The organism is Paralcaligenes ginsengisoli (assembly GCF_054781135.1).
This window is the reverse complement of the sequence record NZ_BAAGUZ010000031.1, coordinates 1-115,343: the sequence shown is the minus strand read 5'-3', so window position 1 is coordinate 115,343 and position 115,343 is coordinate 1. Positions and strand designations below refer to the sequence as shown.

General features: G+C 58.3%; 105 protein-coding genes, 1 tRNA gene and 1 riboswitch (1 of these 107 running past the window's edge). Of the genes, 29 read left to right on the top strand and 77 right to left on the bottom strand.

The genetic code is table 11. The features are described from left to right. Together ACYVIS_RS14585 and ACYVIS_RS14580 are read left to right on the top strand one after the other, a co-directional pair. On the top strand, nt 1-231 hold the end of the coding sequence (locus ACYVIS_RS14585; protein WP_460874265.1) for a sigma-70 family RNA polymerase sigma factor. The gene continues 300 nt to the left of window position 1, outside the view; only the last 231 of its 531 coding nucleotides appear in the window; its start codon lies off the left edge, out of view; its stop codon occupies nt 229-231. Beyond that, nucleotides 228-965 carry an anti-sigma factor gene (locus ACYVIS_RS14580; RefSeq protein ID WP_460874264.1) on the top strand — a complete coding sequence of 246 codons (738 nt, stop codon included), beginning with the start codon at nt 228-230 and terminating at the stop codon, nt 963-965. The genes ACYVIS_RS14585 and ACYVIS_RS14580 overlap by 4 nt, the downstream gene beginning before the upstream one ends. A gap of 30 nt (nt 966-995) precedes the next feature. Here the strand turns inward: ACYVIS_RS14580 and ACYVIS_RS14575 are convergent, their stop codons facing one another. From ACYVIS_RS14575 to ACYVIS_RS14525, 11 genes are all read right to left on the bottom strand, one after another. After that, entirely contained in the window at nt 996-1,769 is a 774-nt protein-coding gene (locus ACYVIS_RS14575; RefSeq protein ID WP_232742983.1) for a sulfite exporter TauE/SafE family protein, read from the bottom strand. A gap of 852 nt (nt 1,770-2,621) precedes the next feature. Next, on the bottom strand, nt 2,622-4,007 hold the full coding sequence (locus ACYVIS_RS14570) for an L-serine ammonia-lyase (protein WP_460874263.1): 1,386 nt from the start codon (nt 4,005-4,007) through the stop codon (nt 2,622-2,624). After that, nucleotides 3,988-4,800, bottom strand: coding sequence for a ferritin-like domain-containing protein (locus ACYVIS_RS14565; protein ID WP_460874397.1), 813 nt, complete (start codon nt 4,798-4,800; stop codon nt 3,988-3,990). The genes ACYVIS_RS14570 and ACYVIS_RS14565 overlap by 20 nt, the downstream gene beginning before the upstream one ends. A 6-nt stretch (nt 4,801-4,806) precedes the next feature. Then, nucleotides 4,807-5,208, bottom strand: coding sequence for a MerR family transcriptional regulator (locus tag ACYVIS_RS14560; RefSeq protein ID WP_460874262.1), 402 nt, complete (start codon nt 5,206-5,208; stop codon nt 4,807-4,809). An 87-nt stretch (nt 5,209-5,295) separates the two neighbouring features. Beyond that, entirely contained in the window at nt 5,296-5,625 is a 330-nt protein-coding gene (locus tag ACYVIS_RS14555) for an integration host factor subunit alpha (RefSeq protein WP_460874261.1), read from the bottom strand. A gap of 14 nt (nt 5,626-5,639) precedes the next feature. Then, nucleotides 5,640-8,054: a phenylalanine--tRNA ligase subunit beta gene (gene pheT, locus ACYVIS_RS14550; protein WP_460874260.1), complete on the bottom strand. Its 2,415-nt coding sequence runs from the start codon at nt 8,052-8,054 to the stop codon at nt 5,640-5,642. A gap of 50 nt (nt 8,055-8,104) precedes the next feature. Beyond that, on the bottom strand, nt 8,105-9,127 hold the full coding sequence (gene pheS / locus ACYVIS_RS14545) for a phenylalanine--tRNA ligase subunit alpha (protein WP_232742978.1): 1,023 nt from the start codon (nt 9,125-9,127) through the stop codon (nt 8,105-8,107). Nucleotides 9,128-9,200: 73 nt separating this feature from the next. Continuing rightward, nucleotides 9,201-9,560, bottom strand: coding sequence for a 50S ribosomal protein L20 (rplT, locus tag ACYVIS_RS14540; protein ID WP_232742977.1), 360 nt, complete (start codon nt 9,558-9,560; stop codon nt 9,201-9,203). A 16-nt stretch (nt 9,561-9,576) separates the two neighbouring features. Then, the gene (gene rpmI, locus ACYVIS_RS14535; RefSeq protein WP_232742976.1) at nt 9,577-9,774 is read right to left on the bottom strand and encodes a 50S ribosomal protein L35; all 198 of its coding nucleotides are present in this window, start codon (nt 9,772-9,774) and stop codon (nt 9,577-9,579) included. Between the two features lie 284 nt (nt 9,775-10,058). After that, a complete protein-coding gene (locus ACYVIS_RS14530) occupies nt 10,059-11,600 on the bottom strand; it encodes a YifB family Mg chelatase-like AAA ATPase (RefSeq protein ID WP_232742975.1) in 1,542 nt (513 codons plus the stop codon). 112 nt (nt 11,601-11,712) lie between these two features. After that, nucleotides 11,713-12,537 carry a TauD/TfdA dioxygenase family protein gene (locus ACYVIS_RS14525; RefSeq protein WP_232742974.1) on the bottom strand — a complete coding sequence of 275 codons (825 nt, stop codon included), beginning with the start codon at nt 12,535-12,537 and terminating at the stop codon, nt 11,713-11,715. Nucleotides 12,538-12,709: 172 nt separating this feature from the next. Beyond that, nucleotides 12,710-12,860: riboswitch (adenosylcobalamin (AdoCbl) riboswitch) on the bottom strand. A 286-nt stretch (nt 12,861-13,146) separates the two neighbouring features. Between ACYVIS_RS14525 and ACYVIS_RS14520 the strand changes: the two genes are divergently transcribed. The 4 genes from ACYVIS_RS14520 to ACYVIS_RS14505 are packed head-to-tail and all read left to right on the top strand — an operon-like array spanning nt 13,147 to nt 16,867. Continuing rightward, on the top strand, nt 13,147-14,319 hold the full coding sequence (locus tag ACYVIS_RS14520) for a CaiB/BaiF CoA transferase family protein (protein ID WP_232742973.1): 1,173 nt from the start codon (nt 13,147-13,149) through the stop codon (nt 14,317-14,319). 31 nt (nt 14,320-14,350) lie between these two features. Next, nucleotides 14,351-15,067 (top strand): FadR/GntR family transcriptional regulator, encoded by a 717-nt coding sequence (locus ACYVIS_RS14515; protein WP_232742972.1) that lies wholly within the window; start codon nt 14,351-14,353, stop codon nt 15,065-15,067. After that, a complete protein-coding gene (locus ACYVIS_RS14510) occupies nt 15,060-15,875 on the top strand; it encodes an enoyl-CoA hydratase (protein ID WP_232742971.1) in 816 nt (271 codons plus the stop codon). Before ACYVIS_RS14515 ends, ACYVIS_RS14510 begins: the two co-directional genes overlap by 8 nt. Nucleotides 15,876-15,898: 23 nt before the next feature. Further along, nucleotides 15,899-16,867 carry a Bug family tripartite tricarboxylate transporter substrate binding protein gene (locus ACYVIS_RS14505; protein WP_232742970.1) on the top strand — a complete coding sequence of 323 codons (969 nt, stop codon included), beginning with the start codon at nt 15,899-15,901 and terminating at the stop codon, nt 16,865-16,867. A gap of 776 nt (nt 16,868-17,643) precedes the next feature. On the opposite strand, the gene ACYVIS_RS14500 is transcribed toward ACYVIS_RS14505, so the two are convergent. The 5 genes from ACYVIS_RS14500 to ACYVIS_RS14480 all read right to left on the bottom strand — a co-directional run bounded on the left by ACYVIS_RS14500 (nt 17,644) and on the right by ACYVIS_RS14480 (nt 22,732). Then, entirely contained in the window at nt 17,644-18,621 is a 978-nt protein-coding gene (locus tag ACYVIS_RS14500; protein WP_460874259.1) for a Bug family tripartite tricarboxylate transporter substrate binding protein, read from the bottom strand. An 84-nt stretch (nt 18,622-18,705) separates the two neighbouring features. Further along, nucleotides 18,706-20,157, bottom strand: coding sequence for a sulfatase-like hydrolase/transferase (locus ACYVIS_RS14495; protein ID WP_460874258.1), 1,452 nt, complete (start codon nt 20,155-20,157; stop codon nt 18,706-18,708). Nucleotides 20,158-20,285: 128 nt separating this feature from the next. Next, a complete protein-coding gene (locus tag ACYVIS_RS14490) occupies nt 20,286-21,203 on the bottom strand; it encodes a LysR family transcriptional regulator (RefSeq protein WP_460874257.1) in 918 nt (305 codons plus the stop codon). 6 nt (nt 21,204-21,209) lie between these two features. After that, nucleotides 21,210-22,160 carry a 2-hydroxyacid dehydrogenase gene (locus tag ACYVIS_RS14485; protein ID WP_232742966.1) on the bottom strand — a complete coding sequence of 317 codons (951 nt, stop codon included), beginning with the start codon at nt 22,158-22,160 and terminating at the stop codon, nt 21,210-21,212. 101 nt (nt 22,161-22,261) lie between these two features. Next, the gene (locus tag ACYVIS_RS14480; protein WP_232742965.1) at nt 22,262-22,732 is read right to left on the bottom strand and encodes an Lrp/AsnC family transcriptional regulator; all 471 of its coding nucleotides are present in this window, start codon (nt 22,730-22,732) and stop codon (nt 22,262-22,264) included. Nucleotides 22,733-22,925: 193 nt separating this feature from the next. On the opposite strand from ACYVIS_RS14480, the gene kynA reads away from it, so the two are divergent. Further along, nucleotides 22,926-23,723, top strand: coding sequence for a tryptophan 2,3-dioxygenase (kynA, locus tag ACYVIS_RS14475; protein WP_232744527.1), 798 nt, complete (start codon nt 22,926-22,928; stop codon nt 23,721-23,723). Here kynA and ACYVIS_RS14470 read toward each other — a convergent pair. Together ACYVIS_RS14470 and ACYVIS_RS14465 are read right to left on the bottom strand one after the other, a co-directional pair. Further along, entirely contained in the window at nt 23,718-23,966 is a 249-nt protein-coding gene (locus tag ACYVIS_RS14470; RefSeq protein ID WP_232742964.1) for an accessory factor UbiK family protein, read from the bottom strand. The genes kynA and ACYVIS_RS14470 overlap by 6 nt on opposite strands. A gap of 98 nt (nt 23,967-24,064) precedes the next feature. Next, nucleotides 24,065-24,460 (bottom strand): hypothetical protein, encoded by a 396-nt coding sequence (locus tag ACYVIS_RS14465; protein WP_460874256.1) that lies wholly within the window; start codon nt 24,458-24,460, stop codon nt 24,065-24,067. Between the two features lie 557 nt (nt 24,461-25,017). On the opposite strand from ACYVIS_RS14465, the gene ACYVIS_RS14460 reads away from it, so the two are divergent. Further along, nucleotides 25,018-25,356 (top strand): P-II family nitrogen regulator, encoded by a 339-nt coding sequence (locus tag ACYVIS_RS14460; protein ID WP_232742962.1) that lies wholly within the window; start codon nt 25,018-25,020, stop codon nt 25,354-25,356. 57 nt (nt 25,357-25,413) lie between these two features. Then, the gene (locus ACYVIS_RS14455) at nt 25,414-26,640 is read left to right on the top strand and encodes an ammonium transporter (protein WP_232742961.1); all 1,227 of its coding nucleotides are present in this window, start codon (nt 25,414-25,416) and stop codon (nt 26,638-26,640) included. Between the two features lie 8 nt (nt 26,641-26,648). Here ACYVIS_RS14455 and ptsP read toward each other — a convergent pair whose 3' ends face one another. Genes ptsP through thrS form a run of 6 tightly spaced genes read right to left on the bottom strand, consistent with a single transcriptional unit; the run spans nt 26,649 to nt 32,688 of the window. Continuing rightward, entirely contained in the window at nt 26,649-28,406 is a 1,758-nt protein-coding gene (gene ptsP, locus ACYVIS_RS14450; protein WP_460874255.1) for a phosphoenolpyruvate--protein phosphotransferase, read from the bottom strand. Nucleotides 28,407-28,433: 27 nt separating this feature from the next. Further along, the gene (locus ACYVIS_RS14445) at nt 28,434-28,703 is read right to left on the bottom strand and encodes an HPr family phosphocarrier protein (protein WP_232742960.1); all 270 of its coding nucleotides are present in this window, start codon (nt 28,701-28,703) and stop codon (nt 28,434-28,436) included. Between the two features lie 43 nt (nt 28,704-28,746). Further along, nucleotides 28,747-29,148 carry a PTS sugar transporter subunit IIA gene (locus ACYVIS_RS14440; RefSeq protein WP_460874254.1) on the bottom strand — a complete coding sequence of 134 codons (402 nt, stop codon included), beginning with the start codon at nt 29,146-29,148 and terminating at the stop codon, nt 28,747-28,749. Beyond that, complete coding sequence (gshB, locus tag ACYVIS_RS14435) at nt 29,149-30,108, bottom strand: glutathione synthase (protein WP_460874253.1); 960 nt, start codon at nt 30,106-30,108, stop codon at nt 29,149-29,151. A 60-nt stretch (nt 30,109-30,168) separates the two neighbouring features. Next, nucleotides 30,169-30,732, bottom strand: coding sequence for a translation initiation factor IF-3 (infC, locus tag ACYVIS_RS14430; RefSeq protein ID WP_232744525.1), 564 nt, complete (start codon nt 30,730-30,732; stop codon nt 30,169-30,171). Between the two features lie 18 nt (nt 30,733-30,750). Next, on the bottom strand, nt 30,751-32,688 hold the full coding sequence (gene thrS, locus ACYVIS_RS14425; RefSeq protein ID WP_232742957.1) for a threonine--tRNA ligase: 1,938 nt from the start codon (nt 32,686-32,688) through the stop codon (nt 30,751-30,753). 412 nt (nt 32,689-33,100) lie between these two features. Between thrS and ACYVIS_RS14420 the strand changes: the two genes are divergently transcribed. Beyond that, nucleotides 33,101-33,177, top strand: a tRNA-Val gene (locus ACYVIS_RS14420). Between the two features lie 79 nt (nt 33,178-33,256). On the opposite strand, the gene ACYVIS_RS14415 is transcribed toward ACYVIS_RS14420, so the two are convergent. From ACYVIS_RS14415 to ACYVIS_RS14310, 22 genes are all read right to left on the bottom strand, one after another. After that, nucleotides 33,257-33,940, bottom strand: coding sequence for a phosphoribosylanthranilate isomerase (locus tag ACYVIS_RS14415; RefSeq protein WP_460874252.1), 684 nt, complete (start codon nt 33,938-33,940; stop codon nt 33,257-33,259). 80 nt (nt 33,941-34,020) lie between these two features. Continuing rightward, complete coding sequence (locus tag ACYVIS_RS14410; protein ID WP_460874251.1) at nt 34,021-35,712, bottom strand: TRAP transporter large permease; 1,692 nt, start codon at nt 35,710-35,712, stop codon at nt 34,021-34,023. Between the two features lie 2 nt (nt 35,713-35,714). Beyond that, nucleotides 35,715-36,344 (bottom strand): TRAP transporter small permease subunit, encoded by a 630-nt coding sequence (locus ACYVIS_RS14405; protein ID WP_460874250.1) that lies wholly within the window; start codon nt 36,342-36,344, stop codon nt 35,715-35,717. Nucleotides 36,345-36,605: 261 nt separating this feature from the next. Then, nucleotides 36,606-37,412, bottom strand: a complete 807-nt coding sequence (gene truA / locus ACYVIS_RS14400; protein WP_232742954.1) for a tRNA pseudouridine(38-40) synthase TruA — start codon at nt 37,410-37,412, stop codon at nt 36,606-36,608. A gap of 1 nt (nt 37,413) precedes the next feature. Beyond that, a complete protein-coding gene (locus ACYVIS_RS14395) occupies nt 37,414-39,114 on the bottom strand; it encodes a type IV pilus assembly protein FimV (protein WP_460874249.1) in 1,701 nt (566 codons plus the stop codon). Nucleotides 39,115-39,116: 2 nt separating this feature from the next. Next, on the bottom strand, nt 39,117-40,247 hold the full coding sequence (gene asd, locus ACYVIS_RS14390; RefSeq protein WP_232742952.1) for an aspartate-semialdehyde dehydrogenase: 1,131 nt from the start codon (nt 40,245-40,247) through the stop codon (nt 39,117-39,119). Between the two features lie 60 nt (nt 40,248-40,307). Then, the gene (leuB, locus tag ACYVIS_RS14385; protein ID WP_232742951.1) at nt 40,308-41,384 is read right to left on the bottom strand and encodes a 3-isopropylmalate dehydrogenase; all 1,077 of its coding nucleotides are present in this window, start codon (nt 41,382-41,384) and stop codon (nt 40,308-40,310) included. A 224-nt stretch (nt 41,385-41,608) separates the two neighbouring features. Continuing rightward, nucleotides 41,609-42,268, bottom strand: coding sequence for a 3-isopropylmalate dehydratase small subunit (gene leuD / locus ACYVIS_RS14380; RefSeq protein ID WP_232742950.1), 660 nt, complete (start codon nt 42,266-42,268; stop codon nt 41,609-41,611). A gap of 9 nt (nt 42,269-42,277) precedes the next feature. Continuing rightward, nucleotides 42,278-43,681, bottom strand: a complete 1,404-nt coding sequence (gene leuC, locus ACYVIS_RS14375; protein ID WP_232742949.1) for a 3-isopropylmalate dehydratase large subunit — start codon at nt 43,679-43,681, stop codon at nt 42,278-42,280. Between the two features lie 388 nt (nt 43,682-44,069). After that, complete coding sequence (purL, locus tag ACYVIS_RS14370) at nt 44,070-48,113, bottom strand: phosphoribosylformylglycinamidine synthase (RefSeq protein WP_460874248.1); 4,044 nt, start codon at nt 48,111-48,113, stop codon at nt 44,070-44,072. Nucleotides 48,114-48,256: 143 nt separating this feature from the next. Next, nucleotides 48,257-48,814 carry a transcription elongation factor GreB gene (gene greB, locus ACYVIS_RS14365; protein ID WP_232742947.1) on the bottom strand — a complete coding sequence of 186 codons (558 nt, stop codon included), beginning with the start codon at nt 48,812-48,814 and terminating at the stop codon, nt 48,257-48,259. A 133-nt stretch (nt 48,815-48,947) separates the two neighbouring features. Next, nucleotides 48,948-49,796 carry a 3',5'-nucleoside bisphosphate phosphatase gene (locus ACYVIS_RS14360; protein WP_460874246.1) on the bottom strand — a complete coding sequence of 283 codons (849 nt, stop codon included), beginning with the start codon at nt 49,794-49,796 and terminating at the stop codon, nt 48,948-48,950. A gap of 59 nt (nt 49,797-49,855) precedes the next feature. Beyond that, nucleotides 49,856-50,779, bottom strand: a complete 924-nt coding sequence (locus ACYVIS_RS14355; protein ID WP_232742945.1) for an alpha/beta fold hydrolase — start codon at nt 50,777-50,779, stop codon at nt 49,856-49,858. 142 nt (nt 50,780-50,921) lie between these two features. Further along, nucleotides 50,922-52,172, bottom strand: coding sequence for a dihydrolipoamide acetyltransferase family protein (locus ACYVIS_RS14350; protein WP_460874396.1), 1,251 nt, complete (start codon nt 52,170-52,172; stop codon nt 50,922-50,924). A 48-nt stretch (nt 52,173-52,220) separates the two neighbouring features. After that, a complete protein-coding gene (locus ACYVIS_RS14345) occupies nt 52,221-53,258 on the bottom strand; it encodes an alpha-ketoacid dehydrogenase subunit beta (RefSeq protein ID WP_460874245.1) in 1,038 nt (345 codons plus the stop codon). A gap of 2 nt (nt 53,259-53,260) precedes the next feature. Next, nucleotides 53,261-54,493 carry a 3-methyl-2-oxobutanoate dehydrogenase (2-methylpropanoyl-transferring) subunit alpha gene (locus tag ACYVIS_RS14340; RefSeq protein ID WP_232742943.1) on the bottom strand — a complete coding sequence of 411 codons (1,233 nt, stop codon included), beginning with the start codon at nt 54,491-54,493 and terminating at the stop codon, nt 53,261-53,263. Between the two features lie 193 nt (nt 54,494-54,686). Next, nucleotides 54,687-57,152, bottom strand: coding sequence for a DNA internalization-related competence protein ComEC/Rec2 (locus tag ACYVIS_RS14335; protein WP_460874244.1), 2,466 nt, complete (start codon nt 57,150-57,152; stop codon nt 54,687-54,689). Between the two features lie 118 nt (nt 57,153-57,270). Beyond that, nucleotides 57,271-58,581, bottom strand: coding sequence for a four-carbon acid sugar kinase family protein (locus ACYVIS_RS14330; RefSeq protein WP_460874243.1), 1,311 nt, complete (start codon nt 58,579-58,581; stop codon nt 57,271-57,273). After that, nucleotides 58,581-59,852 (bottom strand): ribulose-bisphosphate carboxylase large subunit family protein, encoded by a 1,272-nt coding sequence (locus tag ACYVIS_RS14325; protein ID WP_460874242.1) that lies wholly within the window; start codon nt 59,850-59,852, stop codon nt 58,581-58,583. Before ACYVIS_RS14325 ends, ACYVIS_RS14330 begins: the two co-directional genes overlap by 1 nt. Nucleotides 59,853-59,886: 34 nt before the next feature. Next, the gene (locus ACYVIS_RS14320; RefSeq protein WP_460874241.1) at nt 59,887-60,426 is read right to left on the bottom strand and encodes a VOC family protein; all 540 of its coding nucleotides are present in this window, start codon (nt 60,424-60,426) and stop codon (nt 59,887-59,889) included. Between the two features lie 47 nt (nt 60,427-60,473). Beyond that, nucleotides 60,474-62,354: a TRAP transporter large permease gene (locus ACYVIS_RS14315; RefSeq protein WP_460874240.1), complete on the bottom strand. Its 1,881-nt coding sequence runs from the start codon at nt 62,352-62,354 to the stop codon at nt 60,474-60,476. 13 nt (nt 62,355-62,367) lie between these two features. Next, nucleotides 62,368-63,387, bottom strand: coding sequence for a TRAP transporter substrate-binding protein (locus ACYVIS_RS14310; RefSeq protein ID WP_232742937.1), 1,020 nt, complete (start codon nt 63,385-63,387; stop codon nt 62,368-62,370). A gap of 114 nt (nt 63,388-63,501) precedes the next feature. Between ACYVIS_RS14310 and ACYVIS_RS14305 the strand changes: the two genes are divergently transcribed. Together ACYVIS_RS14305 and ACYVIS_RS14300 are read left to right on the top strand one after the other, a co-directional pair. Then, nucleotides 63,502-64,557 (top strand): LacI family DNA-binding transcriptional regulator, encoded by a 1,056-nt coding sequence (locus ACYVIS_RS14305; protein WP_232742936.1) that lies wholly within the window; start codon nt 63,502-63,504, stop codon nt 64,555-64,557. A gap of 126 nt (nt 64,558-64,683) precedes the next feature. Then, entirely contained in the window at nt 64,684-65,355 is a 672-nt protein-coding gene (locus tag ACYVIS_RS14300) for a copper chaperone PCu(A)C (RefSeq protein ID WP_460874239.1), read from the top strand. Between the two features lie 31 nt (nt 65,356-65,386). Here the strand turns inward: ACYVIS_RS14300 and ACYVIS_RS14295 are convergent, their stop codons facing one another. From ACYVIS_RS14295 to ACYVIS_RS14285, 3 genes are read right to left on the bottom strand one after another with little or no spacing between them, the layout of a single operon-like run. Then, a complete protein-coding gene (locus ACYVIS_RS14295; RefSeq protein WP_460874238.1) occupies nt 65,387-66,205 on the bottom strand; it encodes a TatD family hydrolase in 819 nt (272 codons plus the stop codon). A gap of 51 nt (nt 66,206-66,256) precedes the next feature. Further along, complete coding sequence (locus tag ACYVIS_RS14290; protein ID WP_232742933.1) at nt 66,257-66,961, bottom strand: ABC transporter ATP-binding protein; 705 nt, start codon at nt 66,959-66,961, stop codon at nt 66,257-66,259. Beyond that, the gene (locus ACYVIS_RS14285) at nt 66,954-68,186 is read right to left on the bottom strand and encodes a lipoprotein-releasing ABC transporter permease subunit (RefSeq protein ID WP_232744522.1); all 1,233 of its coding nucleotides are present in this window, start codon (nt 68,184-68,186) and stop codon (nt 66,954-66,956) included. The genes ACYVIS_RS14290 and ACYVIS_RS14285 overlap by 8 nt, the downstream gene beginning before the upstream one ends. A gap of 82 nt (nt 68,187-68,268) precedes the next feature. On the opposite strand from ACYVIS_RS14285, the gene ACYVIS_RS14280 reads away from it, so the two are divergent. Then, nucleotides 68,269-69,204 carry a hypothetical protein gene (locus ACYVIS_RS14280; protein WP_232742932.1) on the top strand — a complete coding sequence of 312 codons (936 nt, stop codon included), beginning with the start codon at nt 68,269-68,271 and terminating at the stop codon, nt 69,202-69,204. Then, complete coding sequence (recJ, locus tag ACYVIS_RS14275; protein WP_232744521.1) at nt 69,186-70,910, top strand: single-stranded-DNA-specific exonuclease RecJ; 1,725 nt, start codon at nt 69,186-69,188, stop codon at nt 70,908-70,910. Before ACYVIS_RS14280 ends, recJ begins: the two co-directional genes overlap by 19 nt. Nucleotides 70,911-70,985: 75 nt before the next feature. Here recJ and ACYVIS_RS14270 read toward each other — a convergent pair whose 3' ends face one another. After that, nucleotides 70,986-71,786: a GntR family transcriptional regulator gene (locus tag ACYVIS_RS14270; protein ID WP_232742931.1), complete on the bottom strand. Its 801-nt coding sequence runs from the start codon at nt 71,784-71,786 to the stop codon at nt 70,986-70,988. 138 nt (nt 71,787-71,924) lie between these two features. On the opposite strand from ACYVIS_RS14270, the gene ACYVIS_RS14265 reads away from it, so the two are divergent. Together ACYVIS_RS14265 and ACYVIS_RS14260 are read left to right on the top strand one after the other, a co-directional pair. Beyond that, complete coding sequence (locus tag ACYVIS_RS14265; RefSeq protein WP_232742930.1) at nt 71,925-73,379, top strand: sulfatase-like hydrolase/transferase; 1,455 nt, start codon at nt 71,925-71,927, stop codon at nt 73,377-73,379. Nucleotides 73,380-73,419: 40 nt separating this feature from the next. Further along, nucleotides 73,420-74,403: a Bug family tripartite tricarboxylate transporter substrate binding protein gene (locus ACYVIS_RS14260; protein ID WP_232742929.1), complete on the top strand. Its 984-nt coding sequence runs from the start codon at nt 73,420-73,422 to the stop codon at nt 74,401-74,403. Between the two features lie 21 nt (nt 74,404-74,424). Here ACYVIS_RS14260 and ACYVIS_RS14255 read toward each other — a convergent pair whose 3' ends face one another. From ACYVIS_RS14255 to ACYVIS_RS14215, 9 genes are all read right to left on the bottom strand, one after another. Next, nucleotides 74,425-75,075, bottom strand: coding sequence for a DsbA family oxidoreductase (locus ACYVIS_RS14255; RefSeq protein ID WP_232742928.1), 651 nt, complete (start codon nt 75,073-75,075; stop codon nt 74,425-74,427). 10 nt (nt 75,076-75,085) lie between these two features. After that, nucleotides 75,086-76,399 carry an acyl-CoA thioesterase/bile acid-CoA:amino acid N-acyltransferase family protein gene (locus ACYVIS_RS14250; protein WP_232742927.1) on the bottom strand — a complete coding sequence of 438 codons (1,314 nt, stop codon included), beginning with the start codon at nt 76,397-76,399 and terminating at the stop codon, nt 75,086-75,088. A 13-nt stretch (nt 76,400-76,412) separates the two neighbouring features. Continuing rightward, nucleotides 76,413-77,987: an ABC transporter substrate-binding protein gene (locus ACYVIS_RS14245; protein ID WP_232742926.1), complete on the bottom strand. Its 1,575-nt coding sequence runs from the start codon at nt 77,985-77,987 to the stop codon at nt 76,413-76,415. A 34-nt stretch (nt 77,988-78,021) separates the two neighbouring features. Continuing rightward, complete coding sequence (locus ACYVIS_RS14240; protein WP_232742925.1) at nt 78,022-79,029, bottom strand: ABC transporter ATP-binding protein; 1,008 nt, start codon at nt 79,027-79,029, stop codon at nt 78,022-78,024. Then, nucleotides 79,026-80,009, bottom strand: a complete 984-nt coding sequence (locus ACYVIS_RS14235; protein ID WP_232742924.1) for an ABC transporter ATP-binding protein — start codon at nt 80,007-80,009, stop codon at nt 79,026-79,028. Before ACYVIS_RS14235 ends, ACYVIS_RS14240 begins: the two co-directional genes overlap by 4 nt. Beyond that, nucleotides 80,006-80,917: an ABC transporter permease gene (locus tag ACYVIS_RS14230; protein WP_232742923.1), complete on the bottom strand. Its 912-nt coding sequence runs from the start codon at nt 80,915-80,917 to the stop codon at nt 80,006-80,008. The genes ACYVIS_RS14235 and ACYVIS_RS14230 overlap by 4 nt, the downstream gene beginning before the upstream one ends. Further along, nucleotides 80,914-81,888 carry an ABC transporter permease gene (locus ACYVIS_RS14225; RefSeq protein WP_232742922.1) on the bottom strand — a complete coding sequence of 325 codons (975 nt, stop codon included), beginning with the start codon at nt 81,886-81,888 and terminating at the stop codon, nt 80,914-80,916. The genes ACYVIS_RS14230 and ACYVIS_RS14225 overlap by 4 nt, the downstream gene beginning before the upstream one ends. Nucleotides 81,889-81,934: 46 nt before the next feature. Further along, the gene (locus tag ACYVIS_RS14220; protein WP_255696615.1) at nt 81,935-82,915 is read right to left on the bottom strand and encodes a LysR family transcriptional regulator; all 981 of its coding nucleotides are present in this window, start codon (nt 82,913-82,915) and stop codon (nt 81,935-81,937) included. Between the two features lie 133 nt (nt 82,916-83,048). Continuing rightward, the gene (locus ACYVIS_RS14215; RefSeq protein ID WP_232744520.1) at nt 83,049-83,948 is read right to left on the bottom strand and encodes a DMT family transporter; all 900 of its coding nucleotides are present in this window, start codon (nt 83,946-83,948) and stop codon (nt 83,049-83,051) included. 298 nt (nt 83,949-84,246) lie between these two features. On the opposite strand from ACYVIS_RS14215, the gene ACYVIS_RS14210 reads away from it, so the two are divergent. Both ACYVIS_RS14210 and ACYVIS_RS14205 read left to right on the top strand, forming a co-directional pair. Continuing rightward, entirely contained in the window at nt 84,247-85,068 is an 822-nt protein-coding gene (locus tag ACYVIS_RS14210) for a ferritin-like domain-containing protein (protein WP_232742920.1), read from the top strand. Nucleotides 85,069-85,125: 57 nt separating this feature from the next. After that, complete coding sequence (locus ACYVIS_RS14205; protein ID WP_232742919.1) at nt 85,126-85,674, top strand: hemerythrin domain-containing protein; 549 nt, start codon at nt 85,126-85,128, stop codon at nt 85,672-85,674. Between the two features lie 33 nt (nt 85,675-85,707). Here the strand turns inward: ACYVIS_RS14205 and ACYVIS_RS14200 are convergent, their stop codons facing one another. Further along, nucleotides 85,708-88,152: a DUF3772 domain-containing protein gene (locus ACYVIS_RS14200; RefSeq protein ID WP_370635983.1), complete on the bottom strand. Its 2,445-nt coding sequence runs from the start codon at nt 88,150-88,152 to the stop codon at nt 85,708-85,710. A gap of 331 nt (nt 88,153-88,483) precedes the next feature. Between ACYVIS_RS14200 and ACYVIS_RS14195 the strand changes: the two genes are divergently transcribed. Further along, nucleotides 88,484-89,686 carry an ammonium transporter gene (locus ACYVIS_RS14195; RefSeq protein ID WP_232742917.1) on the top strand — a complete coding sequence of 401 codons (1,203 nt, stop codon included), beginning with the start codon at nt 88,484-88,486 and terminating at the stop codon, nt 89,684-89,686. An 82-nt stretch (nt 89,687-89,768) separates the two neighbouring features. Here the strand turns inward: ACYVIS_RS14195 and ACYVIS_RS14190 are convergent, their stop codons facing one another. Next, complete coding sequence (locus ACYVIS_RS14190; protein ID WP_370635932.1) at nt 89,769-90,218, bottom strand: DUF2501 domain-containing protein; 450 nt, start codon at nt 90,216-90,218, stop codon at nt 89,769-89,771. Between the two features lie 160 nt (nt 90,219-90,378). Between ACYVIS_RS14190 and ACYVIS_RS14185 the strand changes: the two genes are divergently transcribed. From ACYVIS_RS14185 to ACYVIS_RS14175, 3 genes are read left to right on the top strand one after another with little or no spacing between them, the layout of a single operon-like run. After that, nucleotides 90,379-90,897, top strand: coding sequence for a sorbitol dehydrogenase family protein (locus ACYVIS_RS14185; protein WP_232742916.1), 519 nt, complete (start codon nt 90,379-90,381; stop codon nt 90,895-90,897). A gap of 10 nt (nt 90,898-90,907) precedes the next feature. Beyond that, complete coding sequence (locus tag ACYVIS_RS14180) at nt 90,908-92,545, top strand: GMC family oxidoreductase (RefSeq protein WP_232742915.1); 1,638 nt, start codon at nt 90,908-90,910, stop codon at nt 92,543-92,545. Nucleotides 92,546-92,564: 19 nt separating this feature from the next. Continuing rightward, entirely contained in the window at nt 92,565-93,962 is a 1,398-nt protein-coding gene (locus ACYVIS_RS14175) for a c-type cytochrome (RefSeq protein ID WP_460874235.1), read from the top strand. Between the two features lie 52 nt (nt 93,963-94,014). Here the strand turns inward: ACYVIS_RS14175 and ACYVIS_RS14170 are convergent, their stop codons facing one another. Next, nucleotides 94,015-95,130 carry a tellurite resistance/C4-dicarboxylate transporter family protein gene (locus ACYVIS_RS14170; RefSeq protein ID WP_460874234.1) on the bottom strand — a complete coding sequence of 372 codons (1,116 nt, stop codon included), beginning with the start codon at nt 95,128-95,130 and terminating at the stop codon, nt 94,015-94,017. Nucleotides 95,131-95,397: 267 nt separating this feature from the next. Here ACYVIS_RS14170 and ACYVIS_RS14165 point away from each other — a divergent pair, with 267 nt between their 5' ends. Beyond that, nucleotides 95,398-96,366, top strand: a complete 969-nt coding sequence (locus ACYVIS_RS14165) for a tripartite tricarboxylate transporter substrate binding protein (protein ID WP_232742911.1) — start codon at nt 95,398-95,400, stop codon at nt 96,364-96,366. Between the two features lie 10 nt (nt 96,367-96,376). Further along, a complete protein-coding gene (locus tag ACYVIS_RS14160; protein WP_232742910.1) occupies nt 96,377-97,144 on the top strand; it encodes a GntR family transcriptional regulator in 768 nt (255 codons plus the stop codon). 23 nt (nt 97,145-97,167) lie between these two features. Here the strand turns inward: ACYVIS_RS14160 and ACYVIS_RS14155 are convergent, their stop codons facing one another. The 3 genes from ACYVIS_RS14155 to ACYVIS_RS14145 are packed head-to-tail and all read right to left on the bottom strand — an operon-like array spanning nt 97,168 to nt 99,788. Next, on the bottom strand, nt 97,168-98,025 hold the full coding sequence (locus tag ACYVIS_RS14155) for an isocitrate lyase/PEP mutase family protein (protein ID WP_232742909.1): 858 nt from the start codon (nt 98,023-98,025) through the stop codon (nt 97,168-97,170). Then, nucleotides 98,022-98,510 (bottom strand): LeuD/DmdB family oxidoreductase small subunit, encoded by a 489-nt coding sequence (locus tag ACYVIS_RS14150; RefSeq protein ID WP_232742908.1) that lies wholly within the window; start codon nt 98,508-98,510, stop codon nt 98,022-98,024. Before ACYVIS_RS14150 ends, ACYVIS_RS14155 begins: the two co-directional genes overlap by 4 nt. 3 nt (nt 98,511-98,513) lie before the next feature. Then, complete coding sequence (locus ACYVIS_RS14145) at nt 98,514-99,788, bottom strand: 3-isopropylmalate dehydratase large subunit (protein ID WP_232742907.1); 1,275 nt, start codon at nt 99,786-99,788, stop codon at nt 98,514-98,516. 172 nt (nt 99,789-99,960) lie between these two features. Here ACYVIS_RS14145 and prfB point away from each other — a divergent pair. The 3 genes from prfB (at nt 99,961) to lysS (ending at nt 103,441) form a co-directional block, all read left to right on the top strand. Next, a protein-coding gene (prfB, locus tag ACYVIS_RS14140) for a peptide chain release factor 2 (RefSeq protein ID WP_232742906.1) occupies nt 99,961-101,065 on the top strand; the annotation gives its coding sequence in 2 pieces (ribosomal slippage) (nt 99,961-100,041 and nt 100,043-101,065; 1,104 coding nt in all). A gap of 88 nt (nt 101,066-101,153) precedes the next feature. After that, on the top strand, nt 101,154-101,909 hold the full coding sequence (locus ACYVIS_RS14135) for an SDR family oxidoreductase (protein WP_232742905.1): 756 nt from the start codon (nt 101,154-101,156) through the stop codon (nt 101,907-101,909). An 11-nt stretch (nt 101,910-101,920) separates the two neighbouring features. Next, the gene (gene lysS, locus ACYVIS_RS14130; RefSeq protein ID WP_232742904.1) at nt 101,921-103,441 is read left to right on the top strand and encodes a lysine--tRNA ligase; all 1,521 of its coding nucleotides are present in this window, start codon (nt 101,921-101,923) and stop codon (nt 103,439-103,441) included. 126 nt (nt 103,442-103,567) lie between these two features. Here the strand turns inward: lysS and ACYVIS_RS14125 are convergent, their stop codons facing one another. The 11 genes from ACYVIS_RS14125 to uvrB form a co-directional block, all read right to left on the bottom strand. Continuing rightward, nucleotides 103,568-104,449, bottom strand: a complete 882-nt coding sequence (locus tag ACYVIS_RS14125; protein ID WP_232742903.1) for a methylglyoxal synthase — start codon at nt 104,447-104,449, stop codon at nt 103,568-103,570. Between the two features lie 135 nt (nt 104,450-104,584). Then, nucleotides 104,585-104,776 (bottom strand): Fe-S cluster assembly protein IscX, encoded by a 192-nt coding sequence (gene iscX, locus ACYVIS_RS14120; RefSeq protein WP_232742902.1) that lies wholly within the window; start codon nt 104,774-104,776, stop codon nt 104,585-104,587. Further along, entirely contained in the window at nt 104,776-105,117 is a 342-nt protein-coding gene (fdx, locus tag ACYVIS_RS14115) for an ISC system 2Fe-2S type ferredoxin (protein WP_232742901.1), read from the bottom strand. Before fdx ends, iscX begins: the two co-directional genes overlap by 1 nt. A gap of 10 nt (nt 105,118-105,127) precedes the next feature. After that, complete coding sequence (hscA, locus tag ACYVIS_RS14110) at nt 105,128-106,993, bottom strand: Fe-S protein assembly chaperone HscA (RefSeq protein WP_232742900.1); 1,866 nt, start codon at nt 106,991-106,993, stop codon at nt 105,128-105,130. Between the two features lie 5 nt (nt 106,994-106,998). Beyond that, nucleotides 106,999-107,532 (bottom strand): Fe-S protein assembly co-chaperone HscB, encoded by a 534-nt coding sequence (hscB, locus tag ACYVIS_RS14105; RefSeq protein ID WP_232742899.1) that lies wholly within the window; start codon nt 107,530-107,532, stop codon nt 106,999-107,001. A 1-nt stretch (nt 107,533) separates the two neighbouring features. Beyond that, nucleotides 107,534-107,857, bottom strand: a complete 324-nt coding sequence (gene iscA / locus ACYVIS_RS14100) for an iron-sulfur cluster assembly protein IscA (RefSeq protein ID WP_232742898.1) — start codon at nt 107,855-107,857, stop codon at nt 107,534-107,536. A gap of 2 nt (nt 107,858-107,859) precedes the next feature. Continuing rightward, on the bottom strand, nt 107,860-108,243 hold the full coding sequence (gene iscU, locus ACYVIS_RS14095; protein ID WP_232742897.1) for a Fe-S cluster assembly scaffold IscU: 384 nt from the start codon (nt 108,241-108,243) through the stop codon (nt 107,860-107,862). Nucleotides 108,244-108,255: 12 nt separating this feature from the next. Further along, nucleotides 108,256-109,467: an IscS subfamily cysteine desulfurase gene (locus ACYVIS_RS14090; protein WP_232742896.1), complete on the bottom strand. Its 1,212-nt coding sequence runs from the start codon at nt 109,465-109,467 to the stop codon at nt 108,256-108,258. A 21-nt stretch (nt 109,468-109,488) separates the two neighbouring features. Continuing rightward, the gene (gene iscR, locus ACYVIS_RS14085; RefSeq protein ID WP_232742895.1) at nt 109,489-109,998 is read right to left on the bottom strand and encodes a Fe-S cluster assembly transcriptional regulator IscR; all 510 of its coding nucleotides are present in this window, start codon (nt 109,996-109,998) and stop codon (nt 109,489-109,491) included. A 185-nt stretch (nt 109,999-110,183) separates the two neighbouring features. Next, a complete protein-coding gene (locus ACYVIS_RS14080) occupies nt 110,184-110,675 on the bottom strand; it encodes a low molecular weight protein-tyrosine-phosphatase (RefSeq protein WP_232742894.1) in 492 nt (163 codons plus the stop codon). 408 nt (nt 110,676-111,083) lie between these two features. Then, nucleotides 111,084-113,102 carry an excinuclease ABC subunit UvrB gene (uvrB, locus tag ACYVIS_RS14075; protein ID WP_232744516.1) on the bottom strand — a complete coding sequence of 673 codons (2,019 nt, stop codon included), beginning with the start codon at nt 113,100-113,102 and terminating at the stop codon, nt 111,084-111,086. A gap of 80 nt (nt 113,103-113,182) precedes the next feature. Between uvrB and ACYVIS_RS14070 the strand changes: the two genes are divergently transcribed. Further along, a complete protein-coding gene (locus ACYVIS_RS14070) occupies nt 113,183-114,388 on the top strand; it encodes an amino acid aminotransferase (protein ID WP_232742893.1) in 1,206 nt (401 codons plus the stop codon). Between the two features lie 103 nt (nt 114,389-114,491). Continuing rightward, a complete protein-coding gene (gene lexA, locus ACYVIS_RS14065; protein WP_232742892.1) occupies nt 114,492-115,136 on the top strand; it encodes a transcriptional repressor LexA in 645 nt (214 codons plus the stop codon). Nucleotides 115,137-115,146: 10 nt separating this feature from the next. Here lexA and ACYVIS_RS14060 read toward each other — a convergent pair. Next, on the bottom strand, nt 115,147-115,343 hold a 197-nt coding region (locus tag ACYVIS_RS14060), incomplete at its 5' end, for a hypothetical protein (RefSeq protein ID WP_460874232.1).

Genomic DNA, 115,343 nt, shown 5'->3' with positions numbered 1-115,343 from the left:
GAGTGGATAGACACCCTGCCCGACAATCCCGCTGTCGAGCCCGAGGGCGCGAATCACCTGGCTAGCGATCTGGCGCAACTCGACGATGTGCAACGCCGCCCCATACTCATGGCGTTTTATAACGGCTTCACCTACGAACAAATCGCCGCTCGGCTGGCCATTCCCGCCATTCAGATAAAAACGCATGTACGCGCCGGACTGCGCACGCTTCAGGAGATTCACCAAGCATGAGTACCGAGCAACTGGCCGATGACGACCTCCTGATCGCTGAATACACTCTGGGGCTATTGAATCTGCAGGAAACCGCGAAGGCGCAGGCCCTATTGGGCAACTCCCAGGATGCCGTAGTGGCGGCGCTTAAATGGGAAGACCGGTTTTTAGGCCTTGTCGATCAGCTCCCGCCCCTTGAACCATCTCCTCAGTTGTTGCAGCGCATACAAGCTGCCCTGGGACAGGAAATCACGCTTATCGAACGTCGCAGCGTCTGGCCTCGAGTGTTCAAAAAAATCATTTCCGGAACATGGGGATCCATCTGGCTCTGGCGCCTGATCTGCGTCGTGCTGGCGCTGGCGGCAACAACCTTTGCGCTCAAGCCCAAACTGTCGATCCTGCAAGTAACCCCCACGCAAGCCGCGGTGCTGCAAGCCCCTGGCCAAAGTTCTACACCCGGTTGGGTGGCAACCACCGATCACCAGCATAATCTGGTATTGAAGCCTCTGGTGCGGATCGACGTGCCGGCCGACTCTTCCGTGCAGCTCTGGACGCACGCCACTGAAAGTGAACCGCCTCGTTCACTGGGGGTGATCGATCCAAATCAGGCCATCACGGTTCCAGCCGCCACGATAGGCCAGGTAAAGCCCGGCCAATTGTTTGAGATTACCCTCGAAGCCAAGGGCGGAGCCCCTTCGGGCAACCCGAACGGCCCTGTTCTGTTCATAGGCCGCATGGTTGCAATCGGCCCTTGAACCAGGGCTCGTACAAAAGATCAATCTACTTCAGGCAATCAGCCTGAGGGCTACCAATGTCAAGGTCGTAGCCAGCGTCAAACGCACCATTCTCTCGGGCAGGGTGCGGGAAAGCCTGGCTCCGAGCCAGATTCCAGGAACAGAGCCCAGCAACAGTGCACCCAGCAGATCCCAGTGCACATGCCCAAGCCATAAATGCCCCAAGGCTGCCAAGGCGGTCAAAGGCACGGCGTACGCAATGTCCGTACCGACTATTTCCGAAGGCTTGAGCGTCGGATACAGCAGAAATATCAAGGTCGCACCCACCGCGCCCGCGCCGATCGAAGAAATGGTGACCAATGCGCCCAGCACCGCTCCGACTGCGATCGTAGCCAGCTTCTGGCCGCGGCCTTGCAGGGGATACCAGGAGCAATGTCGCAAGAACGCGAGCAGGCGCGGCCGCAAGGCAATTGCCATGACCGTCAGCAGGACCGATACTGCAATGGTGATTTTTATGAACTGCAACAGGGTTTCGTTGGCCGATCCTACGTAACGAAGGCACAGCAAGGCCATCACGGCCGCCGGCAGGCTGCCCAGGCACAAGCGGCGGACTACGGGCCAACGCACTTGCCCGTGTATCCCGTGAGCCAGTGTGCCGGCTCCTTTGGTAAGTGCGGCAAACGCGAGGTCGGTGCCGACGGCGACGGTCGGGGCGTATCCAAACACCAAAGTCAGCAGCGGCGTCATGAGGGAGCCGCCTCCCACGCCCGTTACGCCTACCAGCAACCCCACTACAAAACCACTAATGACTTGATATTCGCTCATCGGAGCATCATAAAGAGTCGTCGCGCAAAACCAAACGATTTAAAAATTACTTATTTATGCGGTTTGGATCTTGTCTCGGCCTGGTGCATTTTTGGTTCGAGTGTTTACGGCATGAGATACGTTTCGGTAGCTTTGTTTTTTGAGCCGTTTTAGGCTTGAGGCGTGAATTTGAGCTGCTTGTACTGGCTTGAACGATGGCTTTGGGCTGTGTTGTCTGTGTTGCCTGCGTGGGGCGGGTGTAATTCTATAAAGACGCCGCAGGGTGGGCGGTGCTGTGTAGTCCGGCACGTCCAGCGGTCGGCTAGCTGCGCTATCCGACTGCCCGGGTCTGCCTCGTCCAGGCGGGCGTCGGGCCAACTCGCGTCGCCCCGCGCTGCGGGGCGCCACTCAAACAGGGCCCGCCGAAAGCCCCCGCCTTCCCTTCGTCAGCACCCGGCGCTGGACTACCGCCGGACTACACAGCACCGCCCACCCTGCGGCTTGCGTTGAGGAAATGCATCGAGAGAGACATTGCCGTCATGCATCGAGGTATGCGTTGAAGCTGGCATGTAAATTCCAGGCATGCCGCAATGTGAGCCGTCTATCGGGGCTTGGGGTCAGGACCGGCGTAAGGCGTGCGCCGGATGCTACCGTAGGGAAGGCGGGGGATGTCGGCGGGCCATGTTTGAGCGTAGCCGCGCCAGCGGCGTAGCGAGTTTGGCCCGACGCCCGCCTGGACGAGGTAGATCCGGATCAAGCACGCCGTGCCGGTCCTGACCCCAAGCCCCGATAGACGGCGTCTTTAAAGACCAAACCGTAAATACCAAACCGACCAAAACATCGAATCCCATAAACACTCGAACCGAAAATGCGCTAGCACACCACGACATTCACAGCCAGCCCGCCCCGCGAGGTTTCCTTATATTTGGTGCGCATGTCGGCGCCCGTCTGGCGCATGGTTTCAATCACGGCATCCAGCGACACATGATGCTTGCCATCGCCCTGCAAAGCCAGGCGCGATGCGTTGATCGCCTTGACAGCGCCCATCGCGTTACGCTCGATACAAGGGATCTGCACCAGGCCGCCCACCGGATCGCAGGTCAGGCCCAGATTGTGTTCCATGCCGATTTCAGCCGCATTTTCAACCTGATGAGGCGTTCCGCCCAGCACGGCGGTCAGGGCGGCCGCCGCCATGGAACAGGCTACGCCGACCTCGCCCTGGCAACCGACCTCGGCACCCGAAATCGAGGCGTTTTCCTTGTACAGAAAGCCTATGGCCGCCGCCGTAAGCAGAAAATCAACCACCCCCTGTTCGGAAAACTCGGGAACGAAGGATTGGTAATACCGCAACACAGCCGGTATCAGGCCCGCGGCACCATTGGTAGGAGCCGTCACCACCCGGCCGCTGGCTGCATTTTCTTCATTGACGGCCATGGCAAACAGATTGACCCAGTCCATGGCGAACATGACATCTTTTTTGGCGGTGTCGCGCTGCAGTTCCCGATACAAAGACGGTGCGCGGCGCCGGACCTTCAAAGGTCCGGGCAGCGGCTGATCGGCTTGTGCATTATGCAAACCGCAGCCACGATCGATACAGGCGTTCATGACCTGGGCAATATGCAGGATTTTTGCCTTGACCTGGTCGGGAGGCAGCAGAGTATGCTCATTGGCCAGTACCAGTTGAGCTACCGACAGGCTCGTGGAATCGCAAAGGCCGAGCAACTGCTGCCCCGTTGTGAACGGGTAGGGAATGGGACCGTTTTGCGGGACGGTTTCATCGATATTGATTGCATCGAGCGAGCGAATAAAACCGCCACCAATCGACAGATAGCGTTCGGCTCGCAGCAGACGTCCGGCAGTATCGAATGCGCTGAAGCGCATTCCATTGGGATGTTCAACCATGGGCCTGAGCCGATAAACAAAGGCCTTGCCGGGATCGAACTCGATGGGGTGCGAGCCCCAAAGCGCAAGCTGGCGGCTGCTGTGTATTTGATTGATCAAAGTCGCCACGCCGGTGGGGTCGACAGTATCGGGCGCCATCCCGAGCAAGCCCAGCATAATGCCCATATCGGTGCCATGGCCACGCCCGGTTTCAGCCAGCGACCCATATAGTTCGATGGTAATCTTGTGCACCCTGGCAAGGTCGCCGCTGGCCTCAAGGCTGCGCGCAAAATTGCGGGCCGACCGCATGGGCCCCACCGTATGCGAGCTGGACGGCCCTATGCCAATTTTAAAGATATCAAATATCGAGAGCGTCATTTTGCAAAGCCTGTAATTCCTGGTCGCTAAAACCTGCGGCCCGCCTGGCCTCGAAATTAAAAGGCCCGCGCAACCGTGGAGCACGATACTTTATTGCCAGGGCCTGGTATTCGGCGATGGGATCCAGTTCGTGTTTACCGCAAAGATAACGATACCACCGGTTGCCAATGGCCACATGGCCAATTTCATCTTGCAAAATAACATCAATAATGGCGGCTCCCGCCGCATCCCCGGCCCCGGCCAGCTTATTACGCACAATGGGCGAGGCGTCCAGCCCTCTCGCCTCGAGCGTGCGCGGCACCAATGCCAGACGTGCCAGTACTTCGTTACGGGTGCGCTCGGCCATTTCCCACAGGCCGTCGTGGGCCGGGAAATCGCCATACCGGTAACCCAAGCCAAGCAGATGCCGGTCAAGCAAATCGAAATGGTTTGCTTCTTCACGAGCCACCTGTGCCCAGTCCCGGTAAAACGGCTCGGGCATGCCGGCAAAACGCCAGATGACATCCAGGGCCAGATTAATGGCGTTGAACTCGATATGAGCAAGGGAGTGTATGAGCGCGGCACGGCCTTGCGGCGTTTGCATGGAGCGCTGCCTGACCTTCAGGGGCAGCACCATTTCGGGCCTGGCCGGCCGTCCGGGAATGCCCGCGGGCTCGGGCAGAATGACGGTCGGGTCGACGACGAGCGATTCATTAAGCAGCTGGACGGCGGCGAGCTTGCGCCGAGGGTCTTTTTCGACCAGGGCCGCCAGCGCACCGGCCCGCAAACAAGACGGAAAATCGCTCACAGCCAGACGACGTCAGGCTCTGGTGGAAGGCGTGGCGCCGATAGCCTCGGACAGCAGATCGCGCACGGCGACCAGATCGGCCCGCAGGGATTGCAGTTCCTGTCCGCTCAGGCGCACGGCGGCATCTTGATCGCGCGGTACTTCGCGCGTATCGCCCAGGCGATTGCGCGCGCCGCTGATGGTAAAGCCCTGCTCGTAGAGCAGATCGCGTATGCGACGGATCAGCAAGACTTCGTGGTGCTGATAATACCGGCGATTGCCGCGTCGTTTGACCGGTTTGAGCTGCGTAAACTCCTGTTCCCAATAACGCAGGACATGGGGCTTGACGCAACATAAGTCGCTGACCTCGCCAATCGTGAAATAACGCTTGGCGGGAATCGGCGGCAAGGTAACTGGGGGTTCGGTTGGGCTCATGTGCGGATTGTATGCCGATTAAATAACAACACAAAAATCGAGTCTGGTACCCTCATGCCAAGGCAAAGAGGCCGGTCGTTCCTCGAGTCAGTCGATGGCCACGGCATCGGAGACTGCTCCAGACTGCTCGACCACTCCCTTGAGCTTCTGGCTGGCATGAAACGTGACCACGCGTCGCGCTTCAATGGGTATGACTTCGCCGGTCTTCGGGTTGCGGCCCGGACGAGGCGGTTTGTCGCGCACTTGAAAATTGCCGAATCCCGACAGCTTGACTTCAACGCCACGCGCCAGAGATTCGCGAATTTCTTCGAAGAAGGTATCGACAATGTCTTTGGCTTCGCGTTTGTTCAGGCCTACCCGGTCAAACAGCAATTCTGCCAGCTCGGCCTTGGTCAGGGTACGAGGATCTTGGGTCATTGGTTTCTAGCTCCTTATGCGCGCTGGCGCACCCCATGAGCGCTGATCAGCGCTTCTAATAGTCGATTTATACACTGTTCTACCCTGGCGTCGTCCAACGTCACCTCGGGATCTTGTAACCAAAAGCGAAATGCCAGGCTTTTTTCCGCCGCATCGGCCTGAGCCGATTTGTCGCGCCAGACATCGAACAGACGGATATCTTTGACAATGGCTAGATTAGCATCAGATGCGATGGTTTGGGCAAGCGTATCGAGCAAGTCGCGATAAGCAACACCGGCATCGGCCCACACGGCGAGGTCGCGCACCACGACCGGCTGGCGCGACAACTCAACAGGCGCCGGCAGACGGGTCGTTGAAATGGCCGCGACATCGACTTCGAACACAACCGGCGCATGGTTCAATTCGGCCTGCTGCACCCAGCGTGGATGCAACTCGCCCATCCAGCCTATGGAATGCCCCTGCAGCAGCAATCGCGCCGAACGGCCAGGATGCAAGGCCGGATGCGCCTCCGGCACACAGCGCAGATCCGCAACCTGCGCTCCGAGCAAGATTTCGACATCCTTTTTGACATCGTGAAAATCGATCTGGCGCGTGGGCACGCCCCACTGCTCTTCCACCGCCGGCCCCCAGGCAGCGCCGGCCAGATGCTGAGGCTGGCGAACTCCGGCGACGGCAAGATCGCCATTGGACACGGCTGCATCGCGCATGAATACCCGGCCCAGCTCAAACACACGTACACGGCTCTGCTTGCGATTGACATTGTGCCGGATATTGGCCACCAGGCCGCCGATCAGGCTCGAACGCATTACGGCCAATTGGCTGGCTATAGGATTGAGCAGTCTGATTGGGTCGACGTTCGCCGCATAATCGCGTTCCCAGGCATCTTCGACAAATGAAAAATTGATGACTTCCTGGTAATCCAGGTCGGCCATGCTTTGGCGCAAGGCGTGCGGTCCGCGCAGTGTTTCTGGGGCTGCGCGCATTTGGGCACGCGCCACGGGCGGCAAATCGGGAATGCGCTCGAACCCATAAATCCTTGCCACCTCTTCAATCAAATCCTCTTCGATGAACAAATCGAAACGATATGAGGGCGGCGTCACGACAAACGTGCCGTCCTGCACCGTGAATGCCAGGCCCAGGCTATTGAAAATCCGCTCGATTTCCGCTTGCCCGACAGGAATGCCCAGTACGCGGTGGCAACGATCGAGGCGCATTTTGACCGGCTCGCGAGCCGGCAAATTTATAATTTGATCGTCGATGGGACCCACCTGGCCGCCGCAAATATCCAGCAACAGCCGCGTCATGCGTTCAAGATGTTCCACCACCGATTCGAAATCCACCCCGCGCTCGAAGCGATGGCTGGCTTCGGAGCTGAACTTGTAGCGCCGCGCGCGGCCCATGATGGCTTGCGGCCACCAGAACGCCGCCTCAAGATAGATATCGCGGGTATCCAGGGTTACGGCCGTAGCTTCGCCGCCCATGATGCCCGCCAGGCTTTCGACTGCATCGCCCGCGGTGATGACCCCCACATCGGTATCCAGGGCTACCGTCTGCCCATTCAGCAGTTCCAGCGATTCGCCCTGGCGCGCCCAACGCACCGTCAAGCCGCCCTGTATGCGCTGCAAATCGAATACATGCGTAGGGCGGCCCAGTTCCAGCATGATGTAATTGGAAATATCGACCAAAGCGGAAATCGAACGCTGGCCGGCGCGTTCCAGGCGCGCTTTCATCCAGGCCGGCGTGGCAGCCCGTGCATTCACGCCTCGCAGAATGCGGCCGGCAAACCTGCCGCACAAATCGGGGGCTTGCACCGACACCGGCAAACGGTCCGCCAGCGTTACGGCTACGGGCTCGAAAGTCGGGGGAACCATGGGTGCGCCGGTCAGCGCGGAAACTTCGCGCGCCACGCCCAGGATCGAAAGGCAATCGGCCCTATTTGGCGTGAGTTTCAGGGTGAACAATGTGTCATCCAGATCCAATGCCTCGCGCAAGGACTTTCCCACCACCGCATCGGCGTCGAGTTCGAGCAGGCCCGCGTGATCCTGCGACAAACCCAATTCCCGCGCGGAACACAACATGCCGGCTGATTCCACTCCGCGCATTTTTGCTTTGCCGATTTTCATCCCGCCCGGCAACTCGGCTCCGATACGGGCCAACGGAACTTTAAGTCCCGCAGCCGCATTGGGAGCGCCGCAGACGATTTGCAACAATGAGCCCGAGCCATCGTCGACCTGGCACACGCGCAGCTTGTCGGCATTGGGGTGCGGCGCGATGCCGGCGATATGAGCCACCACAATGCCGCTGAACGGCGGCGCAACCGGCCGAGTCTCTTCGACCTCGAGTCCCGCCATAGTCAGGCGATGCGCCAAAGCCTCGGTATTGAGATCGGGATTGGAGATAGTGCGCAGCCAAGATTCTGGAAATTGCATAATGTGTCGTGGTTCGTTTAACGTATAGAACAGCGGGACGCCAGGCGGCGCTAGCGATTGAACTGGCGCAGGAAACGCAGGTCGCCTTCAAAGAACTGGCGCAGGTCATTGACGCCGTAGCGCAGCATGGTCAGACGCTCCAGCCCAGAGCCAAAAGCAAAACCTATATAACGTTCGGGATCCAGCCCGAAATTGCGCACCACTTCCGGGTGAACCTGGCCAGAGCCCGATATTTCAAGCCAGCGGCCCTGGTTCGGGCCTGACGTGAACATCATGTCGATCTCGGCCGAGGGTTCGGTAAACGGAAAGAACGAAGGACGAAAACGCACCGACAGATCATCGGTTTCAAAAAACGCCCGCAGGAAGTCGGTGTAGACGCCCTTCAAGTCGGCAAAGGAAATATCTTCAGCTATCCACAAGCCCTCGACCTGATGAAACATGGGCGAGTGAGTCGCATCGCTGTCGACGCGATAGGTGCGTCCCGGCGCTATCACCTTGATGGGAGGCTTGTGCATGCGCGCATAGCGCACCTGCATGGGGCTGGTGTGCGTACGCAGCAACAGCGGCAAACCATGCTCGTCCTGCATATCGACGTAAAACGTGTCCTGCATCGATCGCGCGGGATGGTTTTCCGGATTGTTCAGCGCGGTGAAATTGGTCCAGTCGTTTTCGATTTCAGGGCCATCGGCCACATCGAACCCGATCGAGCTGAAAATCGCCTCGACCCGCTGCCATGTTTGAATGACAGGGTGAATGCCGCCAATCCCGCGACCACGCCCTGGCAGGGACACATCGATGGTCTCGGAAGCCAGACGTTTGTCGAGATCGGCTTGCGCCATGGCACTGCGCCGCTGGTTCAGCAATTCCTCGATCTGTTGCTTGAGCTGGTTGATGCGTGCGCCTTCGGCGCGCTTCTGTTCGGGATCGAGCTGCGCCAGGCCTTTGAGCAGCGCCGTCAAGGCACCCTGCTTGCCCAGAAACTTGGCTTTTGCATTCTCGAGTGCCGCGGCATCGGTGGCTTCGGCAAATCGTTCTTTTGCCTGAACGATCAGGTCATCAAGCGGAGGAGTCATGAATTATCGCTTTTCCAAATGCAAACGGAGCCCAGATCGAGCCCCGTTCGCAGCAATACAGAATCGAAATCGATCAGGCAGCTAAAGCGGATTTAGCTTGAGCAACGACGGCGGCAAAACCGGCTTTGTCGTGCACAGCCATGTCGGCCAGTACTTTACGATCCAATTCAATAGAGGCTTTTTTCGTACCGGCGATGAACACGCTGTAAGAAACACCGAGTTCACGGCAAGCCGCATTGATACGCGTGATCCAAAGAGCACGGAACGTGCGTTTCTTGTTGCGGCGGTCGCGGTAAGCATACTGACCGGCACGCATGACCGCCTGCTTGGCGACCCGGAATACATTACCGCGGCGACCGCGATAACCTTTAGCTGCTTTAATAACTTTTTTGTGACGAGCACGGGCAGTAACGCCGCGTTTTACGCGAGGCATAGTGGATCTCCGTTAATCAAGCGAAAGGCATCATTGCCTTGACCGAGGCAACATTGGTTTTGTGCACTGCGGCCGAGCCGCGCAACTGGCGCTTGCTCTTGGTCGTTTTCTTGGTAAGGATGTGACGCTTGAACGCCTGACCCCGCTTGATGGATCCGCTAGCACGAACCTTGAAGCGCTTCGCGGCGCCCCGTTTCGTTTTCATCTTGGGCATATTGAAAGCTCATTCTGATTTATGACAGCAGGTGATTGCCAATCTGCTGGCAACGCTTGCACGACCCGACTCATCACTTATTAGATTTCTTCCCGGGGCACGGCACCATGTTTGGTAAAAATGCCAGGAAAGCCCTTGATTATATGATGATTTTCGAGCCATTGTCTAATCGATTGCCGACACAAGGCGCAAAAAGCGCCCCATCGCGGCCTTTATGCGGGTCGTAAACAACACACCAGGGCGGCGCGCGCCCCGCTCGTGGCTTGCAGCGGAAGCTTCCGGCCTCAATCATGGGGGCGGCTTCCCCATGGCTGGCGATATTGTATCGCCTCTGCAATGTGCATTGCCCCGATGACTTCGAGCGAGCTCAGGTCGGCCAGCGTGCGCGCTACCCGCAGCACACGATGCACCACGCGCGCCGACCAATTCCAGCGCAGCATGGCCTGCTTGAGCAGTGTTTTGGCACCCTCTTCCAACACGCAATATGTATCCAGATCGCCAACACCGAGTTTGGCATTGGGTTGAGCCTGCCGCATGATCTGACGCTCGCGGCAGCGCTCCACCCGCTCGCGCACCGGCTCGGAGGCTTCACCTACAGGAGCTTCCAGCCAGTCGCCATCGGCCGCAACCAATGCTATTTGCAGGTCGATACGGTCGAGCAAGGGCCCCGACAGTTTGCCGCGATACTTTTCAATTCGATCCGGGCTGCATACGCAACGCATCCTTTTATGTCCCAGCCAGCCGCAAGGACAAGGATTCATGGCCGCAATCAGTTGAAAGGAAGCGGGAAACATAAGTGTTCTCGATGAACGGGCAATCGAGACCCAGCCTGTTTCGATGGGTTCGCGCAGGGATTCCAGCACGCGCCGCTCGAACTCGGGCAACTCGTCGAGGAACAGAACCCCGTGATGAGCCATGCTGATTTCGCCCGGTTTGGGATACATGCCCCCGCCCACCAAAGCCGCCGCGGAGGCGGAGTGATGGGGCGCTCGAAATGGCGGAAAATTACTGATGGAGTGCTCGCGGCCGCTGATACTGCTCAAGGCAGCCACTTCAAGGGCCTGCTGCGAGTTCAAGCGCGGCAGCAAACCCGGCAGGCGGTGCGCCAGCATGCTTTTCCCGGTTCCCGGAGGCCCCGCCATCAGCAAGCTATGCCCTCCCGCCGCCGCAATTTCCAGCGCGCGGCGAGCCATGGTCTGCCCGCGCACATCGGACAGGCATGGCGCCTTGGGTGTACCGGCAGGCAATACGGCGGCCTGGGCCACTGGTAAATTGGCCATTCCCGAGAAATGCGCGACAACATCCAGCAGACTACTGGCCGCCAACACCGTCAGGCCCGGCACGCGAGCCGCGACGCCTGCGCAGGCTGTCGGCAATACAAGGCAGGCCGAGGGCTCAGTGCGCGCCACGGCCAGCGCTATGGCCAGCGGCGCACCGACAGAGACCACCGCGCCGGTCAGAGACAGCTCGCCGGCAAATACGTACCCGGACAGATCGATTTCAGCCGCCGCTCCGGACGCACCGCCGTCGGAGACGGAAACCTGGCCCGAAGCCAGCAGAACTCCAAGCGCTATGGGGAGGTCGAAACGGCCCGATTCCTTGGGAAGATCGGCGGGTGCCAGGTTGACCGTGATGCGCCCGGCCGGAAATTCCAGTCCGCTGCTGATAATCGCCGAACGCACACGCTCGCGGCTTTCCCGCACACCGGTATCGGGCAGGCCCACGACATTGAAGGCCGGCAGGCCTGGCCCCACATGGACCTCAACGCGTACCGGCAAGGCCTCGAGGCCATATAAAGCCCGGCTCGCCAACACTGCCAAGGACATACGCTTCCCCCGTCGGCCGAATGCCGCATATAGATGAGGAAGCAGTATCGGCCATTGCGTGCGCCCCAGGGTGGCAAGGCGACTGTTTTATCCTGGGGTATTCAGCAAGCCCTCAGCGCGGCCGGTCGCCCTTGAGCGTGATCCGGAGCATGGAGCGTCGAAAGCCGTGATAGTCATTGACCGGATTATGCATGGCGCAGCGATTGTCCCAGAACGCGATAGCATGCCGCGTCCACACAAAACGGCAGGTGAATTCCGGCCGGATCTGGTGCTGGAACAAAAACTGGAGTATGGGGGTGGATTCCTCGTCGGTCATGCCTTTGATGCCCGCCGTGTGCGCAATGTTCACATAAAGGCTTTTGCGTCCGGTTTCGGGATGTGTACGAACAATGGGATGCTCGGCTATATAGTCTTGGCGAATGTCGTTCTTGCCGTCCGTTCTGATACGGTCCTCACGCGTACGCGAGACATCGGCTTTGGCCGATGTGCTGATGCCGATGAGGCCATCGAGCAGGCCCTTCATGGTGTCGGACAAGGTCTCATAAGCAAGCTGCTGATTGGCGAAAAGCGTGTCGCCACCGTAGGGCGGCACTTCGCGCGACAGCAGCATCGAACCCATGGGAGGCACTTCGAGATAAGTAGTGTCCGAGTGCCAGACCCCGCCGAAATTCACCTTTTCGTTTTCAAGCTTTTTGACTTCGATGATTTGCGGAAAACCTTCTATTCCCCTGACGAACGGATATTCGACTGGTTCTCCCATCGCCCGCGCAAAATCCAGAAATTGCTGCGGCGTGAGATCCTGCTCACGCAGGAAAATAACCTGGTGATCCAGCAGCGCCTGCCGGATATCCCCTGCCTGCGCGGGCCCAAGTCCGGCGGATAGATCGATGTTCGAAATCTCGGCGCCCAATGCGCCCGCTATTTTCCGTATTTTCATTTGAATTCCATTCTATTGAATTTGACTTTCCGGCTGTTACCCGGATTTTTCAGGATTCAGGGCGTGTTTTGACGCCCGCTAGCAAGGCACAAGCCCGCAGCCGGCGCGTGAGCGAATGGAGAGACAGGAAATAGTTCTGATGAAAGGAATCGTAATGCGAACAGCGTCCATGCTGCCACCCCCAGGGGTTTCGCGCCCCAAAAAATGAAATAAAGAATACAACGTCCGGGTCTGACTTCCGGTTGATGTGCAACCGGTAACAGTGGCGCGACCGCGCTGGATTTACACCAGCTTCCAAACGTTATGACGCGGTAACGGCATGGACTTAGTGGCCGGAATGAGCCTGCAGGCATTGATTTCAATTCGGTCTCATCAATTGAAAGCCACTAAATTATGTTCATGCACGGAAACGTATACAAAGTTGTGTATTGTCAAAACTAAAAATCACACATACAACAATTTCATTATATAAGATATTTGCAATAAATAATTCTATATACAGAATTGAAACCAAGGCAATCGAAAACGAAATCAAGGCATATTGACGACTGGCCTGGCGAATATGTAGAATGTCCAACAACCTACAACTGCCTCCCAAGGAATGTCTCCGTGAAGCCACTAGAACGTTTTACTGTCCTGGACCTGACTCGCGTCCGGTCGGGGCCCGCCGCGGTGCGGCAATTTGCGGACTGGGGCGCCAATGTCATCAAAATCGAAGACCCCAGCCTTAAAGAAGACGACAAACCCGGCGGCTCTGCCCAGGTTGCCGACTATCAAAACACGCACCGAAATAAAAAAAGCATCACCCTGAACCTGAAACACCCTCAAGGCAAGGCCTTGTTTCTGGAGCTTGTGAAAAAAGCCGATGTAGTCGTGGAAAATTATCGACCCAGCGTCAAGCATCAATTGGGGATCGATTATGAATCCCTGAAGAAGATCAACCCCCGCATCGTCTACGCCAGTGTTTCGGGTTTCGGCCAGGATGGCCCCTATAGCAAACGGCCCGGCCTGGATCAGATCGCGCAAGGCATAGGCGGCATGATGTCCGTCACCGGAGAACCCGGCCGCGGCCCCATGCGCGCCGGAATCCCTGTCGCCGATCTGACTGCCGGCCTGTTCTGCGCGATAGGGATTTTTATCGCCCTGTTGGAGCGCGAGCAGTCGGGCGAAGGCCAGTGGGTACAGACCTCACTCCTGCAATCGCAAGTCTGGATGATGGATTTTCAGGCTATGCGTTGGTTGATGAAGAAGGAAATTCCGGCTCAAAGCGGCAACGATCACCCTACCAGCAGCCCGACAGGCGTATTTCCTACTCAAAACGGCCATATGAACATTGCCGCCATGGGCAACGATATGTTCGCTCGCTTATGCAAAGTGATAGGGGCGGAAGAATTGACGAGCGATGCGCGGTTCGTAACCGTTCCCTTGCGCGCGGCAAACCGCAAGGCGCTGGCCGAGGCCATCGCACAGCGGACCCAATCGAGGCCAACCGAGGAATGGATCGCCTTGATGAACAGCGAAGGCGTCCCCTGCGGCCCCATCCTGACGATGGATCAAACATTCCAGAACGAGCAGGTACGGCATCTGGAGATGGCCCAGCATGTGAAACACCCCAAGCTGGGCGATATACAAATCATGGGACAAGCCGTGAAATTCAGCCGCTCAACAACAGGAGAATTGACACCGGCTCCGGAACAGGGCGAGCACAATGACCAGATTTTCGCCTCGCTTGGCCTGTCACCCGAACAAATCAAGACGCTGAAAGTCGACGGAGTGATTTAATCCGGTATCCGCAACTTTTACGAGCTGAATCATGTTTGCTGCATTCGATCGACCCAAGAACCTGCCCGACGCCATCGCACGGCAAATCAGGCTGAGAATTATTGCCGGCGATTTCAAGGAGGGAGAGAAGCTGCCCACCGAATACGAGCTGTCCGAAAGCTTCAAGGTCAGCCGCAATGTAGTCAGGGAGGCCATTGCACGACTTAAGCTCAATGGCCTGATTGAAACCCGCCGCGGCATGGGATCGTTTGTCGCCGACAACGCGGGCGCAAAAAAATTCGAAGTATTTACAGAAGACCTGCTCAATATCGATCAGTTAATGCAGATGTACCAGTTGCGCATAGAAATCGAATCCGGTGCGGCGGCCCTGGCGGCCGAGCATCGTACCGACGAGCAACTGGCCACGCTTGAAGCATCCCTGATCAGAACGGACCAGTCGGGCGGAGACTGGGAACGAGGCACCGATGCGGCGGTGAATTTCCATCTCGCGGTCACCAAATGTTCCAACAACCCCTACTTCATCCGGCTGATGGAGCACTTGAGCTACGTGATCCATAACGCTGTCCGCACACTCCGCCACAGCTCCACTGGCACGGAGCGTATCGGTCACATCGAAAACGAACATCACGCAATTTTCGAGGCCATCAAGCGCCAGGACGCCGAACAGGCCCGGCGGGCGATGCGCACGCATTTAAGCAATGGCATGACCGGATACAGTTATTTGAAATCGAAGGATAAACATGAGTAGAGTACGTTTGTTTGAAGGCCAGATCACCAATCAATTGATCGTCGAGCGTGAGGGCCGAACCGGGTGGATCACCTTCAACGACCCCGCCAAACACAATGCTGTTTCATTCGATATGTGGGCGGCACTGCCCAAGGCCCTGAAAGCCTTCGAGGACGATGCCGATATACGGGTGGTGGTCCTCACTGGCGCCGGCGAAAAGGCTTTCGTAAGCGGAGCCAATATTTCCCAGTTCGAAGCACTGCGAACCGGCGTTTCAGCCGTTGAAGAATATGAAATCGTGGCCGAAGCAGCGCAGTTGGCCATCCAGAATTTCAGCAAACCCATCATTGCCCGGATCGACGGCTACTGCATAGGCGGCGGACTGAACATTGCGCTGTGCTGCGATATCAGGCTGGCGAGCGATACATCGGTCTTTTCCATTCCTGCCGCACGCCTGGGCCTGGGGTATCGCTTTACGGCCATCCAGAACCTGGTGCGCGCCACCGGTATCGCCAACGCGCTGGACATATTCATTACCGCGGCCAAATACAACGCTGAAGAAGCCAGGGCAAGAGGTCTGGTGCACGCGGTTTGCGCCAAAGGGGAGCTGCATGCCCTGGTCGACAGCTACTTGCAGAAAATCAATTCCAACGCGCCCCTGACGGTGGAGGTAGGCAAGAAAATGATCCGGTTATTGGCAGACCGCTCCGCTCATATCGATCCCGATGAAATGAAAGAGCTGGTCCTCAAGTGTTTCGAAAGCGAGGACTACAAAGAAGGCAAGAACGCGTTCGCACAAAAAAGACAGCCTCAATTCAAAGGCCGTTAATACCCCCAGCAAAGGAGAAATAAATGAAGGTAGGCAAATATATATTGTCCGCAGCAGCATTGGCGTTCAGCGCTTCAGGCGCCTGGGCCGCCTATCCGGACCAACCCATACGGATCATCGTCGGATACGCGGCCGGCGGCACCACCGACATTCTGGCCAGAGCGCTGGGCGAGCAATTATCCAACGAATTGAAGACCTCGGTGGTGGTTGAAAACAAGCCGGGAGCCGCCGGCAGCATCGCGGCGGCTTATGTTGAAAACTCAAAGCCCGACGGCTACACCGTATTCATCGCTACCGTTTCCAGCCACGGCATCAACCCGGCTTTGTACAAAAAACTGGGCTACGATCCCGTCAAGGGATTCGCTCCGATCTCCATGCTGGCGTCCATCCCTCTGGTGCTGGTCAGCAATCCGAAATTAAAATACAAATCCGTCGACGATCTGGTCGCCGCGGCCAGAGCGAAGCCGGGCACATTCAATTACTCATCGAGCGGGAATGGCTCGCCGGTCCATGTCGCCGGCGCGATGTTCGCCAATCAAGCCCATCTCGATGTGGTGCACGTTCCCTATCGGGGCGGCGCACTGGCCAATACGGCCGTGATGAGCGGCGATGTGCAATACAGTTTCGCCACACTGCCGGCCGCCCTGCCGCAAGTCAAGGGCGGCAAGCTGACTGCCCTTGCCGTAACCACTAAAACGCGCTCTTCTGAATTGCCCGATGTCCCTACACTCGCGGAAAACAAGAATTTCCCAGGCTACGATATCAACACCTGGAATGCATTGCTGGCCCCCGCGGGCACTCCAGACTCGATTATCAAGCAGCTCAACGCGGCGGTGGTCAAGGTCATGGGATCAAAAAAGCTGCAAACCAGCTTCAAGTCCGAAGGCGCTACGCCGCAAAGCAGCACTCCCCAGGAACTGAAGGCTTTTATCGATAGCCAGCTCAGCGAATGGTCCGTGGCTATCAAGAAATTGGGAATTCACGTCAATTGATTGGGGAGCGGGATGCCAAACCGCATCCTGCGCAGGCTCGGCGGGAAGCAACCGGAACAGGACTCGAAGCCTGATGCATTTTTGGTTCGAGTGTTTGCGGGATTCGATGTTTTGGTAGCTTTGGTATTTACGGTTTGGTATTTAAAGCCGCCGTCTATCGGGGCTTGGGGTCAGGGCATGCCTGGAATTGCATCACGGGATGCCCGGAATTAACGTGCTTGCCCCTACCGTTAATGGGCCTGCATCAATAAAACCGGTAACGTGCGTGCTCCCGTACCTTTATCACCTGGCCACATCTACCGAGATTGATGACTCGATTGACTAAATGCCCACAGCCCCAACGTATACCTCGGTGCATGACCCCAACGCTTCTCTCGCTGCATTACCTCAACGCAAGCCGCAGGGTGGGCGGTGCTGTGTAGTCCGGCGGTAGTCCAGCGCCGGGTGCTGACGAAGGGAAGGCGGGGGCTTTCGGCGGGCGCTGTCTGAGCCCGGCCTCGCGAGGCCGGGCGAGTTCGCCCGACGCCCGCCTGGACGAGGCAGACCCGGGTAGTCGGCTAGCGCAGCTAGCCGACCGCTGGACGTGCCGGACTACACAGCACCGCCCACCCTGCGGCGTCTTAATAGAACTACTTCCGCCCACACAACAATACAGTCCAAAGCCATCATTCAAGCCAGTACAAGCAGCTCAAATTCACAGCTCAAGCCTAAAAGCAGTTCAAAACAAAAGTCACTGAAACACGTCCAGCACCGCAAATACCTCAACCGAAAATACGCTAATTCGGCTTGATCCCATAGCGCTGAATCAGTTCTTTATAACTAGCCGCTTCAGTCCTGATCCGGGCGGCAAACTGCGCACCGGGTATGGCCTGCACCTCGGTGCCCAGTTTGGCCATTTTTTCACGCACCTCGGCTTGGCCTAAAACCGTCTTGGCCGCCTGCTGCAAAGCATCCGTCACAGCGGAAGGCGTACGAGACGGCGACAGCAAACCGTACCAGGTCGCGAAAATATCCAGACCGTCAAGCCCAGTGGCTTCCTTTGCGGTCGGCACATCGGGCAAAAGCGCCGAACGCCTGGGCTGCAGCACGGCAAAGGCTTTCAACTTACCCGATCGAATATATGGCAATACGGGCGGAGCCCCGACAATCGCCATATTGACCTGGCCGCTCAATACATCGATCGTTGCCGGCGCGGCCCCCTTGTAGGGCACGTGCATCATGCTGACCCCGCTAAGATGCTTGAGCGCCTCGAGTGCGCAATGATGCGGCGTACCGATGCCCGCCGTTCCCACCGATAAAAGAGCCGGGTCGCGTCGCCCGAGCTCCAGGGCATCCCGCAATGTAGCTGCCTTGAGTGAAGGATTGCCAACTATAACCGTAGGCGACTCTGCCACCAGCATGATGGGCGTAAAGCTCTTGATGGGGTCGTAGGTGGCCTTTGGGTACAGCTGCGGGCCAATGGTCAATTCCGAGTTGCCGGCAAACAAAAGTGTATAACCGTCGGGATCGGACCTGGCAACCGTTTCCGCGCCTATCATCCCCCCTGCCCCAGGCTTGTTCTCAACGATGATTGCCTGTCCCAGAACTTTCGACATTCCGTTGGCAAACAAACGCGCCGCGGTATCGATGCCGCCGCCGGCAGAATACGGAACAATCATCCGTATCGGTTTGGCCGGATAGACACCTGCGTATACGGGCTGCGCGCAGGTGCTGAACAATGCCAGCAACATTCCTAAATATAGCTTGCGTCTCATGTTTGTCTCTCTTTTGAATTATCGAACGTGCCACTGTCGATACGTCGATCAGGCACAGACCGGGCGGGCCCTACCCCTTGCAAATCATGCCGCATCGCCCAACACCGGCGCCGGTGTCGCACCCGACGCACCCATCGCGGCCGCCCGTTCAATCCCCCCCAGGCCTGCGATCATATTCTCTTGATCCCGCCTGGCCAGCGCATCGATCGCGCCCGGATCACATATGTTCAGCAGCTCACCGTGCATGGCTTGGCGCACGGCCGCATACGCGGGATCGTGGCCCAGGTCGTTGAGCTCTTCGGGGTCATTTTCCAGATCGAACAGTTCTGGAGCGTGGCGGACATAATAGTGATACTTCCAGCGCCCCTTGCGCAGCATGAACCCGGCGCTGTTGCTGCCTGCCGCATGGTACTCGCTGAAAATCGGCCGCTCGGGCTCAGGCGCCGAACGCGCCAGCTCAAACAAAGAACGGCCGGGCCGGCCGGCCATTTCGGCGGCGGGATCCAGCCCCACTGCCTGAAGAATCGTCGGATACAGGTCGAGAAGATCGACCGGCGTTTCGCAAACCGATGGAGCGAGCCCCGGGCCGGCAACAATCATGGGCACGGAAACGCTCTCCTGATACAAGGTGGACTTGCCCCAAACCCCCCGTGCGCCCAGATTATCGCCATGGTCCGAGGTATAGATGACGCACGTGTTCTCCTGCAGGCTCGAGCCATGCAATGCGGCCGTAATCCGCCCTACGTTGTAATCCAGCCAGCTGCACAGGCCGTAATAAGCGGCAAAAGCCATGAGACGTTCTTCGGCATTCTTGAATTGACTTTCCGAATCCATGAAATCGACATACTCCTGAACCCACGGATGGCGCCGATATCCGGTACGGGGATGCAGTTTCGGTTCCGGAATACGGTCGAGCGGGTAAAGCCGGTAAAACTCTTCGGGCGCCACCAAAGGGAAATGCGGAGCCACCAGGCCCACATACAGCACAAAGGGGCCGCAATCGTCCCGAGCTGCGGTACGCAGCCATTCCGCGGCAAGCTCAGTCACCGACTGATCGTAGGCCGTATAGGAAGATGTTCCCGGGCCTATGGTCTTCCCCAGCATACGGCTGCCATCCTGACGCGGCCGATAAGGGTCCCGGATCGAAGCCCACACCATGCCATGCCCTCCCACCACATGCATGGGGAGATGCTCGACATCGAAGCCGGCGGGATCTTCTGTCGCGCGGTAATGCAGCTTGCCGATGCTCTCAACCCGGATTCCACGTTCTTGAAGAACATGGCCCCATCCGCGATGCTCTCCGGTATAAGGCATCGCGTTGTCCCAGTGTCTGATTTGGTGTACCCGCTTTCCCGTAGCGAAGGCGGCGCGCGCGGGCACGCAAATCGGGCTTGGGGTATAGGCATTGGGGAAACGCACACCTCGCGCGGCAAGCGCATCCAGATTGGGCGTATGTATAAAAGGATGGCGCGCACACCCCATCATCCGGGGATCATGCTCATCGGACATGATGACGACAATATTCTGAGGACGCATGCGCTTTCCCTAAGCCTGGCTGGGGTTTGACCAAGCTCCATTATCTAAAGCGCTGGAATATTCAATAAATATAATATTGTTCTAGAAAATATAAGAAAAATCTTATAGATCAAGCAATAAACTGGATTTCATGACTGGCCTTTTTCTTCCACAGTTCTGGCGGCCTTGATCAATATTTTTTTCACGGCCAGGGCGGCGGAGCTCAGGGATCGGTCACTGGGCCAGACTATGGACTGCACGCGAGTCAGGCCCGGATGAGTAATCAATCGGGCGCGTATCGGCCTCGCCTGAGGGAAATCCGGATACGTGCTGCGTGGCAAAACGGCGCAGGCCAGGCCTTCCCTGACTACCGACAGAATCATGGCCGGGCTATTCAATTCATAGCGGACATCAAGACGAAGATTTTGCGCGGCAGCTTCACGCTCTATCATTTTGCGCAGGTCGTGCGTACGGTCCGGGGCGGCAAGAGGCTGAGCGCCGATCTCCGCGAAAGGAATCGGCCCTGTGTCGCCACCTAATAAATCGACAGAGCCAAACAGGTACAAATGTTCAGTCAGCACCGGCAGCGATTCCATTCCTTCTATTTCGGAGGCGCTGGGAAACAAGGCCAGATCGACCATGCGCGACTCGATGAGGGCCGCCATCTCGGTAGACAGGCCATCTGTCAGGCTCAAGCGTATAGCAGGATACTCCAACTCGATGCCGCGCAATACCGGCGCCACCATGACACCGGCCAGCGCACCCGCTATCCCCAGGCGTACCTCTCCCCGTGGCAAGTCGCCGCTATCGCGTATATCGTCCTTAAGAAGGCTGATCTGGCGCAGAATCGATCGGGCACGTTCGTAGAGCCTGACACCTTCCGCGGTGGGCTTCATGCCTCGGGCATGCCGCTCGAATAGCTTGACCCCCAAAACCTCTTCCATCGCCGCGATATGCTGGCTCAGTGCGGGCTGCGCAATGCAAAGGCTGTGTGAGGCGCCAGACAGGCTTCCCGACTCGACTACCTCCACGAAATACTTCAATTGCCGCGGCGTCGCGTCCACCATTTCTCCCTATTTTTTCAGCACCGGGGTCAGAACGCTTCCATGCTTGAAATAATTATCCAGATTATCCAGGGTCAGCTGCGCCATTTTCAGGCGCGTTTCGGCTGTCCCACTGGCAATATGCGGAGCCAGGACGACGTTGTCGAGGGAAAACAGTTCGGCGGGCGCCCGAGGTTCGTCTTCGAACACATCCAGCGCCGCGGCCCCCAGCATGCCATTGGACAAGGCGTCGACCAACGCCCGCTCGTCAACCACCGAACCCCGCGCCACATTGATCAAAGTGCCCTTTTTCCCCAGAGCCTCGAGAATTTCGCGGGAGATCAGATGATGGGTGGCCGCTCCGCCCGGGCATGTCAATACCAGGAAATCGCTCCATTGGGCCAGCGCCGGCAGAGATGCCTCGTAGGCATAGGGGCTCGCGTCCTTCTTCCTGGGATTATGGTAGCGAATATCCATGCCGAAGCCCGCGGCGCGCGTGGCTACCGCCACGCCAATTTTTCCCAAGCCGACAATACCCAGCTTCTTGCCCGCCACGCTGGCGGCCAAAGGAAACGCTTTGCCGCTCGCCCAGGACCCTTCGCGGACAAAACGATCCGCGGCGACCAGCTTCCTGGCGCTGCCCAGCAGCAGAGTCATGGCCATGTCGGCCACGCAATCGTTCAGGACGTCGGGAGTATTGCCGAACTGGATATTCTTTTGATGCAGCGCATTGACATCGATGGTGTCGTACCCTACCCCGAAGCTGCTGACCGCTTCCAGCTTCGGCATGGCATCGAGCCAGGCCGCGTCGAAGCCGAATCTGGCCGTCGTCACAACACCACGGATATCTGCCCCGCGGCTCTTGATATAGGCCGGCTTGTCGGCCTGCTCCCACAAGCGCAGGACTTCATAATTTTGATTCAACTGATCGTCGACATACTGATTGATGCTGCCGACTTGCAAAATCCGTACTTTGGACATTGTTTCCTCATCTGGTCGCCTGGGCGGGATTGCCTACCTTTCACCAGGCATGGTTTTTGGGAGTGATATTCTGACTTTTGATTACCGTAGAGTAGCTCTTTTTAGGAACGAATCAGGGCCAGGCCGCCGGGAGTTTCCTTGACTTTCTGCAAGACCATGTTCGAGCGGATATCCATGACGCCATGGGTACGATGCAGTTTATTGACAATGAAGTCGGTATATTGCTTCAAGCTGCGGGCCTGCACGCGCAAAAGGTAATTGCTTTCGCCCGTTACGATATAAATGGCGCTTACCTCGGGCCATTGCCTCACCTCGTCGATGAACCGGTCGTGCCAGCCCTCTTCGTCTTCGCGCATGGACACCTGCACGAACGCCTCGATCTCGACGCCGAGCCGCTCGTTATCGAGCGCCACGTGGTAGCCCTGTATCACGCCGCTTTCTTCCAGCGCCCGCAGGCGGCGCAAGCAGGCGGATGGCGACAGCGCCACTTTATCGGCCAAGTCCTGATTGCTGATCCGGCCATCCTCCTGCAGGCATACCAGAATGCGTAAATTAATTGCGTCAAGTTCCATGTTGATATTTTATTGTGCGCTCATCAGTCAAGTTCGCATTTTATTGGAAAGCAGGCCAGGCCTTGCATTAATTTTGCATGCTCATTTCGCGACATTTTCTATACCATGAGCATCGAAACAGCCGATTTGGCCAAGGAGATTCACCGTGTGCCCCGATTCCAAAGACCCCGCCTCCAAATGGCATGATGCCACTATGGATTTTTCCAAGAACATGAGCTACAGCGACTACCTGGCGCTCGATCAACTGCTTGATGCGCAGCATCCGCTCTCGCCCGAACATAATGAAATGCTGTTCATCATCCAGCATCAGACGACAGAGTTGTGGATGAAGCTCATGCTGCATGAATTGCGGGCCGCGCGAAACAAGCTAAGCCAGAATCTGCTTGGCCCTTCATTCAAAATGCTTACGCGCGTGTCGCGCATCATGGACCAGCTGGTGCAGGCCTGGACGGTGCTGGCCACCATGACCCCGCCCGAATACACGGCGATGCGGCCTTATCTTGGCATGTCTTCGGGCTTTCAATCATTCCAGTATCGAGAGATCGAATTCATCCTGGGCAACAAGAACGCGGCCATGCTGAGCCCCCATGCCCATCATCCCGAGCGCCTCGCTCATGTGCAAAAAGCCCTGGAAACCCCCTCGCTGTATGACGAGGCCATACGCCTTCTGGCACATCAGGGTCTGAGCATCCACCCCGACCGCCTGGGCCGCAGCCCCACCGAACCCACTGTCTACGACGAATCGGTGGAAAACGCGTGGCTGCAGGTGTACCGCGACCCTTCGCGCTACTGGGAGCTGTACGAACTGGGCGAAAAGCTCGTCGATATTGAAGACTCGTTTCGCCAATGGCGTTTTCGTCACGTGACCACGGTAGAGCGCATCATAGGCTTCAAACGCGGCACCGGCGGCACTGAGGGCGTAGGCTATTTGCGCAAAATGCTCGACGTTGTATTGTTTCCGGAGCTATGGCGCCTGCGTACCGTGCTATGAACCCGGCTTGGTGCCGGACTCCAGCGCCTTGACCCGGGCTTCGAGTGCATCAACGCGGCTCAGGGCCCGCTCGAGCAAATCGGTCTGCACATCGAACTCTTCACGGGTAATCAGGTCGAGCCTGGAAAAAGTTTGCGCCATCATGGCCTTGACGTTGCGCTCGATATCGGCGGCCGGACTTTTGGCGATCAGGTCGGACATGTTTTTTTGAAAATCTTCGAACCAGTCTGGACGGTTGGTCATGGCAAGCTCCGGATAGTAATCGGCATTCCGCTAGTGTAATGAAAAACGGGCCGCAGTGATGAGCTGCGGCCCGTTTTTCATGCCTGTACCCAGGCTCCTTATTTGGAGGGAGGCGGAGGAGAGGCGGGATTGGGGGTGGCCGTACCATTGCCGACTTTATCCTGGATGGCCTTGTCGGCCTCTGCCGCGCCCTTCTTGATGGCATCACCCATCTGGCCAGCCTTTTCGACAGCGCTGTCCTTGAGCTCACCAGCTTTGTCGGCAACCTTGCCGGCGGCCTCTTTCGCGGCATCGCCGGCCGAACTGCTCGATGGGGCCGGTGCCGAAGACGATGGCGAGGATGACGGCGCGGAAGACGACGGCGCAGGTGCAGGCGCTACAGTCCCCGAAGTCGTATCTGCCGGCTTGGCATCTTCGCTTTTCGAGCATGCGGCAAGCAAGCCCAGCGAAGCGGCGATAGCGATAACAGCAAGATGTGTACGAGTTTTTTGCATGATAGATCCCTCACTTGTCCAAAGTCGCGAAAACACAATACTGACCCCGATGCGACTAACGGTTCAGCAGCGAGCTTGTTACAACTGGCTTGGTTACAATTCTAGCCATAGAATGCTGGAGACAAACGGGCTTAGTGTAAATCCTGATTTCAATAAAAAGAAATTTCTGGCAGCTTTTTCCGCCACGAGCCTTGCACAGCCCCACTCTCGCCCCGACCAAGGCTTCCTGCATGTGTACACAAGGAAACAAAACCAGCCTGACATCAAGGTTTTGTAACAACTCTCTAAGGTAGACCGACGCTAAATTGGCACGGCTCTTGAGCCGGAACGCCCCAATTTGGTGCATAAACACCTGCTTTGCTCCGAAACCGTGCCGAAGCAGATCAGACAGCCCCGCCTCGAACAAAAAGCAATCGTATCGATGGCGCCGGTACCGTCCTGGAAATCAAGAGGCCGGGCGTACCGGCCAACCTTTGCGACAGCCCGCCGCTGGCGCATCAAGCTTGGCATGGAATTTGCTTCAGTCAATCTGACAGCCATCTTTTAGGAAGCCGATCATGAAACTGATTACCGCCATCATCAAGCCTTTCAAATTGGACGAGGTACGGGAAGCCCTTTCCGAACTCGGCATTCAAGGCATGACCGTCACCGAGGTCAAGGGATTTGGACGCCAGAAAGGCCACACCGAGCTCTACCGGGGCGCCGAATATACCGTTGACTTCCTGCCCAAGCTGCGTCTGGAAATGGCAATACCCGACGATATGGTGGAGCGGGCCATAGAAAATCTGTGCGCCGCCGCTCATACCGGGAAAATCGGTGACGGAAAAATTTTCATCACCCCGATAGAACAGGCCATACGAATCCGTACCGGTGAGTCGGGCGATCTGGCCCTATAGCCGAAACGCAGCGCTCCAACCTGCCACACAGCGAATACGCATCACACAGGAGTCATCATGGATAAAGCAGATTTAGTATGGGTAAGCCTTTCAACGATATTGGTTTTACTGATGATCGTGCCCGGGCTTGCATTGTTTTACGGCGGCCTGGTCCGCAGCAAGAATGTACTGTCGATCCTGATTCAGGTGCTCTCGACCTGCTGCATTGCGGTCGTCATCTGGTTCGCCTACGGATATACCCTGGCGTTTACTGAAGGCAGTCCGGTTATCGGCGGATTCTCCCGCCTGTTCTTTAGCGGCATGGTCAATTTGGCAACCCAGAAATTTTCGCTTGCCGGAACCATTCCGGAAGTGACTTTTGCCTCTTTTCAGGCAACTTTTGCCGCTATCACCTGCGCCTTGATCGTGGGCGGTTTTGCCGAGCGCATCAAGTATTCGGCGGTAATCGTATTTACCGTTATATGGATGACGCTTGCCTATCTGCCTATCGCCCACATGGTCTGGGCTCCCGATGGCTGGCTGTTCAAACAAGGCGCCCTGGATTTTGCCGGCGGCACCGTGGTTCATATCAATGCCGGTATTGCCGGCCTGGTTGGCGCCTACTACATCGGACCTCGCATCGGCTACAAGCGCGAATCGATGCAACCCCATAGCCTGCCCATGGCCATGATAGGGGCTTGCCTTCTATGGGTTGGCTGGTTCGGTTTCAATGCCGGCTCTGCGTTGGGCGCCAACGAAACCGCCGCTCTCGCCTTCTTCAATACCTTATTGGCAACAGCGGGCGGAGTCATTGCCTGGACGGCAGTGGAATGGATGTACAAGGGCAAGCCTTCGCTTCTGGGAGGGATCTCGGGCATGGTCGCGGGGTTGGTCGGCATTACCCCCGCCGCAGGCCTGGTCGGGCTCACCGGAGCATTGATTATCGGCCTGCTCAGCGGCGCCATTTGCGTCTGGGGCGTCAATGGCCTGAAGCGCATGCTGGGCGCCGACGACACCCTGGACGTATTCGGCATTCATGGCGTGGGCGGGATGGTAGGAGCCCTCCTGACCGGTGTATTCAACGCCCAGCCCCTGGGCGGGCCTGGCTTGAAGACCCTGTCGGACATACCCCAGCAAGTATGGCTGCAATTCGAAGGTATCGTAACCACCCTCGTTTGGTCTGGACTCTGCGCCCTGCTCGCCTACTTTATTGCGGACAAACTATGCGGGCTGAGGGTTGGCAGCGATATCGAACGCGAAGGGCTGGATATCCAGTCGCACGGTGAATCGGCGTACCATCGCTAAGATTCGGCTCAAGTGGCGAGATCGGCCAAATCGATGCGTTCCGCACGATTCAGCGCCGACGCCACTTTGACCCGCAAGGCATTGGTATGCGCCAGGCGGACCTCTTTTTTTACATCGAGCAGTTGCTGAGGATGCATGGAGAATTCTTTCAGGCCCAACCCCAGCAACATGCGCGTAACCCGCGCATCGCCCGCCATCTCGCCGCACACCGAGACCGGTTTGCCCGCACGTTCGCCGGCATTGATGGTGTGGGCAATCAGACGCAATACGGCTGGATGCATGGGATCGTACAAGGCGGCCACATCGTTGTCGCCCCGATCGATGGCCAGGGTATATTGGATCAGGTCGTTGGTGCCTATCGACAGGAAATCCAGATTTTCCACGAACGGATCGATGGCAATCGCGATGGCGGGAATTTCCACCATGGCGCCCAAGGCTATGTTGCGGGAAAACTCCTGGCCTCTGGCTTCCAGCTCGGCACTTGCCGCGGCAATCGCCTGGCGCGTCGCATGGACTTCATGCATGTGCGAAATCATGGGGATCAGGATACGAATCGGGCCATGCGACGAGGCGCGCAGCAACGCCCGCAACTGGGTTGCAAACAATTCCGGATTGGCCAGGCAATAACGAATGGCACGCAGGCCCAGTGCGGGGTTGGTGGCAACCGTCACTTCGCCATCGAGGGTTTTGTCGGAACCCAGGTCAAGTGTGCGTATCGTGACGGGCCGCCCTCCCATCGTCTGCACGACCGAAGCATAGGCCTGATATTGCTCTTCCTCCCCCGGCAAATCAGGCCGGCCCATGAAAAGAAACTCGCTGCGGAACAGGCCGATACCATCGGCGCCGGCCGCCAGGGCCGCAGCGGCCTCTTCGGGCAATTCGATATTGGCTTCGAGCCGAATGGCGATTCCGTCCAGCGTGATAGCGGGCGCATCGCGCAGCAGGCTCAATGTTGCCCGTTCGTCGGCATACGCCGTTTGCCGCTGGCGGTATTCGTTCAGCACGGACTCCGAGGGATTGACCAGCACCGCGCCGGTCGAGCCATCGGCGATGAGGATATCGCCGTCGCGCACCAGTGTGCGCACATGACCCAGGCCGACTACCGCAGGCACGTTCATGCTGCGTGCCACGATCGCCGTGTGCGAGGTCGGGCCGCCCAGATCGGTTAAAAATGCGCCGAAACGTGCTCCACGCAAGCGCAGCATATCGGCGGGAGAAATATCCCGGGCGACCACGATCAGTGATTCGTCGGCATTATGGGTATCCAGGTGAGGCAGCAATACAGTGGAACCCGACAACACACGCAGCACACGCTCGATGACCTGGCGCACATCGGTGCCGCGTTCCCGCAAATATTCATCTTCCATGGCGGCGAACTGCTCGCCAAGTATCTGGCCCTGGGTCGTCAGAGCCCATTCGGCGTTGTAATGCCGCTCGATAATAAGTTCGCAGGTTTGCTGCGACAACATGGGGTCGTCGAGCAGCATGCTGTGCACGGTCAGCAAGGCGGCCAACTCGCGCGGCGCATCGGCGGGCAGGCTATTGGCCATGCTCTGCAATTCATCGCAGGCAAACGCCAGGGCTTGTTTCAGACGGTCGCATTCGGCTTCGATATCGTCTGGCTGAATGCGATAATGCGCCACTTCGAGCGCGGCGGCCCCCATGACCACGGCCCTGCCGATGGCGAACCCCTTGACGACTCCCTGCCCCTGCATGCACAACATGGAGCCATAAGAACAGGAAGGGATATGGGTCGGTGCAATCATCGGAGGCCCCACTTGGCTACAACAAGCCTATTCTTGTTCGCCGAATTTATTGTCGAATAAAAGTTGAATATCACCCAATGCCTGGTCGGCGTCCGGGCCTGCCGCATCGACCTTGACCGTCACGCCAAGACCGGCAGCCAGCATCATGACTCCCATGATACTCTTGGCATTGACGCGCTGAGCCCCGCGCGCGATAAAAATATCGGAACTGAATTTGCCCGCCAATTGCGTCAATTTGGCAGCGGCCCGCGCATGCAAGCCCAATTTATTGCGTATAACGATATCGATAGTTGGCATAGGATTATTAACTATTCAAAACGCGAGACTAACACACGGTGGATCAGGGAACCTGATCGGCATTCACGATCCCTTTCAGAGCCCCCTTGCGCACAGCCTCGCTGAGTTCATCCGGATTTTTTTCCTGGTCGGTCAGCGCCTTCAAAACCATGCATAAATTGGTGCCTGTAATCAGATGCCCCGAAATACCCTGCTGAACGGCAAGTTTAAGTGCGCGGCTGGCAATATTAAACGGCGTAGCCCCAAATATATCGCAAAGTATCAACACTCCTTCTTGCCGGCCGGCCGCCAGCAGCTCGACCAGACGCGGAACCAGCTCGTCAGGAGAATCGTCGGGGTGAACATCGAAGACCTGAAGATCCGATTCACTTCCCAGGACGTGCTGTGCACATTCTGAAAAAGCGGTTGCGAGCGGTGCATGCATCACCAGCACGATGCGGGCCATTTAGAGTCCTGTAGCTTGTTCCAGCGCCGTGGCAAAGAAGTCTGCCACATTAAAATCGGTCTGCTCGGTGATTTCCACAAAACAGGTGGGGCTGGTGACGTTGACTTCAGTCAGGTAATCGCCGATGACATCGAGCCCGACCAGCAGCAAGCCGCGCGCAAGCAGTTTCGGCCCGATTGTTTCGGCAATCTCGCGATCGCGGGCCGACAAGGGCCTGGCAACGCCGCGCCCGCCCGCAGCCAGGTTGCCACGGGTTTCACCTGCCAGAGGAATACGGGCCAGCGCATACGGAACCGGCTTGCCGCCTATCAGTAAAATACGCTTGTCGCCATTGACGATTTCCGGAATATAACGTTGCGCCATAATAGTGCGTGCGCCATTATCGGTGAGCGTTTCAAGTATCGACCCCAAATTGGGTTCCACTTTCTGCAAGCGAAAAATACCCGTCCCGCCCATGCCGTCCAGAGGTTTGACAATGACATCCTGGTGGGCGGCATGAAAGGCCCTTAGGCGCGCCATATCGCGCGACACCAGGGTGGGCGACGTAAAGGACGAGAATTCGGTAATCGCGAGTTTTTCAGGATGATTGCGTATGGCCGCGCCGGAATTGAAGACCCGGGCCCCTTGTGCCTCGGCATATTCGAGCAAATGCGTGGCGTATACATACTCCATATCGAAGGGAGGATCTTTGCGCATCACAATAGCGTCGAAGCCGGCCAGAGGGCTCTCGGTTCTGGAGCCTCGCTCGTTCCACCAGGCATGGCCATGCAAATCGGCCCCCGCCGGCAGATCGATGGCGACGGTAGCCGCCTTGACCGTGCCCTCGTCGATGTACATATCGCCCAGCAAGGCCACGCTCAAGGCATGGCCCCGAGCCTGCAGCGCCCGCATCATGGCAACGGAAGAGTCTTTGTAGGCCTTTAACGAAAGTAAAGGATCAATCACAAACAACACATGCATAAAGACACCTGCGAGCGCCCGCTGGTCAGCAGCAGGCCGAAGTTGAAGCCTGGGGTTTTATTACGTTGCGGCGTCCTGCTTGCCCGCCGCTTTTTTACGCGGGGCCAGGACCATCACCATTTGACGCCCTTCAAGCTTGGGCATGGCTTCGACCAGGCAGATCTCGGCCAGATCGTCGCGCACGCGCTCAAGCACGCGCATGCCCAATTCCTGGTGAGCCATTTCCCGGCCACGGAAACGCAAAGTGACCTTGGCCTTGTCGCCTTCGTCGATAAAGCGGCGCAGGTTGCGCAGCTTGACCTGGTAATCGCCTTCGTCGGTACCCGGACGGAACTTTATTTCTTTGACCTGTATGACTTTTTGTTTGGCACGCGCCTCTTGCTGGCGCTTTTGCTCTTGGTACTTGAACTTGCCGTAATCCATCAGTCGACAGACAGGGGGTTCTGCATTTGGCGCGATTTCGACAAGGTCGACTTCGCTTTCTTCTGACAAACGGATAGCATCAAAGGTTTTGACAATGCCCAGCTGCTCGCCGTCTACTCCAATAAGTCGCACTTCTGGTACGCGAATTTCACCATTGATGCGTTGAGCTTTTTCGGTAGCGATGTCTAAGACTCCTAGAATTAATAAAAATCAAGCCAATCAGGCTTGCCCGGCATTACGCCGTTGGTTGATATCTTGCTGCAGCCGGTCGGTAAAGTCGTTCAGGGACATGACTCCGAGATCGACGCCGCCACGGCCACGGACTGCCACGGTGGCGGTTTCGCGCTCTTTATCGCCCACCACCAGAATGTACGGCACCTTCTGCAGGCTATGCTCTCTGATTTTACGGGTGATTTTTTCCCCACGCAAATCGGAATTTGCTCTAAAGCCTTGTTTTTTCAGGCTTAGGGCGATTTCAGCCGCATATTTGGCTGACGGTTCCGAAATACAACATACCACAAGCTGTTCCGGGGCCAGCCAAGGCGGCATGGCCCCGGTGTGATGTTCGATCAGCATGCCGATGAAGCGCTCCAGCGAACCCAGGATGGCACGATGCAGCATGACGGGCGGACGGCGCAGGTCGCTCGCGTCGACATATTCGGCGCCCAGGCGCTGCGGCATGGAAAAGTCGACCTGGATCGTGCCGCATTGCCATTGACGGCCTATGGCGTCTTTAAGCGTGTATTCGACCTTGGGGCCGTAAAACGCCCCTTCCCCCGGCGACACATCGAATTCGCAGTTCGTCCGTTTCAGGCTTTCCATCAAGGCATGCTCGGCCTTGTCCCAGACTTCGTCCGAGCCTATGCGCTTGTCAGGGCGGGTCGCCACCTTGTACAAAATTTCGGTAAAGCCGAAATCGGCGTAGACCTTCTGCAGCAAAGCTGTAAATGCCGCACACTCGTCCTGCAACTGGTCCTCGGTGCAAAAAATATGACCATCGTCCTGGGTAAAGCCGCGCACTCGCATCATGCCGTGCAGCGACCCCGAGGGCTCGTTGCGATGGCACTGCCCAAACTCCCCGTAGCGTATCGGCAATTCACGATAGGAATGCAGGCCGGCATTGAAAATTTGCACATGGCCCGGGCAATTCATGGGTTTCAGGCCGTACGTCCGGTTCTCGGACTCGGTGGTGAACATGTTTTCGGCGTAATTATCCCAGTGTCCGGTTTTTTTCCAGAGGGATAAATCGAGTATCTGCGGCGCCTTGACCTCCTGATAGCCGTTGTCCTCGTACACCTTGCGCATGTACTGCTCGACTTGCTGCCACAAGGACCAACCCTTGGGATGCCAGAAAATCAGGCCGGGCGCTTCGTCCTGAAAATGGAAGAGATCGAGTTCGCGGCCCAATTTGCGGTGGTCGCGCTTTTCGGCCTCTTCGAGCATCATCAAATAAGCGGCCTGCTCTTCTTTGCTTGCCCAGGCCGTCCCGTAAATGCGCTGCAGCATCTCGTTCTTGCTGTCGCCGCGCCAATAGGCGCCAGCCACTTTCATGAGCTTGAAAACCTTCAGCTTGCCGGTGGAAGGCACGTGCGGGCCGCGGCACAGATCGATGAAATCGCCCTCACGGTACAGGCTGATGGGCTCGTTCGACGGTATCGAGGCGATGATTTCGGCCTTGTAATTTTCGCCTATGCCTTTGAAGAAGGCGACGGCATCATCGCGCAGCCACTCCTCACGCGTTACGGGTTCGTCTTTTTTCGCGAGTTCGGCCATTTTCTTTTCAATGGCCTCGAGGTCTTCCGGTGTAAACGGACGCTTATACGAAAAATCGTAATAAAAGCCATTTTCAATGACCGGACCGATGGTGACCTGCGCCTCGGGGAACAGCGACTTGACGGCATAGGCCAGCAAATGCGCGGTCGAATGGCGAATCAGATCGAGACCATCGGCATCTTTGGCGGTAATGATGGCCAGATGCGCATCGTGTTCAATAAGAAAACTGGTATCGACCAGCTTGGGCTCCGCCCCTGCTACCGTCACGCGCCCGCCCAGCGCGGCGCGCCCCAGGCCGGTCCCGATAGAGTTGGCGACATCGCCGACCGACACTGGGCCGGCAAACTCGCGCTGCGAGCCGTCTGGCAAGGTAATGTGAACCATAAAATATCCTGAAAAACAAAAAACGCGGCACTAGCCGCGTAATTTTGGTTTTTTGAATTTGCTGGTTAGCTGATGAACAATACGCGGCAACTGTTATCTGGTCCGGATGGTAGTTCGCGTCGCGTTCAGGCTCATACAAATCAAAAATTGCTTATTAAGTTGCTTCAAGTGTAACACCTGTCAGCTTCCCGCTGAGCCCAAAGACCGGCAAAGCAAGCCTGGACGGCATTTTTCTTGCAAGTTTGTTGTGAAAAAGCCGAGATTCAAGCCTGATTGACCCTGAAGCCGCCGTATGAACACCCGTTCAAGCGGAACGAAGGCTGTACTTCCTGTGCCCGGAAATAGCACCTGCCTTTGCAAGGCCGCGTCTTTGACAAGGCCAGATTAAATACGCTAGAATCACGTTCTTTCTAGGCGGTTAGCTCAGTTGGTTAGAGCGCTACGTTGACATCGTAGAGGTCGCTGGTTCGAACCCAGTACTGCCTACCATTACCTTGCTTTCAGTGCGCTTGCACAAGCCACCATAAAAGCCACACAACCCGCATCGAGCCCGGCTCTGCGGGTTTTTTTATGCCAGGTCCAGCGCCTGGGCGCGCACTGCATCCCCCTCGCGCACTCCGCGCATGAAGGCCTGGATTTTCTCGGCGGACTTGATGCCGGGAGAGACCTCCACGCCGCTGCTGACATCGACGGCATAGGGATGCACTGACCGGATCGACGCCGCCACCGATTCGGCAACCAGGCCGCCGGCCAGAACTACCGGGCGGCTATTGGGCGATTGCCGAACGGCGTGCAACAGGTCCGTATCCAGCACTCGGCCGCTGCCCCCGTAGCCGGGGCTGTAGCTGTCGAACAACCACGCGGCCGCCTGCGCATAAGTCTGACACGCACGCAACACAGCATCGGAGCAATTCAGGTCGGGAGCTCCCAGACGGAAAGCTCGTATATAGCGGTGATTGAAGCCGGCGCAGTATTCCGGGGGCTCATCGCCATGAAACTGCAGAAAATCGGGCTGCACATGATCGATGACCGCCTGAACTTCATCGGGCATGGCATTGACGAACAAGGCCACCACATCGACAAAAGCCGGGGCCGCCTCGCGCAGGCGCCGTGCCTGCTTTAGCGAGACCAGGCGCGAGCTTTTGGGATAAAACACCAGGCCAATGGCATCCGCGCCGGCCTGTACGGCGGCGTCGACATCTTCAGGGCGGGTCAGACCGCAAATTTTGACCCGGGTACGCAGGGGAACCATCGTTGTATACGCTCTTGACTAAATAGGCTGGGCAATGCGCAGGCACAAATGTATTAAACACCAAATTGCCGATTCCTGGCTTATTTGAAAGCGGCCCCCGGATCGGTCACCGCACTGCTCCCCGCATCGCCATAGCCGTACGAATCCGAACCATAAGCGCTGGTGTTGCCGAACTGCACCTTGGAGGCATCGACGGTGACCGCGCCGTCTTTGTAATGCGTGACCATCCGGGGGAAAACCAGGACAGCCGCCACCATGGCGATCTGAATACAAATGAAAGGGATGGACCCCCAATAGATCTGGCCGGTGGTAACCCGGGGGATCAGCTTGCCGGTAACCCGGTCGTGATAGTCTTCCTTGGGTGCCACGGAACGCAGATAGAACAGGGCAAAGCCAAAAGGCGGATGCATGAACGAGGTCTGCATATTGACGGCCAGCAATACACCGAACCAGATCAGGTCGATCCCCATTTTCTCGGCCACCGGCCCCAGCAAGGGCACGATAATGAACGCCAGCTCGAAGAAATCCAGGAAGAATGCCAAAAAGAAGGTCAGCACGCTTACCACGATCAGGAAGCCCCATTGTCCGCCAGGCAAGCCGATGAGCAGGTGCTCGACCCATAAGTCGCCATTGACGCCCCGGAAGCTCAGGCTGAACACCGTCGAGCCCACCAGGATGAACACCACGAAGCAGGTCAGCTTGGTGGTGGTATCCATGGCCTGCTTGAGCAGGGAAAGCGAAAAACGGCCGCGCGAGACGGCCATCAGAATGGCTCCGACAGCGCCCATGGCCCCCCCTTCGGTGGGCGTGGCCATGCCTATAAAGATAGTGCCCAGAACCAGGAAGATCAGGAATAGCGGCGGTATCATGACAAAAACAACGCGCTCGGCGATTTGCGACAGTACGCCGATACGAAACACCTTGTTGACCAAAGCGATGATCAGGGCCGTCAGGCCCCAAACCATCAGCATGACCACTACCCGTTCGTCGATGGGAATATCGACATGGTTCCTGAAATACTGTTCAGACCCAAAATACGCCACAAAGCAGGCAATCAAGGTCAATACGGCCAGCGAACGCAAACCGCGCCGGCCATTGGCCTGGCCATAAATTCGGGCCTCTTCGGGCAAGGCCGGGGCTGAATCGGGCTTGATCAGCGACAGGATCATTACATAGACAATATAGGTGCCCGCCAGCACAAAGCCGGGGATCAGGGCACCCCGATACATATCGCCAACCGACCGGCCCAGCTGGTCTGCCAGGACAATCAGCACCAGGGACGGCGGGATGATCTGCGACAAGGTTCCAGACGCCGCGATAACCCCGCTGGCCAACCTCCGGTCGTAGCCGTAGCGCAGCATGATGGGCAGGGAAATCAGGCCCATGGAAATGACCGATGCCGAGACCACCCCTGTGGTAGCGGCCAGCATGGCTCCCACCAGCACCACGGCAATCGCCAACCCGCCGCGCACGGGGCCAAACAACTGCCCTATGGTTTCGAGCAAGTCTTCGGCCATGCCGGACCGCTCGAGCACCAAGCCCATCAGCGTAAAGAAAGGCACCGCCAACAGGGTATCGTTGGACACGATGCCAAACACACGTTGCGGGAGAGCTTGAAACAATGCGGGCTGAATCATTCCCAGATCAACCGCCACCAGGCCGTACAGAATGCCGTTGGCCGCCAGCGAAAAAGCCACCGGGAACCCCAAGAGCAAAAACACGATCAGGTTGATGAACATGATCGGAGCCAGGTTATCGACAAAAAACTCCATGATCAATGGCCCTTGCTTGCGATGTGGTTGACAGGCGCCCGCGCCCGATCGAGTTCGGCCTGGCGCAGGATTTCCTGGGCCAATTCTTCTTCGGCGCTTTGCGCCTTTTCACGTGCGGTCGGATCGGGACAGGCGCCACGCAGATACCCCACACACTTGATCAGGTGCGACAGGCCCGCCAGGATCAACAGGCCAAACCCCACAGGGATCAGAAGTTTGGCCGGCCAGCGTACCAGCCCGCCGGAGTTGGACGACTGCTCGTTCAACGCAAACGCTTCGTAGAAAAAAGGAATAGACAGCCAGAAGATAATCACCGCGGCGGGCAGCAGGAAAAACAGGACGCCGAAAATCTCGATCTTGATCTGGGTGCGCTTGGAGAAGCGCTGCGCCAGCACGTCGACACGTACATGCTCGTTGCGCAAGAAGGTATAACCCGCCGCCAGCAGGAATATGGCTCCAAACAGATACCACTGGAGTTCCAGCCACGCATTCGAACTGATATTGAACAGTTTGCGCACAACGGCATTGGAGGCGCTAACCACAACCACGATCAGGGTCAGCCACGTGACGGCCTGCCCTACTTTGGTATTTATGTAGTCTATCGTTCTTGATATTGCTAAGAAAAATTTCATGGATCACACTCTGTATGGCGTCAATCGCCCTCGCGCCAGCCGATTTTTGATCAGCCGACTCAAAAAAGAGGCTTATGACATATCGAGCCCGGTGCGCCCCGTGGGAGCCTGGTGAGCAAAACGATACGAAGGGATTGCCTTTTCTGCACGACCTGCGAGCGGCAGCCTGATATGACAAAAAATCAGTTGAACGCACAAGCCGGCGGTGAATTCTATACGATCCGCCTGCGGACGGCCGCTAGTATATACCCCGGTATCACCTTAAAAACCGCAAGATCCCAGGTGCGATGCAAACAGAGTTTGAAGCGTCGAAGACGGCAGGTCGAACTCGGCCGGGTATTCGACCTGAGCCAGATACAGCCCATCGGGAGAAAAAGTGGGCGCCGCAAGACGGCGATCCCGCTGAGCCAGCAAAGCCGCCATCCATTCGGGAGGCTGCCTGCCTTGCCCTATATATAACAGTGCACCAATCAAGTTGCGCACCATGTGATGCAGAAATGCGTTGGCCCGGAGAGTAAAAACAAAGATTTCGCCGCGCCGCTCGATATTCAATTCATGCAATGTCCGCACTGGACTGGCCGCCTGGCACTGCGATGATCGGAAGCAGCTGAAGTCGTGCTGGCCAAGCACATGCTGGGCCGCCTGTTGCATGCGCTGCAGATCCAGCGCTTGATGCACCCAGCCGACCCGGGCGTGAGCAATCGGCGAGCGAACACGGGCATTGCGAACCACATAGACGTAAGTGCGGGACACGGCCGAGAAACGGGCGTGAAAACTGTCAGGCACTGTGCAGGCCCACTGAACCGAAATGCTCGCAGGCAGCAGGGCATTGAGCCCGCGCACCCACGATTCATGGCGGCGCTGCGCGACCGCATCCAGATGCACCACCTGGCCCAGGCCATGCACACCCGTATCGGTACGCCCGGCGCAAACTGTTTTCGTCGGCTGCGCAAGAAAGCGGGACAAGGCAAGCTCGAGCGTGTCCTGGACAGTGCACCCGTGAGGCTGCGTTTGCCAGCCTTGCCAGCGGGCGCCGTCGTAAGCCACGCCTAAGGCCGTGCGCGACATGTCAGCTCTTGTTAGGCTCGTCGCTGGGAGGCTGGCTAAGATCGAGATTGATCTTGTCGAGTTTTTCCTTGACCATGGCTTCGGTGATCGCCGACGGGTGATCGTCGCTATCGTCGTCGCGCGCCACGTTGGCCCGGCGCAGCAGCCAGGCGATGATCAGCACGACAAATGCCAGCAAGGCGGTAATCACGCCCAATAAATGTTCCTGGAACCACGACACGGATTGTTCTGCCTTATTTGAAGCTTGTTTTGCCGGGTTTGCGGCGTGATCGGCGGTATTGCCGGCCTCGCCGGCAAGCCCCGGTTTATTCGTCGAATTGCCTGACAGGCCACGATTGCCGGCATCGGCACCGGCGGCGGCCGCCTGCCCAGCGTGTGTATCCGAAGCCTTGTCCGAAGAAGATGGAGATTGACCGCCGGGGGCGGCCGGGGAAGAATGCGATGCCGCGCCCGATGCTTCCGCCTGAACCGCGGCAGACGGCGAACCAGGCGATTGGGCGGAATCGGCCGCGGACTTCGCAGAGCCCTCTTGCCCGGCTGGCGCTTGCGCGCCATTCGACGAGCCGTCGGCTCCCCGGCCTGCCGAATCGCCCGCACCCGCTATCGCTCCGGCCGCACCGGCAATTGTTTGCCCCAAGCCTTTGGCACCATCCACCACAGCATCTTTAGCCGCCTCGCCCTGCCCCTGCAACGCCTGGTTGAGGTGCTTGACGTTTTCTTCAAGTTGCGACACACGACTTTGCGACTCGGCAATACCCTTGCTTGCGGCCAGTCGATTATCCGCTTTCGCGTCGGCGGCCGACGAACCGCCGCTGGACAGCTTGAGCTGGTCGCGCGGTGCTGCTTTATTGGCTGGCGGCACAGTCTCGGAAGCTTGCGATACGGTGCCCTTGTTTGCCGCGCGAGGCTGGACAGCCGGCGCCTTGCCGGCCGCCAGGCCCTGCCGGTAGCTGGCAAAATCCAGCGCCTGCTCCTGGAAGATGCGGCGGGCTTCGCGATCGCTGACCGCCGTAAGCGCCCGGGCGTCGGGAACGCCAAGCGTGGCGCCCGCCTTGACGAGATTCATATTGCCATGGATGAACGCCTGGGGATTGGCCCGTTGCAAGGCCACCATCATCTGATAAACGGTTACGCCGGGCACCGCATGATGCCGGGCAATGGCAAACAGCGTATCGCCGCGCCGTACATGGATCGACTGCCGCGAAATGCGCCGGGCTCCCTGATGCACGCCCGCACCCGCCGACCGTCCCTGCGCGGTGTTCATGTCACGACGCACCGGCGCCAATATGCTGACCTGATACTGCTGCTGGCCGCTGGACGTGTGCACCTCCAGCAATAAATCGGCGACAGCCTGGTCGAAAGGCTGGCTTGAGCTGATCTGTGCGATTCTGGACTGCGGGCTCGGCCCATTGACCAGGCGAACCCGCAGGCTGGACAAGTCGACCGGGGGCGTCAGGCCGGCCTGCGCCCAGGCCGCGGCCGGAGCGGGATTGACCCGCAAAGACTGATAGTCGTCGGTTCCAAGCTGGTTGACAGGCACGTCGATGCGCAATGGCTGGCCAGGCCCGGACACGATGCGGGAATGGCCAAGCGTTGCCGCATACACGCTTGAACACATCAGCATGGCGACCGACAGGGCCGTGACCAGCGGTTTGGTGCGCGACAACAATGCCGATATGGCCACACTGCGGGACATAGTCATGTTCAGAGTTCACCCAAAGTGATGCGCAGCATGCGCCGCAAGGGCTCGGCCGCACCCCATAACAGTTGATCGCCCACCGTAAACGCGCTGAGATATTCGGGCCCCATGGACATTTTTCGCAAGCGGCCAACAGGAATATCGAGCGTTCCGGTAACAGCTACCGGCGTTAATTCGCGCATGGTAGCTTCGCGCGTGTTGGGGATGACCTTGGCCCACTTGGAGCCCTGGCGCAGAATATCGGAGATTTCGTCCAGCGGCACATCGCTCTTGAGCTTGATAGTAAGAGCCTGGCTATGGCAGCGCATGGCGCCAATGCGCACGCACAAACCATCGATAGGCGTAAGCCCGGAACCAAAAGCCGGGCCGCGACCCAGAATTTTATTGGTTTCAGCCTCGGCCTTCCATTCTTCCTTCGACATGCCATTGCCCAGGTCTTTGTCGATCCAGGGGATAAGGCTGCCGCCCAGCGGAACGCCGAAATTGTCTTGCGGCAGGCTGCTGTCCTGCTGCTTCAGCAAGACGCCGCGATCGATTTCCAGAATTGCCGAGGCGGGATCGTCAAGCAAAGGCCTGACGGCTTCATTGAGCAATCCGAACTGTGTCAGCAGTTCGCGCATATGCTGGGCGCCACCGCCCGACGCTGCCTGGTAGGTCATGCTGCTCATCCAGTCGATCAGATTGCTGTTGAACAGGCCGGCCAGGCCCATGAGCATGCAGCTTACGGTGCAATTGCCACCTATGTAGTTCTTGATGCCGCGTTGCAGCGCGGCGTCGATCACCGGGCGGTTGACCGGGTCGAGCACAATGATTGCGTCATCTTTCATGCGCAAGGTACTGGCCGCGTCTATCCATATGCCGTCCCAGCCCGCCGCGCGCAGCTTGGGGTATACCGCCGAGGTGTAGTCGCCGCCCTGGGCCGTTACGATGATCGGCAATTTTTTCAGGGCATCGATATCGTGGGCGTCTTGCAGCGCCGGTGCACCGTCGGCCCACTTCGGAGCAGGGCCGCCCGCATTGCTGGTGGAAAAAAACACCGGTTGGAATAAAGAAAAATCATTTTCGTCGCGCATGCGCTGCATGAGGACCGAACCCACCATGCCTCGCCAACCGACCAAACCTACTGCCTGGTTCATTTCAAATCACTTAAAAAAATAAAAATCACGCGTAAAGCATTATAAATCAAGCCTAAAGCATCATTTTAATGCTTTCAATACGGCATCGCCCATTTCGGAGGTCGACACCTTGCGGGTGCCTGGCTCGAAAATATCGGCCGTGCGCAGGCCCTGCTCCAGCACGGCTTGCACCGCGGCCTCGACCCGATCGGCTTGCGCGGCAGCGTTCAGCGAATACCGCAGCAGCATGGCCGCCGACAGTATGGTGGCCAGGGGATTGGCGATGTTTTGCCCGGCGATGTCCGGCGCCGAACCATGGCTGGGCTCATACAGGCCCTGATTCGAGGCATTGAGCGAAGCCGAGGGCAGCATGCCGATCGAACCTGTCAGCATGGCGGCTTCGTCGGACAGGATATCGCCGAACAAATTGCCGGTTACGATGACATCGAACTCTTTGGGCGCCCGCACCAGTTGCATGGCGGCATTATCGACATACATGTGCGAGAGCTGCACATCCGGATAGTCGCGAGCCACTTCGATCATGATGTCGCGCCAGAACTGCGAGGTCTCGAGCACATTCGATTTATCGACGCTGCACAGCTTTTTATTGCGCTTTCGAGCAGCCTCGAAGCCGACCCGCCCGATGCGCCGTATCTCGGATTCGGCGTAGTGCATGGTGTCGAAGCCCTGACGCTCGCCCTTGAACGGCCCATCCTGAACATCGCGCACGCCGCGCGGCTGGCCAAAATAGATATCGCCGGTCAGCTCACGGACAATCAGTATATTCAGCCCGGACACCACCTCGGGCTTCAGCGACGAGGCATTGGCCAATTGCGGGTACAGAATGGCCGGACGTAAATTGGCAAACAGCCCCATGGCTTTGCGCAAACCCAGAATGGCCTGCTCAGGCCGGAATTCACGCGGCAGGCTATCGTATTTCCAGTCGCCTACCGCGCCAAACAGCACCGCCGCGGAGCCTTTCGCCAAATCGAGTGTCGACGGCGGCAAGGGATGCTCCAGCGCATCGAATGCCGCCCCGCCCACCGGGGCGATCTGCGTTTCAATACCCAGGCCCAGGGCATGCAGTACGCGCACGGCCTGTTCGGTAATTTCAGGGCCGATGCCGTCGCCCGGTAATACTGCTATTTTGTGACTCATGATTTATCCTGATAGCTGCCAAGGCAAGGCGGCGGTAGACATACCGCCGCCTTGCCCAACAGTCCTTTATAAAGTGAATGAATGGCAAAGCCAAGCTTCGCCGCGCCCGTCAGGGCGAAAAAAGCCGAAGTTGTGCGATTCATGCAACTGGGGCCGCTGAATATGGCAAAGGCCGCGGTAACGCGGCCTTGTCCGGGCGCAAAGGCCCAAACCGGAATCCGACCCTATCGTGCCTGGCTGACCGGATGCGCTTCAAGCCAAGGAAACCGCGTCAGGCGCTCGGCCTCGAACGCACGAATCTGATCCGATTTCTGCAGCGTCAGGGCGATGTCGTCCAGGCCATTGAACAGGCAATGTTTGCGAAACGGCTCAATGTCGAAACTCAGTTCGCGCCCATCCTGGGCAATGACCACCTGACGCTCCAGATCGATGCGCAACTGATAGCCGACAAAGGCTTTTACCTCGTCCAGCAGGCGCGCTACCTCAAGTTCGGAAAGTACAATCGGCAGCAGGCCATTCTTGAAACTGTTATTGAAGAAAATGTCGGCATACGACGGCGCGATAATGGCGCGAAAACCGTATTGCGACAGCGCCCACGGCGCATGCTCGCGACTTGAGCCGCAACCGAAGTTCTTGCGCGCCAGCAGAATCGAGGCCCCCTTGTAGCGGGGCTGATTCAGGACGAAATCGGGGTTGAGCGGACGCTTGCTGTTATCCATGCCGGGTTCGCCGTGATCCAGGTAGCGCAGCTCATCGAACAGATTGGGGCCGAATCCCGAGCGTTTGATGGACTTCAGGAATTGCTTGGGAATGATCAGGTCGGTATCGACATTCTCACGATCGAGCGGGGCCACTATGCCTTTATGGGTGGTAAATGCTTGCACGGTAATTCCTTAGCGAAAATTTCTGACGTCGACAAAATGCCCGGCAACCGCCGCTGCTGCCGCCATGGCCGGACTGACCAGGTGCGTGCGCCCGCCCTGGCCCTGGCGCCCTTCAAAATTGCGATTCGAGGTCGAGGCGCAACGCTCGCCCGGTTCCAGGCGATCGGCATTCATGGCCAGGCACATGGAGCAACCCGGTTCGCGCCACTCGAAGCCGGCCGCAATAAAGATTTTGTCCAGGCCTTCCTGCTCGGCCTGTTTTTTAACCAGCCCCGAGCCAGGCACCACCATGGCTTGCCTGACATTCGCGGCAACGCGCTTGCCGCGCGCGACCAGCGCCGCGGCACGCAAGTCTTCGATGCGGGCATTGGTACAGGAGCCGATGAATACCTTGTCGATGCGAATATCGACCAGAGGCGTATTGGGCTTCAAACCCATATATTGCAAGGCGCGCTCCATGCCACTGCGGCGCAGCTCGTCTTTTTCCTTGTCGGGATCCGGAACACGGCTATCGACCGACAGAACCATTTCAGGCGAAGTGCCCCAGGTCACTTGCGGAGTAATCTGGCGCGCGTCGATCTCAACGATGCGGTCGAACTTGGCGCCTTCATCGGAATGCAGCGTGCTCCAGTATTGCACCGCCTGGTCCCACACTATGCCAGTGGGCGCGTAAGGACGTCCGCGGAAATACTCGATGGTTTTTTCGTCGACCGCCACCATGCCCGAGCGAGCCCCCGCCTCGATGGCCATATTGCAGACAGTCATGCGGCCTTCAACCGACAGGGCGCGAACCGTGCTGCCCGCAAATTCGATGGCAGAGCCGGTGCCGCCGGCCGTGCCGATCTTGCCGATGACATAAAGCACCAAGTCTTTGGCGGTGCAGCCGAAAGGCAATTCACCTTCGACGCGAACCAGCATGTTCTTGTTCTTTTTCATGAGCAAGGTCTGAGTTGCCAGCACGTGCTCCACCTCGGAGGTGCCGATGCCGAACGCCAGGGTCCCCAGAGCGCCGTGAGTGCTGGTGTGCGAATCGCCGCATACGACCGTCATGCCAGGCAAGGTCGCACCCTGCTCCGGCCCAATGATGTGCACAATGCCTTGACGCAAATCATTCATGCGAAATTCGGTAATGCCGAATTTCTCGCAGTTGTCGTCCAGCGTATCGACCTGCAAGCGGGAAACCGGGTCCTGAATGCCTTGGCTGCGCGCGGTGGTGGGCACGTTGTGATCGGCAACCGCCAGATTGGCTCCAACCCGCCACGGCTTGCGGCCCGCCAGGGTCAGGCCTTCGAACGCCTGGGGGCTGGTAACTTCGTGCACCAGATGGCGATCGATGTACAGCAGACAGGTACCGTCGGACTCTTGATGCACGACATGTGCATCCCAGAGTTTGTCGTATAAAGTTTGGGCCATGGCAATGCTCTTAGAAAGGACAAATTAAAGGTATCAGCCATGCGATTTTCGCCATGGCTGCGGTACCCCCGGGATTACAGCCCGAACACCACCGATCGGTGCAGCGCTGTATAAACCCAAGTGTTTCCGGGACGATTTTTATTTATTATGCCACCGCCAGAACCTAGTACAAGAAGAGATTTTATACTGGTATAAAAAGTGATATCCTGCAGATAAAGAGCCTACCATCACGGAGATTCGGGATGGGATAGGAACGCTCCAAACACCTGCGGCACTGTTAAGCAAACACTAGAGGGTGCCGCCCCTGCCCGGGCCGCCACCCCCGCGCCTTAAGAACGCGAACAACAGGTACCCGCATGAAGAGGCGCCACCTGCGATTTGACGGGGATCAGCCCAGCCAGACCCTGGCATTGCGGAACATGCGCATCCAGGGGCTGGCATCGCCGCCGCTGTCGCGGGCGCCCCAGCGCGGCGGCGACCACGACAGCATTACATTGCGCGTGACCCGTTCAGCATGCGGCATCAGCACGGTAAAACGGCCATCGGCCGTGGTAACCCCAGTCAGGCCTTGCGGGCTGCCATTGGGATTGTACGGATACACCTCGGTGCGCTGACCATGATTATCGACAAAGTTGAGCGCGCTGCGCACTTTGCCGATGTCGCCCTGCTGCGCAAAATTGGCAAAACCTTCACCATGGGCCACCGCAACCGGAAGCCGGGTTCCCGCCATGCCTCGCATGAACAGCGACGGGGAATCGGGAATTTCGACCAGGGAAAGGCGAGCCTCGTATTTTTCCGACACATTGCGTGTAAAACGCGGCCAATGCTCGGCACCCGGAATCATGCCGGCCAGAGCCGCCATCATCTGGCAGCCGTTGCACACCCCAAGCGCAAAAGTATCGGGGCGGGCGAAGTACCCGGCAAATTGGTCCGACAGCTGCTGATTGAAGCGGATCGTGCGGGCCCAGCCCTCGCCGGCGCCCAGTACATCGCCATAGCTGAATCCACCCACAGCCACCAGGCCCTGCACATCGTCCAGACGCACGCGGCCCGACAACAGGTCGGTCATGTGCACATCCCAGGCCTCGAAGCCGGCCTTGTCGAAAGCCCAGGCCATTTCCACCTGGCTATTGCAGCCCTGCTCGCGCAAGATAGCCACGCGGGGCCGCTTGCCTGTGGAGATGAACGGCGCGGCAATGTCTTCCTGCGGATCGAACGCAACGGCCGGTGTAAAACCCGGGTCGCCTGTATTTTGCCAAGTATCGAATTCGGCCTGCGCGCATTGGGGATTGTCCCGCCGGGCCATGATCTGGCGGCTGACCTCGCTCCATTGTTGGCCCAGATCGAAGCGGGTGTGCTTGTAAATGCATTTTCCGTCGCGATAAATCTGGATTTCGTCCTGGGTATTCAAGCCACCCAGCACGTGCGAATAAGCCGACAGGCCCGCTTCGCGCAACTGCTGCATAACCCTATCGCGCTGCGCCAACGGCACCTGTACGACCGCCCCGGCCTCTTCGGCAAACAAGGCTTTCAGTGTCAGCTCGTCACGCTGCACCGCAACCTGCTCAGTACGTATTTTGTAGTCGCCCCAGTCCGATGCGCGAGGATCGATCGTCAGCATATCGAGATTGATCGAAACCCCGACATGCCCGGCAAACGCCATTTCACATAGGGTAGCCAGCAGGCCGCCGTCGGAGCGGTCGTGGTAGGCCAGGATATGGCCATCGGCCGCCAATTGGCGCACGGTGCTGAAAAAAGCCTGCAGGGACTCGGGCTCATCCATGTCCGGTACGGCCTTGCCGACCTGGTTGAACACCTGGGCCAATATCGACCCGCCCAGGCGATTGCGCCCTCGGCCCAGATCGACCAGGATCAAGACCGTCTCGCCCGCGTCGGTGCGCAATTGCGGAGTCAGGGTGGCGCGCACATCGGCCACTGGCGCAAAAGCCGTAACAATGAGCGAAACGGGAGCGATCACCTCGCGCTTGTCGCCGCGCTCGTCCCAGGAAGTGCGCATGGACAGGGAGTCCTTGCCAACGGGAATCGACAGGCCCAATTGCTGGCACCAGGTGCTCACCGCAAAAACGGTGTCGTACAGCGCCGCATCCTGTCCGTCCACACCGCAGGCCGCCATCCAGTTGGCGGAAAGCTTGATGTCTTCAAGGCGTTTCACATCGCTGGCAACCAGATTGGTCAGGGCCTCGGTGACCGCCATGCGGCCCGAGGCCGCGGCGTCGATAACGGCCAGCGGCGTGCGCTCACCCATGGCCATTGCCTCGCCGCGCACTCCTTCGAAATCCGCGAGAGTCACGGCACAATCGGCCACCGGCACCTGCCAGGGTCCCACCATCTGGTCGCGGCTGCTCAGGCCCCCTACAGAACGGTCGCCTATAGTGATCAGGAAATTCTTGTTCGCCACCGTTGGGTGCCGCAAAACCCGCTGTATCGCATCGTCGAGTGTCATGACGGTCAGATCGACCGGCGCAACAACGCCGGGCAAACGCTGTACGTCGCGCGTCATGCGCGGCGGCTTGCCCAGAATCACATCGATGGGCACATCGACCGGACGAATGGCGGAATCGGCCTTGGGAACAAGCTGCTCGCTAACCCCGGGCAAACCTTCGCCATGCGTCACGCGCAATTGCCGCTCTTCGGTCGCCACCCCGACCACCGCGTACGGACAGCGCTCGCGCCGCGCGATGGCGTCGAAGCGAGCCAGGTCTTTGGGCTGTATCGCCAGCACATATCGCTCCTGGGCCTCATTGCTCCAGATTTCGGCGGCCGACAAGCCCGATTCCTCAAGGTGCACCTGCTGCAGTTCGAACACGGCGCCACGGCCCGCATCGTTCACCAGTTCGGGAAAGGCATTGGACAGGCCCCCGGCGCCCACATCGTGAATCGCCAGCACCGGGTTGCCGCTTCCCTGCTGCCAGCATCGATCGATCACTTCCTGGGCGCGCCGCTCGATTTCGGGATTGCCGCGCTGCACCGAATCGAAATCGAGCTCGGCGCTATTGGCTCCGGCGCTCATGCTGGAAGCCGCCCCGCCACCCATGCCGATGCGCATTCCGGGCCCACCCAACTGGACCAGCAAGGCACCCGGCGGAATAGGATCCTTGTGAGTAAGCCTATCATCGATGGAACCCAGGCCGCCGGCAATCATAATGGGTTTGTGATAGCCCCAGCGAACGTCGCCCGCCGTCTGTTCATAGGTACGGAAATAGCCCAGCAGATTGGGGCGCCCGAACTCGTTATTGAACGCCGCCCCTCCGATGGGGCCGTCGATCATGATATCGAGGGCGCTGGCGATCCGCTCGGGAGACCCATGCGAGTCTTCTTCCCAAGGCTCCAGGCCATCATCGAAACGCAGGTTCGACACAGTAAAACCCGTCAGCCCCGCCTTGGGCTTGGAACCCCTGCCAGTTGCTCCTTCATCGCGAATCTCGCCTCCGGCACCGGTGGCGGCGCCGGGGAACGGGGCAATGGCGGTGGGATGGTTATGCGTTTCAACCTTCATCAAGGTGTGCACGACCGCGTCTGTGTGGCCATAGCGGGCCGCGGCCGTTTCACCGGGCAGCGCGGCATAAAATTGCCGGGCCCGGCCACCCTCCATGACAGCCGCGTTGTCGGAATAAGCCACCACGGTGCCTTGGGGCTGGGCCGCATGCGTGGCACGTATCATGCCAAACAGGGTATGGGTCTGCGCCACGCCATCGATGACCCACTGCGCATTGAAAATCTTGTGGCGGCAATGCTCGCTATTGGCTTGGGCGAACATCATCAGCTCAACGTCGGTGGGATTGCGCCCCAACTGCCTGAAGGACTGGTCCAGGTACTCGACCTCGTCTTCAGACAAGGCAAGGCCCAGATTCCGGTTGGCTTCCAGCAACGCGGCCTGCCCTCGCTTCAGCACGTCTATGGTCTGTATGGGTTTGCCGGCCAACGAAGCAAACAGCGCCGCACCGTCGAAAGCGGCATCAACCACCGTTTCAGTCATGCGATCATGCAGGCACGAGGCTATTTGTGCCAACTGCCCTTCATCGATATGCCTGGGCCCCAATATCCCCCGGCCAGGATGCACAAGGTAGCGAATACCCCGTTCAATGCGGCGCACGGCCGGCAAGCCGCAGTTATGCGCAATGTCGGTAGCTTTGCTGGCCCAGGGCGATACCGTTCCCAACCGGGGCACGACACGCAACACCAGAGCCTGCTTGTCGCCTTTCAAGGCCTGGGCCGGTTCGCCATAATCGAGCAGCGCGGCCAGCCTTTCCCGGTCTTGCCCGGATAATTCGGACTCGCTCCACACATAGTGTTCAAACTGGCCCTGGATATCGGACACCGGCAAGTCAAGCTGGGCAAAACGCTTTAGCAGGCGCTCGCGGCGAAACGACGACAAAACCGAAGAACCAAGAAAATGCTGGATAGAATTCACGATGAAGGCGCAGGCTGAATGATGTAAAACCGCATTTTAACGGCTTAAGCACAACTCGGCTGACGCATGCCGGAAGTATATTTCCCACTCTTCCGGACAAGCGCGGCCCCAGCCCTGCCATCCCGGGAAAAAACGGCTTGCCGTTACAAGGAAGGGTAGCTGATTTCGATAATATCCAGCTCGTCGATGCCGGCCGGCGTACGCAAATTGACGGTGTCGCCCTCGCGGGACTTGATCAGGGCCCGCGCAACAGGCGAAATCCAGCTGATTTTCCCCTGCAAGGGCTCGGCTTCGTCCACACCCACGATCGTTACCCTGTGCTCTTCCCCCGCCTTGTCGGCATACAACACGGTCGCCCCGAAAAAAACCTGATCTTTATTGGGCTGGAAAGCGGGATCGACCACCTCGGCAATTTCAAGGCGTTTGGTCAAAAAGCGCATGCGCCGGTCGATTTCGCGCAAGCGTTTCTTGCCATACAGGTAATCGCCGTTCTCGGAACGATCGCCATTGGATGCCGCCCACGACACCACCTGTACGACCGAGGGACGCTCTTCGGTCATTAAATGCGCCAATTCGGCACGCAGCCTCTGATAGCCCTGCACCGTAATGTAATTCTTGGTGCCCGCCGGCAAAGGCGGGGCCTCGGTGCCCGGGTCCTCTTCGTCATCGTGATCGGATTCTTTTACAAAAGCTTTATTCATGGAGTGAAAAACGTAAACCTGCACAAGGGCTTGAACTTCAAGTTGGACGAGCTTGTTAAAAAGGCCTATTAAGCTTATATAAGCTATGACCCGTATCGAGCCATTTTGTTCAGGCCATTCGATTGGTCATGGATCAGACCCAATCGTGCCAGACCGCCCTTAAGTCGGCGGGCAGCAACGGCAGGGATCCCAGATCCTTTCTACTTTCGCCCGGGCTATGAAAATCGGAGCCGCAGGAGGCCATAAAGCCGTATCGACGCGCAACGTCGGCGTACTGCCTGTATTGATCGACGCTGTGGCTGCCGGTAATGACCTCAATGGCCTCGCCGCCCAACTGCTTGAACTCGTCGAACAAAGCACCAAACTGAACCGACGTGTAGTTGTAGCGCCCCGGATGCGCAATGACCGCCCGCCCGCCCGAATCGTGGATCCAGGCCAGCGCGTTTGCCAATTTTGCCCAGCTTCCCGACACATTGGCAGGCTTGTGATCGCCCAGGTATTTATCGAAAACCGCCTGCATGGTTTTACAGTACCCGCGCTCAACCATAAAACGAGCGAAATGCGTGCGGCTGATCAGCAAAGGGTTGCCGGCATAAGCCAGCGCGCCTTCGTAGCTGTCGGGGACACCCAGGTCCCGCAGACGATCGGCAATTTTACGGGCGCGCTCGACGCGGCCTGTGCGTATCTCGACCAGCCCTTGATTGAGGGCCGCATGGCCGGCATCGATGCCCAAGCCCACGATATGCACGGTTTTCCCCGACCACGTTACGGAAATTTCGATTCCGGGGACGAATTGCATGCCCAGTTCACGCGCCACCTGCCCGGCTTGCGGCAGGCCGGACACCTCGTCGTGATCGGTAAGAGCCCACATCTGTACACCGTTCGCATGTGCGCGCCGAGCAAGCGCATGCGGCTCGAGCACGCCATCTGAAACGGTGGAGTGGCAATGCAAATCGACATTCAAGTTTGGGGCTGACGGCATGTATCGGGATATATCCTGGGCATTTTCAAATACGTATCGAAAAACAACATACTCCGCTGTCAGTCGTCCAACAAAAATCGTTCGACCGGGTCAATTTGATCGTCGTTCAAAAAAGTGGGCGCATGGCCGACTCCCGGAACTTCGAACAGGCGCGCATGCGGATTACGGGCCAGCATCTGCTGGGCAACCTCGGCGGGCAGCAGATCCGACAAGGCTCCCCTGACCAGCAGGACAGGCGTCGCGATACTTTGATAGGCTCCCCATAACAGAACCTCGGAAGCCTGAACGGCTTCGGGCGTTTGCGAAGAAAACGGTTGTGACATGGCCAGATCGTAATGCTTGACCCAATGCCCGCCCTGATGATTGAACACGTACTTGGTGAGCTGCTCCCATTGGGCCTGGGTGTGGGGCCCGAAAGTTTCGGAAACAGTGTGCACATAATCGACGGCCTGGGCAAAAGTATCGAACTGCTTTGCTTCCGCCACATATTCACCGATACGCTTGAGTCCCTCGAAGTTCAGGCTGGGTCCGATATCGTTCAACACGATTTTACCCAGGCGCAAGGCCTGGCTGGCCGGCAGTCCGAATTCGCCCCGATCCGGACGAGCCGCGGCCGACATCGCGATCGAGCCGGCCAACGCCAGCAAAATCAGCCCTCCCATGGAAGTACCCAGGCAATCCAGTTGCGAAGCCTGCAGGCGATTGATCAGGGTCAGCACGTCGGCGGCATACTGCGGCACCACATAGCCGGACGGATCAAGCAGCCAGTCGGACTTGCCGCGGCCCGCCACGTCGGGGCACACCACCCGATAGTGGGCGCTCAGGCGAGCGGCCAGATTATCGAAATCCCGCCCGGTACGCGTCAGGCCGTGCAGGCACAACAACACTTTATCGTTCTGCGGATCGCCCCATTCCCAATAAGCCATGCGATGCAAGCCGGCAGGGCTCGCGCAGGTTACATAATCGAGACGGGGTTCTGTCATGACAAGGAGCTCGCTTAAAAAATACCATAGCCGCGCTTCAATGCAGGAATGCACCATGCGGCACAACCGGAGAGTGGATGTGGATGTATTACAGGATGGTAAACCGATTCGGAACAGGCTTCCAGTTTCGAACCGGTTTGGCTTACTCTACAAACATGGTGGCCGGGCATTCAAGATAGCCGCGCACCACTTGCACGAACTCCGCGGCATGCAGGCCGTCGACCACGCGATGATCGAATGAGGAAGACAGATTCATCATTTTTCTTGCGACCACCGCTCCGCCAAGAATGACCGGCCGTTCGACGATGCGGTTAATGCCCACTATAGCCACTTCCGGATGATTGATCACCGGGGTGGACACAATGCCGCCCAAGGCACCCAGGCTGGTGATGGTGATGGTTGAGCCGGAAAGCTCTTCGCGCGTGGCCTTGCCGGCGCGCGCCGCTTCGGCAAGGCGCGCGACTTGCGCGGCGCAGGCCCACAAATCGCATGCTTCGGCATGACGCAACACCGGCACCATCAAGCCATGTTCGGTTTGAGTCGCAACCCCCATATGTACGGCGCCGTAGCGGGTTACGACGCCTTTTTCGTCGTCGAAACGCGCATTGATCTGCGGAAAATCCCGCAAGGCCAGCACCATGGCCCGGATCAGCAAAGGCAGCATGGTAAGGCGGCCACGCTGGCCGCCCCACTTGGCATTAAGCCGCGCCCGCAATGCCTCGGACTCGGTCACATCGACTTCTTCCACATAGGTGAAGTGTGGAATATGACGCTTGGATTCCTGCATTTTTTGCGCAATCTTGCGGCGCAGACCTATGACGGGAACAGCGGTTTCATCGTGCCGCTGGCCATAGCGTGACGCAGTGGCGGTTGAAGCGGCCGGGGTGGCCGCATGGGCATCCAGATCTTCATGCCGGATGCGGCCGGCCGGACCGCTGCCCCGCACCTCGCTCAGTTCAAGCCCAAGCTCCCTGGCATGCCGGCGCACCGATGGAGAAGCCAGCGGCTTTTCACCCTGGGTCGATACCTGTTCGGCCAAGACCCCAGGCTCCCTTCCCGCCTGCGGCATCGAGGGCGCCGGCGCAGAATCGGCGGGCCGAACCTGGCGTTGCTCTTTTTTCTCGGGCGCATCCGGGCTGGAGCCGCCCTCGCCTTCAAGCTCGATACGTATCAATTCGGCACCCACGGCCAGCACATCGCCGACCGCACCGCCAAGAGCCACCACCGTACCCACCACAGGCGACGGCACCTCGACCGTCGCCTTGTCGGTCATGACTTCGGCCAGCACCTGGTCCTCGCTAACGCTATCGCCCGGCTGCACATGCCACTCGGCCAGCTCGACCTCTGCAATGCCTTCGCCTATGTCCGGCATTTTTATGATGTGAATAGCCATCATGCCCCCGGGCAACAAGCCGGAATAGACAGGGATGCGAAAATCATGTCAATTCTCCATTGCGCGCTTGAAGGCTGCGCCGACTCGCGCCGGCCCGGGAAAATATTCCCACTCTTGCGCATGCGGATAAGGTGTATCCCACCCAGCGACACGCTCGATCGGGGCTTCAAGATAATAGAAACAATGCTCCTGGATCAGCGCAACCAATTCGGCGCCAAAGCCGCTGGTACGCGTGGCCTCGTGCACCACTACGCAACGGCCGGTTTTTTTGACCGAACTGACGATTGCATTCAGATCCAGCGGCCAGATGCTGCGCAAGTCGATGATCTCGGCATTGATGCCGGTTTCCTGCGCCGCCGCTTCAGATACAAAAACCATGGTGCCGTACGTCAGTACGGTGAGATCGGAACCGGGACGAAAAACCGACGCGGACTCCAGCGGAACCGTGTAGTAGCCTTCCGGCACTTCGCCCAAGGGATGCTTGGACCATGGCACCACAGGCTGGTCGTGATGGCCGTCGAACGGACCGTTGTACAAGCGCTTGGGTTCCAGAAAAATGACTGGATCATCGTTTTCGATCGAAGCGATGAGCAGACCTTTGGCATCGTAGGGATTGGACGGCATCACCGTGCGCAGACCGCTGACATGCGTAAACAAGGCCTCCGGGCTCTGGCTATGGGTCTGGCCGCCATATATGCCTCCACCGCAGGGCATGCGTATCGTCAGCGGCGCGGTGAACTCGCCGGCCGAGCGGTAGCGCAGCCGCGCCGCCTCGGAGACGATTTGATCGGAGGCGGGATAAAAGTAATCGGCAAATTGAATCTCCACGACCGGACGCAGCCCATAGGCTCCCATGCCCACGGCGGCTCCGACTATCCCGCCTTCGGAGATCGGGGCATCGAATACGCGCGACTTGCCATACTTGGCCTGCAAGCCTTCAGTACAGCGAAACACGCCGCCGAAATAGCCGACATCCTGGCCGAAGACAACCACGTTGCTGTCGCGCTCGAGCATGACATCCATGGCGGAACGCAAGGCCTGGATCATGGTCATGGGCCGTGTGGGTAGATTGCTGTTCTCTGCCATGATCACCCCTGAAGCTGCTGGCGCTGCAAACGCAAATGCTCCGGCATGTCTTTATAGACATCCTCGAACATCGTCGCGGCACTGAAGGTGTGGCCGGTGGCCAAGGAACCGTAGCGCTCCGCTTCTTTCTGAGCGGCAATCACCAGCGCTTCCAATTCTTTTTGCGTCGCTTCGTGTTCTTTGTCGGACCAGGCATTGATGTTGATGAGATGCCGCTTGAGCCTGGGGATTGGGTCGCCCAGCGGAAACTGGGCCCAATCGTCAGCCGGACGATACTTGGACGGGTCGTCCGATGTTGAGTGCGGGCCGCCCCGGTAGCTTACCCATTCGATCAGGGTAGGTCCGAGATTGCTGCGGGCGCGCTCGATAGCCCATTGCGACGCGGCATACACCGCCAGAAAATCATTGCCGTCAACACGCAGGGAAGCAATGCCGCAACCGACGCCCCGCGCAGCGAACGTAGTGCTTTCACCACCGGCCAAGGCCTGGAAGGTGGAAATAGCCCACTGGTTATTGACAACGTTGAGGATGACCGGCGCGCGATAAACATGCGCGAACGTCAGGGCGGTATGAAAATCGGCCTCGGCCGTAGCGCCGTCGCCTATCCAGCCGGAAGCGATTTTGGTGTCGCCCTTGATGGCCGAGGCCATGCCCCACCCTACCGCCTGGATGAACTGCGTGGCCAGATTTCCGGAAACGGAAAAGAAACCCGCCTTGCGCACGGAGTACAGCACCGGAAGTTGCCTGCCCTTGAGCGGATCGCGTTCGTTCGACAACAACTGGCAGATCAGGTCGACCAGGGGAACATCGCGCACCATCAACAGGCTTTGCTGGCGATACGATGGGAAGCACATATCGCCTTCGGAGAGCGCCATGCCATGAGCGGTGCCTATCGCCTCTTCACCCAGGCACTGCATGTAGAAGGATAATTTTTTCTGCCGCTGCGCAATCAGCATGCGGGCATCGAAAATGCGCGTTTTCATCATGGCCCGCATCCCGGCGCGCAGCTGTTGCGGATCGAGATCAGGCGCCCAGGGGCCGACGGCATTGCCATCGTCGTCGAGCACCCGCACCAGCGCATAGGCCAGATCGCCGGTTTCGACAGGCGCCACATCGATGGGGGGGCGGCGCACCTCGCCGGCGGCGGACAGGTGTAGATACGAAAAGTCGGTTTTGTGCCCCGGACGCCCAGTGGGCTCCGGCACATGTAGCCGCAGGGGTGATGTGTGTCTCATTGCTTTTTGCTCGCTTTCGAAGAATCTTGTGAACGCTTCGCTGTCGAAAATATCTTATGGATAGTTAAGCAATCATCGCGCATCCTGGAAAAATCCGCAAGGCTGCCTGCTCGGGAGGAAAAATGGGCAGCCTACAAAAACCGGCAAATGCGGGCCATGCCTGCCCATTTGCGCAAGGCTGTGTCGAGCCTCATCAGCGGCCCTGCCAATAGCGCCGATATCGTTGGCGCGTGCTGTCGACCTGCAGGCCTGAACTGCGCGACCGGGCCAAAATGGCGCCTTGCAGATCGGTGCGCCAAAACCGGGCTCCCGCGTCCTGCCAGCGCCGCTGAACCTCAGGACTGGGATGCCCGTAGCGATTCCACAAACCGGCCTGGGCCAGCACATGCCCGGCCTGCACACGGCTTACGAAACCTGGACTCGATGAATACCGGGATCCATGGTGCGCCGCCATCACGACATCGACCCGCCCCAGGCCGCGGTCCAGCAGGGACGCTTCTTGCGCATGCCCGATATCGCTGGTGAGCAGCAGCGAATGGTGACGGCCGCGAATCAGCAGGACACAGGCCTGGTCGTTGCGCCTGGCGGACGGATCCGGCCGGCTTGATTTGAGCGGCCACAAAAATTGAAATTCGACCTCATCGGTCGACCACGCCACGCCCCGCTCGCAGGACGACATGGCCAGCGGCAGCCGCGGCATCTCTTGCGGTTTGCCAAGCAGGCCCGCCTCGCGCCGCAGATAGGCAGACAAATCGAAAGAACTGTAAGACTGCCCCACAGGAACCGACTCAAGCACGCTGCGAACGCCTCCGGCGTGATCGATATCGGCGTGCGATATCACCATCACGTCAAGCTTCTTGATTCCCGCGGACTGCATAAATGGCCACACCGTGCGGGCGCCTTCATCCGAAGCGGCGCTCGTGCGCAAACCGGTATCGAATAACAGTGCGTGACGCGCAGTCTGGACCACGATGGCGCTGGACTGCCCGACATCCAGCGCGAACAAGTCCCAACTCCCTTGCGGCGGCCGCTCCGGACGCCAGCACAAAGCAGGCAACGTAAGCAGCCAGGCGCAACGGCGGGCAGGAAAGCCATAAGGCATGACAGCCAGGAGCAAGCCACACAATGCCAAAGCCATAAGCCACCATGGCGCTTCGGCCACATCGAAACTGGCCGGCCCGAGCTCGGCGAGCCAGACCGTCGGCCCCATCATCAGGTCAAGGCTGGCATGACCGAGCCACGCCAGGCTTGCGGCCAGCCACTCAAGGCCAGGCACGAAAGCAGCGGCCGCCAGTAACAGGGACAAGGGAGTCACCACCATGCTGATGACAGGAATCGCATAGGTATTCGCCAATGGAGAAACTATGGAAATCTGATGGAAAATCAGGGCCAGAAACGGCATCAGGGCTACGGTAATCGCCAGTTGCAGACGGCTGGCGGAATGCAGGAAACTGAGCATGCGGCGCGTACGGGTCATTGCGGCCGCGCGCAGGCGCTGTCCCGCCCAGGACGAACTGGCCATCAGCACATAAACGGCGCCGAACGACAGCCAGAACCCGCTGGCGAACAAAGCCCACGGATCCAGCATAACTACCGCAAAGACCACCATGCATAACAGCCTCGAACTGTTCAGGGGCAAGCGCACCACATGCGCCACTGCCACCACCGCCAGCATCAGGAATGTGCGCCGCGCAGGAACCCCCCAGCCGGCCAGCAGGCAATAAAGCCACGCTACCCACAAAGCCGCAATAGCCGCGGCAATCTGGGCCGGCATGCGTTCCGCCAGTGCCCGGCCGCGAAACCGCAATCGGCGCCAGATCCACAGCATTGCCATCCCGCCCAGGGCCGCAATCATGGTGATATGCGAACCACTGATCGATACCAGATGAGTAATTCCGGTGCGATTGAAAACCTGCCAATCCCCAGCGCCGACACTGGCCTGGTCGCCTATGGCCAGGGCCAGCAGCACGGCGCCATAGCGCATGCCCTCGAGATGGGGCCGCATAGCTTCACGCACGTAGTGGCGGGCTCTTTGCGCAACAATGGACAAACTCGCCCAGGCCTGGTCGCCCAGATACTGCGGCGTGCCACGCACGCTGCCCGTTGCCCGCAGCCCCTGCGCAAACATATAGGCTTCAAAATCGAAGGCATGGGGGTTGCGGGCGCCGTGGGGCTTTTTCAGCGTGAGCGCCATGCGCCAGATCTGGCCGGGGATCAGGTCCGGAAAATCGGCCGGCTCTTGGCCAAAGCGCCCATACGGTCCGGTTTTCCCCGGAGCCACCCAGGAAACAAAAATCCTCGACGGCACACCCGCCGGCTGCGATGAAATGACCTCGGCCTCAAAATGGCGACTATCCGGATTCAGCTTGACCAGGCTGGCCACGCGCAGCACCACCCGCGATACGCGATTTTCGTTTCCCTGGCTCAATTCGTCTGCCAGCCGATATTCAATCCTGGCGGCGGCCAGCACCAGGCCCAATACTGCCGCCCACAGCGGCCACAAAACCTGCCACGGACGGCTGGTTTTCAGTATCGGCAAGGACACAAGCACGGCAGCCAACACCACGCCCGCCCAGATGGCGTAACCCGGCATGGCGGCAAGGCACTGTACCGCAGCGGTTGCCAGCACTACAGCCAGCAGGCATAAACGCCCAGTCACGTTTCGCACTCCCAAAACGGGAAAGCGTAGCGGCGGCGGTTCGATAAAACCGCCGCACGGCGACATATTCGAGATAGTGGATACTACCTGGACTGCAGGTTCCGGCAGTCCGTGAGGCTCAGGCTTGCAGCAATTGCTCGAAAATATCGGCGGACCCCATTTGTCCGCCCTTGAGCATCAGCTCCATGCCGTTCAGCACCGGATCATCGCTATGCGCTCGGCACAAGGCAACCCCCGGGCTCAGTACGCGAACAAAAGACAATGCCCATATGTCCAGTGCCTTGGCCGCGCGGCTGGAGGTGTCGCCTCCGGCAACACCCAACCGCAGCAAGGGCCGCGGCCCGGCGGCCTGCCGCTCTACAACCCGCTTGACCAGTTCGGCGGTTACCAGCGCCAGATCGTCGGAGCACACGTCTGGAGTGCGCGGCCCACCGGCTTCCACGTAGGCCAGTACATGGCTGCCCGCGTCGAGCAGCCCGGCGATCGACTCAATCTGCCTGGCAAGATAGGACGGGTCGGAGATCAACTGCCGGCTGCCTAGCGGCAGACGCCGATAAGAGCCCGCCTGTTCCACCTGCCTGGCCGTAACCGGCGACATGCTGCCTGCAAAAACAAATACAGCGCCAGGGTCTTTACGCCCGGCGGGCGGCGCGGCGGGCTCAATGCCAGGCCCCCAGTGAACGGCCAGCGCCTGCACGACGCTGCTTGGGCCGGCGACCAGCAATGACCCTTGCCGTGCCTGCCGCCAAATCTGCCGGCCCAAGGGTCCCAGGTGCGATCTGTCGGCTATGTCGAACAGCACTGCGGCTGGACCGGCTCCTTTCAAATCCTGCAGCGTTGCGTCGACCTGGCCATCGAACTCATCCTCAGGCAAGCCATAACTGGGGTAATGCACGGCCTCGATCGGCGCCGCCCATTGCTGTCCCAGGTGGAGGCGCAAATCGGCCTCACCCATGGGCGTAACAGGGTGCTGCGTCATGGTGGGATGGCGATCCAGCCGGCAGACCTTGCCGCCTGCGCCGGCCGCGGCAAACAAATTGCTGAAACAGCAATAACGGCCTATGTCAGGCTGCCCTCCCACGACATAGGCGGTGTCACGATCGACGTAAGCATCAAGAATGGACAGCGCCGCGCCAATGCTGCCGATCTTTGGCGAGCTGTCAAAAGTGGAACAGCATTTGTAATGCAATACCGAAACTTGCAGCGTTTTGAAAAACGCTCCGATGCGAGGCAGCTCTTGCCGCATTGCCTGCGGACTCATGGTGCGCGCCGACCCGGCTATGCCCAGCGCGTCCAGCCCGCCCATCCGGATCATCTGCCGCGGTTCGGGAATATCCAGGAACAGCGCGCAACGCAGCCCGGCTTGCGCCGCAACCGCCAGCGTATCCGTGGCGCCGGTAAAATCATCGCCGTACCAGCCCAGTCTCATTATCTGGAATGTCCAAAGAACTCAAGCGCCGCCTTCAGCTCCGGCCTGGTCTGGCTATAGTGCTCGAGCGTTGCGCCCTCGCGTCGGGACTCCCAGGCCTGCCGTATGCTGACGACACCCGCGGCCGGCCCGCCCGGGTGGGCGAGAATGCCCCCACCGGACATGAACAGCAAGTCCTCGCTTTTGATGGCCGACCAGGTCGCCGGAACGGTGCCTGCCCATTGGCCCGAGGAAAACACGGGCAAGACACGGTCGTCCCTGTCTGCGGACATGGCGGTATAGCAGTCCGCGGCCGCGCTCACCACCTCTTCATCGCTCTGTGAAAACTTGCCCTGCAGGCCGTGTACGTGCATGTGGTCGATACCGCTCAGGCGCCACAGAGCCTGGTATGCCTGAAACGACATGCCCAGCATGGGATGGCGCGACAAGGCGCCAAAGCCATTCCTGTGCCCGTGCAAGGCCAGCCCGGTGCTTCTCCTGAGGCTTTGCACCGCCGAATAGCCGCACCAGTTCAGGCTGGCCATCACGCAACTGCCGCCCTCTCGTTCCACCAGCTCGGCATGGCGCCTCATGGCGTCGGTTTCGTCGCTGATATTGAAAGCCATCATGACATGCTTGCCGCTGCGCTCGGCATGTTCCCGGATAACGGACATGACAGCCGGCACACGCTCCGCCAAAGGCGCGTGCCGCGGATTGGCGCAAACTTCGTCGTCCTTGACAAAGTCCACACCGGCTTCGCACAGAACCTTGACCAATTCGGCAGTCTGCTTGGCGGACAAGCCCACATTGGGTTTGATGATGGTGCCGACGAGGCAGCCCGACGCGACGCCGATTCTGGCGCGTGTCCCTTGAATGCCAAGTGCGGGCAAATCATAGAGCATCCGATACCGGGATGGAATCGACAAAGACTCCAGCCGCAGGCCCGTCAGTTCGCCCAAATCGTACAAATTCCCCGAGACAGTGGCAGCCAGTGTCGGCAAATTGACGTCTATATTTTCAATCGGAAACGACACGTCCACTTTGGCCCGGTGCCAGGGCCCGCCTATGCCGCGTTTTTGCAAATAGGCATTGGGCAGGCTTGGCTCATCGCCCGGCGACAGCGCCTCGATTGACTCTACCGTTGCCCTGGCGCGCTCGCGCAATTCATCGGTTTCACCCTCCACCCGGGCAAATGTGCCGCACGATTGTTCTCCCGCCATGACCTCGGCAACCTTTTCGGGAGGGAACGGTGTTTCTATCAGATAACTGGCCAGGATGCGCTCGGCGTTCATGACATCTCATTCATATAGCTGGGAAAGGTCCTGCTCACAGTGTGTTCAGATCGGGGAAATCGCGGATCGGGTCCTGCCCGTTCCAGCCCACCGATGAATTTCTGATCAGGTCAAACAGCTTGCCCTTGGGGCCGGCCACTTCCGATAATTCGATGACCGTGCCCGGATGAAACTCGGTATCGAAATAAATGAACCGGCCACGCTCTCCGACCTCGCCGCTCATTTTCGGTGTAAAGCCCTGCGCGATCAGACCCTGCAGATCGGCATCGTAATCTTCGGTCCAGTAAGCCACATGCTGCAAACCCGTATTGCCCGCCTGCAGAAAATCCCGGTACATGGATGGTACGTCGTTGCGCACCTGAATCAACTCGACCTGCACAAAACCGGAATTGGCCAGTGCCACCGAGTTATGCGGTTCGTACTGCTTGCCATCGTAGCGATAGTTGACGATGGGCACCTTGGGGTTGTAGTACCAGGGCCCGACCCCCAGGGTGCGGCTCCAATGCTCCATGGCTTGTTCGATGTCCCGAACGACATAGCCCAGTTGACGGATTTCTCCAAAAAAACGGCTCATAATTTTTCCTGATACACACTACAGTTCATGCCGGAAAACCCGGCGTGCTATTTAAGAAATCCGATCGACACCCACGGAACAGCGGCCACCACCAGCAAGCCCAGCAAAAGCGCAACGATATAGCCCCAGATGTGGCGTATGCCTTCGCTGGGATCGACGCGGCTGATTGCACAGGCGCCGTAGTACCCCACCCCGAAAGGAGGAGAGAACAGGCCTATGCCCATGGAAAAAATAACGACCATCGAGTAATGAACTTCGTGTATGCCCATCTGCTTGGCAACAGGAAACAGCAAAGGCCCGAACAGGACGATCGCCGGGATCCCTTCCAGGACGCTGCCCAGGATAATGAATGTGACGACCGATATGGCCAGGAAGCCATAGGCCCCGCCCGGCACCCGCGACATGAAGTGCGCCAGATCGCTGGAAAAACCCGACTGCGTCAGCGCCCATGCCATGGCTGTGGCACAGCCTATGATCAGCATGATGGCGCCGGCAAGTGATGAAGTCTCCACCAGGATCGGCACTATCCGCTTCCAGGCGAATTGCCGATAGATCAACAGGCCGACGAAAATCGTGTACACGATGCCTATGGTCGAAACCTCGGTGGCCGTGGCAACCCCCTCGACCACCGATGCCCGAATGACAAAAGGCAGGCATATGGCAGGCAAGGCTATCAGCATCAATCGGCCGATTTCCTTTTTGCCTACACGGCTGACCTGGCTGAGGTCCTCCCTGCGATAGCGCCACCAGACAACGCTGCACAAGGCAATGCCCAGCACCACGGCCGGAAGAATGCCGCCGGTAAACAAGGCCGCGATGGAAACTCCCGTCACCGAACCTATCGTGATCAGCACGATGGACGGCGGAATGGTTTCGGTCTGCGCGCCGGTCGCCGCCAGCAAGGCGATCAATTCCCCTGGCTTGGCGCCGCGCTTTTGCATCTCCGGAAACAACACGGGAGTAATAGCGGCCATATCGGCAATTTTCGAGCCCGATATGCCCGATACCAGATACATGGCTCCGATCAATACATACGACAGCCCGCCGCGCACGTGTCCCAACAGGCTGGCCAGGAACTGGATCATGGCCTTGGCCATGCCGGTCATTTCGATCAGGGCGCCCAGAAATATGAACAAAGGAACGGCCAGCAGGATCAGGTGCGACATGCCTTCGTTCAGACGCCCAACCATCACCACAATGGGCGTCTGGGTCGTCAGTGCAAGGTAGCCGAATGTGGCGAGAGCAAAAGAAAATGCAATCGGTACACCTGAAAATACATTCGCGGCCACCAGCACCACAAAGAAAATGACCAGATTGATATCGCCCAAACCGTTGAACCAGGGCTGGGCAAGCCAAAACGCCAAGGCCAGGACTGCCGTGCACAAGACACTCAGCACGGCAGACTTCCCGTCGCGAGTTCCGATCAGCCGCAACAAGGACACCAGCACCATCAAGACGATGCCTATAGGCAAAGCCGCCGCCCGCCAGGCATTATTGATTTCCAGCGCCGGCGTCACAATGAACGACTCTTCATACGCATAGTCGTAGGCGGGAAAGACGATCAAAAGCAGGAATGCCAGAGAGGCCGTCAATGCGAACATCTCCAGCAATGCCTTGGTGCGCGGCCCAACGCGGTCGATAAAGGCCGTCATGCGCATATGTTCGCTCCTGCGCAAGGCAACCACCGACCCAAGCATGGACAGCCACAGAAAAAGCATGGAAGCCAGCTCGTCGGTCCACACCAGCGGCACGTGCAGCACATAACGCGCCACCACGCCGCTGAACAGGATCACGATTTCGCTTACGAGCAGCAAAGCGCACAACAACTCGACGACAGTGCCTATGCAGGCATCCAGCCGTTGCGCGATTTTCCCCGTGCCTGAAGCCGCATCGGGCAATACGACGGTCGATGTATACGCATAAGACATGAGTTTGCCGCCGCTACACCAGTTTACCGACGGCCTGCTCCAGCACGCCCCATGCTTCATTACCGAAGCGGCCCTTCCACTCTTTGTAGAAGCCGGCGCCGCGCAATTTGGCACGGAAACTATCGGAGGCCACTTTGTTGAACTCCAGCCCCTTGGACTGCAAGTCGGCCTGTACGGAATCGTTCAGTTTCTTGATGTCGTCGCGCTGGCGCAGGCCGGCGCCGTTAATTGCCCCGGCAACGATGGCTTTCAAATCCGTAGGCAGGCGGTCCCAGGCACGGCCATTGGCAATAAACCAGAATCCATCCCAGATGTGATTGGTCAGTGAACAATACTTCTGGACTTCATACAATTTGGCGACCTGGATGATCGGCAGCGGGTTTTCCTGGGCATCGACGATCTTGGTCTGCAGGGAAGAATAAACTTCGCTGAACTGCAAGCTGGTTGGCGCGGCTCCCAGGCCTTTGAACATCGATATGGACAAGGGGCTGACCGGCACCCTGATTTTCAAGTCGGCCATATCGGCTGCCGACTTGATGGGAGCCTTGCTGCTGGTGGTCTGCCGGAAACCGTTATCCCACATTTTCTCGAATGCATGCAAACCAATTTTGCTGATGGACGAACGGACATAGGACCCCACTTTGCCGTCCATGGCACTCCAGACCTGCCCGTAATCCGAAAAGGCAAAACCCACCGCATTGATCGCGGCCACCGGCACCAAGGTGGCAATCACCAGCGATGAAGGTGTAAAGAACTGTATGCCCCCGGAACGAACCTGAGCCAGCATATCGGTATCGCCACCCAGTTGATTATTGGGGAAAATCTTGATTTCCACACGGCCCTTGGACTTGTCCTTGATTTCATTGGCCGCTTCCTGGGCCCTTACATTCAGCGGATGAGCCAGCGGAAGGTTATTACCGTACTTATAGGAAAATTCGGCTGCCCGCGCGACCATGGGCAACGCGCTGACCACACCCGCGAAAGGCAGCACGGCCGCGGCTTTCAACATACTGCGTCGAGTATATTTTTGCATTGTTGTCTCCTGATTAAATTTGATGCTATTTGATTAATAAAAATATCTAATTTTGTGAAACGATATAGTGTTAAGATAAGCCAGTCAAACAAATTTAATGATCGTTTTTGATGTATGAGCAAGCTTCCTCCCGAACCATTCCATCATGGCCGCGCCACGGTTCTTGACATCGCCGCCGCGGCCAAAGTATCAACGGCGACTGTCGATCGCGTACTGAATCGCCGGCCCGGCGTGCGGGATGCAACCGCACAAAAAGTGCTCAGGGCCGCGGCCGAACTCGATTACCTGCCGGAAAACGAACTCTATGCAGCCCTGGCCCCAAGCCCCATGCGCATTTCCTTTCTGCTGCCCAAGGGAACCAATCGCTTCATCAACATGTTGGGCGACACCGTGCACTATTCCCAGGAAAGCTGGGCGCCGTACAACGTAAAAGCCCGTGTCGAATACATAGAGGGGTTCAATCCCAAACTGCTGGCCGCCAGCCTGATGCGCCAGGCCGAACGCGCCGATGGCGTGGCCTTCATGGCCATCGAACACCCGCTGATTCGCGACGCCGTGAACTTTCTGACGGAAAAAGGCGTGCATGTCATCACGCTCATTTCCGACATTTCCAACTCGGGACGCGCTGCCTACATAGGGCTGGAAAACCGGTCGGCGGGCCGCACGGCCGCCTATCTGATTGCCCGGTTTATCGGGCCGCACCCGGCAAAGGTCGCCATGATCGCGGGAAGCCTGAGCTACCGCGCCCACGAGGAGCGCGAAATGGGCTTTTTGTATCTCTTCAAGGAATTATTTCCAGGCATCGAAGTAGCGGGACTACGCGAAGGCCAGGACAACGCAGAAGAAAACTATCGCCTGACTCGCCAGCTGTTGAAGCAATCCCCCGATCTGGCCGGCATCTACAATATAGGCGGCGCCTCGGACGGCGTTGCCCGGGCCCTGAAAGAAACCGGCCTCGAGCACAAAATCGTGTTTATCGGCCACGGCCTGACCCCCGACACGCGCGCCCTGCTTATCGACGGCACCATGGACGCGGTGATTACCCAAAACCCTCAATCGGCCACTATGAGTTGTGTGCGGATTTTTGCCAACCTGCGCGACCATCGCGGCGTCATGAGCGGCGTAGACCCGGTTCAAAGCCAGATCATCTTCCGCGAAAACCTGCCCTGATCAAAGGGGGTGCGGGCAAACACAAGGAGTCTCCCGGCTGAGCGCATGAAAGGGCCGTTCCCGACTGGGCACATAAAAGGACCGTCCCACCTGAACACATGGCCTATCCCGGACGTCCTATAATAAATGCTCAACCAGATTGACGCGGTATCTATCACGCAAGCCATCATTTCGTCACGCACGATAAACCACTTGTCCATGGTTCTTCAGATCGATCAACGCCACCAGGCCGATCAGTCTGCCGTGCAGGATTTTTTCGGGAAGTCTGTCATGTCCTTAAGCAAGCTGTTCACAATTGGCGCCATCGCCCTGCTCGCCTGCGGCTCTGTCCACGCGCAGGAATACAAGGCGGGCGGGCTCCAGATTGAACACCCCTGGGCCCGGGCCAGCGCTCCGCAACAAAGCATGGGCGCGGGCTATATGCTGATAAAAAATACCGGCAATGCCGACGACAGGCTGTTGTCGATTTCCAGCAACGCCGCCAACATGACCGAGGTTCACCAGGTCACCAGCGAAAACAATATGGTGAAAATGGGCCCTGTCGACAGCCTGCCCATCCCCAAGGGAAAAACCGTGCAGCTCGCACCCAACGGCTATCACGTCATGTTCATGAATATCAAGGCGCCTTTCAAACAAGGCGAGAAAATTCCCGCCACCCTGACCTTCGAAAAAGCCGGCAAGGTGCAGATCGAATTCCTGGTGGAGCCCTTGACCTATCAGCCCGGCCAGGCGCACGGCGAGCCTATGCAGCCCATGCATATGAATATGGATACGATGCATCACCAGCACACGAAATAAAGCCGCCCCGGCAATATGCGGCAAATCCGTCTCAGATCGCGCCGGGATCAGCCAGGCGCGGCAGCACGCGTCGAGCGTTGAGCGCCGTGGCATTGGCAATGGAATCGCCTTCTTGACGACGCAAGTCGGCAAGCACCAAGGCAATACGGGCAACTTCGGCCGGTTCGTTGCGCGAGCGTGCCTGGCCGGGCCCGCCCAGCCAGGCCGGCGCAATATCGGGAGCATCGGTCTCCAGTACCAGCGCTTCCAGCGGCAATTGCTGCGCCAGGCGCCGTATCTGCAACGCCCGGGTAAACGTCATGGCACCGCCCATCCCCAGCGCAAAGCCCAGGTCGACGAACTGTTTCGCTTGTTGGAAACTGCCGTTGAAAGCATGCGCAATGCCGCCTGTGCAAGGCCGTCGACGCAAATGTTTCAGCAAGGTGTCCTGCGAGCGGCGCACATGCAGCAAAACCGGCAAACCGTAACGCCGCGCCAGATCAAGCTGGGCAGCGTAAAACGCTTCCTGTTTCAGGCGCAGCGGGGGGGTTGTGAGTTCCGGTACGAAAAAATCCAGGCCAATCTCGCCTATGGCCACAAATCGGGAATCGTCCAAAGCCGCCTGTATCCGCGACTCGAGCTCCGTCAAATCGGAATCCTGCGCTTGCGGCACATACATGGGATGGATACCCAGGGCGTAGGCTCCGCCGGCAAAAGAATGGGCCAGGTGGCGCACGGCTTCAAAATTCGCACGTTCCACGGCCGGAATAACAATCGCACCCACACCTGCACTGACCGCTCGATCTATGACGGCCGCGCGATCGGCGGCAAATTCGGAGGCATCGAGATGACAATGAGTATCTATCAGCACAGCCCATTCCTTGAAACCTCGGCCCGCCGCGCACTTGCCGGCCGAGTACGGCTAATCGGGTATATCCTCATCGGCCAAGCGGCCTTTATTCATGAAAAGCTGCCGGTGCGCCAGAGCCGCCAAAGCCGGGTCATGGGTCACGATGGTCAGGGCCGTGCCAAACTCCTGGTTGACGCGCACCAGCAGCTCGAACATGCTCTCCGCGGTATAACGATCCAGGTTGCCGGTAGGCTCGTCCGCCAATATGCAGCTTGGCCGCGTCACGAGCGCGCGCGCCAAGGCAACGCGCTGCCGCTCTCCACCCGACAACTGCCCCGGAAAATGATGAATGCGTTCTGCCAGGCCTACCTGCTCCAACACACTGGCCGCCTGCTCCCGCGCGGCACCGCGGGCATCGCGCCTTACGATCAGGGGCATGGCAACATTATCCAATGCCGAAAATTCAGACAACAGGTGATGGAACTGATACACGAAACCCAGGCTGCGGTTGCGCAACTTGCTGCGCTGGGCTTCAGTCAGGCCCTTGGCCGATGCGCCATTGACAAATACCGAGCCTGAGGTCGGTTCGTCGAGCAGGCCCAGAGTATGCAGCAGAGTGCTTTTGCCCGAGCCCGATGCTCCCACAATGGCCACGAATTCGTTTTGCGCCACATGCAGGCTGACATCGCGCAGCACTTCAACCTTGGAGCTGCCGTCATCGTAGGTCTTCACCAAATTCTTGGCTGTCAGGACGTGGGTAAGGGAAATATCAGTCATGGCGCAGCACCTGTGCGGGTTGCAGGCTGGCCGCACGCCAGCTGGGGTATAAGGTAGCCAGCAAGGAAAGTATCAGGGAAGTGACGGCGATCGTCACGATATCGGACATCTGGGGGCTGGACGGCAGCTCACTGATGAAATAGATCTGTTGCGGCAAAAAGTGCACTCCCAGCAAACGCTCGATAAAAGGCACGATCACGCCGATGTTATAGGCAATCAGCATGCCGAAGCCCACGCCCAGCGCCGTTCCTACGATACCGATCAGTGAGCCCTGGACCAGGAAGATTTTGGCAATTTCACGCGGACTGGCTCCCAGGGTGCGCAAAATCGCAATGTCGGACTGCTTGTCCTTCACGGCCATGACCAGGGAAGACAGCAGATTGAAGGCCGCCACAGCCACGATCAGCGCCAGAATCAGAAACATCATGCGCTTTTCGGTCTGGACGGCGGCAAACCAGGTGCGATTGTTCTGGGTCCAGTCGCTGGCCTGCACCGCCGGCGGCAATATCTGCATCAATTCATGCGCCACCTGAGGCGCCTTTTGCATATCGGCAATGCGCAAGCGTACGCCGCTCGTGCCGCTGTCGCGGAATACCTTGGACGCATCTTCATAGTTGATGAACGCCAGGGATGCATCGTATTCGTAATAGCCCGAGGAAAAAATACCGGTCACGGTAAATTGCCGCATGCGGGGAGCAAAGCCGGCTGGTGAAATCGAGCCCTGGGGAGCCAGCACCAATACAGTATCGCCCCGCTTGACCCCCAGGGTACCGGCGATCTGGTTGCCCAGCACAATTGAAAAGCTGCCGGGCTGCAGAGTATCGATATTGCCGTCGATCATCTGTCCGCCCACATCGGAGACCGCCGCCTCGAGCTTGGGGTCGATTCCGCGGATTTGTACCCCGCTCAAAGCCTCGCCGCGCACCACCATGGCTTGCGCGGCGACAAACGGCGCGGCCCCTACGACTTCCTTGTTCTTCCTGGCGTCCTGGGCAATTTCCTGCCAATGCTGCAGAACCTGCTCCGGCGCCATGCGCGGCACATAGAGTTCTATATGCGGCAGGACCGACAACATGCGATCCCGCACCTGGGTCTGGAAACCGTTCATGACCGACAGCACGACAATCAGGGCCGCGACTCCCAGGGCAATGCCTGCCATCGAGCTTGCCGCGATGAATGAAACAAATCGATCGCGTCGCCCGCTGCCGCGCCTGGCACGAGCCAGGCCCGCGTAGCGCGCACCTATCCACAATTCATATGAGGTCTTCAATCAGTCACCGTTTTCACATTAACACTACAATCCAGGAATGCAAATCGTACTCCCTGGCTCCCTGCCCGACCCTCGCGAAGCCCGTGAACTCACCCCGCACATGCTCAAGGCAGCACCTACGCTGGGAGGCTGGCTGCAGCTTGGACTCGCCTCGGCCACTGCGGCCAGCCCCGCTGTGGCCGGCTGTACCCCCTACGAGCGCTGGCAGCTTGCCGCGCGAGGGTTCAAGCCTGGGCGCGGGCAAAATCTTAGCGCAGGTTTAGGCCCTTTATGGGGCGACAAGGTCACCAAACGTGACCAACCCGTCTGGCTGGCGGAACTGGTTCATGTTTCGCCATCGCGTGAAGGAGCCCGTTTGCTGGCCGCGCGTGATTTGTCGATTACGACGGCTGACAGTGTAGCCTTGTTCGACTCAGCACAAGAATTATTCGCGGGATCGACCTTTACCGCGCACCCTCTCGACACAGAACACTGGCGCATCGAAATACATGGCGAATTCGCGCCGGTATGCGCCAGCCCCAGCCTGGTGGCCTTGTCTTCGGTCAACGATTGGTGGCCGCAAGACCGCGAGGCGCGCCCCTGGAGAAAGCTCGTCAATGAACTGCAAATGCAGTGGTTCGAGCATCCCGTCAATCAAGCGCGCGAAACGCGGGGGCTTGCCCCCATCAACAGCCTCTGGCTATTTGGCGGCGCCAGGCCCGATCAACTGGCCGACCCAATCCCTGGAAAGCAGCCACAGGTTCACGATGCCTTGCTTGCCTCCTTCCATGCGCATGACTGGGGCCGCTGGCTGCAAGCCCTGGAAAGGCTTGAAGCAACACTCTTCAAGCCGCTGTTGCGCAAGCAGCCCGAATTGGTGCTGATCGGCAACGACAAATACGTCGAGATCCGCCCCAGTTCATGGCTCGGATTCCTCAAACGCCTGCCCGGCACACGCGACTCGTGGAGAACATGGTGGTCACCCCTAGATTAAGCACCCGGCCGGCTCAGGACCAGGCAGCCCGAACACTCGAAGCGGCGGGCATACATCCTTTGCTCGCGCGGCTCTGGGCCTCCAGAGGGGTCAGGAACGCCACCGAAACCTTGCTGGCCTGGTCTGCCTTGGTGCCGCCCGGGCAACTGACCCAGGGCGAGCATGCCGCCAGGCTGCTGGCCGATGCCATCAGCGACCAAAAGCGATTGCTCATTATTGCCGACTATGATTGCGATGGAGCAACGGCATGCGCGGTGGGCATCCGGGCCTTGCGCAGCATGGGCGCCAAAGTTGACTTCCTGGTCCCCAACCGGTTCGAAACCGGCTACGGGCTTTCACCCGCGGTCGTCGAACTGGCGGTGCGCCATCCCAGCGGCAAGCCCGATATCCTGATTACTGTCGACAACGGCATCGCCAGCGTGGATGGCGTTGCCGCCGCCCGGGCATCAGGCATCGACGTCATCATCACCGACCATCATTTGCCGGGCGACACCCTGCCCGACGCGCTGGCCATCGTCAATCCCAACCAGCCGGGCTGCGGCTTCCCGTCCAAGAACCTGGCTGGCGTGGGCGTCATTTTCTATCTGATGCTGGCCCTGCGCGCCGAATTGCGAACCCGCGGCATCTATGCCGCCAACGCCGGACCCAGGCTCGATGCGCTGGCCGATCTGGTCGCGCTGGGCACCGTAGCCGACGTCGTCAAGCTCGACGCCAATAATCGCCTGCTGGTCACGCAGGGCCTGCAAAAAATGCGCTCCGGCCGCATGCACGCCGGCGTGCGCGCCCTGTTCGCCGTGGCGGCTCGCGAACCGAACCAGGCCAGCGCCTTCGACCTGGGATTCGCCATCGGTCCGCGCATCAATGCGGCCGGACGTCTGGCCGATATGAGTCTGGGTATCAACTGCCTGATTTGCGACGACGAAAGCGAAGCGCTGAGGCTCGCCCGCGAGCTCGACGCCATCAATCACGAGCGGCGCGCCATTGAGACCACCATGCGCGAAGAAGCCCTGGCCACCATGGAGCTTCCTGAAACGGAAATCCGCGCCGGCGTATGCGTTTACGACCCTCAATGGCACCAGGGTGTGGTCGGACTCGTGGCATCGAAGCTCAAAGAAGCCTATTGGCGCCCTACTTTCGCTTTTGCCCGTTCCGCCACCGGCGAACTGCGCGGCTCGGGCCGTTCGATTCCCGATGTGCATCTGCGCGATGTCCTCGACCTGGTATCCAAACGCCATCCCGGCATCATCATCAAATTCGGCGGTCACGCCATGGCCGCCGGGCTGACCTTGCGCGAAGACGCTTACCCGGTTTTTATCGACGGCTTCGATGAAGCCGTCAGAGAGCTTTGCGGCCGCGCTTCCTTCGACCCGTTGATCGAAACCGACGGCTCGCTGGAAACCGGTTATGCCAATGCCGAAGTCGCCGGGCTGCTGCAGCAACAGGTTTGGGGAGCCGGCTTCCCGGCCCCCATCTTTCGCGACACTTTTTACGTGCGCCAGCAGCGCCTGCTGAAAGACAAGCATCTGAAGCTGGCGCTGGAACGCGGCCATCAACACTTCGATGCGATCTGGTTCGGCCACGCCGACATGCTGCCCGAGCACATCGATGTCGCGTACCGCCTGGATCAGAACGTCTGGAATGGCAAGGTGTCGGTGCAACTGATCGTGGAATATGCCTGCGGGGTGGGCGCTGACTCGAGCTCCTGAGCACCCGACAAGCCCTGCAGCTGCCACCTCCTTGATTACCTACAGGCAGTGCCTGTACGGTACCGGTGTTCTCCGCTACTGTTCAAGCAAGCCTTGGTCACGGCCATTACTGGGAAAATGCAAAGTACGGTCGTTAGGCGGGATAAACAGTTCCTGATAGTAAATTGGACTATTGCTCCCGACAAACGCATATATTTTCAAGCACTGGCCTATCGTTTTCAAGGAAACACCCAGCAATTTGCAGACCTCGGGCTCGAACTTCACCCGTACCATGAATTGATTGATGCGGCCCATTACCTGCTTTGTTTCCTGCATGATTATTTCTTTGAAATTTTCCGACGAAAGCTGTTTAAGCGATAAATTCAAGAAAGCGGGAATACGGTCCGGATCCATATAGAAACGCGAAAAAACGGAAAACTCATTGCCAATGGCCAGGACGCGCTCTATGCAAAGCACCTTGGTACAAACCAGATGATTCATCCATGCGCCTGGAGTATCCAGCGCATAGCGGGCCACCACTTTGGGGTGCACCGGCAAATACCCGGTGCCGTCATCATTGATGAAGCGGCAATGCATGGGGGCATGCATGGCGCTTTCACCACGTCCGGCAATAAATGTTCCGTTGCCCTGCTGGCGCACCACGACGCCATCTTCAGCCAGCATTCTCAAGGCCCGCTGTATGGTGCCCAGACTCAATGGCAGCTCCGCCGCCCACTGCACCTCGGTGGGTAGCCGGGTGCCCGGCACCAACGCTCCGGTAGCCACGCCATTCGTGATGGCATCGCGCAAGGCCATGTATTTGGGAATGCCGGGCCGAATGTAATGCGATATGCGGCGACTCAGGTCGTCTAGAAAAAAACTTGAAGGTTGATTCATTCTGCCAATAAATTTCCTATGTCCGTGAACTGCCAATCAGCCGAACTACCAAGCATGTTACTTGATTCAAATAATAGAGTTGCACTCTATAATTACTATATAGTAATATAACAATATATCAATAGAAGTGGAACGGCAATGAAACCTTCAAACCTCGTCATCGTCATGTCCGATGAACACAATCCAAAGGTAATGGGCTGTGCGGGCCATCCGGTCGTCAATACGCCGAATCTCGATGCTCTGGCAAAAAGCGGCACGCGGTTTTCCAGCGCCTACACAACCAGCCCGGTATGCATTCCGGCCCGCGCCGCTTTTGCTTGCGGAAAGTATATTAATCAAATCGGATTCTGGGATAACGCGGACGCCTACGACGGCTCGATCCCAAGCTGGCACCATTTGCTGCGCCAGCGCCAACATGATGTGGTATCCATCGGCAAACTGCACTTCAAACTTCCCGGCGAAGATCACGGCTTTACCGAAGAACAGATCCCCATGCACATAATCGACGGCAAAGGCGATCTTATGGGGCTCATCAGAGACGACTTGCCCAGGCGCGGAGGAGCCAAGAAAATGGCCGCCATGGCAGGCCCCGGAGAAAGCTCCTATACCTTTTACGACCGCGAAATTGCCGCCCGCGCCCAGGTCTGGCTGCGAGAACAAGGCACTCGCGCACACGATAAACCCTGGGTACTGTTCGTATCGTTCGTAGCCCCTCATTTTCCGCTTACCGCCCCACCCGAGCACTATTACCGGTACTGGAACCAGGACCTTCCCATGCCCAAACTTTATGCGCGGGAACAACGCCCTACCCATCCCTATCTCGAGGATTACCGCAACAGCTTCTGCTACGACGACTATTTTGAATCGGAAAAAGATGTGAAGCGTGCTCTGGCCGGCTATTTCGGGCTGGTGTCCTTTCTTGACGAAAACATCGGAAAAATTGTCAATGTCCTGGATGAAACAGGCCTGCGCAGCAATACCCAAATAATTTATACCAGCGATCACGGCGACAACCTCGGCGCACGAGGCCTATGGGGCAAATCGACCATGTATGACGAAATCGCAGGTGTACCGCTGATCATGAGCGGCCCCGGGGTTCCCGTCGACACTCGGATCGACACACCGGTTAGCCATGTCGATTGCTTCCCCACGATTCTGGAAAACGCCGGGGTGGCATTTGACACCGTCCGCGACGGGCACCCCGGAGTCAATCTGTACGAAATTGCACACGGCGCCGAGCCTGAAAGAACGATCCTCTCGGAATACCACGGAATGGGCTCTACAACGGGAGCATTCGCCGTCAGGATGGGACGATATAAATATATTTATTACCCAAAATATACGCCGCAGCTATTCGATCTGGAGCAGGATCCCGATGAAACCAAGGATTTGTCCGCGGATCCCGCCTATGCGGAAACATTGCGGCAATGCCATCAGAAGCTTTTGACGGTGTGCAATCCCGACGAAGTCGACAGGCGCGCCAAGCAGCGCCAGGCGGATCTGTTGAACGAAAACGGCGGCAGGCAAGCCGTTATAAGCCGCGGAGATCTGGGATTTACACCGGCACCCGGCTGTGCCGCCGACTTTCAATAGCGGCACCTATATCAACGCATCATCACAATGGAGACAAGCCATGCAATTCAAAAAAACAATATTCAATGCCCTTAAACTGATTCTGCTCACCGGCCTGCTTACACCGGCAATCGCGGCCGAACCCTGGCCAACACATCCCGTTCGCGTCATTGTTCCCTACCCGGCTGGCGGAGGCGTGGATTTCGTGGCCAGGCTCATCTCGCTGGAGTTATCAAAAAAAACCGGCCAAAGCTTCATAATAGAAAACCGCTCCGGGGCGTCGGGCACAATAGGCGCCCAAGCGGTTGCCCAAAGTGCGCCGGATGGATACACCGTGCTAATCGCGTCCCCCGCCGAAGTGCTGGTGGGCCAGATCGCCGGGCAACATACCCCCTATAACCCGCAAACCGATCTGGTGCCTGTGACTCTTGCTGGTGAAACACCCTTGGCCATTGTCGTCAACCCCGCCACACCGGCCAATTCCCTAAGTGAATTAATAGCCTTGGCCAAGAAAGATCCAACACGGCTGTCTTATGGCTCACCCGGCGCCGGCAGCTCGATGCAATTCGCGGGCGAATCCTTGAACCTCAATGCTCATACGTCCATACTGCATGTACCGTACAAAGGCGCAGCGCCCTGCATATCCGATTTATTGGGCAACCAGATCCCCATAGCCATTGTAGGCATGCCGCCAGTCATTACCCAGCATAAAACCGGGAAACTGAAAATCCTGGCTGTGACCAGCGATCATCGCTCCAGCGCCTTGCCCGACGTTCCCGCCGTGGATGAATTGCCGGGGTTTTCCGGATATCGCTTCACCAACTGGATGGGTGTGTATGTACCCAAAGGTACACCTCAACCCATTGTCGATAAACTGGCGAAGCTTGTCGGCGAAGTCGTTCATCAGAACGGAACCAACCAGCAATTGCGCGATCAAGGCGTGGAGCCCGTAGGCAATACCCCAGCCGAATTCACCCAATTTCTGCAGGCGGAGCGAAGCAGGTACGAGGCCGTCAAGGAAAAAAGCCATATAAAGGTGAACTGACCGCTGCCGCAGGGCGAAGTTTCAGCCCTGGCCGGCTGCGATCTGACGCAAGGCCTGCTCGAACACCTCGACAGGCTGCCCACCCTGGATCAAATGGCGATCGTTGATAATCACTGCCGGCACAGAATTGATGCCTTGCTCAAGGTAAAAATGCTCGCGGCTACGCACCTCGTCGGCATATGTGTCCGACGACAGGATTTCCTGGGCTCGCTCCGCATCCAGGCCAACCCTGGCCGCCAGGCGCACCAGTACTTCGTGCGCGCTCGGATCCTCGCCGTCGGTAAAATAGGCCTGAAACAAGGCATGCTTCAGAGCCGCCTGGCGGCCTTCAAGTTCCGCCCAATGCAGCAGGCGGTGGGCATCGAAGGTATTGTAGATACGGCTGCGCTTGCCGAGGCCAAAAGTGAATCCCACCTCGGCCCCGCGGGCACGGATCGCCTCGCCGTTGTGCGCAATCTGCTCGGGCGTCGAACCGTACTTCTGGCTCAGGTGCTCGACGATATCCTGGCCCTTGGGCGACATCTGCGGGTTAAGTTCGAAGGGCTGGAAATGCAAGTCGACGCTTACCTGATCGCCCAGGCGGCCCAGCGCTCTTTCAAGCGAACTCAGCCCGACCGCACACCACGGGCAGGACACATCGGAAACAAAATCTATCTTGAGCCGGGTAGTCATGGCCAATACCTTATCGTTGCTGGTTTGCAGCGGCGTGATTCCTCACAGCCTCATCCAGAAACAGTTTAATCCGATTCCATGACGCTTCGTCGGAATCGGCGTTCGGCCTGGGCTGCCCTCCGCCCGTGCTGACTTTGCCCGATACGGGGTGGCTATACACCACCTGAGTGGTGGGAATATACGGAAACACTATGGCATGCCCTCCACCCTCGGTATCAACCCACTGCACATCGTAGGGATACTGATGCGCTTTCAGGGATTCCACCACCATTCTGCTATAGCGGCTTGAAGGCCAGGAGCCATCATCGGTAGCCGACAACAGGATGATCGGAGCTTGAATTTTTTCAACCGGGATACGGGCTCGCTCGACAGCCTGCGGATCCTGCAGCGCGGTCAGGATTGCTCGCTCATGCCGGTGCGGAGCGGGCCCCTGGTCGAACGGCGCCCAGCTTGCGGTACGGTTATTTTCCCATACATGCACGACAGGTTTGCCGTTCAATAACCAGGCCGGGCCATCGCGCCCGACTTTGGGGTCCGCGGCATTTTGTCCACTGTGCACCACGGCTCCGGGCACGTAGGCTACCACCGCCGAGACATCTTTGGGGTAAATCGACGCCAATAGCAGTACAAGCTCTCCCCCACGGGACTGCCCATTAAGTGCAACGAAATCGTTTTCCGGGCGCTGCGTTTTTCTCAGCCAGTCCAGGCCCTTCTTGAAATATTCCAGGGGTGTATTGGAAATATAGTCGGACAAACCGGGCGCCTTGAAATACGCCAGGGCAAAAGCGATATAGCCTCTCGATGCATACAAAGCGGCGCGCGGCTCATTGGCCCCACCGCCCGAGCCATTAAGGATCATGACCGCCGGATGTGGGCCTGGCGAAGCCGGCTTGAACAACGTTCCCACCAGCCCTTCACTGCGAATTTCCTCGCGCGTAACGCCGGGCGCCATCAGATGCTGTGTCAGGATGCCTGTCAACTCGACACCATTGACCTCGACGTTGATGCGAGTAAGCAATGCCTCGGAGACATCCAGCGGAAACACCTCGCGGGCTCCGTCCTGCTGGGGGCATTGCGACCATATGAGGCCCATGGCGGACACGCCGGAATAGTCGCCCGATAAGGGCGCCGACTCGGTCAGATCGACAACGCCGTGTGCGTCCGCCTGAAAACAGGCACTGCTGCGCCAGACCACCCCATGCGCCCGGCGCGTCTGCGTGCTGATTGTGACTGCCGCATTCGGAGCAACATGCTCAAGCCGGATTCGACGCGCCACGTCGATCAGATCGTCGGCTGGGGTGATTGTCAAACGTGCTTGAGCCATGTCCGCGCCTTCTCTACTTTTTGTCATCAGCCTTGCTGACCATCATCGCAACCGTGCGATCGCTGGTCCACGGCACCACTTTCAAGCCCTTTTTGGCCGCCCATATGTTCTTGTAATGATAAAGAGGCAAAATACCGACATCACCCATGACTGTCTTGGCCGACTCGCGCAAGATCGCTTCGCGCTTGTCCAGGTCGAACTCCACAGTGGCTTTTTGTAAATCGGCATCCACCGCAGCGCTGCTGTAGTGTCCCCAGTTCGATGCGCCCAGGCCCTTGCCGGGTGTGACGGTTGCCAGGATGTTCACCAGCGCATAGCTGGCTTCGCCCGTGCCGTTGCCCCAGGCTATCATGCTCATGGCGTACTCGTTCTTTTTGGCCTTGCCGGCGTAAACGGCCCATGGCACTACCTCAACCTTGGTTTTGACTCCGATGCGCGCCCAGAACTGGGCCGCGGCCTGCGCTGTTTCAGGCCCCAGAGGATAGCGGTCCGAGGGCACATGCATGGTGAGCTTGAAGCCGTCGGGAAAACCCGCTTCTTTTAAAAGCGCCTTGGCCTTGGCCGGATCGAAGGGAATGTCTTTGAGTTCCGGGTTATAGCCGAAGGTGTCCTTGGGCATCCACTGATTGGCCACCGTTGCAGCATCCTGCAGAATCCGGTCGACAATCGCCTTGCGGTTGATCGCCATCGACAAGGCTTCCCGGACACGCACGTCCAGCAAGGGATTTTCCGCCAGTTCCTTGCCATTGTTGTCGGTAATGAATGGGTTGGGGCCTTTCCGGAAACTGGGCTGCAGCAGCATCACACGCAAGCCATCGTAAGGAAACAGCGTTACCTTGGGCGATTTCTTGAGGCGCGGAATATCCGACACCGACACCTTGTCGATCACATCGACATCGCCCGACAGCAAGGCCGCCGTGCGCGACGCCGCATTGTTGATATAGCGATAGTTCACTTTGTCCCAGGGCTGTTTGCTGCCCCAGTAATTGTCGTTGCGCGTCATGATGACGCGATCGCCCGGTGTATATGAAACCAGTTTATAAGGCCCCGTGCCGACAACCGCCTTGCCGCTGTTGTAGTCTTCGGTGTTTGCCGTTTCGCCGATATGCTTGCTGACAATATGAACCGACGCCAAATTCAAGGGCAGGTCCGGATTGGGGACCGTAGTTTTGACTATCAGGGTATGCGGGTCTTTGGCTTCGGCGGAGGCGACCGTGCGCAGATAGCCCGCGAACGTGGCAACCGTGCCCGGTACGTTTTTTGCGCGCTTATAGGAAAACACAATATCATCCGCGGTGAACGGCGTACCGTCCGACCATTTCACATCGGGGCGCAGCTTGAATTCCCAGGTTTTATCATCAAGTGCCTTCCAGCTTTCCGCCAGCGCCGGCTTGACCCGGTTGTCCCGGATTTGCGTCAGCAGATCAAAAAAATGCAGATCGACGGAACGATCGCCCGCGAAATTATTCAACTGCGGGTCCAGTGACGATACGGGATCGGCAAATCCGATATTCAAGGTCTCGGCGTGGGCCACACCGGCCGCAGCCAATACTCCGGCGGTCAATGCGCCAAGCAAAAGTCGTTTCATGATGGCTTCTCCAAAAATAAGACGTTAAAACAGATCAGTTGTTGTCGTTGAGATGACAGGCACTCAGGTGATTCGCCCCTATGCCTTTCAGTATGGGCACTTCGATCTTGCATCGCTCCATGGCGTAAGGACAGCGGGGGTGGAAATGGCATCCCGACGGAGGCGCCAGAGGGCTGGGAATCTCCCCCTTGATTGCCGTATAGGTTTTACCCCGCACGTCTATGCGCGGCACCTCGTCGAGCAAGGCTTGGGTATAGGGATGCGCGGGCTTCTGAAAGATCTCCTGTACCGATGCCGTCTCTACAATACGGCCCAGGTACATGACAACCACGCGATCGGACAAATGTTCCACCACGCCCAGATCATGGCTGATGAACAGGTACGTCAGCTTTAATTGTTCACGCAAATCCATGAACAGATTCAGAATCTGCGCCTGGATCGATACATCGAGCGCCGCCACGGCCTCGTCGCATACCAGCATGTCGGGATTAACGGCCAAAGCACGGGCAATACCGATGCGCTGGCGCTGCCCTCCGCTGAACTGATGGGGATAACGCCCGCGCAGGGCTGGGTCCAGGCCTGCCCGTTCAAGCTGCGAGCATACATACGCATCCAGTTCTCCAGCGGAAACCAGTCCGTGTATGCGCGCCGCTTCACCGATAATTTCGGCCACGCGCATGCGCGGGTTAAGGCTGGCATAAGGATCCTGGAAAATCATCTGGATTTTCAGGCGGGCTTGCCTGGCGTCCTGCGCATTCATGGCTTGCGGCGCCACACCGTTGATTTTCAGCGTTCCCTCGCTGGGCTTGAGCAGGCCGGCCGCAATGCGCCCAAGCGTCGACTTGCCGCAGCCGGACTCGCCCACCAGGCCGACCACTTCGCCAGGACGGATGGCCAGGTCAACGCCATCGACCGCATGGGTGACCGAGGGCTCGTCGGCCAGTCCGGCCCGCATCAGCGCGCGTTTGACAACTCCCGCGGGCTGCTCGCCAAAGCGATGGCTGACACCGCGCAGTTCGATCAGAGGAACGGGCGAGGTCATGCGCCCACCTCATGCGAGCTGGGGTGAAAACAGCGAACCGCGCGGCCCCTGGAAAAAGTCGTCAATGCCGGAGGCTGGCCACAGGCCTCGGTCCTGCGCGCGCAACGATTGGAAAAGGCGCATCCGGCGGGCAAAGCCAGCAAATCCGGTGTCATGCCCGGAATTTGATTCAGACGCTGTCCGTGCCGGTTGTTGCTGGGCAGGCTATTGAGCAGCCCCAAGGTATAGGGATGCAAAGAATGATCCAGCACTTCGGCGACTGATCCCTGTTCAACAATGCGTCCGGCATACATCACGGCTATCTCGTCGGCCAGGCCCGCCACCACCGACAGATCATGCGTAATCCAGATCAGCGCGGTTCCGTTGCGTCGAGTCAGGTTCTGGACTTCCGACAGAATCTGGCCTTGAATAGTCACATCCAGTGCGGTCGTGGGCTCGTCGGCAATAATCAGTTCAGGCTTATGCAGCAAGGCAATGGCGATGGCCACGCGCTGGCGCATGCCACCGGACAATTGATGCGGATACGCCATCAGGCGTTCTTCGGGACTTGAAATCCCCATCATCCCCAGCGTGTCCCGGGCGAGCTCGCGCGCCTGCGCTTTGCCGACCTTGCTGTGCGCCTGCACGGTTTCAATCATCTGCACATCCACGCGCAATACAGGATTCAATGTCATCATCGGATCCTGGAAAATCATGGCGATGCGATTGCCGCGTATATGCTGCAGCTGCTTTTCCGGAAGACGGGTCAAATCCTGCCCATTGAACAGGATTTCCCCCGCCACGATGCGCCCGGGTTCGTCGACCAGCCCCATGATCGAGAATCCGGTTACCGATTTGCCGGAACCGGACTCGCCCACCAGGCCGAGAATTCTGCCGCGCTCCAATTGGAAGGACACATCGTCGACCGCCGCCACCGCGCCCGCACGAGTAAAAAAATGGGTGCGCAAACCACGCACATCCAGAAGTATTTCCGCGCTCATTTCTGCAGCCTTGGATTGAATACGTCCCGCAAACGGTCCCCCACCAGATTCAGGCAGACAATAGTCACCAATAAAGCAATGCCGGGGTAGAAGCTGATCCAGTATTGGCCCGACAGCATGTATTGGTAGCCATTGGCAATCAGCAGGCCCAGCGAAGGTTCGGTAACCGGCACTCCCAGCCCAAGAAAGCTGAGGGTTGCCTCCAGCGTAATGGCGCGCGCCACTTGCAGAGTTCCAATGACAATCAGAGGCGGCAGGCAATTCGGCAATATATGCTTCAAGACAATGCGCCACTGGGGGATGGCCAGGCACCGAGCTGCCTCCACGTATTCGCGCTGGCGCTCGACCAGCGCCTGCCCGCGCGCCGCCCGGGCGTAATAGGCCCACTCCAGAATCACCAGGGTCAGAATGACGTTGCCGACACTTTTACCCAAATAGGCCAGGATCATCATGGCCACCAGAATAGACGGAAATGAAAGCAGCAGATCAACCAGGCGCATGATCAGGGTATCGGTTTTGCCGCCGAAGTAAGCCGCCATCAATCCCAGTACTGTGCCGATGATGCCGGCAATGACGGCGGAGCCCACACCCACCATCAGGCTGATGCGCAAGCCGTACAAAATGGCTGAAAACAGATCGCGCCCCTGCCCGTCCGAGCCCAGCCAATAGGAAAACGTGCCCATGTCGCTGGCGGTGCCGGGAGCAAGCCGGGCATCCAGAATGCTGATCTGTGTCAGGTCGTACGGGTTTTGCGGGGTGATCCAGGGCGCGCAGATGGCGGCGGCAATGAGCAATAGGCCGACGACCAGGCCCAGTACCGCGCTTTTCGACGAGAAGAAATCAGCCAGATACCGGGCCCAGGGGGATTCCAGCTTGACGGGTGCGGAAGCGTGCGATGCGGTGCTCATGCCAGTTTTTCCAGACGAACGCGCGGATCGAGTAGGCGGTACAAAATATCGACAATCAGATTCAAGCTAATGAAAAGACAGACTATGACAATCAGGTAGCCGACAATCACGGGCCTGTCCAGCGCATTGATGCTGTCCAGAATCAGCTTGCCTGCGCCAGGCCAAGAAAAAATGCTTTCCGTCACCACGGCAAAGGCAATGGTCGAGCCCAGTTCCAGGCCCAATACCGTAACCAGGGGTATAAGAATATTGCGCAGTACATGAACGCCGATAATTCGCAACGGAGACAAGCCTTTGGCGCGGGCGAATTTTATATAATCCAGCGGCAGCGTTTCACGTACGCCGGCGCTGGTCAGGCGTATTACCAGAGAAATCTTGAACAGGGAAAGATTGAGGGCGGGCAGAAGCATGTGCTTCAAGCCATCCCAGGTCAGGAACGACCATTGCGCCCCCAGAAACTCCACGGTCTGCCCGCGCCCGCTGGCCGGCAGCCAGCCCAGGGTCACGCTGAATGCCATGATCAGCATCAGGCCCACCCAGAATGTGGGCAGGGAAAAACCCAGTATGCTTCCCGCCATGACGGCTTTGGACAAAGGATGCTTGGGTTTCAGGCCCGCCAGCAGCCCCACCGGCAAACCCACCACAACGGCGATCAGCAGCGCCGCAATGGCCAGTTCCAGCGTGGCGGGCAGGCGCTGCATGATGAGTTTGATGGCGGGTTCGTTATAGACAAAGCTGTTGCCCAGGTTGCCATGCATGGCACTTGCCAGGAACGAGACATATTGCCGCCACAGGGGCTGATCCAGCCCCAGCTGCGCAATGATGCGGGCACGATCCACCTGGTCGACATCCTGGCCGATCAGGGTATCGATGGGATTGCCTATCGCGTGCAGGCCTATGAATACGATCAGCGTCATCACCAGAACCACGACGACAGCCTGCGCCACGCGCTTCAATAGCCAAAATATCATGCTGGCACGCTCACTGGGCCGTCAGGAAAATCCAAACTCGGAATGATCATGTTTCGCCTTGTGTCTCCGGCAAGCTGTACAAGGAACCAAGCGCCGCCGTCAGGTCTTGAGGATCATGCTCGATCAAGTTCGCCAAGCGCAAATGAGCCTGTTTTTTCAGGCTCTCCACCAGGTCTTTCACATAATCGCTGGATACCTGGCCGCGAGCCGTGATGGCGCCGAACAAATAGGGAATATGGGTATCAATCGGGCGGATCACCACGTCATCCATGGAGCCGCCCAGAATGGTAACGGGTTCGATGATGGAAATACCCATATTGCTGCGCACCAGTGTCAGTGCGTTCAGGGTCGAATTCGTTTCGATGGTTCGCGACGGGTGTATTTCCTTTTCAGCCAGGGCCTGATCCAGGCGATGCTTGAGGCGGAACGGGTCGGCCATGGTAATAATGGGTGTGTCGCCCAGCGACGCCAGGGAAATGATTTTATGCCTGGCCAGGGGGTGCCCCTTGGCCAGCGCAATGACGCAGGAAACTTCGGCGATCCAATGGATATGCGTGCCGTGGCTCTGAATGGGCAAGCTGGTAATACCGACATCGACCCGGCCATTGACGACGCTTTTAACCACATGCTCCGGCATCAGGCTTTGCACCCACAAGCGCCCGGGCAAGTCTGCCTCTTTTGCGTCGTGCATCTGTTTTAGCGCGTGCGGCAGCAATCCCGACGCCAGGGCGGCGGTGGCGGCAATTCGCACAGGGCGGTTTTCGCCGCGGCCGATTTCTTCTGAACGGATCCGGATCTGCTGCAAGCCGCTTAGCGTGCGTTGCACTTCCTCGTAAAACAGCAAGCCTTTTTCCGAAGGCGTCACGCATGGCCGGCTGCGGGTGAACAGTATGTACCCGATTTCCGTTTCCAGATCCTGGACCAGCCGGCTTATGGCCGATTGAGAACGCCCCAGCAGTTGCCCTGCAGCCGTCAGGCTACCAGCAGACATTACCGCGGCGAAAGCTTCCAGTTGGCGCAGATCCATTATTTTTATAATATGCGTTTTACGCAAATAAGGCTATCAATTATTTAATTCTAAGATAAATGGCCTTTTTAGAAAACTACTAATTGCTTATGAGGTTATGCCGCTTGCCGGAATCCGCCGCTCGGGCGGCCATTCAAGGCGCCGCGGGCCGCTTTGCCGCAGTGGTGGCCAGCAGCAAGCCCGTCAACGCCAGGGCAAAAGCCATGATCTGAACGCCGCTCAACGTCTCGCCAAGAATCAATACCCCCACCAGGGCGGCGCTGATCGGCAGCATGACGGTAAACACTCCTGCCTGGGACGCAGGAACGGATTTAAGCCCCGTCATCCATAACCAGACGGTCCAGACACTTGCGGCCAAGGCATAGAACATCAGTAACAGCCATATATCCATTCTTACGGAGGCAAAATCGAAGTCCAGCGCCACATAGATGCCCATCGGAGTCATCAGCGCGAATCCCCATAAATTGATGACGGCGCTAATGCGCTTGGGGCTTAGCACGGCAGTCAGCTTTTTGCCGATCACGGCATAGGACGCCTCGCAGAGAACAGCGCCGAATATCAGCAGATTGCCCAGCCACGCCGGCCCGGTCGTCTGCAACTGATCGGCAACGCCACTCCCCTTGGCCAGCGACAGCAGCCCTATGCCCAATGCCCCGCAGGCCACGGCCGCCCACACCCGCGCACCAATATGCTCCTTGAGAACCATCCAGCTCATCAGCGCGACCATGGCCGGTATGGCCGACATGATGACGCCGGCGGACACGGCGCTTGTCATGGTCACTCCGTAAATCATGCAGATCGTGAACAGAAAATTGCCAAGAAAAGACTCCAGAAACACCAGTTTCCGGGTTTGCCACGTCATCGCCGGCTCGGCGCTCGGCTTGCGCAGCCAGCGCAGCATGGCAAGCCCTCCTATGCCGAACCGCAGCCACGCCAGCAAGAAGACCGGAATGGCGGCCGCAAGGGGCTTGGACAGGGCAACGTAAGAGCCAACCAAAGACATGCTCAGGGCAAGGCAGCCATAGGCCGCCATCCGGCCGGGGGTGTAATTCGTCAAATTCGTCGTTTTCCAATAATGCACACGCCCCGCTGTGGCGGCTGCCCGATGTCAGGCACAAATTGTACGGCGATCGGCGCCGCCGGGAAATCGGCGCTATTCAAATGCCGGACATTTCCGCGCCTCATGCAGCAAACATAAATGGCCACGGCCGAATACAACTTTTTACCGAGCGCCGGGGCCCGGCAGCAACGCCATAAGGCATACAATGAACAGAACAGACATCGGAGGAGTAGTACGCACATAACCATAATGAACAACGGGATGCTCAGCAATGCAAGAACACACCATATCACCGCCGTTCTGGAATCTTGATCAGGTTCCCTTCGCCACCATAGACCTGGCGCAAGCCAGGGCCCAGGAAGATCTGTTTTATCTGACCGCTGCCGCATCGTTTGTCGAGATTGCCACGGATCTCTACGCCGATAACCTGATACAGTATTTCAGCGGCAGCGACGACGTTGTCGACTGGCTGCAAAACACCTGGAAAAACGAAGAAGTGCGACATGGCCGCGTTCTGCGGGAATACGTGCGCCACGTATGGCCGGAGTTCGACTGGGAACATGCATATGCCGATTTTTTCGCCGATTATTCGCGCCGCTGCACCGTTGACGCGCTGGAGTCGACCCGCAGCCTTGAAATGGTTGCCCGATGCGTGGTCGAAACCGGGACGGCGACGTTTTATCAGGCCCTGGCCACACAAGCCTCCGAACCAATATTGTCAGGCATTGCCGCACACATCCGGGCCGACGAAATCAACCATTACAAACACTTCTACGGATATTTCGGCATGTATAGCGCCAGCGAATCGCCCCGGCGCCTGCAGATCCTGGGAGCCCTCAAGAGGCGGGTGCTGGAAGCCCGCAACGACGACGCGGACTGCGCTTTATGGCATGTCTTTATCGCCAGCCAAACTCAGAAAAGCACAGACAAAGCAGCGTTTCGAGCCTTGCGCGCCCGGTTGCGCGAACAAACCCGACAGCACTATCCTGTTGCCATGACCGCCAAAATGCTGCTCAAGCCATTGCATCTGCCCGGAGCAGTCACACGCTTGATACACCCTTCCCTGACATGGATAGCCAGGCGGCTGATGTAGTATCGGACGCAATACCCCTTATGTCATACCCATCTTTCATACTGCGAGCCTGACACCATGACTACGGTTTTCCCCGGTTTTTCGTCCCCGGCTGCCGGCCCCGAGGCTCCTCTGGAAATGCTGGCGGCCTGTCATATACGCATTGAACGCCAGTGTTCGACCTTGAAGCGCCTGGCCGTGCATCTCGCCGATCACGGCACCGACGAAGAGGCCCGCCATGCGGCCGCGGCCGTGATGCGCTATTTTGATACGTCGGCACTGCAGCATCATGCCGACGAGGAAAAAGATCTCTTTCCCGCGCTGATTGAATCGATGGCCGGTTCCGACGCGGTCTGCCTGCGCAACCTGACCGAAGGATTAAGCGCCGACCACCGTACGCTGGAGGCCAGTTGGCAGCGCTTGCGGAAAATACTCGAACAAGTGGCGGCGGGCGTGCCGGCCACGCTGCCCCACAGCGAGGTCGAGGCATTCGCCGATCTGTATGAGCGCCATTTGCAACGTGAAGAAGACGAACTCCTGCCCATGGCCGCGCGACTGCTCAGCGACGACGACCTGACGCATATCGGCCGCGCCATGCGCGAGCGGCGCGGCATCCCAGCGGTATAGCCATTGAAGGCCGGCCCCGGGCGCGGCTTTTTTTCACAGGCCCGGCGCAGCGGGGTCGGATGCGGGCAGCGTAACGGCGCTGCTGGCCGGCAGGCTGGGCCGCGCGGCTTCCGCCAGCAACATCGTGGGAGGGTTCGACAGTGACAGCCCCGCGTCCCGCAAGCGTTTCAACACATCGAACAGCAAATCGCTGCGCACTCCGGAGGCCGAGCGCGGCGAACCCACATAGCCTGTAGCGCTGAACATCAGGCCCTGCGCCTCTATGCCTTCCAGCAGCACATTGGGTGCCGGCTGTTCCAGAACCTCGGCATGGTCGTGAAACGCGGCGAGTATCAGGCCACGCGCCAGCTCCGCATCGGTAGTCACCGGCATGGGCAGTTTTATCTGCACCCGGCCGATCGGGTTTGCATGAGTGACGTTCCGCACAATCTTGGTAATGAATTCGGAGTTGGGCACAATTACCGTGGAACGATCGCCCATCTGAATTTCAGTGGCTCGTACATTGATGCGGCGAATATCGCCTTCGATTCCGCCCAGCGACACCCAATCGCCTACTTTGACGGGCCGCTCGGCCAGCAATATCAGACCGGAAACGAAATTCTGCACTACCGCCTGTAGCCCGAAACCTATACCGACCGATAATGCGCTGGCAATCCAGGCGACACGCTCCAATCCGATACCCGCCGCCGACAAGGCCAGCGCAACAATCAGCACATAGCCCGCGTAGCCGGACAAAGTGGCCGCCGACACCCGCATGCCGGGATCGAGGCTGGTCGTGGGCAGATATCGGCCGACCAGCCAGCGCTGCAGCACCTTCACGCTTCCGAAACCAAAAACCAGAACCAGTATCGCCAGCAACACGGCTGTCGGACGAATCTGGGCTTCGCCGATCGAAATGCCGGTATACAACTGATCGGCGCGACTAAGCCATTCGGAAGGCCCTTCGCCGAGCGGCACCAGCAACAACATCAGGGTAAACAACACGACCACCAGGCGGCCCAGACCAGAAAGCAACACCACCGCCTGGCTGCGTGCACGGGTCATCGGCCGCACCGCGTTCTCATCGCCGGCATTGCGTTTCACGGCGGCCAGAAGGCTTGTGCAGCCGTCTTCGATCAGCACAGTCAGCAAATAAGCCGAACTCAGCACCGTGGCGATCCAGATTACTTGCCTGGCAACAAAGCTGCCAAATGCCACGTATCCCACGAGCAAACAGACAACGCTGACCGCCAGCGCCAGCCAGGTCAGGCTGACCAGGGCCGTGAGCCACAGGGGATTGGCCAGCACCTCGCTCTTTTCAGGCTTTTGCAAAAACTGCTTGCGCAAACGGCTGGCGCGGATCAGTCCGGCGCCCACTGTTGCGTTGATCAGAAGCCCAATGACACAATCGAACGCCACAGTCGTAATCAGACTGGCATTGACCAGGGCCGCCAGGTGCTGCACCGACCAGCCCACGACAATCACCACAGCCAGCGCCAAGGGAATCCAGCGCAGACCCAGCGCCACCGTATCCAGCATGGGCGGCAGCCGCCATGACGGACGGTCGGCCGCCAGCAACGCCTGCCCCAGGCCAGCCACCAGCCCCCCGAAACACACCAGGCCAATCAGCCAGCCGAACAGGGCCGCCAATGAATCGGACGGGCTACCCGTCCAGTCAATGCCGACGCGCAGCAGACCGGTAATCAAGCCTGGCACGGCCACCGCCAGCAGGACCTGCACGGCCGCGTATAGCGAGCGTCTCAGCCGCCCCGGCGGCACACGCGAAGTGGTCAGTTGCATGAGCAGGCGTCCCGCCCATAGTCGCAATCCCAATACAACAACGATAGCCAGCAACACACCCACCCACACCCCGGTGGGAGCCGATCCGGCAAGCTCCGCCAGTTCTGCGCCCAGCGGTGTCAGGCGGCGCGCATCTCTGGGCCACTCCGCCACCAGTTCGGTCCAGAAAGGCTGTGCCAGAACCGATGTGGTGCGTTCACCCAGGCGAGCCTGAAACTGCGATCGCCGCAACGTCTGGATTTGCTCGGTGGCCTGGTCGGCCTCGACAGTAAGGAGGCGAGCCAATTTGAGCTGTGAGTCGAGCTTGCTGCTGCCTTTGCTTAACTGGGTACGCTGCGCCGCCACATCTGGTGCCTCGGGCGCACCGGCGGCCGGCTCACCCAGCTCGGCCAGGCGGGCTTGCACGCTGGTGAGTTGCGGCTCGATCGAGGCCGCCGCCGCCTTGGCCTTGGTTTGCGCATCCAGCACGGCCGCACGCAATTGAACCAGCTCCGCGTCATCGAGCGGGTCTTTCAGGCTTTTCTGTACTCTGTCGATCTGCGCACGCGCACCATCCAGAACGGCACCGACATCGACAGCCGCTGCGCCACTGCCCTTGGCATCGCCCGATTGAGCGTAGGCGGGGGCGGTCGAAAATGCCATCAATCCGAAAAATGCCAGGCTGCCAAGCAAACTACGAAGGAAAAAGCGGGCTCGCATCGAGAAGACCGGACGAACAAGTGATGACAGCGCGTTCATTTTTATGCTCGGCATTAAGGTTCATTATTATGACGCGAGCGGACGATTAACGGGTTATTACATGAAGAACCAATCCACCACGGTCAATCGCCCGAATCGGCACGGAATCGCCCCATTCTGGAGCATTATTCGCACAATATCGGTGCAAAACCGCTTTTATTTCATTCTGACCGCAATCAGCCGGTAAATTCAACCATTCGTAAATCAAGCGCCCGTAAAATAATTTTTCAAAAATACATTTCCGCATAAAAAACTGAAGTCCTACTTGCACAACTACAGGGAGTCGATGAGCGTGGACAGTCACAAAAATGGTGCCGATGCTTTGTTCATACTGCTCGGCGCGATAATGATCCTCGCCATGCACGCGGGCTTTGCTTTTCTGGAACTGGGAACCGTACGCAAAAAAAACCAGGTCAATGCACTGGTGAAAATTCTGTCCGATTTTGCCGTTTCCACAATCGCCTATTTCTTCGTTGGCTATTATGTTGCCTACGGTGTCTCGTTCTATAGCGGCGCGGCCGTCCTGGCGGAAAGAAACGGTTTCGAACTGGTCAAGTTTTTCTTTTTACTAACATTCGCGGCCGCCATTCCGGCCATTATTTCCGGTGGCATGGCGGAACGCGCAAAGTTCTATCCGCAATTGTTTGCAACCGCAATACTGGTTGGCCTGATCTACCCGTTTTTTGAAGGCATAGTCTGGAACCATCATTTCGGCATCCAGGCTTGGCTGCAATCGGCCTTCTCCGCCCCGTTCCATGATTTTGCGGGGTCGGTCGTGGTACATGCCGTGGGCGGCTGGATCGCTTTGCCGGCGGTATTGCTGCTTGGCGCGCGGCGCGGCCGTTATTCAAAAAGCGGCGCCATCGCGGCGCACCCTCCGTCGAATATCCCTTTTCTCGCCTTGGGAGCGTGGATACTTACCGTTGGCTGGTTCGGCTTCAATGTCATGAGTGCGCAAACCCTGGACAAGATGAATGGCCTGGTCGCCATGAACTCACTGATGGCCATGGCGGGCGGCACGCTGGCAGCACTGGTGCTGGGCAAAAACGATCCCGGCTTCATACACAACGGTCCGCTGGCTGGCCTGATTGCAATCTGCGCGGGATCCGATCTGATGCATCCGCTGGGTGCGCTTCTGACCGGCGCAATCGCCGGCGGCATTTTCGTCTGGATGTTTACCTTGACGCAAAACAAATGGAAGATCGACGATGTGCTTGGGGTCTGGCCTTTGCATGGCCTGTGCGGTGCCTGGGGCGGGCTCGCCGCGGGCATTTTCGGATACAAGGCGATGGGCGGAATAGGCGGCGTGTCTTTTATATCGCAACTGATCGGCACCCTGCTCGGTATCGCCGTGGCATTGATTGGCGGAACCTTGGTCTATGGCGGCTTGAAAAAATTCGTGGGCATCCGCCTTGAGCCCGAACAGGAATTCGAAGGCGCCGATTTGTCGATTCACAAAATAACGTCAACGACAGAGCGCGAAACCAGCTGGTAATCGCTCCCCAGCCCAGGCATTGCCGTCATCCTCTTGCCGCACGATGACACGCAATGCGGTTTGGCCATGTTCCACCATGAACTCACAACATGGATTTTGCTGAGGATAGAACCGTATCGCAGACTTGCTTGGTGGCAGCCGCCTTCAGGCCGCTGCCGCTCAAATCAAGCGACTTGCCATCGCCGCTGTGCAGGATGCCCCTGGCCCCATCGCTAAAGCCGCTACTGGACGGGGCGGACCCGCCGCCAAGCTTCCCCATCAGCGAGTCCTTGACCGAAGACACGCCATTGCCGCTGAGATAATTGTTCTTGATGCAATATTCCAGCACACCGGCGATATTGTTGATATTGCCCGTGCCCAGAGACTGGCCCGACAGCATGCTGCCCGCACCACCCAGATTTCCCAGACCGCCCGACTGCCCCTCAGTCATTCCTTTCTTCAGCAAATCACCGAGCTGCGCATGCGCGGCTCCGACGGGCAATAGCGCCGCAAGCAAAATGCCCATAGCCATGGTGCGATAAGTGCAGTTCATAATAAGCTCCCCCTTCGATCAAATAAAGCCAAATCCCACTATAGTTCCTTTTCGAATGTCCGGCCGACAAGACGCCGTGAAAATGCTTGCGGACGGAAGCAACAGGCGTAAGATACCCAGACAGGTAAAACTTCCCACCTTAAAACAGGCATTCATTACCATGAACGATCTGAACCAGGCAGTGGAAAACCCGGCCTTCCCCAATCCCGGCCGGCGGCGTTTGTTGGCAAGTCTGCTTTCGGCTTATACCGCGTCGCTTATCCCATGGGCAACAGCCCAAGCAATCGTCAACGACAATCAAGGCGCGTTTCTAGCCGTCTCGGCCATACTGGCCGGCCGCCAATCGCTTGATACTGTTCTGGCCAGGCGCCTCTATGACGCTCTTGTCGCCGACGATCCCAACTTTCCCGCTGCGGTCAGCGCACTGCTCAAGCAGATCAACGAACAGAAGATCGCTCCCATGCAATTGCAGAAGACACTGGATACGGAACACTCAAGGCTGGCGCCTCTGCCGCGCAAAATCGTTTCCGCCTGGTTTTTGGGCATAGTCGGTGAAGGCGAGGGCGCGCGTTGCATTGCGTACGAAACCGCGTTGAACGCCGTGGTCGTCGAAGATGTTCTGAAGCCGCCCACCTATGCATATGGCGCATACGGAAGCTGGGCAAGAAAACCAAACTGAGGAGTCCAGGATGCCGGAACAGTTGTCCGCTGACTTTGTCGTAATCGGTTCGGGAATCATAGGTTCATTGGCGGCACTCAAGTTCCTGAAGCAAGGCGCCTCGGTCATTATTCTCGAGGCGGGGCCGCCCGTCACCCGAGGCGAAATCGTAGGCCGTTTCCGCAATTCCCCGCGCAAGGGTGACTGGATGTCCCCTTATCCGCCGTCGCCCTGGGCGCCGCACCCAATCTACCAGCCCAAAGACAACGGCTATCTGGTGCAGGCCGGCCCGTATCCCTATCCGGCCGAGTACATACGCCAGGTCGGCGGCACTACCTGGCATTGGGCGGCACAGGCATGGCGCGTGGTGCCGAACGATCTGCGCATCCACAGCCTGTATGGGGTTGGCGTGGACTGGCCAATCAGCTACGAAGAGCTGGACCCTTTTTACCAGGAGGCCGAGGACATCATGGGGGTTTCGGGCTTGCCGAATACCGGCTCGCCGCGCAGCAAACCGTTCCCGATGGAGCCCGTTGCCGAAACGTGGGCCATGCGTCGCATTCGCGAACGGCTTGCACCGGGCGGCTACGAAGTCGTGGGCAACACCACCGCACGCAACAGCCGGACCTACGACGGCCGCCCGGCCTGTTGCGGCAACAACAGCTGCCAGCCTATCTGCCCGATCGACGCCCAGTATCATGGCGGCATTGCGGCCGCCGATGCCCACGCCGCAGGCGCGCAATTGATTCCGAATGCGGTAGTCTACAAGATCGAACCCGATCCGCAGGGCCGCATAGCGGCGGTTCATTATTACGATCCCAACAAGACTTCCCATCGCGTCACGGGCAAGACCTTTATTCTGGCCGCAAATGGAATCGAAAGCCCAAAGCTCCTGTTGATATCGACCAGCGACAAATACCCCAAAGGCCTGGCCAATAGTTCCGACATGGTGGGCCGTCATCTGATGGACCATCCCAGCACGTCGATAACCTTCGACGCCGACGAAGAACTATGGCTTGGGCGCGGCCCGCAAAGCCCGAACTCCATCAATACCATGCGCGACGGCGCATTCCGTTCCGAATACTCGGCCTATCGTCTGGACTTCACCAATATTTCGCGGGTGCTGGGCGCCACGCAGGCTCTGATCGACGCAGGCGTGTACGGCATTGAACTGGAAAAACGGCTGCGTCACAGCGCAGCCTTCGAGATGAGCCTGAAAAACGTACTGGAAGTTTTGCCTCATCCGGAAAACCGCATCACGATCAGCGCCGAAAAAGACGCCATGGGCATTCCAAAACCCGAGGCGCACTACTCGATCGACAACTACACGCGCAAAGGGGCCGAGGTATCCGGGAAGGATTTCGCGCGCATTGCCGAGCTGATGGGAGGCACTAATTTACGCTACAGCAAAGAAGGCAGCTTCGCCAACAACCAGCATATTACCGGCACCATGAGCATGGGCATGGACCCCAAAACCTCGGTGGTCGACAGCTACGGGCGCACGCATGATCACGAAAATCTTTTCATCGCCAGTACCGGCATCATGCCGACCGCGGCGACCTGCAACTCGACCATGACCGGCTTGGCCCTGGCATTGCGTACTGCAAAACACATACTCGGGGCTGCGGAAAACAAGCCCTCGCCGAATACGTCCGCGTCGAAATCCTGACCCGCAAAGGTAGGCCTCAATGAAATTAATGACATGCCTGCAATTTGATCTGGCCGCTGCCGTGATGGCACTGGCGAGTCTGAACGTATACGCCGCGGCGACGGCCGATACCACCAACACCGAATTGATTCAGCGTGGCCAGTATCTGGCAACGGCGGGCGACTGCATAGCCTGCCACACGGCGGCCGGTGGCAAACCGTTCGCGGGAGGGCTGGTGGTGCCCACACCGGTGGGCGACATCATATCAACCAATATCACGCCTTCAAAAGCAAACGGTATCGGCAACTATACGCTTGAGCAGTTCGCCGCTGCCTTGCGCCAGGGCGTGCGCGCCGACGGCCAACATCTGTATCCAGCGATGCCTTATACCTCTTACGCCAAAGTCACGGACGACGACATCAAGGCGATGTACGCCTACTTTATGCACGGGGTGGCACCGGTCGATGCCTCCCCTGCCGCAACGAACCTGCCATTTCCCTTCAGCATCCGTTTGTCGATGGCCGCATGGAATTTATTGTTTCTCGACGACAAGCCGTTCAAGCCCCAAGCGGACAAAGGGGAGCTATGGAATCGCGGCGCCTATCTGGCTGAAGGGTTAACGCATTGCAGCACCTGCCATACGCCGCGCAATATGCTGATGGCGGAAGATTTTTCGCGCACCCTGGGCGGCGGCGACGTCGGCACCTGGCACGCACCCAATATCACTTCAGATAAAAACAGCGGAATCGGCGGCTGGACCGCGCAAGAAGTCATCGACTACCTTCAATCCGGCCATGCAGGCAGCAAGGGCCAAGCAGCCGGCCCCATGGCCGAGGCCATCGACCACAGCCTGCGTCACCTCAACAACGCCGATCTGAGCGCCATCGCCGCATACCTGAAGACAGTTCCTCCATTGCACGATGCCGCGGACACCCGTCCGGCCTATGCCTGGGGCACGGCGGGCGATGACTTGAACAGCATACGCGGCGTACCCCTGCCCAAGGACCTCGACGCAATGACCGGCCCGCAACTCTATGACGCCAATTGCGCGAGCTGCCACCAGGCACGCGGCCAGGGTAGCCCGGACGGCGGCCTGCCGGCGCTATTCCACAACACTGCGCTAGGCAGGACCAACACCAACAATCTGGTCATGGTGCTGCTTGACGGAATAGCACGAAACCCTGACGCTGCGGATGTACTCATGCCCGGCTTCAGGGCGCAATTGTCCGATATCCAAATCGCAACGCTTGGAACGTACCTGACTCAACGCTACGGCAACCCTGGCGCCCATGTCACCGTCGATCAGGTGAAAACCCTGAGAGCTGGCGGCGAGCCCTCCCATTTGATCTGGTACGCGCGTGCCGGCCTGATCCTTGCCGGCCTTTTGATTGCCGGCCTTTTCGTGTTCGGCGCGCGCCGACGCAGGAAAACGGCATAGTGAAGCGCGCGGCAACGCCCAGGATGGCTACGTTGCCGACGATGCTCGCCACTTAATTATTTTGCCGCTGTTCAACAGGCCCGGCCCACAACAAACGCCATAACTCGACCAGCCAGGCCAGAAACGTTGTTACCCACGCCGCCAGCGCCATATACAGAAAAATCCTGCCCACGATCGCCATAAAACCGAATCCCATGGCGACGTCCATTTGATAGGTGCTGGCCGCATACATGCCCAGCGGAAAAACAGCTCCCCAGTAAAGCGCATCGTATTGCACCGGAAAATGCTTGTACACATGGCGCCATAACTCGAGCACAACCAGCAGCGGTATCCACCAGGTGCCGGTAGCCCAATAAAAAATGGTGAACCCCTTGATGAACGGCAAAAGCGACGCCAGATAAGGCGCGCCCGGGGCATTGATGATCAACAAGGCACCCACCAGAGACGAAATCGCCATGGCACCCATATTGATCCAGTAGGGAGGCACCAGGTCATCGGGGGCGAACCGGAAAAAAGTATCGCGATAGAAAATCAGCGACACCATCCAGATGTAGAGCATGCCGCCCCACAGCCACATCGATAGCGCAAAGAAATTCATTTCAAGCTTGTAGGGATGGCCAAGATGATCTGCCAGCAAGACGCTTAATGCCGCTATCGATTGAGCGGCCACCACCGCCAGTAGCCAGCCGCCGTTGATCCCACGCTTCAAGGCGGGTTTGTGCGTTTTTATAAAGAGCGCGGTAAAAATTATGTAGGTCAGGCCAATCCAAAGCACGACAGCTGTCACCCACAGCACCCAGGCCACGGCGTCATTGCGGGCCAGCACTACGAACTGCGTTCCAAGAATGCCCGAGGCCGCTACGGACGTAAAAAACCCCCACCCCTGCAAATGATCGAACATATCGCCAAAGAACAGCCGCGGATAACGGATCGCGCGCACAACGGTAAGTACCCATAGCACGCCGTAAAGAACGATATTCAGCCAGAACAAGCCATGCGCCAGGGTGGTCATGGCCAGTTGATTGGCCGCCAGGGAGACAATCCCCGTTGCCATGACCATGCCGAAATAAGCCGGCGACAAGGCGGCCAGCACACCCAGATGGGAGTAGCGGATGCGAACCTGCATGCGGGTCGGCTCAGCATCGTGATCAGGAAAAGGCGTAGTCATGGTCCGGTGCCTGGGCAGCTTGAATCGGCATCGACAGTGCTTACCCAGGTTCGTATTATTAATCTACGGATAATTCTACGCCCTTGCCCGCCGCGTTCAGGTTCATGCATCGATGGAAACAGCCGGTATTTGTCCTGGCCATTGGTACACATAAATGAATCCAAAAAATAATGAATCCAAAAGAAATTTGTACTGATATCAATACAAGTATATGATTTACCCAGCCGAAAAACATCACCACTCATCCAGGGAAAGGAGAATCTAATAATGCACAACAGAATATTTCGTCTTGGCGCAATCGGATTAACACTGGCGCTGGCGCTGCCCTTTTCAATTTCCGCCCGCGCCGACGGCAAGCCGCTGGTACTGGTTGTCGGAGCCTCGCCAGGCGGAACGACCGATCGTGTGGCACGCGGAATCGCCAAGGAAATGGCGAAAACGCTCAAGCAGACGGTCATTGTCGACAACAAGCCCGGTGCCGGCGGAAATATAGCCGCCGAGTTCGTTGCCCGCGCCGCCAAGGACGGCAATACCCTGCTGGTCAGCTACAGCAGCTTTTCGGTCAATGCAAGCCTCTACAAGCATTTGCCGTTCGACCCCGAAAAAGACTTCAGCCCCATCAGCATGCTGGCCCAGGTGCCCAGCGTGCTGGTAGCCCGCAAAGATTTCCCCGCCGACGACGTCGCCGGCGTGATAAAGCTGGCCAAGGCATCGCCCGGAAAATATTCCTTTGCGATCGGCGGCGTGGGTTCCTCCTTGCATATGGCCACGGCCAGCTTCGAAATGGAAGCCGGCATCAAGGGCCTGAACGTGCCCTACAAAGGAACAGCGCCCGCACTCCAGGATTTGCTGGGTGGACAAGTCGACCTGATGTTCGCCAGCGCCGTGAATGTTCTGCCGTTCCTGAATTCGGGCAGGGTAAAGTACCTGGGCGTAACCAGCCTGCAAGCCATGCCGCAGTTCCCCAAGGCGCCTCCCATCTCGAACACCATAAAAGGCTTTTCATCCAAGGCATGGTTCGGCATGTTCGGCCCGGCAGGCATTCCCCAAGCCAGGATCAAACAACTGAACGCGGCGGTGGTCGACGGTGCGAAGCATGAAGACTTCACAAAGTTAATCACCCCTGAAGGCGGTTCCGTCATTACAATGACGCCTGACGAACTGGCCCGATTTGTTGCCCAGGACATTAAGCGCTATGCAAAAGTCGTAAAGTTTACGGGTGCAAGCGTCGACTGAATGCTCATTCATGATCTCGAATCCCACGCCGCGTTATTACAGAATCTACCGCCTGCTCAAACAAGGCATCGAGAATTACGAATTCCGCAATAACCTGCCGCTGCCGGGCGAAAACGCCCTGGCCGAGCGGTATGGCGTATCCAGGCTTACGATCCGGCGGTCCCTGGAACTGCTGCAGCGCGAAGGGCTCATAGAACGTCGTCAAGGGTCGGGGACGTTCCCCGTCGGCAATAGCGTCAAGGTGCAGCCCCTGTCGGCGGATATCAACAAGCTGCTCGCTCATCTGGATCGCATGGGCGCCACCAGCCAGGCCCGGCTATTGGAGTTCGCATACGAAACCCCCAACCCCGATGTGCAAAACAGGCTGGAGCTTGCCGCCAATGCCAAAGTGCAGAAAGCCATCAGGGTTCGAGACTATGACGGAGCTCCGTTTTCCTATCTGCTCACCTATGTGCCCGAGCACATAGGCAGACGCTTCTCGGAAGACGACCTGGTCCGCCAGCCGATGCAAACAATCTTCAAGAAACTCAAGATAAAACCGGCATCGGCCGAGCAGTCGATAACAGCCCAGTTGGCCGACGTGCATCATGCCGAAGCGCTGGATCTTGAAACCGGGTCGCCGCTGCTATGCATCCGGCGCGTCATACGCGACACTAGCAATACACCTGTCGAATATCTTATTGCCGCGTACAACCCCAACCGTTTCGAATACCGCATGACTATGTCCAACAAACACCTGAAGGGGCACGATTCATGGGTCATGGACGAAAGCCGGTAAGGCATGGCGTACCAGCCCCTCGCTTACTCGTAGCGCTTGCCCAGTTCCAGCAGCTCGGGCGTTTCGATCAGCTTGTTCAATTCGTTGAAATTGAGCATCGCTCCCGCTGAAGCCTTGGTCGAGCCGTTTTCGCGCAAAAGCCCATAATAGCTTTGCAGGCTGTGCGCCACGGCGCGAGCGGCTCCGCCCGGGAAGATGACAATCCTGAAGCCGATTTCGCCCAAGGCCGCCGCCGATCGTAGAGGAGTCATGCCCCCTTCGACCATATTGGCCAGAAGCGGTATGCGGTCCATGAACTGGTCGCAGGCGCGGCTCATATCGCCCAGCGTTCCGAGGGCCTCAATGAACAGAACGTCGGCACCGCACTCCAGATACGCCTCGGCGCGCTCCAGGGCGGCGTCCATGCCCTCGACGGCCACGGCATCGGTGCGCGCCAGGATGAGCGTGCTGTCGCTGCGGCGTGCATCCAGGGCAGCTTTCAATTTGCCGCACATCTCGGGCACCGGAACGACCGATTTGCCGGCGAGATGCCCGCATCTTTTGGGGAAAGTCTGATCTTCCAGCTGGATCATGGCCGCGCCGGCCTTTTCAAGCCCTTTCACAGTCCTGATCACGTTCAGCGCATTGCCGAAACCGGTATCCGCGTCGACGACGACCGGCAACGCGATCCTGTCGGTAATGCGCGCCAGGGTTTGTTCGACTTCGGTATAGGTCGTCAGCCCTACATCGGATCTGCCAATCCGCGTATAAGCGATCGATGCCCCGGATAAATAAACCGCTTCAAAGCCAGCCTGTTCAGCGATCAACGCCGATAAGCTGTCGTACACGCCCGGTACCAGCAGGCAATCTTGTGATTGAAGCCGAGCTTTCAAATTATTCATGAGTTTTGCACGGAATACTTCCGTTCCAGTTGGTTCAACAAGCCGCCCGCCGATGCCATCTCGATAAGGAAATCGGGAATTTTCTGGCACTCGAGCGATATACCGGATTCAATTCGGATACACGAATTCCGGGCATCGATTTCGATCAGACTGCCCTCTGCGATCTGTTCCGCATCCGGACACACAATCGCCAGCAACCCAAGATTGAACGCGTTGCGAAAATACAGGCCGCTGAACGATGGTGCGATAACCGCCCCTATGCCCAGTTCCACGAGAACGCCCACAGCCTGTTCCCTGGAAGAACCTATGCCGAAATTCGGCCCCGCCACCAGGACATCGCCCTTTTGCACGCAAGCCGCCAGATCGGGATACCGATTCTCCAGGCAATGACGGGCGATCTCCTTGATCTCCAGTTTCATATAGGCGCCGGGAGCCAGGGCATCCGTATCGATGTTCGCGCCTACGCGCCAAACTTTATGTCGCATGGCTTATCGGGCCTCCGCTAAAATGGTCCGTGGGTCTGTAATATGCCCAGTCAGTGCCGAGGCTGCCACGGTATAGGGCGACGCCAGATAAACATTGGTCTCGACCGAACCCATGCGACCCTTGAAATTCCTGGCGGTACTGGAAATCACATTGCCCGCCCCTGCCAGCGCATTGCCATAACCCGAACACGCCCCGCAGGACGTAGCGAAGATTTCAGCCCCGGCATCGATCAAGGTATCCATGATCCCTTCTTTTTGCGCCGCCTGCTGGTCCAGCTGCGACGCGGGAGCCACCAGAAGCCTGACAGCCGGATCGATTTTCCTGTTTCCGAGTACACGGGCAGCGGCCCGTAAGTCGTCCAGCTTGGCACCTGTGCACGCGCCGATATACGCGATCTGGACGGGCACCTTGTCGAACTGATCTACCGCATGCGAGTTGCCCGGGCTATGAGGGGCGGCAACCATCGGAGCCAGCACCGATGCGTCAAACCGATGTATCTCCACGTCGGCATGGGCATCCGTTTTCCAATGGGCCAGGTCGATCTCTTCCGCGACTCCGGCCACACGCAGGAAATCCACGGTTGTCTGATCCGGTGCAATCAGGCCAGCCTGCGCACCCAGCTCGGCACTCATATTGGACAGGGTCATGCGTTCCTGCATGGACAAAGCGCTGACCGCCGCGCCGGTAAACTCGACGGCGTTGTAATCGGCTCCGTTGGTTCCGTACAGGCCTATCATGTGCAGCATCATGTCCTTGGCGGTAACTCCGGCCTGCAAGCGGCCCGACCATTGCATCATGATGGTTTTAGGCACTTTCACCCAAATCTGGCCTGTCACGACCACCCCCAGCATTTCCGTACTGCCCACGCCGAACATATAGGCGCCGAAGGCTCCGCCCGTGGGCGAGTGGGAATCGCCGCCCACGCACAGCATCCCCGGCTTGACATGCCCTTTCTGAGGCAGGACGACATGGCATATGCCGATTGAATCGTAGACATTGGGCAATTGCTGTTCGGCGGCCCAATCGCGGGCGATTTTCAGGATTCTCCTGGAGTCGTCGTCCTCTTCCGGCACATAGTGGTCCATGACCAGCACGACTTTTGATTTATCCCAGATTCGCGCCCCCAGCTTCTCGAGCATGGGCTTCAGGCGCCGGGGGCCGCTGGAATCATGGAACATGGCCAGATCAACGCGGCACGTCACAATCTCGTTCACGGCGACCGACGGCTGGTTGCACGCCTTCGCGATGAGCTTCTGGGCTAGTGTTTGAGCTTGCATGGGCATGCCTGGCATCTGTGATAATCGATTTTATTGTATACATGTATTTATGACAATACAAATTATAGTTGAAGCAGTGCATGATGGCGGCCCGCCCATCGGCCGCACAGCGCCAGCCACGCCTACAGGGTAAAATGCCAAGTTGATTCGAAAAAACACACTCAGGAATATCATGGAAGCTGAACGCCAAAACCACCTCGCAGCCCGTCTGGACGACTATGAAGAGCGGCAATTGGCACTTCGGAGGTATCTTTGACTACGATGCCAAGTCAGAGCGCCTGCAAGTCGTCAATGCCGAGCTGGAAAGCGCGGAGGTCTGGAACGATCCCAAGCACGCCCAGGACCTAGGCCGCGAAAAGAAAAGCCTGGAAAATGTAGTGCATACATTGTTCGAATTGGGCACGGGTCTGGCCGACTCAAAAGAACTCTTCGAACTGGCAGCCGGCGATCACGACGACAGCACACTGGAGGCCATTGAACACGATTGCGATGCCTACGGTGAACGGCTTGAAGCGCTCGAGTTCCGGCGCATGTTCTCGAACCCGGCCGATCCCCTGAACTGCTTTCTGGATATCCAGGCCGGGGCCGGCGGCACCGAAGCGCAGGACTGGTCCTCGATGCTGCTGCGCCAGTATCTGCGCTACTGCGAACGCAAGGGCTTCAAGGCCGAAGTACTGGAAGAGTCCGATGGCGAAGTCGCCGGCATCAAATCGGCCACCATCAAGATCGAAGGCGATTACGCCTTTGGTTTCCTGCGCACCGAAACCGGCGTGCACCGGCTGGTGCGCAAAAGCCCCTTCGACTCGGCCAATGGCCGGCATACTTCATTTGCCAGCGTTTTCGTTTATCCGGAAGTCGACGACTCGATCGAAATCGAGATCAACCCTGCCGACCTGCGGGTCGATACATACCGCGCCAGCGGGGCCGGCGGCCAGCACATCAATAAAACCGATTCGGCAGTGCGCATCACGCACATACCCAGCGGCATCGTTGTCCAATGCCAGAATGACCGGTCGCAACACCGTAACCGGGCCGAGGCCATGCAGATGCTGAAATCGCGCCTGTACGAGCTCGAGCTGCGCCAGCGCATGGCGGAGCAGCAAAAGATGGAAGACGCCAAGACCGACGTGGGCTGGGGCCACCAGATACGCTCCTATGTGCTGGATCAAAGCCGCATCAAAGATTTGCGCACCAATGTCGAAATTTCGAACACGCAGAAAGTGCTGGATGGCGATCTCGACCCGTTCATTCAGGCCAGCCTGAAGCAAGGCGTCTAATGCCCAGCCCAGCCATTATCACTGCGACACTGGCGCCGCGCGGGGCACACTGTCCCGCGCCGCCATATATGTCTTTGGAGACCTTCTTATGAGTCTATCAACTGTTGCCATTATCAGCGGAGCTTCCAAAGGCCTAGGCCAGGCATTGGCGCTGGGCCTCATGAAGCCGGACACGCAAATCATTACACTGGCGCGCAACCATCACGCGGCGCTTGCGCAGCGGGCATCCGAAACCGGCTGCTCCCTGCAGCAGATTCAGGTTGACCTGGCCAGCCCCAGTGCGGCGGAACACTGCGCCGAACAGGTAATGAATGGCCTTGCGGCCGGTGCGCAACGCTATCTGCTGATCAATAACGCAGGCACCGTCGAACCCATACTCCCGGCGTCGAGCCTGAACAGCGCAGCTGGCATCACGGCCGCCTTCAACCTGAATGTAACCAGTGTCATGCTCCTGACCGCGGCATTCCTGCGCGCCACCGCGGCATCCAAGGCCGAGCGCCGGATTCTGAATATTTCTTCCGGAGCCGGGCGCAATGCCACCCCGGGCTGGGGCGTTTATTGCGCGACCAAGGCCGCACTGGACCGATATTCGCAAGTCCTTGCCGTCGAGGAAGCCGACAGCGCGCGTATTGTGTCGCTGGCCCCGGGCGTCATCGATACCGGCATGCAAGAACGTATCCGCGCCAGCGATCCCAAAGACTTTCCAAACCTGTCCCGCTTCGTCGATATGCATGAGCAGGGCCAATTGGCCTCACCCGCAGCAGTGGCTGCAAAAATCCTCCAATACATCGATCGCGACGATTTCGGCGCTACCGTACTCGATGACATACGAAATTACGCCTGATACCAATAATCATGACTGAACCTACGCCCACTACGCCCGCATCCGACGAAAATCACCTGATCGCCGAGCGTCGCGGCAAACTGGCCAGGCTGCGCGCCGAAGGGCTTGCCTATCCCAACGATTTCACACCCGACAGCTCGGCCGCCGAGCTGCATCAGGCTTACGACGCGCTCGACAAGGAAGCGTTGGCCGCCATAGGCAAAAACGTCAAGATTGCCGGCCGCATGATGCTCAAGCGCGTCATGGGCAAAGCCAGTTTCGCCGCCTTGCAGGACGGTTCGGGCCGCATCCAGATTTATCTCGATCGAGGCAGTCTCGGCGAAGACCACTATGCGGGTTTCAAGACCTGGGATATCGGCGACATTATTGCGGTCGAAGGCAAGGTATTCAAAACCAATAAGGGCGAGCTCTCGGTGCATGCCGACACAGCGCGCCTGCTGACCAAATCACTGCGCCCCCTGCCCGACAAATTCCACGGCGTGGCCGACCAGGAACTGCGTTACCGGCAGCGCTATGTCGACCTCATCATGACCGAGGAAACCCGCCGCACCTTTACGGCGCGCAGCAAGGCCATAGGCAGTATCCGCCAGTTCATGCTCGACCATGGGTTCCTGGAAGTCGAAACACCCATGCTGCACCCCATCCCCGGCGGAGCCAGCGCCAAGCCTTTCGAAACGCACCACAACGCCCTGGACATGGACATGTTTCTGCGCATTGCGCCCGAACTGTACCTGAAACGGCTGATCGTCGGCGGATTCGACCGCGTTTTCGAAGTCAACCGCAATTTCCGGAACGAAGGAGTCAGCCCGCGCCATAACCCCGAATTCACCATGATGGAGTTCTACGCGGCCTATACCGACTATCGTTGGCTCATGGACTTTACCGAATCCCTGATTCGCGCAGCCGCCATGGCTGCCTGCGGCGGCACGACCCTGATCTACCAGGAGAAAACGCTGGATCTGGGCCAGCCCTTCGACCGCCTGACAATTGTTGAAGCCATACTGAAATATGCGCCTGGCTACACCCGGGAACAACTACGGGACGAAACCTTTTTGCGCGCCGAGCTGAAAAAGCTGGGAGCCGACATTCATGGCCCCGTGCTGGCCAGAGCCGGCGTCGGAGCCTTGCAGCTTGCCCTGTTCGAGGAAACCGCCGAATCCAAATTGTGGCAACCCACCTTCATCATCGACTATCCGGTCGAAGTTTCGCCGCTGGCACGCGCCTCGGATACACAGGCTGGGATTACCGAGCGCTTCGAACTTTTTGCCACCGGCCGGGAAATCGCCAACGGCTTTTCAGAGCTGAACGACCCCGAGGACCAGGCAGCGCGCTTCCAGGCCCAGGTGCAGGCCAAGGATGCGGGCGACGAAGAAGCCATGTATTACGATGCCGATTACATCCGTGCCCTGGAATACGGCATGCCTCCCACCGGCGGTTGCGGCATAGGCATCGACCGCCTGGTCATGCTGTTGACGGACAGCCCCAGCATACGGGATGTCATCCTCTTCCCGCACCTGCGCCGCGAAGATTGACGCATTCCACGGTATCAGCCTTCCGACGACAGTAGGGGCGGCCCCGACGGCCGCCCGCCACCGCACCGATCCACCCGGGCAGGCACAGGGCCTGCCCCTTGGGCCCCCTCCCCTGGTGCTGCGACCCTAGGCCAGGCCTTCCACCGCTTGTGCCCATTTATGGGCGACAACGGGCGATGTGGCGCAGGTGGCAATGTCGGTCACCACGCGAACGGCTCTTTCAAGCAGTTGTATATCGGCTTCATGCTGGCGTGCAACGTGAGGGTCTTCAAAGAAAATAACCCGCTGGCAACGCTGTTCCAGCACCAGCTCGGCGATCTGCGCGTCGCCGCCCAAGGGCCCGCTTAAATAAGCCTGCACCCACGGTTGCCCGCCGGGCCATCCGCGCGACCAGGCAAGCTCATTCAGGCGTCCGCTGGTGGTGCCCGTGCCTATGCGCGACTCGAACCTCGACAAAAGGTCGAAATGGCGGCTCGCAAAATCGACCATCTGGTCTTTGAGAGCGTCGTGCGCAATCAGGGCAACCGTTTTTTGCGAAAAATCAAACAACCGCCTGGTTTCGGCCGTAGGAGCCAGGCCCGCGTGCAGGCGCTCCACCTCGATCCACTCGACAGCACCGGCAACGGTGGAAATAAAGGGTCGGCCGTGAGTAATGCACTGGCGCTTCAAGGCCAGGGCCTCTGGAAAGATGGATGAAGGATCCACAGGATCGATGAGATAAATGGCGCCATCGAACGGCGGCGCTCCGTCGCGGCTCTCGGTAACCCGGGCCACCAGCTTCATCAGGCCGCCGTCACGGCCGTAGGGATAGCGGACCAGCCCTGCATAACCGCGCAACAAGCCGGATTGCTCAATCGCATGATAGGTGCGCCCGACGGTATAGAACTCGATACCCAGCTCTTTGATCGCCGGGCCGGATCGCTCAAGCCAATTGAATATCGCCGCATCGGGAGTTTCGTGATGCAAGCGGTTGGCCGCCAAGCCAAAACGTAACGTAGGAAGAGCCATGGCTGTCAGGACGGGAAGAGTTGGGCGAAGCAATAATATACCCGAGAGCCATGGGCATCCGGAGAACCACGCACATCCCATCGCCCATCACGGCCTGAAAAGAAACACAGGCGGCCCTGCGGATCATTGCCGCGTTTACAACTCGTCGATCCACGTCATCTGGATGGCTTCGAGTATCCGCTCGCCGCAACGCGCAGGATCATCATCAAAGCCAGGCAAGGCTTGTATCCAGTCGCGCAAATCCGTAAAACGCACTTGCCTGGGGTCCACATCGGGGTGGGCTTCCTGCAAGGCCTCGACGATCTCGTAGGTATCGGTCCAGCGCATCAGTGGCTTTCCTTGGCGTGGTTAACGGAGTATTTGGGTATTTCCACCACAAGGTCGGCATGGCCCACCTTGGCCTGGCACGACAGGCGTGACACGGGAGTAAGCCCCCAGGCGCGATCCAGATAGTCTTCTTCGTTGTCGGTGGCATCTTCCAGCGAGCCGAAGCCTTCACGCACAATGATGTGGCAAGTAGTGCAGGCGCAGGACAATTCGCACGCGTGCTCAATCTCGATCTGGTTGTCCAGCAAAACCCGGCAAATCGATTCCCCGGCCGGCGCGGTTTCGATCACGAAACCTTCCGGACAGACCTCGGGGTGCGGTAAAACTGTAATCTTGGTCATGACAATTCTCTTACTCCGTCAGCTCGTCGAGCCTGCGGCCCGACAAGGCGGCACGTATGCTGCGATCCATGCGCAATGCGGCAAAGGCATCGGTCGCAAGGCTCAAGGCCTTGGCCGCGGAACGAACCGCCTCGATATCGGCCGAAGCCTGAGCTTCGGCGGCTTGGGCCAGACGCTGAACAATTCTTTCGTGCTCGGCAGGGCTTAATAAATCGGCATCGGCAGCCAATGCGACCGTCACCGACTCGATCAGTTGTTTGATTTCCACCTGCTGCTCGCGCAATGCGCGAGCCTTGGCATCGTCATCGGCATTGGCCATGCCATCGGCCAGCATTTGCGCCACCTCGTCATCGGACAATCCGTAGGACGGCTTGACGGAAATCGTAGCTTCGACTCCTGTACTTTCTTCGCGGGCCGCCACGTTGAGCAAGCCATCCGCATCGACCTGGAAGGTAACGCGAATACGGGCGGCGCCTGCCGTCATGGGTGGAATGCCGCGCAATTCAAAACGGCCCAAAGAACGGCAATCGGACACCAGCTCCCGCTCGCCCTGCACGACGTGTATGCTCATGGCCGACTGTCCATCCTTGAACGTTGTGAATTCCTGCCCCCGTGCAACTGGAATCGTGCTGTTGCGCGGTATGACACGTTCAACAATGCCGCCCATGGTTTCCAGGCCCAGAGACAGCGGAGTCACATCCAGCAACAGCCAGTCTTCGCCCGCGGCCCGGTTTCCCACCAGCAAATTGGCCTGCAAAGCCGCACCCAGCGCCACGACCTGATCGGGATCCAGATCGATCAACGGCACAGTGCCGAACAGACGTCCTACTTCGCGATGAATTACCGGCATGCGTGTTGCGCCGCCCACCATCACCACGCCTTTAATCTGCTCTTTGTCGAGCCCCGCATCGCGCAGTGTGCGTGTGGCGCGATGCAGCGTGCGCTGCACGAGGCCCTGCGTCCAGCCTTCAAACTGTTCGCGGCCAATGGTGCAGCGAATCCGCCTGGCATCGGACAAATCGGCGTTGAACTCGACTGCGGATTCGGTCGACAAGGCCTCGCGAGCCGCACGGGCGGCCAAACGCAAGGCACGCTGATCGCCCTTGCCCAGATTGCCCAGGCCCTGGGCCGCAACGACGCGATTCACAATCTCGGCATCGAAGTCGTCGCCTCCCAGACTGGTGTCGCCGCCCGTGGCGACGACTTCAAATACACCCTGGGCCAAGCGCAGTATGGAAATATCGAAGGTGCCGCCCCCCAGGTCGTAGACCGCATAAATACCCTCGGCGCCATGATCCAGGCCATAGGCGATAGCCGCCGCGGTCGGCTCGTTGAGCAGACGCAGTACCGTGAGACCCGCCAAACGGGCTGCATCGCGTGTCGCCTGGCGCTGCGCATCGTCGAAATAGGCGGGGACCGTGACGACCGCCCCCACCAGTTCGCCGCCCAGCACGCCCTCGGCGCGCTTGCGCAAGGTTTCCAGTATGCGGCTGGAAACCTCCACAGGGCTGAAGTCGCCCTGAACCGTGCGCAGCTTGACCATTCCCGGCGCGTCGACGAATTCGTAGGACACGCCCTCGCGGCGGGCCTCGTCGAGCGACCGCCCCATAAAGCGTTTGACCGAGGCCAGCGTATTCAAGGTATCGTCGGCCTGATATTCAATCGCCGCATAACCGACGTCCACAGCCCCCGAATCCCTGTACCGTACGACTGAAGGCAACAGGGCCCGGCCATCGGCGTCGCGCAATATTTCGGGAACACTATTGCGTACCGATGCCACCAGAGAATGGGTCGTACCCAGATCGATGCCGACAGCCAGCTTACGTTGATGGGGAGCCGGCGATTCGCCTGGCTCCGAAATTTGCAATAAAGCCATAGTGTTTAATTCTTACGGTCGTTTAGATCGTGATGTGCGGACTGCACTTCCTGGGAGAATTTCTCGACGAACATCCATTCGCGCACTTTGTCCGACGCCTGTTCATAATCGTGCTTCTGATCGATCAGGCGGATCATGGCGTCGTGCATTTCGGCGCGGGAGCGGCGTATGTCTTCTTCCAGGGAATCAAAAACATCGACACGATGCTTTTCGCGAGCATGATCGAGCCGCTCGCGCCATTCCATTTGGCGCATTAGAAAGCCATCATCCATGCGCGTATTGCTTTCAGCCTGCAGGTCGCAGCCCGAAAGCTCGCACAGATAGCGAGCCCGGTTCAAGGGCATTTTAAGCACCCGATAAGCCTCGTTGATCGTCGACGCCCACTGCATCGCCACCCTGCGTTCGGCGGGGCTTGCCGTCGCATAGCGATCAGGGTGGACTTTGGCGGCAAGCTCGCGCCATGTCTTTTCTAAAACCGAATTATCGAGTGCGTAGCGGGGAGGCAGGCCGAACAACTGAAAATAATTGTCGCTCGCCACATTACACCGTAAAGGACTCGCCGCACCCGCAAGTGGCCTTTTCGTTGGGATTGGAAAATTTGAATCCTTCGTTCAAGCCTTCGCGCGAGTAGTCAAGCTGCGTGCCCTCGAGGTAAGGCAGGCTCTTGGGATCGATATAGACTTTGACGCCAAGCGATTCGATCAGGATGTCTTCCGAATCGGGCTCATCGACATATTCAAGCTTGTACGCCATGCCGGAGCAGCCGGTAGTACGAACGCCCAGCCGCAAGCCAACGCCTTTGCCGCGTTTCTCGAGATAACGACCGATGTGGTCGGCCGCTTGTTGTGTAAGCGTGATTCCCATGATTACTCCTGGTGCTTCTCTTTGTAGTTGCGAACGGCTGCCTTGATCGCGTCTTCAGCCAGAATCGAACAGTGAATCTTGACTGGCGGCAAAGCCAGTTCTTCGGCGATCTGCGTATTGCGAATGTCCATGGCCTGGTCGAGCGTCTTGCCCTTGACCCATTCAGTCACCAAGGAACTGGATGCAATGGCCGAGCCGCAGCCGTAGGTTTTGAAGCGCGCATCTTCGATAATACCGGATTCGTTGACCTTGATCTGCAATTTCATGACGTCGCCACAGGCGGGAGCACCCACCATGCCGGTTCCGACACTGTCATCGGATTTATCGAACGCGCCTACATTACGAGGATTTTCGTAATGATCAAGTACTTTTTCGCTGTAAGCCATGTGTGCTCCTGATTAATGTGCGGCCCATTCGACCGAATTCAAGTCGATGCCGTCCTGGGCCATTTCCCACAGCGGCGACATATCGCGCAGCTTGCCGACGCGGCTGGCCAGCAGTTGAACCGCAAAGTCGATCTCTTCCTGGGTTGTAAAGCGACCGAGCGTAAAACGTATGGAACTGTGGGCCAGCTCGTCGTTGCGGCCCAGGGCGCGCAATACGTACGAGGGTTCCAGGCTGGCCGAGGTGCAGGCCGACCCGCTCGATACGGCCAGCTCCTTGATTGCCATGATGAGCGACTCGCCCTCGACATAATTGAAACTGACGTTGAGGTTATGGGGTACGCGCTTATCCATGTCGCCATTCAGATAGACTTCTTCTATTTTCGAAAGCCCGTTCCAGAGGCGGTCGCGCAACATGCGTATCCGCTCGTTTTCAGTACCCATCTCTTCGCGGGCCAGACGGAACGCCTCGCCCATGCCGACGATTTGATGGGTGGCCAGCGTGCCCGAACGAAAACCGCGCTCGTGGCCGCCGCCGTGCATCTGCGCTTCGACGCGGATGCGAGGCTTGCGGCGAATATACAAAGCGCCTATGCCTTTGGGGCCATAGGTTTTATGTGCCGAGAACGACATCAGGTCGACCTTGAGCTCTTGCAGGTCGATCCCGACCTTGCCGGTTGCCTGTGCCGCATCGACATGAAAAACAATGCCCTTTTCGCGGCAGATATCGCCGATTGCAGCAATGTCCTGAATAACACCGATTTCATTGTTGACGAACATGACCGACACAAGAATCGTGTCGGGACGCAATGCCGCTTTAAACGCGTCGAGATCGAGCAAGCCGTCGTCCCGTACATCGAGGTAGCTAAGCTCGAACCCTTGCCGCTCAAGCTCCCTGCAGGTATCGAGCACCGCCTTGTGTTCGGTTTTCACCGTAATGACATGCTTGCCACGCCCGGAATAGAAGCCCGCCGCGCCCTTGATGGCCAGATTGTTCGACTCGGTTGCCCCTGAGGTCCACACGATTTCGCGCGGGTCGGCATTGACCAGTTTTGCGACATCGGCGCGCGCCTGCTCAACGGCCTCTTCGGCTTCCCAGCCGTAAGCATGGCTGCGCGAAGCGGGGTTGCCAAACTGCTCGTACAGCCACGGCACCATTTTGTCGACCACACGCGGATCTACTGGCGTGGTGGCAGAATAGTCTAGATATACAGGACGTGAAAACATTGAACCAACTCCCAAAAATCCTTACGCCGCCACTGACGATGCGATTTTCACATCGGGCGAACGGTTAAGACGAACTTCGGACTGCGCCTGCGAGGCCTCGTGAAGCAAACGCATGCGTTGCTGATCGACCAGATCTTGCAGGGAAACGGAATCCAGGTAATCAACCATTTTACGATTAAGCGTAGACCAAAGTTCGTGTGTCATGCATTTGCCGGTATTGCCGATTCGGCCCACCGTGCAGTCTTCTTTGCCACCACAACTGGTCGCATCCAATGGCTCGTCGACAGCGAAAATAACGTCGGCCACCGTAATATTCCGGGCCAGCCGCGCCAGCGAATACCCCCCGCCGGGACCACGCACGCTTTCGACCAGCTCGTGTCGGCGCAATTTGCCGAACAGCTGCTCGAGGTACGACAGCGAAATGTTCTGACGCTGGCTGATGGCAGCCAAAGTAACCGGGCCGCTTTGTTGCCGTAACGCCAAATCAATCATGGCTGTCACCGCAAAACGCCCTTTAGTCGTTAAACGCATGGTGATTTCCTTGCCAAAGCCTGATGTACACAAGTAAACAGATATAGCCGGCGACTTTATACCCGACTAAATGAGTCAAGTATAGCAAATTCCGGACTAATTTGGTACAGATTCAGGCATGAGGAGAAAATCGGACACTTCAGATAAAAAAAACCGCGGCAATCGCGCGGTTGGCTGAGGGGCTTTTAAGCCGCCTGATATTGAGTCGCGCGCTTGCGCACCAGTTCGAGCACACCCTGGCAGGCGTCTTCGAGATAATCGAGCACCTTGCCAAACCCTTCGGGCCCGCCATAATAAGGATCGGGTACGGTAGCTTCTTCGAATTCGTTGGCAAAGCGCATGAGCAGCATGAGCTTGTGCTGGTAAATTTTGGGGCATTGCTGTTGCAAGGCGGACAGGTTTTCCCAGTCCATGGCCAAAATCAGGTCGAACTCGCGGAAGTCGTCGGCCGTAACCAAACGGGCCGTACTGCCGGATATTTCGTAACCACGCTTGCGCGCCGCCGCCTGGGCGCGCGCATCGGGAGCTTCGCCGATATGAAAGCTGTGGGTACCAGCAGAATCGACGCCTACAACCCCGGATAATCCGGCATCGTCGATCAAATGGCGAAATACGCCTTCTGCGCTCGGCGAGCGACAGATATTACCCATGCAAACGAAAAGTACCTTAGTCATCATAGGTGAAAGTGTGAGGGAAAACCCGAGATAAGGCAAGGCCTTTTTGCGATGTCACAATTCATCAAAGGCTACACATTGACAAAAATAAAAACGCAACTACATTAAGGCCTTATCGATGTTTCAAGGTCTTTTGAAGCAGGCGATTTAGCCAATTTACCGGCAATGAAGCGGCCTTATTCGTGCACTGCAACAATTGATCTTCCACCCATTCGAAAAACACCCGATATCAAGGTAAACCCCTAGATAACACGTGGTCATCATAGAATTGTTACATGACGGAGTCACGTTCGAATTGCCACGTCCAAAAGCCCTGCAATGTTGGTATTTTGCAACATACTGATTCAAACGCGGCGCAATATCATCTTAGCCAAATCCAATACTATTCGTAATAAGCCGTCCGGCCACCCTTCAACTCAGCAAGGCACGTTGCTTGAGCCGGTTGAGCGAGTCGCGCGCGGCGGCCGCCTGCTCGAACTCCAGGTTTTTGGCATGATCCATCATTAATTTCTCCAGGCGCCTAATTTCCTTGGCCAGCGATTTTTCGTCGACCAGCACATCCGGCGAAATATCATCGGCCGCCGAAACGGGCTGAGCGGCAGCCATCACGCCGTCAATCATTTCGCGAACCGCCTTGTCCACGCCCCGGGCGGTAATACCATGCTCTTTATTGAAAGCCGTCTGTTTGATGCGCCGGCGTTCGGTTTCGCCCATTGCCCGCCGCATCGAATCGGTAATGCGATCGGCGTACAAAATGGCTCGCCCATGCAGGTTGCGAGCCGCTCGCCCAATGGTTTGTATCAGGCTGCGTTCCGAGCGCAAAAATCCTTCTTTATCCGCATCCAGAATCGCCACCAGGGACACTTCAGGTATGTCCAGCCCCTCGCGCAATAGATTGATCCCAACCAGCACGTCGAATACACCCAGGCGCAGATCACGAATGATCTCAACCCGTTCGACAGTATCGATGTCCGAGTGCAAATAGCGTACCTTCAAGCCGCTTTCATTGAGATAATCGGTCAGATCCTCGGACATGCGCTTGGTCAGCGTAGTCACCAGCACACGTTCCCGTACCTCGACACGCAGCTTGATTTCCCCCAGCAGATCGTCGACCTGCGTCAGGGCGGGCCGGACCTCAACCACGGGATCCACCAGACCCGTGGGCCGCACCACCTGCTCCACCACATTATCGGCGTGTTCTTTTTCATATACGGCCGGCGTCGCGGAAACAAAGATGCATTGACGCATGCGCTGTTCGAACTCTTCAAGCTGCAAAGGCCGGTTATCCAGCGCGGAGGGAAGCCGAAAACCAAATTGCACCAGCGTTTCCTTGCGCGAACGGTCGCCCCGATACATGCCGCCCAGCTGGCCCACGGTGACATGGCTTTCATCGATAAACATCAAGGCATCGGCAGGCAGGTAATCGATCAGCGTCGGAGGAGGTTCGCCCGGAGCCGCACCCGACAGATGGCGCGAGTAATTTTCGATGCCCTTGCAAAACCCAAGTTCCTGCAGCATTTCCAGATCGAAGCGGGTACGCTGCTCGAGCCGCTGCGCCTCGACCAGCTTGCCGTCCTTGACCAGGAAATCCAGGCGTTCGCGCAATTCCAGCTTGATGGTCTCGATAGCGCGCAGCACCGTCTCGCGCGGCGTCACATAGTGCGAACTGGGAAAGACGGTGAAGCGCGGCACCTTTTGCTTGATCTTGCCGGTCAGCGGGTCGAACATCTCCAGGCTTTCGATTTCCTCGTCGAACAAAGTAATGCGCAGCGCCAGTTCGGCATGCTCGGCCGGGAACACATCGATGGTTTCGCCACGGGCGCGAAAGTTGCCGCGCACGAACTCCACGTCGTTGCGCTCGTACTGCATGGCCACCAGCCGCGCCAGCAATTCCCGGCGCGGAATCGTATCGCCCGCCCGCAGTGTCAGCACCATTGCATGGTAATCGCCCGGATTGCCTATCCCGTATATGCACGACACCGTACCGACAATAATCGTGTCGCGCCGCTCGAGCAGGCTTTTGGTGGCCGACAGGCGCATCTGCTCGATGTGCTCGTTGATGGACGAGTCTTTTTCGATAAAAAGATCGCGAGCGGCGACATACGCTTCCGGCTGGTAGTAGTCGTAATACGACACAAAATATTCGACCGCATTATTCGGGAAAAACTCGCGCATTTCGGAATACAACTGCGCCGCCAGGGTTTTATTGGGAGCCAGCACGATGGCAGGACGGCCCGTGCGGGCAATCGTATTGGCCATGGTGAAGGTTTTCCCCGAACCCGTGACGCCCAGCAGGGTCTGGAACATCAAGCCGTCGTTGATACCGTCGACCAGCGAGTCGATGGCCGCAGGCTGATCCCCCGCCGGCGGATAGGGCTGGTACAACTGAAAGGGACTATTCGGATATTCGACAAAGCCGGGAGCGTTCATGCTGGACACGATAAGGGTAAACCCCTTATTATCTCACCATTGCTCCTATTCTCTCTACCCCCACCCACTAACCTCCCAAAATGAACTCACTTTTCGAATCAGTCGAACTCGCTCCACGCGACCCTATTCTTGGCCTGAACGAGCAATACAATGCCGATACCCGTGGCAACAAAGTCAACCTGGGCGTGGGGGTCTACTGCGACGATCAAGGCCGGATTCCCCTGCTGAATGCCGTTCATGCCGCTGAAGTCACCCGCATCGAAGCCGCTGCCGCTCGCGGCTATCTACCCATAGACGGAATCGCGGGCTACAACAAAGGCGCGCAAACGCTGCTGCTGGGCAAAGACTCCCCGCTGGTTGCCGAAGGCCGCGTGTTGACGGCTCAGGCTCTGGGTGGCACCGGCGCCCTCAAGATCGGCGCCGACTTCCTCAAACAATTGCTGCCCAACGCCAAGGTCCTCATCAGCGATCCCAGCTGGGAAAACCACAGGGCCCTGTTCGAACGGGCGGGCTTTGCGGTCGATACATACCCCTACTACGACGCCGCCACCCACGGCCTGAATTTCGATGGCATGCTGGCCTGCCTAAAGGCCCTGCCGCCACAGACAATCGTGGTCTTGCACGCTTGCTGCCACAACCCTACCGGTGTCGACCCCAGCTTTGCGCAATGGCAGCAAATCGCCAAAGTCGTCAAGGATAAACAGCTGGTTCCTTTCATGGACATTGCCTACCAGGGTTTCGGCGACGGCCTGGAAGAAGACGCGTCGGTGGTGCGCATGTTTGCCGAACAAGGCCTGAACATGCTCATCAGCTCCTCATTCTCCAAATCATTCTCGCTTTACGGCGAACGCGTCGGCGCCCTGACCATGGTGTCGGCCAGCAAGGAAGAATCAGGCCGGGTTCTAAGCCAGCTCAAGCGTGTAATTCGCACCAACTATTCCAACCCTCCCACCCACGGTGGTACCGTGGTTTCCATGGTGCTGAACTCGCCCGAACTCTTCAAGATCTGGGTTGGCGAGCTTGCCGGCATGCGCGAACGCATACGCGCCATGCGCACGCAACTGGTCGAAAAGCTGAAATCCCATGGGGTCAAGCAGAATTTCGATTTCGTGCTGTCGCAGCGCGGCATGTTTTCCTACTCGGGCCTGACTTCCGCACAAGTCGATCAGTTGCGCGACGAACATGGCGTTTACGCGGTCAGCAGCGGCCGCATCTGCGTGGCGGCCCTCAACAGCCGCAACATCGACTACGTGGCGCAAGCCGTCGCCGAAGTATTGGCAAAATAGCGGTCCATTTAGCGGTCCATTCGTTTTTCCGGCGGCAAACACTTGATTTTTTGTATTGTTTGCCGCAGAATCCAAGCTGTACATAAATACAGCTTATTTCGCAATGGCCGCCAAACTCACCGAGCGTCAACAACAAATCCTCGACCTCATCCGGGCCGAGATCACGCGCACCGGCTTCCCGCCCACCCGCGCCGAAATCGCGCGCGCGCTTGGCTTCAAGTCGGCCAACGCAGCCGAAGACCATCTCAAGGCGCTGGCTAAAAAAGGGGCTATCGAGCTCACCGCAGGCGCCTCGCGCGGTATCCGCCTCAGGGACGATGCAGCCGCCTCCGTTCAGTCGCCGTCCTCCATGCTTGCGCAATTATTGCTACCCATAGTCGGCCGCGTGGCCGCCGGCAGCCCTATTCTGGCTACCGAGCACATCGAGCGCGAAATCGGTGTAGAACCAGCTTTGTTCAGCCAGGCGCCCGACTACCTGCTGCGCGTACGCGGCTTGAGCATGCGCGATGCCGGCATACTCGACGGCGACCTCCTGGCTGTCAAAAAAACCCCTGAGGCGCGCAATGGCCAAATAGTGGTGGCCCGCCTGGGCGACGATGTCACTGTCAAGCGTCTGTCCAAATCCGGCAGCCGCATCGAACTCCTGCCCGAAAACCCCGATTTCAAACCTATCGTGGTGGGGCCTCAAGATGAGTTCTCCCTGGAAGGCATTGCCGTGGGGCTGATACGCACTACGCCGCTGAACTGAAGCCTCGTACTCAGGGCGGCAGCCGCAAGTCTTTTCCAGCGTATTTTCGGTTCGAGTGTTTACAGAACTGAACGTGTTTCAGTCGATTATTTTTGAGCCGTTCGTTCAGGTTTGAGCTTATTACTTTGTACTTTGGACGGTAGTTCTGTAAAGACGCCGCAGGGTGGGCGGTGCTGTGCAGTCCGGCACGTCCAGCGGTCGAGGTGC

Bases quoted from the DNA above. Each gene is read 5' to 3' on its own strand.
- ACYVIS_RS14580 (WP_460874264.1), top strand. From the start codon at position 228: ATGAGTACCGAGCAACTGGCCGATGACGACCTCCTGATCGCTGAATAC.
- ACYVIS_RS14575 (WP_232742983.1), bottom strand. From the start codon at position 1,769: ATGAGCGAATATCAAGTCATTAGTGGTTTTGTAGTGGGGTTGCTGGTA.
- ACYVIS_RS14570 (WP_460874263.1), bottom strand. From the start codon at position 4,007: ATGACGCTCTCGATATTTGATATCTTTAAAATTGGCATAGGGCCGTCC.
- ACYVIS_RS14560 (WP_460874262.1), bottom strand. From the start codon at position 5,208: ATGAGCCCAACCGAACCCCCAGTTACCTTGCCGCCGATTCCCGCCAAG.
- ACYVIS_RS14555 (WP_460874261.1), bottom strand. From the start codon at position 5,625: ATGACCCAAGATCCTCGTACCCTGACCAAGGCCGAGCTGGCAGAATTG.
- pheT (WP_460874260.1), bottom strand. From the start codon at position 8,054: ATGCAATTTCCAGAATCTTGGCTGCGCACTATCTCCAATCCCGATCTC.
- pheS (WP_232742978.1), bottom strand. From the start codon at position 9,127: ATGACTCCTCCGCTTGATGACCTGATCGTTCAGGCAAAAGAACGATTT.
- rplT (WP_232742977.1), bottom strand. From the start codon at position 9,560: ATGCCTCGCGTAAAACGCGGCGTTACTGCCCGTGCTCGTCACAAAAAA.
- rpmI (WP_232742976.1), bottom strand. From the start codon at position 9,774: ATGCCCAAGATGAAAACGAAACGGGGCGCCGCGAAGCGCTTCAAGGTT.
- ACYVIS_RS14530 (WP_232742975.1), bottom strand. From the start codon at position 11,600: ATGTCCTTGGCAGTGTTGGCGAGCCGGGCTTTATATGGCCTCGAGGCC.
- ACYVIS_RS14525 (WP_232742974.1), bottom strand. From the start codon at position 12,537: ATGAAAATACGGAAAATAGCGGGCGCATTGGGCGCCGAGATTTCGAAC.
- ACYVIS_RS14515 (WP_232742972.1), top strand. From the start codon at position 14,351: ATGTTTGCTGCATTCGATCGACCCAAGAACCTGCCCGACGCCATCGCA.
- ACYVIS_RS14510 (WP_232742971.1), top strand. From the start codon at position 15,060: ATGAGTAGAGTACGTTTGTTTGAAGGCCAGATCACCAATCAATTGATC.
- ACYVIS_RS14505 (WP_232742970.1), top strand. From the start codon at position 15,899: ATGAAGGTAGGCAAATATATATTGTCCGCAGCAGCATTGGCGTTCAGC.
- ACYVIS_RS14500 (WP_460874259.1), bottom strand. From the start codon at position 18,621: ATGAGACGCAAGCTATATTTAGGAATGTTGCTGGCATTGTTCAGCACC.
- ACYVIS_RS14495 (WP_460874258.1), bottom strand. From the start codon at position 20,157: ATGCGTCCTCAGAATATTGTCGTCATCATGTCCGATGAGCATGATCCC.
- ACYVIS_RS14490 (WP_460874257.1), bottom strand. From the start codon at position 21,203: ATGGTGGACGCGACGCCGCGGCAATTGAAGTATTTCGTGGAGGTAGTC.
- ACYVIS_RS14485 (WP_232742966.1), bottom strand. From the start codon at position 22,160: ATGTCCAAAGTACGGATTTTGCAAGTCGGCAGCATCAATCAGTATGTC.
- ACYVIS_RS14480 (WP_232742965.1), bottom strand. From the start codon at position 22,732: ATGGAACTTGACGCAATTAATTTACGCATTCTGGTATGCCTGCAGGAG.
- kynA (WP_232744527.1), top strand. From the start codon at position 22,926: ATGGATTTTTCCAAGAACATGAGCTACAGCGACTACCTGGCGCTCGAT.
- ACYVIS_RS14470 (WP_232742964.1), bottom strand. From the start codon at position 23,966: ATGACCAACCGTCCAGACTGGTTCGAAGATTTTCAAAAAAACATGTCC.
- ACYVIS_RS14465 (WP_460874256.1), bottom strand. From the start codon at position 24,460: ATGCAAAAAACTCGTACACATCTTGCTGTTATCGCTATCGCCGCTTCG.
- ACYVIS_RS14460 (WP_232742962.1), top strand. From the start codon at position 25,018: ATGAAACTGATTACCGCCATCATCAAGCCTTTCAAATTGGACGAGGTA.
- ACYVIS_RS14455 (WP_232742961.1), top strand. From the start codon at position 25,414: ATGGATAAAGCAGATTTAGTATGGGTAAGCCTTTCAACGATATTGGTT.
- ptsP (WP_460874255.1), bottom strand. From the start codon at position 28,406: ATGATTGCACCGACCCATATCCCTTCCTGTTCTTATGGCTCCATGTTG.
- ACYVIS_RS14445 (WP_232742960.1), bottom strand. From the start codon at position 28,703: ATGCCAACTATCGATATCGTTATACGCAATAAATTGGGCTTGCATGCG.
- ACYVIS_RS14440 (WP_460874254.1), bottom strand. From the start codon at position 29,148: ATGGCCCGCATCGTGCTGGTGATGCATGCACCGCTCGCAACCGCTTTT.
- gshB (WP_460874253.1), bottom strand. From the start codon at position 30,108: ATGCATGTGTTGTTTGTGATTGATCCTTTACTTTCGTTAAAGGCCTAC.
- thrS (WP_232742957.1), bottom strand. From the start codon at position 32,688: ATGGTTCACATTACCTTGCCAGACGGCTCGCAGCGCGAGTTTGCCGGC.
- ACYVIS_RS14415 (WP_460874252.1), bottom strand. From the start codon at position 33,940: ATGGTTCCCCTGCGTACCCGGGTCAAAATTTGCGGTCTGACCCGCCCT.
- ACYVIS_RS14410 (WP_460874251.1), bottom strand. From the start codon at position 35,712: ATGGAGTTTTTTGTCGATAACCTGGCTCCGATCATGTTCATCAACCTG.
- ACYVIS_RS14405 (WP_460874250.1), bottom strand. From the start codon at position 36,344: ATGAAATTTTTCTTAGCAATATCAAGAACGATAGACTACATAAATACC.
- truA (WP_232742954.1), bottom strand. From the start codon at position 37,412: ATGTCGCGCACGGCCTTAGGCGTGGCTTACGACGGCGCCCGCTGGCAA.
- ACYVIS_RS14395 (WP_460874249.1), bottom strand. From the start codon at position 39,114: ATGACTATGTCCCGCAGTGTGGCCATATCGGCATTGTTGTCGCGCACC.
- asd (WP_232742952.1), bottom strand. From the start codon at position 40,247: ATGAACCAGGCAGTAGGTTTGGTCGGTTGGCGAGGCATGGTGGGTTCG.
- leuB (WP_232742951.1), bottom strand. From the start codon at position 41,384: ATGAGTCACAAAATAGCAGTATTACCGGGCGACGGCATCGGCCCTGAA.
- leuC (WP_232742949.1), bottom strand. From the start codon at position 43,681: ATGGCCCAAACTTTATACGACAAACTCTGGGATGCACATGTCGTGCAT.
- greB (WP_232742947.1), bottom strand. From the start codon at position 48,814: ATGAATAAAGCTTTTGTAAAAGAATCCGATCACGATGACGAAGAGGAC.
- ACYVIS_RS14360 (WP_460874246.1), bottom strand. From the start codon at position 49,796: ATGCCGTCAGCCCCAAACTTGAATGTCGATTTGCATTGCCACTCCACC.
- ACYVIS_RS14355 (WP_232742945.1), bottom strand. From the start codon at position 50,779: ATGACAGAACCCCGTCTCGATTATGTAACCTGCGCGAGCCCTGCCGGC.
- ACYVIS_RS14350 (WP_460874396.1), bottom strand. From the start codon at position 52,172: ATGGCTATTCACATCATAAAAATGCCGGACATAGGCGAAGGCATTGCA.
- ACYVIS_RS14345 (WP_460874245.1), bottom strand. From the start codon at position 53,258: ATGGCAGAGAACAGCAATCTACCCACACGGCCCATGACCATGATCCAG.
- ACYVIS_RS14340 (WP_232742943.1), bottom strand. From the start codon at position 54,493: ATGAGACACACATCACCCCTGCGGCTACATGTGCCGGAGCCCACTGGG.
- ACYVIS_RS14330 (WP_460874243.1), bottom strand. From the start codon at position 58,581: ATGAGACTGGGCTGGTACGGCGATGATTTTACCGGCGCCACGGATACG.
- ACYVIS_RS14325 (WP_460874242.1), bottom strand. From the start codon at position 59,852: ATGAACGCCGAGCGCATCCTGGCCAGTTATCTGATAGAAACACCGTTC.
- ACYVIS_RS14320 (WP_460874241.1), bottom strand. From the start codon at position 60,426: ATGAGCCGTTTTTTTGGAGAAATCCGTCAACTGGGCTATGTCGTTCGG.
- ACYVIS_RS14315 (WP_460874240.1), bottom strand. From the start codon at position 62,354: ATGTCTTATGCGTATACATCGACCGTCGTATTGCCCGATGCGGCTTCA.
- ACYVIS_RS14310 (WP_232742937.1), bottom strand. From the start codon at position 63,387: ATGCAAAAATATACTCGACGCAGTATGTTGAAAGCCGCGGCCGTGCTG.
- ACYVIS_RS14305 (WP_232742936.1), top strand. From the start codon at position 63,502: ATGAGCAAGCTTCCTCCCGAACCATTCCATCATGGCCGCGCCACGGTT.
- ACYVIS_RS14300 (WP_460874239.1), top strand. From the start codon at position 64,684: ATGCTCAACCAGATTGACGCGGTATCTATCACGCAAGCCATCATTTCG.
- ACYVIS_RS14290 (WP_232742933.1), bottom strand. From the start codon at position 66,961: ATGACTGATATTTCCCTTACCCACGTCCTGACAGCCAAGAATTTGGTG.
- ACYVIS_RS14280 (WP_232742932.1), top strand. From the start codon at position 68,269: ATGCAAATCGTACTCCCTGGCTCCCTGCCCGACCCTCGCGAAGCCCGT.
- ACYVIS_RS14270 (WP_232742931.1), bottom strand. From the start codon at position 71,786: ATGAATCAACCTTCAAGTTTTTTTCTAGACGACCTGAGTCGCCGCATA.
- ACYVIS_RS14265 (WP_232742930.1), top strand. From the start codon at position 71,925: ATGAAACCTTCAAACCTCGTCATCGTCATGTCCGATGAACACAATCCA.
- ACYVIS_RS14260 (WP_232742929.1), top strand. From the start codon at position 73,420: ATGCAATTCAAAAAAACAATATTCAATGCCCTTAAACTGATTCTGCTC.
- ACYVIS_RS14255 (WP_232742928.1), bottom strand. From the start codon at position 75,075: ATGACTACCCGGCTCAAGATAGATTTTGTTTCCGATGTGTCCTGCCCG.
- ACYVIS_RS14250 (WP_232742927.1), bottom strand. From the start codon at position 76,399: ATGGCTCAAGCACGTTTGACAATCACCCCAGCCGACGATCTGATCGAC.
- ACYVIS_RS14245 (WP_232742926.1), bottom strand. From the start codon at position 77,987: ATGAAACGACTTTTGCTTGGCGCATTGACCGCCGGAGTATTGGCTGCG.
- ACYVIS_RS14240 (WP_232742925.1), bottom strand. From the start codon at position 79,029: ATGACCTCGCCCGTTCCTCTGATCGAACTGCGCGGTGTCAGCCATCGC.
- ACYVIS_RS14235 (WP_232742924.1), bottom strand. From the start codon at position 80,009: ATGAGCGCGGAAATACTTCTGGATGTGCGTGGTTTGCGCACCCATTTT.
- ACYVIS_RS14230 (WP_232742923.1), bottom strand. From the start codon at position 80,917: ATGAGCACCGCATCGCACGCTTCCGCACCCGTCAAGCTGGAATCCCCC.
- ACYVIS_RS14225 (WP_232742922.1), bottom strand. From the start codon at position 81,888: ATGATATTTTGGCTATTGAAGCGCGTGGCGCAGGCTGTCGTCGTGGTT.
- ACYVIS_RS14220 (WP_255696615.1), bottom strand. From the start codon at position 82,915: ATGGATCTGCGCCAACTGGAAGCTTTCGCCGCGGTAATGTCTGCTGGT.
- ACYVIS_RS14215 (WP_232744520.1), bottom strand. From the start codon at position 83,948: ATGGCGGCCTATGGCTGCCTTGCCCTGAGCATGTCTTTGGTTGGCTCT.
- ACYVIS_RS14210 (WP_232742920.1), top strand. From the start codon at position 84,247: ATGCAAGAACACACCATATCACCGCCGTTCTGGAATCTTGATCAGGTT.
- ACYVIS_RS14205 (WP_232742919.1), top strand. From the start codon at position 85,126: ATGACTACGGTTTTCCCCGGTTTTTCGTCCCCGGCTGCCGGCCCCGAG.
- ACYVIS_RS14200 (WP_370635983.1), bottom strand. From the start codon at position 88,152: ATGCGAGCCCGCTTTTTCCTTCGTAGTTTGCTTGGCAGCCTGGCATTT.
- ACYVIS_RS14190 (WP_370635932.1), bottom strand. From the start codon at position 90,218: ATGAACTGCACTTATCGCACCATGGCTATGGGCATTTTGCTTGCGGCG.
- ACYVIS_RS14185 (WP_232742916.1), top strand. From the start codon at position 90,379: ATGAACGATCTGAACCAGGCAGTGGAAAACCCGGCCTTCCCCAATCCC.
- ACYVIS_RS14180 (WP_232742915.1), top strand. From the start codon at position 90,908: ATGCCGGAACAGTTGTCCGCTGACTTTGTCGTAATCGGTTCGGGAATC.
- ACYVIS_RS14175 (WP_460874235.1), top strand. From the start codon at position 92,565: ATGAAATTAATGACATGCCTGCAATTTGATCTGGCCGCTGCCGTGATG.
- ACYVIS_RS14170 (WP_460874234.1), bottom strand. From the start codon at position 95,130: ATGACTACGCCTTTTCCTGATCACGATGCTGAGCCGACCCGCATGCAG.
- ACYVIS_RS14165 (WP_232742911.1), top strand. From the start codon at position 95,398: ATGCACAACAGAATATTTCGTCTTGGCGCAATCGGATTAACACTGGCG.
- ACYVIS_RS14160 (WP_232742910.1), top strand. From the start codon at position 96,377: ATGATCTCGAATCCCACGCCGCGTTATTACAGAATCTACCGCCTGCTC.
- ACYVIS_RS14155 (WP_232742909.1), bottom strand. From the start codon at position 98,025: ATGAATAATTTGAAAGCTCGGCTTCAATCACAAGATTGCCTGCTGGTA.
- ACYVIS_RS14150 (WP_232742908.1), bottom strand. From the start codon at position 98,510: ATGCGACATAAAGTTTGGCGCGTAGGCGCGAACATCGATACGGATGCC.
- ACYVIS_RS14145 (WP_232742907.1), bottom strand. From the start codon at position 99,788: ATGCAAGCTCAAACACTAGCCCAGAAGCTCATCGCGAAGGCGTGCAAC.
- ACYVIS_RS14135 (WP_232742905.1), top strand. From the start codon at position 101,154: ATGAGTCTATCAACTGTTGCCATTATCAGCGGAGCTTCCAAAGGCCTA.
- lysS (WP_232742904.1), top strand. From the start codon at position 101,921: ATGACTGAACCTACGCCCACTACGCCCGCATCCGACGAAAATCACCTG.
- ACYVIS_RS14125 (WP_232742903.1), bottom strand. From the start codon at position 104,449: ATGGCTCTTCCTACGTTACGTTTTGGCTTGGCGGCCAACCGCTTGCAT.
- iscX (WP_232742902.1), bottom strand. From the start codon at position 104,776: ATGCGCTGGACCGATACCTACGAGATCGTCGAGGCCTTGCAGGAAGCC.
- fdx (WP_232742901.1), bottom strand. From the start codon at position 105,117: ATGACCAAGATTACAGTTTTACCGCACCCCGAGGTCTGTCCGGAAGGT.
- hscA (WP_232742900.1), bottom strand. From the start codon at position 106,993: ATGGCTTTATTGCAAATTTCGGAGCCAGGCGAATCGCCGGCTCCCCAT.
- iscA (WP_232742898.1), bottom strand. From the start codon at position 107,857: ATGGGAATCACGCTTACACAACAAGCGGCCGACCACATCGGTCGTTAT.
- iscU (WP_232742897.1), bottom strand. From the start codon at position 108,243: ATGGCTTACAGCGAAAAAGTACTTGATCATTACGAAAATCCTCGTAAT.
- ACYVIS_RS14090 (WP_232742896.1), bottom strand. From the start codon at position 109,467: ATGTTTTCACGTCCTGTATATCTAGACTATTCTGCCACCACGCCAGTA.
- iscR (WP_232742895.1), bottom strand. From the start codon at position 109,998: ATGCGTTTAACGACTAAAGGGCGTTTTGCGGTGACAGCCATGATTGAT.
- ACYVIS_RS14080 (WP_232742894.1), bottom strand. From the start codon at position 110,675: ATGATGACTAAGGTACTTTTCGTTTGCATGGGTAATATCTGTCGCTCG.
- uvrB (WP_232744516.1), bottom strand. From the start codon at position 113,102: ATGAACGCTCCCGGCTTTGTCGAATATCCGAATAGTCCCTTTCAGTTG.
- ACYVIS_RS14070 (WP_232742893.1), top strand. From the start codon at position 113,183: ATGAACTCACTTTTCGAATCAGTCGAACTCGCTCCACGCGACCCTATT.
- lexA (WP_232742892.1), top strand. From the start codon at position 114,492: ATGGCCGCCAAACTCACCGAGCGTCAACAACAAATCCTCGACCTCATC.